94 protein-coding genes, 1 tRNA gene, 6 pseudogenes and 1 riboswitch (2 of these 102 only partly in view) are annotated in these 115,343 nt (G+C 72.9%); of the genes and pseudogenes, 54 read left to right on the top strand and 47 right to left on the bottom strand.

Translation table 11 applies throughout. The annotated features are described in order from the left end of the window. The 3 genes in view from ACWIX7_RS02720 to ACWIX7_RS02730 are tightly spaced (at most 19 nt apart) and all read right to left on the bottom strand, a layout consistent with a single transcriptional unit that may run on beyond the window. Nucleotides 1-1,042 carry the 5' portion of a M20 metallopeptidase family protein gene (locus tag ACWIX7_RS02720; RefSeq protein ID WP_448620089.1) on the bottom strand. 164 nt of this gene lie to the left of the window's left edge, so 1,042 of the gene's 1,206 nt are visible here — the first part of the coding sequence; it begins with the start codon at nt 1,040-1,042; the stop codon falls past the left edge of the window. Between the two features lie 19 nt (nt 1,043-1,061). Next, on the bottom strand, nt 1,062-1,607 hold the full coding sequence (locus ACWIX7_RS02725; RefSeq protein ID WP_448620090.1) for a pirin family protein: 546 nt from the start codon (nt 1,605-1,607) through the stop codon (nt 1,062-1,064). After that, nucleotides 1,604-2,254 (bottom strand): phosphatase PAP2 family protein, encoded by a 651-nt coding sequence (locus ACWIX7_RS02730; protein ID WP_448620091.1) that lies wholly within the window; start codon nt 2,252-2,254, stop codon nt 1,604-1,606. Before ACWIX7_RS02730 ends, ACWIX7_RS02725 begins: the two co-directional genes overlap by 4 nt. Nucleotides 2,255-2,392: 138 nt before the next feature. Between ACWIX7_RS02730 and ACWIX7_RS02735 the strand changes: the two genes are divergently transcribed. From ACWIX7_RS02735 to ACWIX7_RS02760, 6 genes are all read left to right on the top strand, one after another. Then, complete coding sequence (locus ACWIX7_RS02735) at nt 2,393-3,571, top strand: PucR family transcriptional regulator (RefSeq protein ID WP_448620092.1); 1,179 nt, start codon at nt 2,393-2,395, stop codon at nt 3,569-3,571. A 251-nt stretch (nt 3,572-3,822) separates the two neighbouring features. After that, nucleotides 3,823-5,034 carry an acyltransferase domain-containing protein gene (locus ACWIX7_RS02740; protein ID WP_448620093.1) on the top strand — a complete coding sequence of 404 codons (1,212 nt, stop codon included), beginning with the start codon at nt 3,823-3,825 and terminating at the stop codon, nt 5,032-5,034. Beyond that, entirely contained in the window at nt 5,031-5,999 is a 969-nt protein-coding gene (locus ACWIX7_RS02745; protein WP_448620094.1) for a beta-ketoacyl-ACP synthase III, read from the top strand. The genes ACWIX7_RS02740 and ACWIX7_RS02745 overlap by 4 nt, the downstream gene beginning before the upstream one ends. 76 nt (nt 6,000-6,075) lie before the next feature. Further along, nucleotides 6,076-6,315, top strand: coding sequence for an acyl carrier protein (locus ACWIX7_RS02750; RefSeq protein WP_012949533.1), 240 nt, complete (start codon nt 6,076-6,078; stop codon nt 6,313-6,315). A 134-nt stretch (nt 6,316-6,449) separates the two neighbouring features. Then, on the top strand, nt 6,450-7,691 hold the full coding sequence (locus ACWIX7_RS02755; RefSeq protein ID WP_448620095.1) for a beta-ketoacyl-[acyl-carrier-protein] synthase family protein: 1,242 nt from the start codon (nt 6,450-6,452) through the stop codon (nt 7,689-7,691). Nucleotides 7,692-7,828: 137 nt separating this feature from the next. Then, nucleotides 7,829-9,241: an acyl-CoA carboxylase subunit beta gene (locus tag ACWIX7_RS02760; RefSeq protein ID WP_448620096.1), complete on the top strand. Its 1,413-nt coding sequence runs from the start codon at nt 7,829-7,831 to the stop codon at nt 9,239-9,241. Between the two features lie 232 nt (nt 9,242-9,473). Here the strand turns inward: ACWIX7_RS02760 and ACWIX7_RS02765 are convergent, their stop codons facing one another. Together ACWIX7_RS02765 and ACWIX7_RS02770 are read right to left on the bottom strand one after the other, a co-directional pair. Next, nucleotides 9,474-9,974, bottom strand: coding sequence for a DUF3145 domain-containing protein (locus ACWIX7_RS02765; protein ID WP_012949536.1), 501 nt, complete (start codon nt 9,972-9,974; stop codon nt 9,474-9,476). A 364-nt stretch (nt 9,975-10,338) separates the two neighbouring features. Further along, nucleotides 10,339-11,451: a diguanylate cyclase gene (locus tag ACWIX7_RS02770; RefSeq protein ID WP_448620097.1), complete on the bottom strand. Its 1,113-nt coding sequence runs from the start codon at nt 11,449-11,451 to the stop codon at nt 10,339-10,341. 123 nt (nt 11,452-11,574) lie between these two features. Between ACWIX7_RS02770 and ACWIX7_RS02775 the strand changes: the two genes are divergently transcribed. Next, nucleotides 11,575-12,483 carry a maleylpyruvate isomerase N-terminal domain-containing protein gene (locus tag ACWIX7_RS02775; protein ID WP_448620098.1) on the top strand — a complete coding sequence of 303 codons (909 nt, stop codon included), beginning with the start codon at nt 11,575-11,577 and terminating at the stop codon, nt 12,481-12,483. A gap of 138 nt (nt 12,484-12,621) precedes the next feature. Here ACWIX7_RS02775 and ACWIX7_RS02780 read toward each other — a convergent pair whose 3' ends face one another. Continuing rightward, nucleotides 12,622-13,839 carry a M23 family metallopeptidase gene (locus ACWIX7_RS02780; RefSeq protein WP_448620099.1) on the bottom strand — a complete coding sequence of 406 codons (1,218 nt, stop codon included), beginning with the start codon at nt 13,837-13,839 and terminating at the stop codon, nt 12,622-12,624. A gap of 11 nt (nt 13,840-13,850) precedes the next feature. Continuing rightward, a riboswitch (cyclic di-AMP (ydaO/yuaA leader) is annotated at nt 13,851-14,001 on the bottom strand. A gap of 466 nt (nt 14,002-14,467) precedes the next feature. Between ACWIX7_RS02780 and pstS the strand changes: the two genes are divergently transcribed. Continuing rightward, a complete protein-coding gene (gene pstS / locus ACWIX7_RS02785) occupies nt 14,468-15,568 on the top strand; it encodes a phosphate ABC transporter substrate-binding protein PstS (protein ID WP_448620100.1) in 1,101 nt (366 codons plus the stop codon). 34 nt (nt 15,569-15,602) lie between these two features. After that, nucleotides 15,603-15,676: transfer RNA gene (locus ACWIX7_RS02790), tRNA-Ile, on the top strand. Nucleotides 15,677-15,923: 247 nt separating this feature from the next. On the opposite strand, the gene ACWIX7_RS02795 is transcribed toward ACWIX7_RS02790, so the two are convergent. Next, entirely contained in the window at nt 15,924-19,421 is a 3,498-nt protein-coding gene (locus tag ACWIX7_RS02795; protein WP_448620101.1) for an NB-ARC domain-containing protein, read from the bottom strand. A gap of 1,710 nt (nt 19,422-21,131) precedes the next feature. Here ACWIX7_RS02795 and ACWIX7_RS02800 point away from each other — a divergent pair. Further along, nucleotides 21,132-21,962 (top strand): annotated as a pseudogene (locus tag ACWIX7_RS02800) (IS5 family transposase). Between the two features lie 11 nt (nt 21,963-21,973). Here ACWIX7_RS02800 and ACWIX7_RS02805 read toward each other — a convergent pair. Continuing rightward, nucleotides 21,974-22,453: a hypothetical protein gene (locus ACWIX7_RS02805; protein ID WP_448620102.1), complete on the bottom strand. Its 480-nt coding sequence runs from the start codon at nt 22,451-22,453 to the stop codon at nt 21,974-21,976. An 867-nt stretch (nt 22,454-23,320) separates the two neighbouring features. On the opposite strand from ACWIX7_RS02805, the gene ACWIX7_RS02810 reads away from it, so the two are divergent. Further along, entirely contained in the window at nt 23,321-25,912 is a 2,592-nt protein-coding gene (locus ACWIX7_RS02810) for an nSTAND1 domain-containing NTPase (RefSeq protein WP_448620103.1), read from the top strand. A 444-nt stretch (nt 25,913-26,356) separates the two neighbouring features. Here the strand turns inward: ACWIX7_RS02810 and ACWIX7_RS02815 are convergent. Next, nucleotides 26,357-27,574 (bottom strand): annotated as a pseudogene (locus ACWIX7_RS02815) (IS256 family transposase). A 769-nt stretch (nt 27,575-28,343) separates the two neighbouring features. Here ACWIX7_RS02815 and ACWIX7_RS02820 point away from each other — a divergent pair. Then, nucleotides 28,344-28,559 (top strand): hypothetical protein, encoded by a 216-nt coding sequence (locus ACWIX7_RS02820; RefSeq protein ID WP_448620104.1) that lies wholly within the window; start codon nt 28,344-28,346, stop codon nt 28,557-28,559. Between the two features lie 452 nt (nt 28,560-29,011). Continuing rightward, nucleotides 29,012-29,560, top strand: a complete 549-nt coding sequence (locus ACWIX7_RS02825; protein WP_448620105.1) for an RNA polymerase sigma factor — start codon at nt 29,012-29,014, stop codon at nt 29,558-29,560. Nucleotides 29,561-30,026: 466 nt separating this feature from the next. Here the strand turns inward: ACWIX7_RS02825 and ACWIX7_RS02830 are convergent, their stop codons facing one another. Further along, on the bottom strand, nt 30,027-31,352 hold the full coding sequence (locus ACWIX7_RS02830) for an FAD-binding protein (protein ID WP_448620106.1): 1,326 nt from the start codon (nt 31,350-31,352) through the stop codon (nt 30,027-30,029). A 2,441-nt stretch (nt 31,353-33,793) separates the two neighbouring features. After that, the gene (locus ACWIX7_RS02835) at nt 33,794-34,276 is read right to left on the bottom strand and encodes a transposase family protein (protein ID WP_448620107.1); all 483 of its coding nucleotides are present in this window, start codon (nt 34,274-34,276) and stop codon (nt 33,794-33,796) included. A gap of 305 nt (nt 34,277-34,581) precedes the next feature. Here ACWIX7_RS02835 and ACWIX7_RS02840 point away from each other — a divergent pair. Beyond that, a pseudogene (locus ACWIX7_RS02840) lies at nt 34,582-34,743 on the top strand (IS5/IS1182 family transposase); the annotation flags it as partial. Nucleotides 34,744-35,235: 492 nt separating this feature from the next. Here the strand turns inward: ACWIX7_RS02840 and ACWIX7_RS02845 are convergent. The 4 genes and pseudogenes from ACWIX7_RS02845 to ACWIX7_RS02860 all read right to left on the bottom strand — a co-directional run. After that, nucleotides 35,236-35,664 (bottom strand): annotated as a pseudogene (locus ACWIX7_RS02845) (histone H1-like repetitive region-containing protein); the annotation flags it as partial. Between the two features lie 1,088 nt (nt 35,665-36,752). Then, entirely contained in the window at nt 36,753-36,962 is a 210-nt protein-coding gene (locus ACWIX7_RS02850; RefSeq protein WP_448622123.1) for a hypothetical protein, read from the bottom strand. Beyond that, nucleotides 36,869-37,288, bottom strand: coding sequence for an IS3 family transposase (locus ACWIX7_RS02855; RefSeq protein WP_448620108.1), 420 nt, complete (start codon nt 37,286-37,288; stop codon nt 36,869-36,871). Before ACWIX7_RS02855 ends, ACWIX7_RS02850 begins: the two co-directional genes overlap by 94 nt. Before the next feature lie 283 nt (nt 37,289-37,571). Further along, a protein-coding gene (locus ACWIX7_RS02860; protein WP_448620109.1) for an IS5 family transposase occupies nt 37,572-38,437 on the bottom strand; the annotation gives its coding sequence in 2 pieces (ribosomal slippage) (nt 37,572-38,044 and nt 38,044-38,437; 867 coding nt in all). A 263-nt stretch (nt 38,438-38,700) separates the two neighbouring features. Between ACWIX7_RS02860 and ACWIX7_RS02865 the strand changes: the two genes are divergently transcribed. Further along, entirely contained in the window at nt 38,701-39,495 is a 795-nt protein-coding gene (locus ACWIX7_RS02865) for a transposase family protein (protein ID WP_448620110.1), read from the top strand. Between the two features lie 1,293 nt (nt 39,496-40,788). Next, a complete protein-coding gene (locus tag ACWIX7_RS02870) occupies nt 40,789-42,027 on the top strand; it encodes a class I SAM-dependent methyltransferase (protein ID WP_448620111.1) in 1,239 nt (412 codons plus the stop codon). 973 nt (nt 42,028-43,000) lie between these two features. Here ACWIX7_RS02870 and ACWIX7_RS02875 read toward each other — a convergent pair. Together ACWIX7_RS02875 and ACWIX7_RS02880 are read right to left on the bottom strand one after the other, a co-directional pair. Then, nucleotides 43,001-43,273 carry a hypothetical protein gene (locus ACWIX7_RS02875; protein ID WP_448620112.1) on the bottom strand — a complete coding sequence of 91 codons (273 nt, stop codon included), beginning with the start codon at nt 43,271-43,273 and terminating at the stop codon, nt 43,001-43,003. 227 nt (nt 43,274-43,500) lie between these two features. Beyond that, nucleotides 43,501-44,272, bottom strand: a pseudogene (locus tag ACWIX7_RS02880) (IS5 family transposase). A gap of 414 nt (nt 44,273-44,686) precedes the next feature. Here ACWIX7_RS02880 and ACWIX7_RS02885 point away from each other — a divergent pair. After that, a complete protein-coding gene (locus tag ACWIX7_RS02885; RefSeq protein WP_448620113.1) occupies nt 44,687-44,917 on the top strand; it encodes a FitA-like ribbon-helix-helix domain-containing protein in 231 nt (76 codons plus the stop codon). Nucleotides 44,918-44,935: 18 nt separating this feature from the next. After that, nucleotides 44,936-45,331, top strand: a complete 396-nt coding sequence (locus ACWIX7_RS02890; protein ID WP_448620114.1) for a type II toxin-antitoxin system VapC family toxin — start codon at nt 44,936-44,938, stop codon at nt 45,329-45,331. Nucleotides 45,332-45,597: 266 nt separating this feature from the next. Here ACWIX7_RS02890 and ACWIX7_RS02895 read toward each other — a convergent pair whose 3' ends face one another. After that, entirely contained in the window at nt 45,598-46,143 is a 546-nt protein-coding gene (locus ACWIX7_RS02895; protein ID WP_448620115.1) for a CAP domain-containing protein, read from the bottom strand. A 594-nt stretch (nt 46,144-46,737) separates the two neighbouring features. Here ACWIX7_RS02895 and ACWIX7_RS02900 point away from each other — a divergent pair. Beyond that, nucleotides 46,738-47,457, top strand: coding sequence for a DUF5602 domain-containing protein (locus ACWIX7_RS02900; RefSeq protein WP_448620116.1), 720 nt, complete (start codon nt 46,738-46,740; stop codon nt 47,455-47,457). 43 nt (nt 47,458-47,500) lie between these two features. Here the strand turns inward: ACWIX7_RS02900 and ACWIX7_RS02905 are convergent, their stop codons facing one another. The 6 genes from ACWIX7_RS02905 to ACWIX7_RS02930 are packed head-to-tail and all read right to left on the bottom strand — an operon-like array spanning nt 47,501 to nt 54,525. After that, nucleotides 47,501-49,015: a mannitol dehydrogenase family protein gene (locus ACWIX7_RS02905; RefSeq protein ID WP_448620117.1), complete on the bottom strand. Its 1,515-nt coding sequence runs from the start codon at nt 49,013-49,015 to the stop codon at nt 47,501-47,503. A 22-nt stretch (nt 49,016-49,037) separates the two neighbouring features. After that, a complete protein-coding gene (locus tag ACWIX7_RS02910; RefSeq protein WP_448620118.1) occupies nt 49,038-50,150 on the bottom strand; it encodes an ABC transporter ATP-binding protein in 1,113 nt (370 codons plus the stop codon). Between the two features lie 38 nt (nt 50,151-50,188). Further along, nucleotides 50,189-51,202 carry an NAD(P)-dependent alcohol dehydrogenase gene (locus ACWIX7_RS02915; RefSeq protein ID WP_448620119.1) on the bottom strand — a complete coding sequence of 338 codons (1,014 nt, stop codon included), beginning with the start codon at nt 51,200-51,202 and terminating at the stop codon, nt 50,189-50,191. Between the two features lie 53 nt (nt 51,203-51,255). Continuing rightward, entirely contained in the window at nt 51,256-52,149 is an 894-nt protein-coding gene (locus tag ACWIX7_RS02920) for a carbohydrate ABC transporter permease (protein WP_448620120.1), read from the bottom strand. Further along, nucleotides 52,146-53,132: a carbohydrate ABC transporter permease gene (locus ACWIX7_RS02925; RefSeq protein ID WP_448620121.1), complete on the bottom strand. Its 987-nt coding sequence runs from the start codon at nt 53,130-53,132 to the stop codon at nt 52,146-52,148. Before ACWIX7_RS02925 ends, ACWIX7_RS02920 begins: the two co-directional genes overlap by 4 nt. A 37-nt stretch (nt 53,133-53,169) precedes the next feature. After that, the gene (locus tag ACWIX7_RS02930; RefSeq protein WP_448620122.1) at nt 53,170-54,525 is read right to left on the bottom strand and encodes an ABC transporter substrate-binding protein; all 1,356 of its coding nucleotides are present in this window, start codon (nt 54,523-54,525) and stop codon (nt 53,170-53,172) included. 164 nt (nt 54,526-54,689) lie between these two features. Here ACWIX7_RS02930 and ACWIX7_RS02935 point away from each other — a divergent pair, with 164 nt between their 5' ends. The 6 genes from ACWIX7_RS02935 to ACWIX7_RS02960 all read left to right on the top strand — a co-directional run bounded on the left by ACWIX7_RS02935 (nt 54,690) and on the right by ACWIX7_RS02960 (nt 62,014). Beyond that, complete coding sequence (locus ACWIX7_RS02935) at nt 54,690-55,637, top strand: sugar-binding transcriptional regulator (RefSeq protein ID WP_448620123.1); 948 nt, start codon at nt 54,690-54,692, stop codon at nt 55,635-55,637. Nucleotides 55,638-55,677: 40 nt separating this feature from the next. Next, the gene (locus tag ACWIX7_RS02940; RefSeq protein WP_448620124.1) at nt 55,678-56,472 is read left to right on the top strand and encodes a phosphotransferase; all 795 of its coding nucleotides are present in this window, start codon (nt 55,678-55,680) and stop codon (nt 56,470-56,472) included. 235 nt (nt 56,473-56,707) lie between these two features. Beyond that, on the top strand, nt 56,708-58,876 hold the full coding sequence (gene helR / locus ACWIX7_RS02945) for an RNA polymerase recycling motor ATPase HelR (protein ID WP_448620125.1): 2,169 nt from the start codon (nt 56,708-56,710) through the stop codon (nt 58,874-58,876). Between the two features lie 39 nt (nt 58,877-58,915). After that, nucleotides 58,916-61,258, top strand: a complete 2,343-nt coding sequence (locus tag ACWIX7_RS02950; protein WP_448620126.1) for a M28 family peptidase — start codon at nt 58,916-58,918, stop codon at nt 61,256-61,258. Between the two features lie 110 nt (nt 61,259-61,368). After that, nucleotides 61,369-61,545 (top strand): hypothetical protein, encoded by a 177-nt coding sequence (locus ACWIX7_RS02955; RefSeq protein ID WP_448620127.1) that lies wholly within the window; start codon nt 61,369-61,371, stop codon nt 61,543-61,545. Nucleotides 61,546-61,597: 52 nt separating this feature from the next. Continuing rightward, nucleotides 61,598-62,014, top strand: a complete 417-nt coding sequence (locus ACWIX7_RS02960) for a PaaI family thioesterase (RefSeq protein WP_448620128.1) — start codon at nt 61,598-61,600, stop codon at nt 62,012-62,014. Here ACWIX7_RS02960 and ACWIX7_RS02965 read toward each other — a convergent pair whose 3' ends face one another. Then, nucleotides 62,015-63,304: a hydroxyacid-oxoacid transhydrogenase gene (locus tag ACWIX7_RS02965; RefSeq protein ID WP_448620129.1), complete on the bottom strand. Its 1,290-nt coding sequence runs from the start codon at nt 63,302-63,304 to the stop codon at nt 62,015-62,017. A gap of 146 nt (nt 63,305-63,450) precedes the next feature. Between ACWIX7_RS02965 and ACWIX7_RS02970 the strand changes: the two genes are divergently transcribed. From ACWIX7_RS02970 to ACWIX7_RS03000, 7 genes are all read left to right on the top strand, one after another. Beyond that, complete coding sequence (locus tag ACWIX7_RS02970; protein WP_448620130.1) at nt 63,451-64,416, top strand: cyclase family protein; 966 nt, start codon at nt 63,451-63,453, stop codon at nt 64,414-64,416. 10 nt (nt 64,417-64,426) lie between these two features. Next, nucleotides 64,427-66,079, top strand: coding sequence for an AMP-binding protein (locus ACWIX7_RS02975; RefSeq protein WP_448620131.1), 1,653 nt, complete (start codon nt 64,427-64,429; stop codon nt 66,077-66,079). A gap of 34 nt (nt 66,080-66,113) precedes the next feature. Next, complete coding sequence (locus ACWIX7_RS02980) at nt 66,114-67,574, top strand: amino acid permease (protein ID WP_448620132.1); 1,461 nt, start codon at nt 66,114-66,116, stop codon at nt 67,572-67,574. Between the two features lie 25 nt (nt 67,575-67,599). Beyond that, nucleotides 67,600-68,391 carry a phosphotransferase family protein gene (locus ACWIX7_RS02985; RefSeq protein ID WP_448620133.1) on the top strand — a complete coding sequence of 264 codons (792 nt, stop codon included), beginning with the start codon at nt 67,600-67,602 and terminating at the stop codon, nt 68,389-68,391. Nucleotides 68,392-68,622: 231 nt separating this feature from the next. After that, nucleotides 68,623-69,048, top strand: coding sequence for a DUF6069 family protein (locus tag ACWIX7_RS02990; protein ID WP_448620134.1), 426 nt, complete (start codon nt 68,623-68,625; stop codon nt 69,046-69,048). A 55-nt stretch (nt 69,049-69,103) separates the two neighbouring features. Beyond that, complete coding sequence (locus ACWIX7_RS02995) at nt 69,104-69,712, top strand: GPP34 family phosphoprotein (RefSeq protein WP_448620135.1); 609 nt, start codon at nt 69,104-69,106, stop codon at nt 69,710-69,712. Between the two features lie 110 nt (nt 69,713-69,822). Next, on the top strand, nt 69,823-70,323 hold the full coding sequence (locus ACWIX7_RS03000) for a DUF2505 domain-containing protein (protein ID WP_448620136.1): 501 nt from the start codon (nt 69,823-69,825) through the stop codon (nt 70,321-70,323). A gap of 66 nt (nt 70,324-70,389) precedes the next feature. On the opposite strand, the gene ACWIX7_RS03005 is transcribed toward ACWIX7_RS03000, so the two are convergent. Next, nucleotides 70,390-70,968 carry a universal stress protein gene (locus ACWIX7_RS03005; protein WP_448620137.1) on the bottom strand — a complete coding sequence of 193 codons (579 nt, stop codon included), beginning with the start codon at nt 70,966-70,968 and terminating at the stop codon, nt 70,390-70,392. Between the two features lie 154 nt (nt 70,969-71,122). Between ACWIX7_RS03005 and ACWIX7_RS03010 the strand changes: the two genes are divergently transcribed. The 3 genes from ACWIX7_RS03010 to ACWIX7_RS03020 are packed head-to-tail and all read left to right on the top strand — an operon-like array spanning nt 71,123 to nt 73,068. Then, nucleotides 71,123-72,373, top strand: a complete 1,251-nt coding sequence (locus ACWIX7_RS03010) for a serine/threonine-protein kinase (RefSeq protein WP_448620138.1) — start codon at nt 71,123-71,125, stop codon at nt 72,371-72,373. A 34-nt stretch (nt 72,374-72,407) separates the two neighbouring features. Continuing rightward, nucleotides 72,408-72,533 (top strand): hypothetical protein, encoded by a 126-nt coding sequence (locus ACWIX7_RS03015; protein WP_448620139.1) that lies wholly within the window; start codon nt 72,408-72,410, stop codon nt 72,531-72,533. Between the two features lie 28 nt (nt 72,534-72,561). Next, entirely contained in the window at nt 72,562-73,068 is a 507-nt protein-coding gene (locus tag ACWIX7_RS03020) for a mycothiol transferase (protein WP_448620140.1), read from the top strand. Between the two features lie 169 nt (nt 73,069-73,237). Here ACWIX7_RS03020 and ACWIX7_RS03025 read toward each other — a convergent pair whose 3' ends face one another. Next, entirely contained in the window at nt 73,238-74,275 is a 1,038-nt protein-coding gene (locus ACWIX7_RS03025; RefSeq protein WP_448620141.1) for an ion channel, read from the bottom strand. A gap of 233 nt (nt 74,276-74,508) precedes the next feature. Between ACWIX7_RS03025 and ACWIX7_RS03030 the strand changes: the two genes are divergently transcribed. From ACWIX7_RS03030 to ACWIX7_RS03040, 3 genes are all read left to right on the top strand, one after another. After that, a complete protein-coding gene (locus tag ACWIX7_RS03030; protein WP_448620142.1) occupies nt 74,509-76,818 on the top strand; it encodes an FHA domain-containing protein in 2,310 nt (769 codons plus the stop codon). Nucleotides 76,819-76,956: 138 nt separating this feature from the next. Further along, nucleotides 76,957-79,065 carry a DUF6777 domain-containing protein gene (locus ACWIX7_RS03035; protein ID WP_448620143.1) on the top strand — a complete coding sequence of 703 codons (2,109 nt, stop codon included), beginning with the start codon at nt 76,957-76,959 and terminating at the stop codon, nt 79,063-79,065. A gap of 183 nt (nt 79,066-79,248) precedes the next feature. Further along, entirely contained in the window at nt 79,249-80,436 is a 1,188-nt protein-coding gene (locus tag ACWIX7_RS03040) for an acyl-CoA dehydrogenase family protein (RefSeq protein WP_448620144.1), read from the top strand. Nucleotides 80,437-80,464: 28 nt separating this feature from the next. Here ACWIX7_RS03040 and ACWIX7_RS03045 read toward each other — a convergent pair whose 3' ends face one another. Then, complete coding sequence (locus ACWIX7_RS03045) at nt 80,465-80,725, bottom strand: hypothetical protein (RefSeq protein WP_448620145.1); 261 nt, start codon at nt 80,723-80,725, stop codon at nt 80,465-80,467. Between the two features lie 129 nt (nt 80,726-80,854). Here ACWIX7_RS03045 and ACWIX7_RS03050 point away from each other — a divergent pair, with 129 nt between their 5' ends. Both ACWIX7_RS03050 and ACWIX7_RS03055 read left to right on the top strand, forming a co-directional pair. Continuing rightward, the gene (locus ACWIX7_RS03050; protein WP_448620146.1) at nt 80,855-81,439 is read left to right on the top strand and encodes a hemerythrin domain-containing protein; all 585 of its coding nucleotides are present in this window, start codon (nt 80,855-80,857) and stop codon (nt 81,437-81,439) included. A 76-nt stretch (nt 81,440-81,515) separates the two neighbouring features. Next, nucleotides 81,516-81,824 carry a hypothetical protein gene (locus tag ACWIX7_RS03055; protein ID WP_448620147.1) on the top strand — a complete coding sequence of 103 codons (309 nt, stop codon included), beginning with the start codon at nt 81,516-81,518 and terminating at the stop codon, nt 81,822-81,824. Nucleotides 81,825-81,827: 3 nt separating this feature from the next. Here ACWIX7_RS03055 and ACWIX7_RS03060 read toward each other — a convergent pair whose 3' ends face one another. Next, entirely contained in the window at nt 81,828-82,280 is a 453-nt protein-coding gene (locus ACWIX7_RS03060) for a MarR family winged helix-turn-helix transcriptional regulator (protein ID WP_448620148.1), read from the bottom strand. A 21-nt stretch (nt 82,281-82,301) separates the two neighbouring features. Between ACWIX7_RS03060 and ACWIX7_RS03065 the strand changes: the two genes are divergently transcribed. The 4 genes from ACWIX7_RS03065 (at nt 82,302) to ACWIX7_RS03080 (ending at nt 86,495) form a co-directional block, all read left to right on the top strand. After that, entirely contained in the window at nt 82,302-83,351 is a 1,050-nt protein-coding gene (locus ACWIX7_RS03065; protein WP_448620149.1) for an ABC transporter substrate-binding protein, read from the top strand. Nucleotides 83,352-83,430: 79 nt separating this feature from the next. Further along, a complete protein-coding gene (locus ACWIX7_RS03070; protein WP_448620150.1) occupies nt 83,431-84,858 on the top strand; it encodes an APC family permease in 1,428 nt (475 codons plus the stop codon). Nucleotides 84,859-84,931: 73 nt separating this feature from the next. Then, nucleotides 84,932-85,969 carry an acetamidase/formamidase family protein gene (locus ACWIX7_RS03075; protein ID WP_448620151.1) on the top strand — a complete coding sequence of 346 codons (1,038 nt, stop codon included), beginning with the start codon at nt 84,932-84,934 and terminating at the stop codon, nt 85,967-85,969. Nucleotides 85,970-86,147: 178 nt separating this feature from the next. Next, nucleotides 86,148-86,495: an STAS domain-containing protein gene (locus ACWIX7_RS03080; RefSeq protein ID WP_448620152.1), complete on the top strand. Its 348-nt coding sequence runs from the start codon at nt 86,148-86,150 to the stop codon at nt 86,493-86,495. Nucleotides 86,496-86,501: 6 nt separating this feature from the next. Here ACWIX7_RS03080 and ACWIX7_RS03085 read toward each other — a convergent pair whose 3' ends face one another. From ACWIX7_RS03085 to ACWIX7_RS03105, 5 genes and pseudogenes are all read right to left on the bottom strand, one after another. Beyond that, nucleotides 86,502-86,675, bottom strand: coding sequence for a hypothetical protein (locus tag ACWIX7_RS03085; RefSeq protein ID WP_448622208.1), 174 nt, complete (start codon nt 86,673-86,675; stop codon nt 86,502-86,504). Nucleotides 86,676-86,740: 65 nt separating this feature from the next. Next, nucleotides 86,741-87,334: pseudogene (locus tag ACWIX7_RS03090) on the bottom strand (glycerophosphodiester phosphodiesterase); the annotation flags it as partial. A 74-nt stretch (nt 87,335-87,408) separates the two neighbouring features. Further along, entirely contained in the window at nt 87,409-90,039 is a 2,631-nt protein-coding gene (nhaA, locus tag ACWIX7_RS03095; RefSeq protein WP_448620153.1) for a Na+/H+ antiporter NhaA, read from the bottom strand. Then, entirely contained in the window at nt 90,036-91,550 is a 1,515-nt protein-coding gene (locus ACWIX7_RS03100; RefSeq protein WP_448620154.1) for an MFS transporter, read from the bottom strand. The genes nhaA and ACWIX7_RS03100 overlap by 4 nt, the downstream gene beginning before the upstream one ends. Before the next feature lie 4 nt (nt 91,551-91,554). Further along, nucleotides 91,555-92,283 (bottom strand): glutamine amidotransferase, encoded by a 729-nt coding sequence (locus ACWIX7_RS03105; RefSeq protein ID WP_448620155.1) that lies wholly within the window; start codon nt 92,281-92,283, stop codon nt 91,555-91,557. A 121-nt stretch (nt 92,284-92,404) separates the two neighbouring features. Between ACWIX7_RS03105 and ACWIX7_RS03110 the strand changes: the two genes are divergently transcribed. From ACWIX7_RS03110 to ACWIX7_RS03125, 4 genes are all read left to right on the top strand, one after another. Then, entirely contained in the window at nt 92,405-92,662 is a 258-nt protein-coding gene (locus ACWIX7_RS03110) for a hypothetical protein (RefSeq protein WP_448620156.1), read from the top strand. Then, a complete protein-coding gene (locus ACWIX7_RS03115) occupies nt 92,659-93,486 on the top strand; it encodes a hypothetical protein (RefSeq protein ID WP_448620157.1) in 828 nt (275 codons plus the stop codon). Before ACWIX7_RS03110 ends, ACWIX7_RS03115 begins: the two co-directional genes overlap by 4 nt. Continuing rightward, complete coding sequence (locus ACWIX7_RS03120) at nt 93,486-95,282, top strand: fumarate reductase/succinate dehydrogenase flavoprotein subunit (RefSeq protein ID WP_448620158.1); 1,797 nt, start codon at nt 93,486-93,488, stop codon at nt 95,280-95,282. The genes ACWIX7_RS03115 and ACWIX7_RS03120 overlap by 1 nt, the downstream gene beginning before the upstream one ends. A gap of 73 nt (nt 95,283-95,355) precedes the next feature. Next, nucleotides 95,356-96,171 carry a succinate dehydrogenase/fumarate reductase iron-sulfur subunit gene (locus tag ACWIX7_RS03125; protein WP_448620159.1) on the top strand — a complete coding sequence of 272 codons (816 nt, stop codon included), beginning with the start codon at nt 95,356-95,358 and terminating at the stop codon, nt 96,169-96,171. Between the two features lie 76 nt (nt 96,172-96,247). On the opposite strand, the gene ACWIX7_RS03130 is transcribed toward ACWIX7_RS03125, so the two are convergent. Both ACWIX7_RS03130 and ACWIX7_RS03135 read right to left on the bottom strand, forming a co-directional pair. After that, a complete protein-coding gene (locus ACWIX7_RS03130) occupies nt 96,248-96,469 on the bottom strand; it encodes a hypothetical protein (protein ID WP_448620160.1) in 222 nt (73 codons plus the stop codon). Nucleotides 96,470-96,530: 61 nt separating this feature from the next. Beyond that, nucleotides 96,531-97,052: an anthrone oxygenase family protein gene (locus ACWIX7_RS03135; RefSeq protein ID WP_448620161.1), complete on the bottom strand. Its 522-nt coding sequence runs from the start codon at nt 97,050-97,052 to the stop codon at nt 96,531-96,533. Nucleotides 97,053-97,258: 206 nt separating this feature from the next. On the opposite strand from ACWIX7_RS03135, the gene ACWIX7_RS03140 reads away from it, so the two are divergent. Then, nucleotides 97,259-98,890 (top strand): glycoside hydrolase family 13 protein, encoded by a 1,632-nt coding sequence (locus ACWIX7_RS03140; RefSeq protein WP_448620162.1) that lies wholly within the window; start codon nt 97,259-97,261, stop codon nt 98,888-98,890. 155 nt (nt 98,891-99,045) lie between these two features. On the opposite strand, the gene ACWIX7_RS03145 is transcribed toward ACWIX7_RS03140, so the two are convergent. Beyond that, nucleotides 99,046-99,525 carry a hypothetical protein gene (locus ACWIX7_RS03145; protein ID WP_448620163.1) on the bottom strand — a complete coding sequence of 160 codons (480 nt, stop codon included), beginning with the start codon at nt 99,523-99,525 and terminating at the stop codon, nt 99,046-99,048. 249 nt (nt 99,526-99,774) lie between these two features. Here ACWIX7_RS03145 and ACWIX7_RS03150 point away from each other — a divergent pair, with 249 nt between their 5' ends. Further along, nucleotides 99,775-100,683 (top strand): SDR family oxidoreductase, encoded by a 909-nt coding sequence (locus tag ACWIX7_RS03150; protein WP_448620164.1) that lies wholly within the window; start codon nt 99,775-99,777, stop codon nt 100,681-100,683. A gap of 6 nt (nt 100,684-100,689) precedes the next feature. Here ACWIX7_RS03150 and ACWIX7_RS03155 read toward each other — a convergent pair whose 3' ends face one another. After that, nucleotides 100,690-101,199 carry an inorganic diphosphatase gene (locus tag ACWIX7_RS03155; RefSeq protein WP_448620165.1) on the bottom strand — a complete coding sequence of 170 codons (510 nt, stop codon included), beginning with the start codon at nt 101,197-101,199 and terminating at the stop codon, nt 100,690-100,692. A gap of 147 nt (nt 101,200-101,346) precedes the next feature. Then, nucleotides 101,347-101,796, bottom strand: a complete 450-nt coding sequence (locus tag ACWIX7_RS03160) for an ester cyclase (protein WP_448620166.1) — start codon at nt 101,794-101,796, stop codon at nt 101,347-101,349. A 108-nt stretch (nt 101,797-101,904) separates the two neighbouring features. Here ACWIX7_RS03160 and ACWIX7_RS03165 point away from each other — a divergent pair, with 108 nt between their 5' ends. The 3 genes from ACWIX7_RS03165 to ACWIX7_RS03175 all read left to right on the top strand — a co-directional run bounded on the left by ACWIX7_RS03165 (nt 101,905) and on the right by ACWIX7_RS03175 (nt 106,388). Beyond that, complete coding sequence (locus ACWIX7_RS03165; RefSeq protein WP_448620167.1) at nt 101,905-104,748, top strand: FAD-binding and (Fe-S)-binding domain-containing protein; 2,844 nt, start codon at nt 101,905-101,907, stop codon at nt 104,746-104,748. Beyond that, nucleotides 104,741-105,901, top strand: coding sequence for a MalY/PatB family protein (locus ACWIX7_RS03170; protein ID WP_448620168.1), 1,161 nt, complete (start codon nt 104,741-104,743; stop codon nt 105,899-105,901). The genes ACWIX7_RS03165 and ACWIX7_RS03170 overlap by 8 nt, the downstream gene beginning before the upstream one ends. A 232-nt stretch (nt 105,902-106,133) precedes the next feature. Further along, entirely contained in the window at nt 106,134-106,388 is a 255-nt protein-coding gene (locus ACWIX7_RS03175) for a hypothetical protein (protein WP_448620169.1), read from the top strand. Nucleotides 106,389-106,740: 352 nt separating this feature from the next. Here the strand turns inward: ACWIX7_RS03175 and ACWIX7_RS03180 are convergent, their stop codons facing one another. The 8 genes from ACWIX7_RS03180 to ACWIX7_RS03215 form a co-directional block, all read right to left on the bottom strand. Continuing rightward, nucleotides 106,741-107,442, bottom strand: a complete 702-nt coding sequence (locus ACWIX7_RS03180) for an ANTAR domain-containing protein (RefSeq protein ID WP_448620170.1) — start codon at nt 107,440-107,442, stop codon at nt 106,741-106,743. Nucleotides 107,443-107,635: 193 nt separating this feature from the next. After that, nucleotides 107,636-108,634, bottom strand: coding sequence for a patatin-like phospholipase family protein (locus ACWIX7_RS03185; RefSeq protein WP_448620171.1), 999 nt, complete (start codon nt 108,632-108,634; stop codon nt 107,636-107,638). A gap of 41 nt (nt 108,635-108,675) precedes the next feature. After that, on the bottom strand, nt 108,676-108,963 hold the full coding sequence (locus ACWIX7_RS03190; RefSeq protein ID WP_448620172.1) for an antibiotic biosynthesis monooxygenase: 288 nt from the start codon (nt 108,961-108,963) through the stop codon (nt 108,676-108,678). A 135-nt stretch (nt 108,964-109,098) separates the two neighbouring features. After that, nucleotides 109,099-109,581, bottom strand: a complete 483-nt coding sequence (locus ACWIX7_RS03195; RefSeq protein WP_448620173.1) for an FAD-binding protein — start codon at nt 109,579-109,581, stop codon at nt 109,099-109,101. 149 nt (nt 109,582-109,730) lie between these two features. After that, nucleotides 109,731-110,711 carry an intradiol ring-cleavage dioxygenase gene (locus ACWIX7_RS03200; protein WP_448620174.1) on the bottom strand — a complete coding sequence of 327 codons (981 nt, stop codon included), beginning with the start codon at nt 110,709-110,711 and terminating at the stop codon, nt 109,731-109,733. Between the two features lie 119 nt (nt 110,712-110,830). Next, a complete protein-coding gene (locus tag ACWIX7_RS03205; protein ID WP_448620175.1) occupies nt 110,831-111,643 on the bottom strand; it encodes a glycerophosphodiester phosphodiesterase in 813 nt (270 codons plus the stop codon). Nucleotides 111,644-111,800: 157 nt separating this feature from the next. Beyond that, the gene (locus ACWIX7_RS03210; RefSeq protein ID WP_448620176.1) at nt 111,801-112,385 is read right to left on the bottom strand and encodes a hypothetical protein; all 585 of its coding nucleotides are present in this window, start codon (nt 112,383-112,385) and stop codon (nt 111,801-111,803) included. Nucleotides 112,386-112,398: 13 nt separating this feature from the next. Beyond that, a complete protein-coding gene (locus ACWIX7_RS03215; protein ID WP_448620177.1) occupies nt 112,399-113,547 on the bottom strand; it encodes a zinc-dependent alcohol dehydrogenase in 1,149 nt (382 codons plus the stop codon). Nucleotides 113,548-114,122: 575 nt separating this feature from the next. Here ACWIX7_RS03215 and ACWIX7_RS03220 point away from each other — a divergent pair. Continuing rightward, nucleotides 114,123-115,343: the 5' portion of a putative bifunctional diguanylate cyclase/phosphodiesterase gene (locus ACWIX7_RS03220; protein WP_448620178.1), read on the top strand. Its footprint extends 267 nt past the window's final position; the window shows 1,221 of its 1,488 coding nt (coding positions 1-1,221); its start codon is at nt 114,123-114,125; its stop codon lies off the right edge, out of view.

Genomic DNA, 115,343 nt, shown 5'->3' on the forward strand with positions numbered 1-115,343 from the left:
GCAGCACGTAGGAGAAGTCCTCCGCGCCCATGAGCGGCTCGGCGGCGACGACGCTGCGCTCCGGGCCGACGAGCTCCCCCGCGATCGCCAGCACCCGGTCGGCGACCGCCGGGTCGTTGGCCGTGACCGGGTAGCCCTGCCTGTGCACGAAGTCGATCCGCATGTCGTGCGCCGCGGCCACGTGCGTGGCGACCCGCCGGACCGAGGCGACGACGTCGGCCCGCCGCTCGGGCGAGAGGGTGCGGATGGTGCCCTGCAGGTAGGCGGTGTCCGGGATGACGTTGTCGGTGGAGCCGGCCACCAGGTTGGCCACCGTCACCACCGCCGGGTCGAACACCGGGGCGCGGCGGGTGACCATCGACTGCAGCGCCAGCACGATCTCCGCGGCCACCGGCACGGGGTCGGCGGCGGCATGCGGCATCGAGGCGTGCCCACCCCGGCCGCGGACGGTGACCTCCCAGTGGTCCGCCGCGGCCATCATCGGCCCGGGCCGCACGCTGACCACGCCGCTGGGCTGGTTGGCGAAGACGTGCAGCGCGAACGCCCCGACGACCGGCGCCTCCGGGACGGCGTCCAGCAGCCCCTCCTCGAGCATGTACCGCGCCCCGTGGAAGCCCTCCTCCCCCGGCTGCAGCATGAGCAGGACCTGGCCGGCGATCTCGTCCCGGCGCTCGGCGAGCAGCCGGCCGGCGCCCAGCAGCATCGCGGTGTGCAGGTCGTGCCCGCAGGCGTGCATCGCGCCGGGCACCTCGGAGGCGAACGGCAGCCCGGTGTCCTCGTGCACGGGCAGGGCGTCCAGGTCGGCGCGCAGCAGGTAGGTGGGGCCGGGGCGGGCGCCGCGCAGCACGCCGACCACCGAGGTCGTGCTCGTCCCGGTCGTCACCTCCACCGGCAGCCCGGCGAGCTCCTCGAGCACGGTGGCCTGGGTGCGCGGCAGGTGCAGCCCGATCTCCGGGGCGCGGTGCAGCCGGCGGCGCAGGTCCACGGTGCGGTCGGCGTCGGCACGGGCAGCGGCCAGCAGGTCTGCGGCGGGGATGGGCATGCCGACACTCTCCCAGGGTTCAGGTGCGGGCCCATGCCGGGCGGGTGACGTCCAGCTGCCAGACCACCGCGGTCGCGGGACCGGACACCGGGCCGCCGGCCTGCTGCTCGACGCGGACGCCGTCGGGACCGGCCAGCACGAGCAGCCCCGGCGGCACGGTCGCCGACGTCCCGTCCTCCACCGTCTCGATCCACAGCCGGGCGTCGGGCCGGCCGAGGTCCACCCAGCCGTCCGCGTTCGGGTGCACCTCGTGTGCGGCGTCGTCCCCGGGACGGGCGCTGCGCAGGTAGGTCTGCAGGACGTGCGCGCCGCCGTCCCCGGCGACCTCGTCGTGCTCCAGTCCGGTGCCGGCGCGGAGGACGGCGACGTCCCCGGCGGTCAGCACCGCACCGCTCGCCCACGCGTGCCGCAGCGAGCCGGCCAGCACCACCGCGACGACGTCGACCGCACGGTGCGGGTGCCGCCCGTACCCGGTGCCGGGCGCCAGCCGGTCGTCGGCCAGGCGCAGCAGCGGGCCGAGCGAGCCGTCGTCGGGCTCCAGCAGGACCTCGGAGGTCAGGGTCACGGTGGTCCTCCTGTTCGCTCACGCGCCTGTCCGCTCACGGTCCCTCGGGGTGGGAGCGCGCCGCGGCCGCCGGGCAGGGCGTCGAAGGCGACCGCCACCAGCAGCGTCCAGGTCACCCCCAGCGCCCAGCCGCCGACGACGTCGGAGAGGAAGTGCACGCCCAGCCACATCCGGGTCAGCCCGACGAGGACGACCAGGGCCAGCCCGGCCGCGAGGGCGAGCCGGCGGTGTCGGGTGGGGAGCCGCGGCCAGGCCAGCACGAGGGCGATGGTCACGAGCGTGGCGATGCCCGAGGAGTGACCGCTCGGGAAACTCAGGGTGTCGTAGCCGGCGCCGCCGTTCTCGAACGCCGGGCGCACCCGGCCGAACGCCTCCTTGAGCAACGCGGTCACCGGGCCGACCAGCACGTTGGCCGCGACCACCCAGCCCGCCGTCCGCCACGCCCTGCGGGTGCCCAGCCAGAACAGCACGGGCAGCGAGACCACCACCCGGAACCAGGTGACGCCGGGGGTGGTGAGCACCTCCAGCAGCACGTCGGTGGCGACGGAGCGGTCGTCGCCGGCGTAGAGCGCGCGGCTGACCGCGTCGTCGAGCCGGACCTGCGGCGCCCAGCCGGCCAGCACCCCGGCGCCCAGGGCGAGCAGCACCACGCTCCCCGCGCCGGACGCCGCCAGTGATCGCCGGACCGTCGTCCGCCGGGGGTCCCGCTGCACCACTGGTGTCACACCCTCGCGTCCCACCCCTCCACTCTCCCCGACGGCGTCCTGCGTGCCACGCTGGCCGCTGTGTCCGACCGGGTCAGCAGGCGCCCGCCCTCCGCCGCCACCCTGCGGCGGCTGGAGCGCGCCTCCGGGTCGCTGTCGACCCGCGCCGTCGCGCGGATGGACGACGAGCTGCCCTGGTTCCGGACCATGCCCGCCGACCAGCGGTCCTGGGTGATGCTCGTCGCCCAGGCCGGGCTGGCCTCCTTCGTCGAGTGGTGCCGCAGCCCGGACCGCCCGCCGCGGCTGACCGGCGAGGTCTTCGGCGCCGCCCCGCGGGAGCTGGCCCGCGTCGTGCCGCTCAAGCACACCGTCGACCTGGTGCGGGTGACCGTCGAGGTGATGGACGACTTCGTCGAGACGGTCGCCGAGCCGGGGGACGTCGACGTGCTGCGGCTGGCGGTGCTGCAGTACAGCCGCGAGGTCGCCTTCGCCACCGCGCAGGTCTACGCCAGCTTCGCCGAGAGCCGCGGTGCCTGGGACGCCCGCCTGGAGGCCCTGCTGGTCGACGCGCTGGTCCGCGGGGAGCGCTCCGACGAGCTCTCCGGGCGGGCCTCGGCGCTGGGCTGGGCGGGGATGAACCCGGTGACCGTGCTGGTCGGCACGGCGCCGTCGGACGGCGACGTGCACGGCGCCACCCGCCGGGCCGCGCGGCAGGTGCGCAGCGAGGTGCTCGTGGGCGTGCACGCCGACCAGCTGGTCGTCGTCCTGGGCGGGTCGTCGGACCTGCAGTCCGCGGCCGAGCGGGTGAGCGACGAGTTCAGCCCCGGCCCGGTGGTGATGGGCCCCGTCGTCGACGGCCTCGGCCGGGCCGGCGACTCCGCGGCCGCCGCGCTCGCCGGGCTGCGCGCCGCCCGCGCCTGGCCGGGCGCGCCGCGGCCGGTGGCGGCCGACGCACTCCTGCCCGAGCGGGCCCTGGACGGCGACCCGACCGCCCGCGCGACGCTGCAGGAGCGGATCGCGGTGCCGCTGCAGGCCGCCGGCGGCGAGGTCCTCGAGACGGTGCGCGCGGTGCTCGCCAGCGGGGGCAACCTGGAGGCCAGCGCCCGCGCGCTGTTCGTGCACCCCAACACCGTCCGGTACCGGCTGAAGCGGGCCACGGAGATCACCGGGGTCTCGACCACCGACCCGCGCGGCGGCTGGACCGTGCAGGTCGCCCTCGCCCTCGCCGCCCTCGACCAGGACCGCTCGCTCTGGCACTGAAGGAGGACCTCCTCGCCCCCGCCGTCGAAGGACCCGCCCTCCCCACCCCTCGCAGGGTCAGCGCGGTGCCTCGGACGGGGCCGACGGCGGGCCCCTGCACGAGGAGGTCACACCAGCGCACAGTGCGGTTCCCACCACATCACCGGGGGTGACACCCCGCGAGAACCCGGTCCTGTTGTGGAGACCCTCCAAAGAGCAGTGGTGTCCTTTCGTGCCGCTCCCCACCGCGGGGCGCCGGGATGTCTGCAACGGTGAGATACGTGCTGGCCGTCCTCGCCCCCGGACAGGGTGCGCAGAAGCCCGGGATGCTCACCGACTGGCTCGAGCTGCCCGGCGCAGAGTCCTTCTTCCGCTGGGCGGGTGCGATCGCCGACGCCGACCTGCTCGCGCTGGGCACCACCGGCGACGCCGAGGCCATCAAGGACACCGCGGTCACCCAGCCGCTGGTCGTCGCGATGAGCCTGTTCGTCGCCCGCGAGCTCGGCGGCCTGCCCGGCCCGGTGGCGCACACGCCCCAGGCCGGCCGGGACGTCGTCATCACCGGGCACAGCGTCGGCGAGCTCACCGCGGCCGCGCTGGCCGGGGTGCTCAGCGTCGAGGCGGCGATCGCGCTGACCGCCGTCCGCGGCCGGGCGATGGCCGCCGCGTGCGCGCAGACGCCGACCGGCATGTCCGCCGTCATCGGGGGCGACCCCGACGAGGTGACCGCGGCGCTGGAGGAGCACGGGCTGACCCCCGCCAACATGAACGGCGGCGGGCAGGTCGTCGCGGCCGGCCCGCTCGAGGGGCTGGCCGCGCTCAAGGCCGCCCCGCCGGCCAGGGCCCGGGTCCTGCCGCTGCCGGTGGCCGGCGCCTTCCACACCCGGTACATGGCCCCTGCGCGCGCCGAGCTCGAGGGCCTCGTCGGCGGCCTGCGCCCCGCCGAGCCCAGCCGGCTGCTGCTCTCCAACGCCGACGGCGCCGCGGTGACCAGCGGCCAGGAGGTGCTGTCCCGGCTGGTCAGCCAGGTCACCAGCCCGGTGCGGTTCGACGCGTGCCTGGCCACTCTGCGCGACCTCGGCGTCTCGGCGGTCATCGAGCTGCCCCCCGCCGGCGCGCTGGCCGGCCTGGCCAAGCGCGAGTGGAAGGACAGCGACGTCGAGGTGCTCGCGGTCAGCAGCCCGGCCGACCTCGACCGTGCCCGCGCCCTGATCGAGACCGAGCGCGGCCGCCCCGAGCCCGACCACCTGCCCGACTGGCGGGTCGTCGTCTCCCCCCTGCGCGGCACGGTCAGCCCCGCCGCCATCGCCGAGGGCACCCAGCTGCCGGCCGGTACGCCGCTGGGCCGGATCCGCAGCCGTCGTGCGGAGGCCGACGTCTCCGCCGGGTACGACGGGGTCCTCGCCGAGTGGCTGGTCCAGGACGGCGACCTCGTCGACGCCGGCGACCCGATCGCGCGGCTCTACCCGGAGGTGCAGGCATGAGCGGACTCCAGCTGACCACCGGGGCGCCCGGCGCGCGGATCCTCGGCTTCGGCAGCTACCGGCCGCGCCGCCGGGTCACCAACGACGAGCTCGCGCAGACCATGGACACCAACGACGAGTGGATCCAGGCGCGCGTGGGCATCGCCGAGCGCCGCTGGGCCGAGCCCGACGAGACGCTGCTGGAGATGAGCGTGGCGGCCGGGGGCAAGGCGCTGGCCGCCAGCGGCCTGGACGCCTCCGAGGTCGACCTGGTGCTGCTCGCCTCGGCCAGCCTGCCGCGGCCGATCCCGGGCCTGGCACCCGAGGTCGCGCACCGGCTCGGCGCCCAGCGCCCCGGCGCGTTCGACCTCAACGCCGGGTGCGCCGGCTGGTGCTACGCGCTCAGCGCCGCCGCCGACGCCATCCGCAGCGGCTCGGCGCGCAACGCCCTGGTCATCGGCGGCGAGCGGCTGACCGACTACACCGACCTCACCGACCGCACCACCGCGGTGATCTTCGCCGACGGGGCCGGCGCCGCCGTGCTGGGCGCGTCGGACACCCCCGGCGTCGGGCCCGTCGTCTGGGGCAGCGACGGCGACCAGTCCAGCGCCATCGCCATCCCCGAGGGCGAGAAGGCGATGAGCATGGCCGGCCAGGCCGTGTACCGCTGGGCCACCACCCGGCTCACCGCCACGCTGCTGACGGCCATGGAGCGCGCCGGCGTCGGCCCCGAGGACATCGACGTCTTCGCCCCCCACCAGGCCAACCTGCGCATCGTCGAGTTGATGGCCAAGCGCCTCCGGCTGCCCGAGCGCACCGTCATCGCCCGCGACATCGTCCGGTCGGGCAACACCTCGTCGGCCTCCGTCCCGCTGGCGCTGTCGGCGCTGCTGGAGTCCGGGGAGGCCAAGAGCGGTGACCTCGCCCTGATCCTGGGGTACGGGGCCGGTCTCACCTTCGCCGGCCAGGTCGTCGTCCTGCCCTGACCGGCCCCACAGACCCCCGGGCCACAGGGGCCCGACGGCGGGAGTGCCCCGCCCCACCCGAGAGAGAGGACCGCGCGTGAGCGAGGACATCCAGACCGGTCTGGCCGAGATCCTGGAGGAGGTCGCGGGCGTGGCGCCTGCCGACGCCACCCCGGAGAAGTCGTTCACCGAGGACCTCGACGTCGACTCCCTGTCGATGGTCGAGATCGCCACCGCGGTCGAGGACAAGTTCGGCGTCGCCATCCCCGACGACGAGCTGGCCAACATCAAGACCGTCGGCGACGCCATGAGCTACATCCAGAAGAACAAGGCCTGAGAGGACCCCGCTGCCCCCGCCGGCCCCGTCCCGAGGCTCGTCCCGAGCCTGCGAGGGATGAGGAGGATGGGGTGTTCTCACCTGCAGCGGGGCCACGCCTGACCCCTGATCGCTCGTCCCAGGAGGAACCCGTCATGAGCACGTCCGTCGGCGACGTCGTCGTCACCGGTCTCGGTGCCACCACGCCGCTCGGGAGCGACGTCGCCAGCACGTGGGACGCGCTGCTGGCCGGGCGGTCGGGGGTCAGCCGGATCACCGACGACTGGGTCAAGGACTTCCCAGCCCAGCTCGTCGCCCGGCTGGCCGCCGACCCGGCCGGGCAGCTCGACCGCGTCCGCGCCCGCCGCCTGGACCGCAGCCAGCAGGTGGCCGCGGTCGCCGCCGAGGAGGCCTGGCGCGACTCCGGGGCCGCCGACGCAGGCGTCGCCCCGGAGCGGGTCGCCGTCGTCTTCGGCACCGGCATCGGCGGTGCGCTGACCCTGCTCGGCCAGGACGACATCCTGGAGGAGAAGGGCCCCAAGCGGGTCTCGCCCTTCACCATCCCGATGCTCATGCCCAACGGCCCGGCCGCCGCGGTCGGGCTGGCCATCGGCGCCAGGGGCGGCGTGCACGCCCCCGTGAGCGCCTGCGCCTCCGGCGCCGAGGCGATCCGCTGGGGCCTGGACCTGCTGCGCTTCGACCGCGCGGACGTCGTGCTGGTCGGCGGCGCGGAGGCCTGCGTGCACCCGCTACCGATGGCCGGCTTCGCGGCGATGCGCGCGATGAGCACCCGCAACGACGAGCCCGGCCGCGCCTCCCGCCCGTTCGACAAGGCCCGCGACGGCTTCGTGCTCGGCGAGGGCGCGGCCGCGCTGGTGCTCGAGCGCGGCGACGCGGCCCGCGCCCGTGGCGCGCGCATCCACGCCCGGCTGGCCGGCGCCGGCGGCACCGCTGACGGCTACGACCTGGTCGCGCCGCACCCCGAGGGCGAGGGCGCCGGCCGGGCGATCGCCGCCGCCGTCCGCGACGCCGGGCTGGCCCCCACCGACATCGGCCACGTCAACGCGCACGCCACCTCCACACCGGTCGGTGACACCGCGGAGGCCGCGGCCATCCGCAGCACCATCGGCGAGCACGCCCTGGTGACGGCGACGAAGAGCCAGACCGGCCACCTGCTCGGCGCGGCCGGGGCGCTGGAGTCGGTCTTCACGATCCTCGCGCTGCGCGAGCAGATCGTCCCGGCGACGGCCAACCTCGACGACCCCGACGACGACCCGGCCGTGCAGGCCCTCGACATCGTCCGGCGGGAGCCGCGCAAGGCGTCCCTCACCGCCGCGGTCAACGACTCCTTCGGCTTCGGCGGCCACAACATCGCGCTGGTGTTCACCACCGCCTGAGAGCGGACCCCGCTGCAGGGCCCCACCACTCGCGAGCTCGCGGCGGGGCCCTGCAGTGGGGCCAGCACAACCGCCTGGGCCGGCCGCGTGCCCGCCCGGGCCGTCCCCGCACGCCGCGTCCGGCCCGTGGAGGTCCCGTGAGCACGCTCCAAGCCGTTCCCCCCGCCGTCGCCCCGGACCCGCGCGACCCCGAGGACCGCCTGGCGCGGTTCTTCGACACCGGCTCGATGTCCCTGCTGGCGCCCCGCGACACCTCCGGTGTGGTGGCGGCCCGAGGCACGGTGTCGGGCACCCGGGCGGTCGCCTTCTGCACCGACGCCACAGTGATGGGCGGCGCCATGGGCGTCGACGGGTGCCGGCACATCGTCGACACCATCGACACCGCCCTGCGCGAGCGCATGCCGGTCGTCGGCGTCTGGCACTCCGGCGGCGCCCGGCTGGCCGAGGGCGTCACGGCGCTGCACGCGGTCGGCGAGGTCTTCGAGGCGATGGTGCGGGCCTCCGGGCGCGTCCCGCAGATCTCGGTGGTCCTCGGCCCGGCCGCCGGCGGCGCGGCGTACGGCCCGGCGCTCACCGACCTGGTGATCATGGGCCCGGCCGGCCGGGTGTTCGTCACGGGCCCGGACGTCGTCCGCTCGGTCACCGGCGAGGACGTCGACATGGAGAGCCTCGGGGGGCCGGACACCCACGGCCGGCGCAGCGGCGTCGTGCACGTGGTGACCGACTCCGAGCAGGCGGCGCTGGGGACCGCCCGGCAGGCCGTCGACCTGCTGGCCGCACAGGGCTCCTTCGCCCCGGCCGAGGGTGAGCCGGACGCCGACCTCGGGGCGCTGCTGCCCGAGCGGGCCAACCGCGCCTACGACGTCAAGCCGCTCGTGGCCGCCGTCCTCGACGGCCCGGCGCTGGAGCTGCACCCGCGCTGGGCGCCCAACATCGTCACCGCGCTGGGCCGGCTGGCCGGCCGCACGGTCGGCGTGATCGCCAACAACCCCCTGCGGCTGGGCGGCTGCCTGGACTCGGCCTCGGCGGAGAAGGCGGCCCGCTTCGTGCGCATGTGCGACGCCTTCGGCGTCCCGCTGGTCGTGCTGGTCGACGTCCCCGGTTACCTGCCCGGCGTCGGCCAGGAGTGGGACGGCGTGGTCCGCCGGGGCGCGAAGCTGCTGCACGCCTTCGCCGAGGCGGTGGTGCCCCGGGTGACGCTGGTGACCCGCAAGTCCTACGGCGGGGCCTACATCGCGATGAACGCCCGCTCGCTCGGCGCCACGGCGGTGTTCGCCTGGCCGGGGGCCGAGGTCGCGGTCATGGGCGCCAAGGCCGCCGTCGGCATCCTGCACCGCAAGAAGCTGGCCGCCGTCCCGCCCGGCGAGCGCGAGGCGCTGCACGCGCAGCTGGCCGCGGAGCACGAGCGGATCGCCGGTGGCGTGAACCGGGCCCTGCAGATCGGCGTGGTCGACGAGGTGGTCGACCCCGCGCGGACCAGGCGGCGGCTGGTGGCCGCCCTGGCGGCGGCGCCGTCCGGCCGCGGGGCGCACGGCAACATCCCGCTGTGAGCGCACGCGACCGGGCCCGGCACCTCCGCGGAGGTGCCGGGCCCGGTCGTGGAGCGGGTGCTGGTCGTCCGGACGCCGCTTCCCCGACGACGTCCGGACGACCGGTCTGAGCCTACGACGAGAGGTTCGGGGGCGCCGCCCCGTCGTGGCCGGTTCGTGATGAAGTCGAAGGTGGAAGGACCCCGGTGCCCCCCACCACTCGCAAGCTCGTGCCGGGCCCCTGCACCAGGGCCTAGACCACCTGGTGCAGCCAGGTGACCGGGCTGCCGTCGCCCGCGTGCCGGTAGACCTCGAGGTCGGCGTCCCAGGCGGCGCCGAGCAGCTCGTCGACGCCGTGGCGGAACGCCTCGATGGAGGTGGCGTGGGCCGCGAGGTTGCGCAGCTGCTGCTCGCTGACGACGAGGTCGCCGTTGGCGCTCGTGGGCGCGCGGAAGACGCCGTGGCCGGGCACGTACGACATGCGCTCACCGTCGTTGCCGTAGCTGGCCTCTTCGGTGACCTCGAAGCGCAGCATCGGCCACGCGCGGAGCGCAGCGACGAGCTTGGCACCCGTACCGGGAGCACCGGTCCAGGCGACCTCGGCACGGTAGGAACCGTGCGCCGCGGGCTGGTCGGCCCACGACAGGGAGACCGGCGCGCCGATGACGCGCTCGAGCGCCCACTCGACGTGCTGGCAGAGCGCCTTCGGGCACGCGTGCACGAAGACGACACCCTGGGTAGACCGTCGCTGCACGGGGCACCTCCATCGACTCGATCGGTCTCGTCTTCCCCAACGGACGATCGATTCGGTGACAGGCTGTGTTCGGCGATCTCGGACCCGGGGTCCTGGTGACAGTGTGCACGATGGCCACCCGATCGCGCCAGTGCGGACGGGACAGTTGCGTCCGGTGTGACGGGATGGTTCTGCGCTCAGCGCCTACGTGCTGGTCAGTGGCGTACTGGCGCGGTCCGGCCGACGATCCCTGATCCACCGCCACCCCACACGCCGTCCACAGGATCTCCCCCGCGGGTCCACAGGAGGTCACGGTACGAACGGGTTCGTGCCGGAATCCGCTCACGCTCGGTAGCTGCGATCCGGGCGAGGGACCCGCGTCGGTTCAGGGGGCGAGCACGGTGACCCGGTTGCCGCCGGCGCCCTTGGCCCGGTACATGGCCTGGTCGGCGCGGCCGAGGACCTCGTGCCCCTCGTCGCCGGGCCGGACGTCGGTGACGCCGACGCTCGCGGTGACGCCGACGCCGGCACCGATCCGGGCCACGGCGTCCCGCAACCGAGCGGCCAGGGCCTCGCTCCCGCCGGGGTCGACCTCCGCGAGGACGGCGAACTCGTCGCCGCCGAGCCGGGCCACCGTGTCGGTCTCCCGCACCACGCCGCCCAGCGCGGCGGTGACCGCCCGCAGGACGGCGTCCCCGGCGGCGTGGCCGCTGCGGTCGTTGACGCCCTTGAAGCCGTCCAGGTCCACCAGGCAGACCACCCACCCCTCGTCGGTGCCGGCCGCGGCGCGGTCCAGCCGGTCCAGGAATGCCCGGCGGTTGAGGCAGCCGGTCAGCGGGTCGGTGGCGGCGAGCACCTCGGAGGTGCGCAGCAGCAGCTGCTGGCGGTCGTAGGACTCCCACTGGTTGGCCGAGGCCATCGCGCACAGCACGGTGTAGGTGGCCATGACGACCGCGATGAAGGACGCCGAGGAGTCCAGGTCGCCGCCGGCGACGCAGACCAGGTAGGCCCCGGTCATGACGGCGCCCATCGCGACGACGCCCCACGGCGGGTAGGCCACGGCCAGGAAGCCGAGGGTGATGAACAGCAGCGCGTACAGCGGGCTGTCCGCCCCGCCGTCCACCCGGGCGCCGAACACGACCAGACCGGTGACCGCGAAGCTCCAGCCGTAGAACAACAGGCTGCCGCGGCGGTCGCGGACCATCTTCGCGACGGGCAGGACGAGCAGCAGCGGCGCGCCCAGGAACGCCGTGCCGGCCAGGCCCAGGAGGACGGCGGTGCGCGTCACGGTGCCGGGGGTCAGGAGCGCGTACCCCACGACGGCCAGGGCGGAGGCCTCGGTGAGCCAGACCCCCAGGCGCACGTGCCGCACCCAGGAGGCGGCGCGGTCGTCGTCGGCGGCCAGCTGCCGGTAGAGCGCGGTCCGCAGCACGGCCCAGCGGCCGCGCCCCCCGCTCCCGCGGGGCGAGCGGCGGTCCACCACCGGCCTGTCGTCCACGGGCACACCATCGACGTGGAGCGACGCCACCTTGACCGGATCCGCCCCCCGATGGGGTGGCTCCCGGACGGCGGCGAGGCCTTCGTCACGCCTGCCGCCGTCCCCCCGGGGTAGGAGGCGGCCATGGCGCTGACCGGGGACACCCAGCACCACGGCATGGCCGACGCCGGCCGCGGCACCGTCGGGCCGATGGTGCTCGGCGCGTGGGACACCTTCCTCGAGCAGGCGGCGGCCGTCGACCTCGAGCGGGCGACCCGGCTGCCCGGCTGGCGCGCACACGAGGTGTGCGTGCACCTGGGCCTGTGGGACGACCACGCCGCGCTGCCCGACCTGATCGCCTCGGCGCGGGCCGGCGGGGTGGGGACGCCGCCGGACGTCGACGCCACGAACGCGCGGGTGACCGCCGCGCACCGGGACGCCTCCCGGGAGGAGGTGCTGGCCGCGCTGCGCCGCAACCGGGACGCCACCGCCCGGTACCTCGCCGAGGAGCCGGCGGAGCTGGACACCGCACCGGCGGTGGCCGTCGTCGGCCGGCTGCCGCTGCTCAGCGTCGTCCTCGGGCAGGCCTACGAGCTCGCGGTGCACGGCCTGGACCTGGTGCCCTGCGGCGCGGCTCCTCCCCCGCCCGCGGTCCTGCAGTCCGGGCTGGCGGCGCTGGCGGACGTGACCGGCGCGCTGGCGGCCCGCGAGGGCGTCAGCGGCGGCGCGACGCTGGCGACGCCGGAGGGCGGCTGGGCCTTCGCCGCCGACGGCTCCGGCTGGACGGTGCGCCGGACCCCCGCGGGCGACGTCCGCGGCACCGCGGTGGAGGCGCCGGCGGACCTGCTCCTGGAGGCCGCCTCGGGCCGGGTCAACCCGGTGGCGGCGCTGGCCCGGCGCCGGCTGCGGGTGCACGAGCTGGGCGGCCTGCTGGCCCTGGCGCCGATCGTGCAGGCGGCGCCGGGCATCCCCGGTGGTCCGATCCTGGCGCTGGCGGCGCAGACCCTCGGCGGCGTGGGTGGGCTGCTCGGCCGGCTGCGCGGCCGCCGCTGAAGGAGGGCCCCCAGGCCCACACCAGGCCCCGTCCAGAGGCTCGCCGCGAGCTCCTGCGGCCCCCTCGCAGGGTCCCGCCGCGAGCGTGCGAGTGGCGGGTGGCAAGGGGGTCCTTCGAGAGGAGGACGGGGTCCTTCCTCAGCAGGAGCCGCCCAGCGCGATGCCGTGCGACTGGAGCCACGGCATCGGGTTGACCCGGCTGGCGTAGAGCCCGCCCTGGTGCACCTCGAAGTGGAGATGCGGCCCGGTGGACTGGCCCTTGTTGCCGACGTCGGCGATGTGGTCCCCGGCGTTCACGACCTGACCGGCGCCGACGTAGAACTGGTTCACGTGCCCGTAGAGGGTGATCTGCCCGTCGCCGTGCTGGACGTAGACGGCCTGACCGAAGCCGCTGGCCGCGCCGGCCTGCAGGACGACGCCGTCCTCGGGCACGTGGATCGGGGTGCCGATGGGGGCGGCGATGTCGACGCCCTGGTGCATGGTCCCCCAGCGGGGGCCGTAGCAGGAGGTCACCCGGCCGGCGGTCGGCATGCCGGACGTGCTCGACGCGCTGGCCAGGCTCTGCTGCTGCTGCGCCTGGCGGGCGCTCCACGCGGCCGCAGCGTCGGCGGCGCCCTGGGCGGCGAGCAGCCGCTCGCCGGCCAGGCGGAGCTCCTCGTCGAGACGGGCCTTCTCCGCCGCGCGGGCGTCGTAGTCGGCCTGGGCGCGCGCGAGGTGCTCGTTGGCGGCCCGCTCGGCCTCGTCGGCCCTGCGGGCGAGCTCGCCGAGCTGTGCGACGGCGGCGCGGGCGGCGCGGTCGGCCTCCTCGACCCGCGCCTGGACGGTGAGGAACGCCTGCAGCCGGTCGGCGCGGTGGTCGCCGATGACCTCCATGGTCGCGGCCTGCTGCAGCAGCTCGGTGGGGCTCTTCGCGTCGAGCACCATCTCGAGGTCGCCATAGCGGTTGTCGGCGCCCATGTAGGCCTCGCGGCTGAGCTCGGCGATGTCCTCCTCGGCCCCGGCGACGTCGGCCTGGGCGGCGGCCAGCTCGGCGGCGGTCCGCTCGGCCTCGGCCTGGCCCTGGGCCAGCTGGGCACGGGCGACGAGGGCGGCGTCGGCGGCGGCCTCGGCCTCCACGGTCATCCGCTGGAGCTGCTCCTCCGCGGCCTCGACCTGCTCCTCGATGGCCTTGACCTGCTCCTCGAGCGCGGCCTGCTCTGAGGCGGGGGCGGGCGCGGCGCCGGCGACGACGGGGGTGCCGGCCAGGAGCCCGACCACCGCGGCGGCGACGAGGACGGCCCGGCGCGGAGCACGCGAGCGGCTGCGGGGTGACGCGGCGCAGCGGACCACGGTGTTCAGGCGGTGCAGGGTCGCCAAGGCGACGGTTCTCCCATCCTCGCGACCGCCTACCGAGTTAGCTGACGGGTTCGGGCCGGACGGCGCCCTACCTGCCTGCGCAGCACGTGCGCATGCAGGACTCACCCCAGGAGTTCGGTGGGTCCCCGGTCCGCCTCGGCCCCGGGTCGGGACGTCGGCGGTTCGGCGGGGCCGTGCCGAGGCCCCCGGTTCCCGAGGGGCTGAGCCCGGCAGGGCCGTCGGGGAACCTACACGGATCCGCGCCTCGGGTCACGATCGGGTAACGGAGCCGGGGTGCCGGCTTGCCCTCAGAGCACCGTCTCCACTACGCGGCGTCAGCGTGCGACCGCGGAGCGGTGACCGGTGGTGCGGGTGTGGCGCGCGAGATGACCAGCACGAACGCCGGAATGACGCGGATTCCCGCCCCGACCGGCCCGCACACCCCGCGTCCGCTGTGATGTCGCCCACGAGACCACCCGATCGGGGGGCTGTGGACGCCGTCCGGGCGTCGTCCACAGCCCTCGGCGCCGGAGGCGGAAGCCGTGTAATGGCGCCTCCGGGTGCCGATCGGTCCGGGCCGGGAGCGACGCCTAGGGTCGTGTCCGGACGCCCGGCGCGGAGCGCGGGGCCGGATGGCGGGAGGACGCGGGTGTCGGCCCGGAGGAAGGTCGCCGCTGCCGTCGGGGTCGCCGCGGTGGCCGGCGCAGCGGTGGCGCTGTCGCAGTACGTGCCCCCGAACGAGCGAGGCCAGGGCGCGGTGGCCGCCGGTGACCTCAGCGGCTCCCTCGTGGGCGCCGGCGCGAGCAGCCAGCAGGCGGCGATGCAGGGGTGGACTGCCGGGTACTCGGCTGTCCAGCCGGGCGTCACCGTGGACTATGACCCGGTCGGCTCCGGCGGCGGCCGGGAGCAGTTCGTCGCCGGTGGCATCGACTTCGCCGGCTCGGACGCGCCGCTCGACGAGGAGGAGTTCGTCGCGGCACAGCAGCGCTGCGGCGGCGAGGTGTTCGAGCTGCCGAACTACATCTCACCGATCGCGGTGGTGCACAACCTGCCCGGCGTCGAGGACCTCGCCCTCTCCCCCACGACGCTGGCCCGCGTCTTCGCCGGGCAGGTCACCCGCTGGGACGACCCGGCGATCGCCGCGGACAACCCCGGCGTCGCGCTGCCCGCCCTGGCGATCACCCCGGTCAACCGTTCCGACGAGTCCGGGACCACGGAGAACTTCACCGAGTACCTGGCTGCCGCGGCCCCCGGGGACTGGCCGTTCGAGCCCGACGGCGAGTGGCCGGTGGAGGGCGGCGAGTCGGCCCAAGGCAACTCCGGCGTTATCGCCGCCGTCGCCGGCGGCGAGGGGACCGTCGGCTACGCCGACCTCTCCCAGGCCGGCGACCTGGGCGTGGCCCGCATCGGCGTCGGCGGCGAGTTCGTCCCGCCGACGCCCGAGGCCGCGGCCGCCGTCGTGGAGGGGTCCGAGCCGCTGCCCGGCCGCGGTCCGTACGACTTGGCCCTGGAGCTCGAGCGGACGACGGCCGAGTCCGGCAGCTACCCGATCGTCCTGGTCAGCTACCACCTGGGCTGCATCGCGTACGAGGACCCGCGGACCGCCGAGCTGGTCGCGGACTTCATGACGTACGTGACGAGCGAGGATGGCCAGGCCGCGGCCGCCGAGGTGGCCGGCTCCGCGCCGATCTCCGCCGCGCTGCGCGAGGAAGCGCGGACGGCGATCGACGCGATCAGCACCGCACCCTGAGGCCGGTCCGCACATCTGGCAGGCTGGACACCGCGGGGCGGTAGCTCAGCCGGTCAGAGCATGGGACTCATAATCCCTGGGTCGTGGGTTCGAGCCCCACCCGCCCCACCGATCCTGACCTGCGGTTTCGTCCTTCCGGGCGGGCCCGCCGGCGTCCACACGGCCCACAGGTGGGCACGAGGTGGGCACATCGGCGTGGGTGGGCGCACGGTGAGCAAGGGGTACCAGCGCCGCGGAGCACCACTCACACGACGGCGGCATCTGTTGCCGGCCGGCTCGGCCTCGCGTGCCCACCGTCAACCGCGGCGCTCCCTCGCGACACAACGGGTGACGTCGAGCTGATGATCCCAACGGCCTACACGTGCACCGCTGGAGCCGCGTGCAGCCGGAGGGCATGGACCTGCCCGGTCGCATCGCCGGCGACGATGGTCCCCGCGGCCAAGGCAACGGCCGACACGCTCGCGTCGGCCACCCACTGCACCGGCTCCCGCCTGCCGATCAAATCCCACACCCGCACCGTGCGGTCGTGCCCGCCGCTGACCGCGGTCGCCCCGTCGGCACTGACCGCCACCCCCGCCACCGGACCGTCGTGGCCGGCGAGCACCCGCGGATCTGCGGGGTCGCGCAGATCCCACACCCGCACCGTGCCGTCGTGCCCGCCGCCGACCGCGGTCGTCCCGTCGGCACTGACCGCCACCGCCACCACTCCGGCGCTGTGACCGGTGAGCACCTGCGGATCTGCGCCATCCCGCAGATCCCACACCCGCAGCGTGCCGTCTCGCCCGCCGCTGACCGCGGTTCCGCCGTCGGCGCTGACCGCCACCGCCAGCACCGGACCGTCGTGGCCGCTGAGCACGCCGGGGGCGGCGCGGCCGCGCAGATCCCACACCCGCACCGTGCCATTTCCCCCGCCGCTGACGTCACTCCCCGTTTCAAATACGGTCACGCCGTCGGCGCTGACCGCCACCGCGTTCACCCGGATGCTGTGGCTAGTGAGCACCCGCGGGGCGACGTAGTCGCGCAGATCCCACACCAGCACCGTGCCGTCGAACCCGCCGCTGACCGCGGTCGTCCCGTCCGCGCTGACCGCCACCGCCACCACCGGAGCGTCGTGGCCGGTGAGCACCCGTGGGGCGGCGCGGCCGCGCAGATCCCATACCAGCACCGTGCCGTCGAACCCGCCGCTGACCGCGGTCGTCCCGTCCGCGCTGACCGCCACCCCCTTCACCCGAGCGCTGTGGCCGGTGAGCACCCGCGGGGCGGCGCGGCCGCGCAAGTCCCACACCCGCAGCGTGCCGTCTCGCCCGCCGCTGACCGCGGTCGTCCCGTCGGCACTGACCGCCACCCCCGCCACCAGACCGTCGTGGCCGGCGAGCACCCGCGGATCTGCGGGGTCGCGCAGCTCCCACACGCGTACCGTGCGGTCGTGCCCGCCGCTGACCGCGGTCGTCCCGTCCGCGCTGACCGCCACCCCCGCCACCGAAGCGTCGTGGCCGGTGAGCACCTGCGGATCTGCGCCATCCCGCAGATCCCACACCCGCAGCGTGCCGTCTCGCCCGCCGCTGACCGCGGTTCCGCCGTCGGCGCTGACCGCCACCGCCACCACCGGACCGTCGTGGCCGGCGAGCACCCGCGGATCTGCGGGGTCGCGCAGCTCCCACACCCGCACCGTGCCGTCGTGCCCGCCGCTGACCGCGGTCGTCCCGTCCGCGCTGACCGCCACCCCCGCCACTGAAGCGTCGTGGCCGGTGAGCACCCGCGGGGCAGCGCGGCCGCGCAGATCCCACACCCGCAGCGTGCCGTCTCGCCCGCCGCTGACCGCGGTTCCGCCGTCGGCGCTGACCGCCACCGCCACCACCGGACCGTCGTGGCCGGCGAGCACGCCGGGGGCGGCGCGGCCGCGCAGATCCCACACCCGCACCGTGCCGTCGAACCCGCCGCTGACCGCGGTCGCCCCGTCCGCGCTGACCGCCACCCCCGCCACTGAAGCGTCGTGGCCGGTGAGCACCCGCGGGGCAGCGCGGCCGCGCAGATCCCACACCCGCACCGTGCCGTCTCGCCCGCCGCTGACCGCGGTTCCGCCGTCGGCGCTGACCGCCACCCCCGCCACCAGACCGTCGTGGCCGGCGAGAGTTTGATGGAGGCCTTCGCCAGGCTGGGCAAGGGTAGGCCGCAGTGGCTCCAGCCATGCGTGATCGGACCAGGCCTGCGCGGCGGTATGCAGCCGGACCAGGACCTCCTCTTGCCGGCCGACGGTGCGCCCGGCCAGCTGGGCCGGCAGCTGATCGACATCCGCGGCCAGCACGTGGGCGGACAACCGGAGCGTGGTTTGAATCAACGCCAGGTCGGAGTCGCCCGGCAATTGGATGTAGTCGGCAAGCAGTCCAGTGATCCCGCCCGCGATCAGTCGTGCCCGCATCCATTCGATGTCGAGTAGCAGTCGGGCTAGCTCTTCTTGCCATCCGGCCGCGGCCAGGTGCTCGGCTAGATGCGGAAAGAAGTAGCCGTCATCCGGGCCAGACGGCCACCCGCGTGGGCAACGGGCAGCGTAACCGTCCAGCAGCTTCTGGTGCGCCGCGGGCAGTTGTTTCTGGCCTAAATCGTGCTGGGCGACCTGGAACTGCAGGTCATGTAAGTCGACCCGATCGATATCAGGTTCGTAGGACAGGAGTGCGCGCGCCTTGAAGGTGGCCAGCAGATCCCCGACCTTTGCTGCGTAGGCTGCCCACAATGCCTCGACTGCCGAGCGGGGCATGGGACCTCGGCCGGCGAACACGGCTAGCTCCCGGTAACGCTTTCGGTCCGAAGGGTCCAGGTAGTCCAGCCCCAACTGCAGAGCGGCTAGCAGCGATGGGAATGGGTAGTCGGGAAACGCCAGCTTAATCGCGGCGAGGTCAGCCTCACGCAGCCGCTCGGTCAGCTCCGCCCACCGGCGCCCGTCGCCCTTCCCCTGCGCGGCCACAGTCGCCACGCCTAGTGCGAGGTTACCGACCAACCGCAGCGTGTCCGTTGCCTCCACGGGCAGCGCGTCCGCAGCGACGCCGGCCCAACCGGCCGCCATCGCAAGCGCCTGCTCGTCGGTCAGCTCCGCCACCTCCACCGCGGCCGCCGGATCGACGAGCCCAGCGAAGCGCGTGGTTAACACCAACAGCCCCCGGTCGTCCAGCACGTCAAACGCGTACACGTCGTCGGGCGTCCACACGTTGTCGAGAACCAGCAGAAACCGGCGACCGCGCAGCGACTCGGCCAGCCGACTCCGTCCCTGCTCCACACTGAGGCTGTCGCCCGTAGTACTACTGTTCACGGCCAGCATGGCCACCAGCCCGAGTAGCTCCTGCTGTTTCTGGACTAGCGCAGCCTTCCGGTCCGCGACATCACCGGTGGGCGGGTCCAACCGCAGCCACGCCAGGCCATCGGGGAAGCGGCGGCGCACCGCGGAATCGCCGCCCAACTCGGCCGCCAGCACTGACTTGCCGCTGCCGCCCATACCCCACACCCACACTCGGCGCGGCTCGCCATCATCCCTGCCGAGCAGCATCTGCCGCAGCCGCTGCACTAGCTCCGGCCGCGGCACGTGATGTATCGGCAGCTTCGGCCACGCCCCACGCTGGCCACCGAGGCGGGCCGCCGGCGGGGGTTCCACGCCGACCACTAGGCCCAGCCCGATGAGAAGTGCACCCAGTAGACCGGTGATCCATCGTGTGAACGTCGCCGTGAGCACCGGCACGTTCGCTCCGCTCACGTTGAGTGCCACTCCCGCGGCCGCTGCCAACGCCAGCACGATTCCAGCGCCTAGGAGCTTGTCGTTTGCGTGCTGTACCCGCCACCACAGCAGGCGCAGGATTCGTCGCATGGCGCCTCCCGATAATGCGCACCCGAACCGTAGGACGAGCCGCCGCTGATTCGGTACGGCTGCCGCCATGGATCCCCCAGCGGCCCGAGGGACTTCGTCGGCTATCCGGGCCTCATCTGCGACGACCTCTCCGAGACCGAATCGCCACACCGCCTCGGCGGTTGGGCGAAGGTCGTCATAATCGCCACACGACCTCGTCGGTGGGGAGAATAGCTAACCAGCGCAAGAGGTGTCCGCCGTGGCGCGGCCGCGGCGGCTGGGCTGAGGCTCGGCGCAGCAGCGGATGAACTCGGCGCCTCAGCGGCCGCGGGGGTCGTCCGCTCTCTCCAGCGCGGACGGGAGTTTCTGCTTCGACCCAGGACGCGACCAGCCCGTCGAGCGCCTCATCGGCGTGGTGCAGGGGCGGCACGGCGTACGTGAGCTCGACGTCCACCACGAATCCGCCGTCGCCGGCCACCCATCCGCCGGTCTGTGGTCGGGCGGCCGAGCACCCACAGCGGGTTCTGCACCGGGGCGGCGTAGAAGGCGCGCTCCTCGTTATTGGGTGCGCGCGCCCAACCGCGAGATCCACGGCGTCAGCTGGCGGTCACCATGGTCACCGCGGCGTCGGCGAGGAGATCCGGGACGAGCACCGCTTGCGGCGCATACGGAGGTCCGGGCCTGTGGTGAAAGGCGAGCCCGGCCAGGTTTCCGCCGCACGGCAGCCTTGTGGTCTATGCGTCCACGACCAGGCCGGTCGCGCGTTCGGGCGGCAATTCGTCGTCTCGCATCACGGCGCGCTTGAGTGACGCGGGCAGAAGCGGGTTGAGGGGACACACCGGGTCGGCCCCACCCAGGCTCGATCGTCGAGCCACGTGCGGGCTGAGTCGTCGGGGCAAGCCCGAGATGCATCGCGGCAAGCAGCGGCACCGGTCCGAGCAGCGGGAGCTGCCGGGCGCACCTCTCCTCGGCGCGCGGACGTGCCCTGCAGTGCGCTCCGGCCGGGTCGTTGCCCGTCGACCAAAAGGCGGTGGCTCCGATCCGAGCGCGCAGCAGGCCGCCCCGACCGCGGGTCGGCCGGCGTCCAGTCCGCGGGTCGGCCAGCCTCGGCGATGCCAAGCGCGGACGCGAACATCAGCGCCTCGTCCGGGTCGGTGGCGGTGTCGGCGGCGGCTGCTCAGGGGCGGCGAGCACGTCGTTCACCGCCCGCTCGGCGGCGGCGATCCGACCGGCGAGGTCGGGTTGCGCTCGACCGCCCGGCGTCTGACTACGAACGGCGCAGGACTGGGCCAGCTAGGCCCACGCCGGGATCAGGCGTTGCCCCGGCCCTGGCGAAGCGCCCTTCGCCAGCCCGACAAACACGCGCAGAGCCGGACCGGCTCCTTGTGGGCACGAAGTGAGCACGAATCCGCAAGCGACCGGGGGCCAGCTACGAACGGGCGCGGACTCCAACGGGCATCTGACATGGAGAAACGGAGACGACCGGTCAGGACTGAGCATCGCCGACACGCGGGCTACCTGACTCATAATCCCTGGGTCGTGGGTTCGAGCCCCACCCGCCCCACCACTCGGACCCGTAGGTCGGTACCTCCGCCCTGCGGGCCTTATCACGCTGTCGGCTCAGCGTTCCACGCAGGGCGACTCGAAGTGCACCCCTGACCCTAAGGAGACGTTGCAGAAGTAGGTCCTCGGGCTCTGTTCCCTCTGACGGCACGGCGCAGGCTGCCAACCATGTCGTCACGGGCGTCTTCCCCGCCGCCTCGGATGATCAGCGATGAGCTGTGGGCGCTGTTCGAGCCGTTGATCCCACCGCAGCCCCCGGCGGTGCACGGCCGCACCGGCCGGCCCCGGGTCTGCGACCGGGACGTGCTCGAGGGCATCGCCTTCGTGCTGTCCACCGGCATCGGCTGGACCAAGCTGCCGACCGAGCTGGGCTACGGCTCGGGCTGGACCTGCTGGCGGCGGATGCACGAGTGGGCCGAGGCCGGCGTGTTCGACCGCGTCCACCAAACCGTGCTCGACCGCCTCGGGGAGCAAGGTGCGCTGGACTGGTCCCGGGCCAGCCTGGACTCGGTCAGCGTCCGGGCGAAAAGGGGGGCGAGCTGACCGGCCCCAACCCGACCGACCGAGGCAAGGCCTCCCAGCTTGTACCACCTGCTCGTCGACGCCCACGGCCTGCCGCTCAACGTGCTGGTCTCGGCCGCCAACCGACACGACAGCCTCTTCGTCGAGCCCATCCTCGACGGCATGCCGGCGATCAAGCGCGGCGGCCGCGGCCATCCCCGCCGGCGCCCGGTGAAGCTGCACGGCGACAAAGGCTATGACAATCCGCGGGTGCGGCGTTACCTGCGCCGCCGCGGCATCACCGCCCGAATCGCCCGCATCGGCGTCGACTCCAGCACCCGGCTCGGCCGGCACCGCTGGGTGGTCGAGCGCACTCTCGGCTGGCTGCTGTCCTACAAACGCCTGGCTCTGCGCTACGACCGCACCGCCACAACGATCACCGCACTGGTCCGCCTGGCCGTCATCCTCATCTGCGCCCGACGCCTACCGCCGAACTAATGCAACGACTTCTAAGTCGTCACGTTCGTCCACACGGTGCCGATGTTCTCTTCACCACCACCATGAGTCGTTGCAAGCAGGCAAGCGCTCAGCGAGGTCCCCGTGGCGGTGAAGGAGAAGGTCTGGCTCACGTCGGTCTTGGCGCCCAGATGCACCGCCAGGGTGAACGGCCTGGACGTGCCTTCCTCGAGAAGGAAGAGCCCCTCATCCTGGTTTCCCAGATCTGCCCCATCCCGTGAGGTCACGGTCGCGTTGCCTGACACCTCTTCCCCTGGCTCGAACGTGGCGACGGTGAGCGTTTTAGGACAGGTCGTAGTGACGACAGGCACCGTTCCCGCCGCCGCCGCAGGCGCGAGCAAGACCGCGGTCGCCGTGGTGGTGGCGAATGCCGCGACCGCCGGAATTGCTACAAGACGTTTCCTCAAGGCCATCGCCTCCTGGCGCTGTAGCGGATTCGTCGCCCCATGGCCAGCCTTGATCCCCTCCCTCACTCGTGGCGGCACAGCTCGCGGGCGGCAGGACGGGCACCGTCCTAGCACCGGCCCGGCACGGCTGTCCAGCCGGCCGTGCGTGGTCTCGGCGCTATCTGCGTGCGCCCGGGTGGTAGCACATAGAGACGTGCACCATGTCCGGTCGCGACCGGGACTCGCCCGGCGACTGTGGTAGTGGACCGCCACCAGGTGGCCGCACCCGGCCACCCCGAGGGCGATGGCTGAGCCGATGCCTCGTGGATCCTCCGTCACCCAGCGCCAACCGGGTCGGCTCAATGAGCACTCCTGATTCGCCGGCCTGAGGAGTGACGGTCGGTGACATGAGCAGCCCATCACGGACCGGGACGAAGACCCGAGTATTCGACGTCTGACGCTCCACGCTGACGTGCAGCGATGCAGGTGAGCACAGCGCACACTGCGTGAGCACTCATAATCCCTGGGTCGTGGGTTCGAGCCCCACCCGCCCCACAACAGGCCTCCTACCTGCGAATCGAGAATCAGAACAGAGGAAAGACTCCTGCACAGCGCTTCTGCAACGGATGGAAATGCCGGCGCCACCAAAGCCCTCACCGTCGGCACCCCCTGCAAGCCGCCCTCATCCACGCCGACCCCCGCACCACCCGCCACTACGACCGCAACGGCCACAGCCTCGACCGCTCCCCACACCTGCTCCCCCGCACCCCTGATCGCCGGTGAGCACGACCAATAGCCTCTGCCCTGCCCCGAAGACTCACCATCCATCGAGGGTTTGTATCTACACCCTTGTTGACTGCCTCCGATGGGGAGTTAGCTGTTCATTCCCCGGGGCTGCCTCGCCGTGCGAGGTCGAGGTGACCGCGGCGACGCGCCAGGAAAAGGGGCGGGCCGATGGCCTCGGTATTCATTAGCCACAGCAGCCGGGACCGAGCTTTCACTGAGCTGGTGGTGGCGCGGCTGCGGGCCGGGGGCTTCGCCGCGCTGTTCGTCGACTTCGACCCCGAACAGGGCATCCCCGCCGGCCGCAACTGGGAACGGGAGCTGTACGCGCAGCTGCGCCGCACCGACGCGGCGGTGTTCCTGGCCAGTCCGGCGTCGGTGGCCTCGCGATGGTGTTTCGCCGAGCTGAGCCTGGCCCGGTCGCTGGGTCGGCTGGTGTTTCCGCTGCGCCTACAGGCCGGGGTGGAGTTGCCGCTGTTAACCGACGTGCAGTGGACCGACCTGACCGACCTGACCGACCCCGGGCCGGGGTTGGCCCGGCTGCTGGCCGGGCTGCGCTCGGCCGGGCTGGATCCAGCCGACTCCTTCGCCTGGGATCCAGACCGCTCGCCGTATCCGGGCCTGGTCCCGTTCGCCCCGGAGGACGCCGCGGTGTTCTTCGGCCGCAAGCCGGAGACGCACCGGCTGGCGGAGCTGCTGACCCCGACCCTGCAGCGCGGCCCGGGCCGATTCGTGGCTGTGGTCGGCCCATCGGGCAGCGTCAAGTCCTCGTTGCTGCACGCCGGGCTGCTGCCGCGGCTGGCCCGAATGCCCGACCGCTGGGTGGTGGTGCCACCACTGCGGCCCGGCCGGCAGCCCACCGCCACTCTGGCCGGCAGCCTGGCCCGAGCATTTACCGCTCACGGCAGCCCGCGCCCCGCCGAGGAGGTGGCCGCGGCGCTGATACGGGGCCCGGCCGCGCTGGTAGAGCTAGCCGGCCAGCTGGCCGACCTCGCCGGCAACGGTGCCGGCCGGCCCGGTGTGCTGATCGTCGTCGATCAGGCCGAGGAGCTGCTGACCCGCGCCGGCGCCCGCGAGCAGCAGGCCTTCCTTGAGCTGCTGAGGGGGGCGTTGAACCAGGACAGCCCGGTGTGGGCGGTGGCCACGGTCCGCTCGGAGTTCCTCAGCACCGCCCCCGACCGCGCCGGATTCGCTGAGGCGGTGGACGATCCGCTGATCATCGAGCCGCTGAGCCGGAACCGGCTGTCCGAGGTGATCGCCCGCCCCGCGCAGCGGGCCGGCCTGGAGCTCGCCCCTGGGCTGGTCGAGCGGATGGTGGAGGACACCGCCGGCGGGGACGCGCTGCCGCTGCTGGGCTACACCCTGCACGAGCTCTGCCAGCGGGCCGGACGTGAGGGCACCATCACCGAAACCGAGTACGAGGCCGTCGGCGGGGTCATCGGCGCATTGCGGCACCGTGCCAACCAGCTGGCCGAGGAGCTGGACCGGCGCGGCCTGGGCCAGCGGGTGCTGCCCACGCTGACCCGGCTGGCCACGGTCACCGGCGATGAGCAGCCGACCCGCCGACGGGCGCGTCGCAGCGCGTTCACCGCCGACGAGCAGGTAGTGGTGGACGCCTTCGTCGACGCCTCCCTTCTGGTCAGCGACCACGATCCCGGCGAAGAGGCCGTGGTGGAGGTCGCGCACGAGGCGCTGCTGCGGCAGTGGCCCCCGCTGCGCGATGCGATCGAGGCCGACCGGAGCCTGCTGCGGCTGCGCTCGGAGCTCGAACGGCTGGCCGCCGACTGGCAGCACGGCCAGCGCGATGACGCATACCTGCTGCGCGGCGGACGGCTAGCCACCATCGATCAGTGGGCGCACCAGCACCCCGGAGAACTCGGCCCCCTCGAACAAGAGTTTCTGGAGGCCAGCCGAGGATTGGCGACCCGCGAGCTGGAGGCGACCCGCCGCTCTAACCGACGCTTGCGCATCCTCGCCGGCGGCCTTGCACTCCTGCTGATCGCTTCCCTGGTGGCCGGGGGGCTGGCCGTGAAGTCGAGCCAGACAGCCCAGGCACAGACCCGGCAGGCACAATCCCGGGAGCTTGCCGGGGAGGCGGAGCAGCTGGCCGACACCCGGCCGGATGTGGCGATCCTGGCTGGCCTGCAAAGCCTCAGCCTGGCCCGCGACCACTCACCCGAGCCCTCGGCCGGGCTCATAACGGGGCTGGCCCGAGTCACCCACGCATCACGGCCACTCACCGGCCACACCGACGACGTGTACGGGGTGGCGTTCAGCCCGGACGGACGGCTGCTGGCCACCGCCAGCACCGATCGGACGGTGCGGTTGTGGAACATGACCACCGGCCAACCCCACGGCACCCCACTGACCGGCCACACCGATGTGGTGTACGCGGTGGCGTTCAGCCCGGACGGGTCCCTGCTGGCCACCGCCAGCTTCGATCAGACGGCGCGGCTGTGGAACGTGGCCACCGGCCAACCCCACGGCACCCCACTCACCGGCCACACCAATTGGGTGCTCGGGGTGACGTTCAGCCCGGACGGGCGGCTGCTGGCCACCGCCAGCGAAGACTCCACGGCGCGGCTATGGGATCCGTTTTTCAACTCTTGGGTAGAGGTCGGCTGCCAACTGGTTAACCGCAACCTGTCCATGGCCGAATGGAACCAGTTGCTGCCAGACATTCCATACGAGCGCACCTGTCCCGACCTGCCTAGCGGCCAAGACGCACCAACCGATGCTCCAGTGGCCCAATACTCAACTTAACGCTTAGACCTCGTGCATGGTTGGCGGCGGGCGGTCGTTGACCTGGTCAGGGCGGGTTCGATCAGCTGGCAATGTCGGCCGGTAGAGCTTTCGGTTGGCGGTGGAGCTGGGTAGTTCGCAGTGCTCGTTCCTGACTGGAGACGAGTCCGGCGACCGCGGGCAGGATGGGTCGAGGTGCTCGCGTCGGCCGAGGTGGCGAGATAGGGCTCGCCAGTCCTTCAGGTGGCTGATGCCGTGCTCGACGCGGATGCGCTTGGTGGCGTGGGCTTGGCGTTCGGCCTCGTGAGCGGCGGCGAGGGCGGGTGGGACCGGCAGCAGGTTCTTCCGCCGGGCCGGCGCGGGGTGAGGACCGCACCGGCGGGCCGCGCGCTCAGGGTGACGTCCCGCTGAGTGGTGGAAGTGGTCCTCACCGTGTCGGTCAGCGGTGGGGTGACTATGACGCCATCAGTGCCGGCTGCGCCACCTCCTCGGCTGGGTGGGTCGGTTGAGTTGGGCCATGGAGCCTTCGGCGAGGTAGCGGCGGTCGCTCACCTGCCATTCGTCGTGGGCCTCGGCCAGCACGGCACCGGCCAGCCGAAGGAGGGCCTCGGGGTTGGGGAAGACGCCGACGACGTCGGTGCGGCGCTTGATCTCCTTGTTCAGCCGTTCCAGCGGATTGGTCGACCAGATCTTCTTCCAGTGCGCGATCGGAAAGGCGGTGAAGGCCAGCAGGTCGTCGGCGGCCTCCCGCAGCATCGCTTCGACCTGGGGGGACTGCCGGCCGAGCATGCCGGCGACGACGTCGAGCTGGGAGCGCACGTGTTCGGCGTCGGGCTGGGCGAAGATCGTGCGGATCGCCGCGGCGACCATCTCGGCGTTGCCCTTCGGCACCCGGGCGAGCACGTTGCGCATGAAGTGCACCCGGCAGCGCTGCCAACTGGCGCCGAGCAGCACCGCGGCGATCGCGGCCGTCAGCCCGGTGTGGGCGTCGGAGATGACCAGCTGGGTGCCGGCCAGCCCGCGGGCCTTGAGCGAGCGCAGGAACGCGGTCCAGAAACGCGCCGTCCTCGCTGTCGCCCACGGCGAAGCCGAGCACTTCACGGTGCCCGTCGGCGGCCACCCCGGTGGCGATCACCACCGCCTGGGAGACCACCCGGCGGTTGACCCGCGCCTTGCCGTAGGTCGCGTCCAGGAACACTAGGGGAAGGCCTGCTCGGCCAGGCTGCGGTCGCGGAAGGCGGCCACCTCGGCATCCAGGTCCACGCAGATCCGACTGACTTCGGACTTGGAGATGCCGGTGTCCGCGCCCAGGGCCCGCACCAGCTCGTCGACCTTGCGGGTGCTCACCCCGTGCAGATAGGCCTCCATCACCACCGCGAACAGCGCCTGATCGATCCGCCGCCGGCGCTCCAGCAGCGAGGGGAAGAACGGACCGGTGCGCAGCTTCGGGATCCGCAGCTCCAGATCCCCGGCGGTCGTGGTCAACGTGCGGGGCCGGGACCCGTTGCGCTGGGCGGTGCGGGTCTCGGTGCGCTCGTGCGGGCCGGCGCCGATCGTGGCGGTCAGCTCCGCGTCGATCAACGCCTGGTAGAGCGCCTCGGTGGCGGTGCGGATGCGGTCGTCAACCTCGGCGGCTTTGAGTGCCTCGAGGAGGTCAAGCAGGGCAGACTGATCCAGGGCCATCGCGTGGCCCTTCTCTGAGTGAACCTTGGCGGGAACACGCAGAACATCCACGCGGTGGCCCCTCGCACGCCAGCACGTCGCCGACGCGCTCAGGACCTCCGACCAGCTACACCACTTCCTGGGACGTCACCGAGCCCCACCCGCCCCACAACAGGCCTTATACCAGCGCAAATAGGATTCAGGACAGAGGAGAATCCGGCACAGCGCTCGTACAGCGCCGCGTCTTCCCCCCATGCGGCGGGACACCACGCCTCCCGTGGTAGCTGTCGGTGAGCTCCAGTCCCTGCTTGAGGACTGGCGACAGCACCTGCGTGCCAAGAACCACAGTCCGGCAACGATCGACTCCTAGCTCATCGTCGGCTGGGCGTTCGCGGATCACCTGACCCAGCACGGCATGTCTACCGATGCCCGCGTGATCGCCCGCGAGCACAGCCCATTGCTCTAGCACTCCCGATCCCTGGGGCGTCAGTTCGAGCCCCACCTACGCCACCTGGGGAGCCTGTCGATTGGCCTGGTGCTCGCTGAAGGCGGCGTCGGGTGACGGGGTCGGTGGCCCGCTCGACGGCCTACACCTGCTCCGGACGCGGACCGCTTCCAGCCCGGCCGGGAAGACCGGTACCGCCGCCGGTTCGGTGGGCCACGACCCCGCTGTCACGTCGACCGCGGTGCCTGACACCGGCGTGACAGTCCCGTGCCAGGCCCGGCCCCCACGCTCTGTGTCGACCGATCCGACGAGACCCAGGACCCCTGACCTGAGGGGAGCCCCGCCATGACCGTCACCGACATCCACATCGAGTCCGCGGCCGACATCGTCTGCACCCGACACGGCGCGCACCGGTGGATGGCCTACTGCGCGGACTGCACCGCTTGGCATCTCGGCCGCCAGATCGCCGCCCGGGAAGCCGGCCGGGCCACCGCCTGCGTCCTGACCCTGGTGACCGACGCCGCCCGTCGGCCCGAGCCGAGACTCAGCCCGGCCGCCTGACCGGCCCGGCCCACCGGCTGGGCCTGACAGCAGACCCACCGCGTCCAGCGGGGTGGTTGCTCCCGACTCCCGGAAGCAGCGCTGCGCCACTGCGGATCGCAGGCCCGCCGCGGTCGTCAGCGGACGACTCGGTGAGCGGATCCGACGGCGGGGACACGGCCAGCGCGCCGCACAGGCGGCGCCGACGAGACGAGGACCCGATGGTCGCGACCCTGTCGCCGTCCACCCCCCGCCAGGGGCAGCCGCCCTCCGTGTCGCGGCTCCCGGACGGCACCGCTCGGACCGTGGAGTTGGCATCCCGTCCGCGATCGGGAAAACCGGCTCCGGGGCCGATGTCCCCGGTCAGGCGCCAGACGACCCGGGGATCCGGGTGGGTTCCTCCGGGCGGCGCGGCGCACGACCGCGAGAACACCACTCTCAGGGCCGATGGCCACGAGCCCACCGCGCTACTGGTGCAGCGGGCCGCAGCCGGCGATGAGCTCGCCTGGAGTGCCATCGTCAACCGGTACGGCCGCCTGCTGTGGTCGGTGGTCCGCGGATACCGGCTCAGCGACGCGCAGGCCGCCGACGCCGTCCAGACGACGTGGCTGCGCCTCGTGGAACACCTCGACGCCCTTCGGGACCCCGAGCGGCTGGCCGGCTGGCTGCAGACGACCGCGCGCCGGGCCTGCCTGGAGACCGTCCGTCGAGCCGGCCGCGAGTGCCCGTTCGACCCGTGGGAGCACGAGTCCGGCACGGTCGTCGAGCAGTCCGCGGAACGGTTGGGCGACCCGGAGGTGCAGGTCCTGCGGCAGGAGCGGATGGCCCTGGTCCGTCAGGCGGTGGGCGAGCTGCCCGAACGGCACCAGCGGCTGCTCGAGCTGTTGGTCGCGTCACCGCCGTTGAGCTACGAGGAGATCGGTGCGCGGCTGGGCATGCCGGTGGGCAGCATCGGCCCGACCCGCGCCCGTCTACTGACCCGGCTGCGCACCGCGCTGGCCCCGGTCACCTGCAGTGGCTAGTACTACGGCACCTACGGTGGCGCTTGCCCTCGGGGCGGTAGTGGGCGGCGCGGGCCCGGGCCTGGCGTCGGTCCGCCCTTGCCCGCGCAGCATCCCCACCACTGCCAGGACGTCTCCGTGGTCCTCGACGGCCCGGCGGGCACGGTTGGCGGATCCCGACACGTCAACGAGGTCCCCTCGGCGGTGGGTGAGGACGGGTGGGATTCCGGCTGGGTCATGCTCGGGATCCTCCACCCCTGTGCGCACGCCGTGGACCTGAGCCGCGGCGGCTGGCAGCTCCACGCTCCCCGAGGGGCCGAGCAGGACCAGTGGACCTCGAGGATCTCATCGACCCGATCGGCCGACAGCGCCGAACGAGAGGAGCCCCCGGCCGCGCCATGGTCCAGTGCACCAGCCGGCAACCCCGGCCATATCGTGCACTCTGGTTCGATCCGGCGTGCTGCTCGACGTCATCACGCGATACCGATCAGACGATCCCGGCACCGGGCGTCAGGATTCTCGCCGGGTCGCACTCCTCCTTCGCTCTGCGCAGGGCCTGGTGGGCCGGCCCGTAGTGGGCACGCCAGTCGTCCCTGGTCATTGGCGTGCTGCCGATGGGGTAGAGCGTTCCGCCCAGGGCGCGGGCTCGTTCGTACATCTCACGCGCCTTGTGGAGCTGGGTCGGCACGTAGTCCGGATCCTCCAGTGAGCCAGAGGTGCAGATGTCGAAGAGGACGACCTGTTCCTCCTCGGGCAGGCGCAGCGCGTAGGGCCGCGCGGCGTTGCGGATGGGGAACAGCAGCACGAAGCCGGCCGGCCCGAGCTCCTCGGCGGTCAGCTCGGCCAGCGCGTCAGCGACGAAGGCCTCGATGCAGGAGCCGGGGAGGAAGACGTCTCTCCACACCCGCGGGAGGTGAGTCAGTCCGAGAGCCTTGAGTTGCTCGTCGACGACGGTGAAGAAGGAAGGCGTGTCCAAGTCCATGACGGTGCGGGCCCCAGGGGCGCTGCGCAGCCCGGCCAGCACTGCCGAGTCGCTGGACGTCGATGAGAAGAACTGAACCGCGTGCAGGAGGTACGACCAGCCTCCCTGCGCACCCGGCAGGACCTGCCCGTAGATCCCATCGACCCGGTCCCGCGTGGTGAGCGTCCGCAGATCGGCGAAGAAGGCGTCCGCGTCGTCGTACCCGAGCAGGTGGTAGCGGGCCCGGGGGGCGACCGGCACGAGCGCCAGCGTGGCCTCCACGATCACCCCGTACTGGCCAGCACCGCCCAGGACGGCGGAGAACAGCTCCGGGTGCTCGCTGGGTGAGCAGGTGACGAGTTCGCCCTCACCGGTGACGACCTGCAGCGCGAGGACGTTGTCCACCTGGGGACCGTGCCGGAAGCTGGCCGCGCCGATGCCGCCCATCGACAGCGTGCCGCCGACCGACAGCCCGGTGTAGCCGGTCACGACCGGCGGCGACCAGCCGAGCGGAACGGTCCTGCTCAGCACCTGCCTCCATGTCGCGCCGCCCTGCACCCGCACTCGACCGTCCTGTACGGGACCGATGTCGTCCAGCGTGGACATGTCGATGACCAGCCCGCCCTCCACCTGGGCCTGTCCAGCCGTGCTGTGCCCCTGACCGCGCGCGACGACCGGGAGCGCCTGGTCGCTGCAGGACCGCAGTGCCTCCCTCACGTCGTGCACCGAGGCCGGCCGGACCACTGCAGAGGGCCTGCGGTGCACCACGCGGCCGTAGTCGCGTGCGCAAGCGGCGAGCGTTGCCTCGTCCGTGACGAGGGCTCCCTCAAGCTCAGGAAGTGAGATCGTCATGAGCGTGCGGCGTCCTTTCGACGCATCGCACGGGGCCGCGCCGACACGCCTCAGGCCAGATGATCGGACTGCTCCAGCTGTCGAGATGGACCTCCAGGCCAGGAGGCGGAGCGCGGAGCGTCCACGGCTCCCGGCCGGCCCCACAGGAGCTCACTGGACGCCACGCGCCACTACCTGCCAGCACTCGCGGACGGTGCCGCTTGGGCGGGTGCAGGTCGGTTGAGCAGTCCGTGTAAGACCCGAGTACTCGACGTCTTACGCTGGCGCCCGAGCTGCAGAGACGCAGGTGAGCACAGCGCACAGTGCGTGAGCACTCATAATCCCTGAGTCGTGGGTTCGAGCCCCACCCGCCCCACAACAAGCCTCTCACCTGCACGGTAAGGAAAGAGGACGACGAAGGAATCCCGCACAGCGCTCGTAGCGGACCAGCGACTGTTCTCCTCCGCTCTCCTCGGCGATCCGACCCACGAGGTTTATTTGCCACGACACTCACACAACGCGGGCTGAGGACGTGAAGGCGTGCGCCGGCAGACTGACGCGGAAGTCGAACTCATCCGGCGACCCCGGCCAGTAGTCCAATTCCGGGACTGGGGTCTCCACGACCCGATACCGGACGAAGAACATGAGCCAAGAGGGACGAGCGCGGCCGTGAGGTTCGTGCCTCGTGGATCGCGGATACTTCGGAGGGCGCCCACCTCACCAAGATATTGGTGGTGAGCAACCACCTGTTCAGCCGCCCGCTGGATTGTGGCCAATAGGGTCGGAGCAGGTTTAACGCACCGATATGCTGCACCCGACCAAGCCGACTGGTCGGCGGTCAGGCGGGTTGAGCTGGGCAAAGGGGTGCTTGCCTAGTGCTGCAGTCGTAAATCGTCACGGCGTATAGCGGCTGGCCACTGACGGGGCGGCCACCGCGCAGCATCGAAGGTGTGTGGACTATGAATGCCGTGGCGGTGGCCGCGTTGGACGGGGAATCAGGAGCTGCTCTCCCAGTAGTACAGGTCCCACCAGTTGCGGTCGTGGTCGTCACGGTCGCACCACCACTCGCGACGCTGACTGTCCGAGCGGCCGGCGTCCCTACACTCACCCCTGGAGTGGTAGCTGCTGTCGTAAACCCAATGGCGATCGGGAGAAGCGAACGCCGGAGCACTGCCCAGCGTAGGAACCGTAACCGCGGCGGCTAGAGCTGCGACGGTAGCGGTGCGCGCGAGTGCGCGCTGAATTGACGGCCTGTGCATTGTCCACTCCCTCACTAGAAACTTCCTCCTGAGCGATCAGGAAGAGTAGTGGCGGTTCGGGCCTGCGGTGGCGACCCTAAGATCCGAGCGTCACCGCAACGTCACCTCCGCGTCACGTGGTCATCAAGGCACATCGTCTTCGCCAGCTGGCTTGGGCAGTCCCCTGGATGGCTTGGGGCAGTCCCCTGGAGTGGCGGAACTGGCTGGTGTCGGAGGTCACCGTCGTGTCGGGCCCGAACGGCGGGGCCACCGCGTAAAGGGCTTTCAGACCAGCCAGGGAACTCGCACGGGGGGAATCCATGCGATCGCCCTGGCTAGCTGGTGGTCGGGCGTGTCACTAGGCCAGGAGAAGCCACTGGTCAGGCGTGGCGGGTGAAGGCGCCACGTGCAGCCGCTGACACTCCTTCCGCTGGAACCTGCTCATGGACCATTCGCAGTCGTGGGTGTCGACAACCGGCTCACTGCCGATCGACTCTCCAACCTCACCCCCGGTGACACCGTGACAATCCAGTCCGGTGCGGAGTTCAGCGGGCGGCGGTAGAGCAGCGGCCAGGTGGTGCGGCTTGACGCGTCCTGCGTCCTCGTCGAAGCCAGTGGTCCCAGGGGTGGAGCGTTCATCGAGCGCTACAGCCTCGGGGACGGGGTCGCGTCGGTGGTGTCAACCGCGCCCAGCCCGTCACCGCCGACAGCTCCCAGCCTGTGCTCACGGAAACAAGACGCGGTACCCAGCACATCGGCGCTCTGTACCGCGCGTGGACCCAGCAGCGGACCAACGTCGACAGGTTCCGCCGGCTACACACTGCGATCGGCGAGTGCGCGGATCAAGCCCAGGCTTACGACCTCGTGCATGGTTGGCGGCGGGCGATCGTTGACCTGGTCAGGGGCGGGTCGCTCACTTCGTAATGCCGGCCGGGAGAGCCTTCAGTGGGCGGTGCAGCTGGTCCGGTCGGGGGGCTCGTTCCTGGCTGGAGACCAGTCCGGCGACCGCGGGCAGGATGCTGTTCAGGTGCTCGCGTCGGCCGAGGTGACGAGACAGAGCTCGCCAGTTCGTCAGGTGGCCGATGCCGTGCTCGACGCGGATCCGCTGTGCGGAGTGGGCCTGGCGTCCGGCCTCGTGCGCCGCGGCGAGGGCGGGCGGGACCGGTAGCTGGTTCTTCCGCCGGGCTGGCCGCGGAGTGATGACCGCGTCGGCGGTCTGCGCGTTCAGGCCCTGATAGCCGGCGTCGGCGAGCAGGGTGACGCCCGGGGTGAGGGCCAGCAGCTCGACCAGGCGGCCTGGCGGACCTGGGTCAGGTCATGGATTGCGCCCGGCCGGGTCTGTCCGCAGAACAGCAGCCGCCCGGCGCGGTCGGTGATCACCAGCGCCTTGACGGTGTTGGCGCGGGCCTTGCCGGAGACGAACCGATGCCGCCCCGCCCGACCCGCCGCGGGGCGGCGCACGCGGACCTCGGTGACATCGAGCAGGCCGACCCGCCCGCTGGCGCCGAGGTGGGCGACCACGTCGGCCAGGGTGCGCAGTCGGAGCCCGTCAGCGACGGTGCATCCGCGTTTGGCCCGCAGCGGGCGGACCTCTCCGACCGCCCGGGTGATGGTCGAGCGGGACACCCCGAACCAGCAGGCCAGTACGTCGTGGGTGACCCCGTGGCGTAGGTGCACGAGGGTGGCCAGCAGCCGGTCGATGAACACCAGCCGGTGGCCGGGCGCCGGCGCCGACCGCCCGCCGGCGCGGCCGATCGGCCAGGCGCGCGGTCCTGGCGCGCCTGCCAGCGCGGTCCCAGCTCAGCCAGGACCTCCCGGGACAGCCCGGTCACCCGGCGATCGGCAACAGCCGCGGCTCGGGCCAGCGTCCTCGACACACCACGACCCTGCCCCGTCCTGCACCCCAGCACGGTCGAGCCGTCGGGCTAACCATGCACGAGGTCGTAAGAGCGGCGCAGGCACAAGGGCCACGCTCGCGAAGGTGCTAACGCTCCATGAGTTCTGGACGCCTCGTGCCTGCCGACCCATCCTGCATCCTTGACCCGCTGCGCGAGCAGTTTCTGACCCTGCTGCCGGTCCGGCATGTCGTTTATCCGCTGGGTTGCCACCGGCCTCGCATCGATGCTGCGGTGGTCTTCGACAAGCTCGTGGAGGCCTTGGTCTTCGGCGCCGGACGCCACCACCCCACGGCCGCGGCACTGTCACCATCACTGTCCGGGAGTCCTCCGGGCCGTGGCGCTCGACGTCTCCGACGAGGGCCCGGGTCCAACGGAGGCAATCTTCGGCAGACGGACCGAAGGGCACGACGGGCACGGGATGGGACTACACCTGGCCTGACGGCTCGCCGAGGCCGAGCAGGGCCGGCTCACCCTGTCTCGGACGGCTCCACCCGTGTTCACCCTGCTGCTGCCGGCGGCCCCGGAGGCGGTGCCGGACGGGAAGGAGGTGGGCGTCACCACCGGACCGCTGGACTGACCGCTGGACCGGTGTGGGTGGGACCCCACCCCGGCGGCCTCGAGACGTCCCCACACGGAGACCAGGCAGACCGTGTGTCGCGTCGTGCAGCCCGACCCCGGTCCTGCCGGTATGGCTATCCGTCAGGCACTGCTCATGCCGAGGCCCCGGGAGCGGAGCTCCCAGGGCCTCGGAATCGGCTAGGTCAGCCGTCACGGCAGGGACGCTCGCGTCTCCGCTCCCTCAGTGCTTGTGGCCGTGGTGGTGCTTGTCGTTGTCCTTGCCGTCGTGGTCGTGCTTGGCCTCCTCCTTGCCGTTGTCCTCCTTGCCGTTGTCCTCCTTGCCGTTGTCCTCCTTGCCGTTGTCCTCCTTGCCGTTGTCCTCCTTGCCGTTGTCCTCCTTGCCGTTGTCCTCCTTGCCGTTGTCCTCCTTGCCGTTGTCCTCCTTGCCGTTGTCCTCCTTGCCGTTGTCCTCCTTGCCGTTGTCCTCCTTGCCGTTGTCCTCCTTGCCGTTGTCCTCCTTGCCGTTGTCCTCCTTGCCGTTGTCCTCCTTGCCGTTGTCCTCCTTGCCGTTGTCCTCCTTGCCGTTGTCCTCCTTGCCGTTGTCCTCCTTGCCGTTGTCCTCCTTGCCGTTGTCCTCCTTGCCGTTGTCCTCCTTGCCGTTGTCCTCCTTGCCGTTGTCCTCCTTGCCGTTGTCCTCCTTGCCGTTGTCCTCCTTGCCGTTGTCCTCCTTGCCGTTGTCCTCCTTGCCGTTGTCCTCCTTGCCGTTGTCCTCCTTGCCGTTGTCCTCCTTGCCGTTGTCCTCCTTGCCGTTGTCCTCCTTGCCGTTGTCCTCCTTGCCGTTGTCGTCGTGGTCGTGCTTGTCCTTGTCCTTGTCCTTGTCCTTGTCCTTGTCCTTGTCCTTGTCCTTGTCCTCGTCGTGGTCGTGGTCGTGCTTTCCGTTGTCGTCGTGGTCGTGCTTGGCCTTGTCCTCGTCCTTGTCGCCGTAGTCGTACGAGTACGACTGACTGGTCTCCGACGCGTTCGCCAGACCGGGCGCGGCGACGCCCGTCAGGATCATCGCGCCCGACGTGCCGGCCAGGACGAGTGCGCGCTTCAGGTTCATCGGTTCCTCCGTGGTCTTGATACGTGAGGCGCTACGTGACGCCGGGGGAAGCCCACAGGGGGCGCCCGCCCATCCTCAAGACCCATTACCAGAGAATTCAGTAACCCTCGGAGTTGCGGATCCCGAACGTGTGGTATCGGTCACACCCCGACCGCACTGCTCGCCCTGTAGCCGTTCGGCCCGCCGGCTCACGACCGCTGTCTCGGCCGTACGTTCAGCATGCCCGAGACCGTGAGGTCGGCTGTCCCAGCACGACGGCTGATGCCATCCGATCGACGCGGTTCGACCTTGCGACACATCCCGAGGGCAGCGAGACTCCTGCCCCGTGTCGTTCCCAACGGTCAGGCAGGCAGGACGAGGGCCAACCACAGTCCTGAGCCGATGCCGAGAGCGATCGAGGCGACGGCCGCTGTGTGCAGGACCAGCGCTGGCCGCGACTCCAACTGTCGTGTCGTCCCCACACTCGTGCGACCACCGCTCGTCCCGGTGTCAGCGGGAGCGGACGCCCCTGCCGTGCCGGCCGTGATCCAGCGCAGGTAGTAAAAGGCTGGCCACGGTGTTGATTGCTGCCAGCACCACCAGCCAGCGAGGGTGCCTGCGGGCAGGTCGTCTCGGCGGGACTCGATCACCTGACCATGCCGACGCCGCGCATGACCTGGCCGAGCGGTACAGGTGGCATGTAGACGCGGTAGTCACTTATCCAGACCCGAGTGGTGGGATCGACGGACAGGTAGCAGGTTCTCACCAGCGCCTGACCGGCACCGGTCTCCGGCAACTCTTCCTCAACCAGTTCCAGGTCGCCTGCCGTGGGTGGGCCGATCGGACGGCGGCGCAGTCGAAACGCCCGGTGGTACGGGCGGTCGTCCGAACGGTGCTGAACCGCCCCGGCGAGTCCGGAAACTCAGGTTGTGAGACCCCGACCGTCTGCTGGGCGGGGTGTTGACCGTAGAAAACCTGCCCGTACTCGACCGGGGTCAGGTCGTGGCAGGCGGTGTGCAGCCGGCGGTTGTTGTGCCAGTCGACCCACTCCAGCGTCGCGAGCTCGACGTCGTCGCGTCCCTGATCGGTCCCTACAAGACCGAGCTGATCCGCCGCCGCGGCCCGTGGAAGGGCCTCGACGACGTCGAGCTGGCCACCTTGGAGTACGTCGACTGGTTCCAACCACCGACGCCTTCACAGCGCCTGCGGCGACATCCCACCGGTCGAGTTCGAGGACGCCTACTACCGTTCGATCGCCGGCCTCACCGAGGACCTCCCGGCAGAACCGAGCCTCCACTGAACCCAGGGCGGTGCAGAGCCTGACCCACTTCCTAGAGCTCAGCGCAACAGGCGGTGCCCATCGTGAGGTCGCCAAATCCGGCCGGCCATACCCAGGAGAAGTGACCCCGACGGCTCCGGCGGCACCTCATGGGTTAGATACCCCTGCCTGTATGCGTATAACAACTCATTTCAGAACGACAGCCAGTTGCCGGTAGCAGATCAGGGCGCAGGCCAGCTGGAGTAGCCCGAGGTGGATGTCAGCGCGGCGTTCGTAGCGGGTCCGGAGCCGCTTGAAGGCGTGCAGCCAGGCGAAGCTGCGCTCGACCACCCACCGCTGGCGCCCCAGGCCGGAGCCATGGGCGACGCCGCGGCGGGCGATGCGCGGAGTGATGCCGCGAGCGCGGAGCTGCCGGCGGTAGATGTCGTGGTCATAGCCACGGTCGGCGAACAGCTCCCGCGGTCGCCGGCGCGGGCGTCCGCGTCGACCCCGGATCGGTGGGACGGCATCGACCAGCGGGATGAGCTGGGTGACGTCGTTGCGGTCGCCGCCGGTCAGGCTGACCGCGAGCGGAATGCCGCCGGCGTCGCAGATCAGGTGGTGCTTGGAGCCGGGCCGGCCGCGGTCGACCGGGGACGGGCCGACGTGGTCCCCCCTTTGAGCGCCCGGATGTGGGAGCCGTCGACCGCGCAGCGGTCCAGGTCCAGCTCATCGAGGGCGCGCAGCTGGTCCAGCAGTTGTCCGTGCAGGGCCGGCCACACGCCGGCCTCGGTCCAATCGCGTAGCCGCCGCCAGCAGGTCACCCCGGAGCAGCCGACCAGGGACGTGGGCAGCTGGTTCCAGGTGATGCCGGTCTTGAGCACGAACACGATCCCGGCCAGCGCGGCACGGTCATCGATCGGCCGCCGACCCGGATAGCGGTGTCGGCGTGGCTTCCGCGGCGGCAGCAGTGGGGCGACCCGCTCCCACAGCCCATCGGGCACGAGCTCCTCGTCACCCACCACAGCCTCGGCAGGCTCACCCAGTGCCCGCAGGAGGCGCGCCGAGCTCATCTTGAAACGATCTCTAACGACCTCGTGCATGGTTAGCCCGACGACTTGACCGTGCTGTGGGCAGGACGGGCAGGGTCGTGATGTGTCGAGCACTCTTCCCCGTGCCGCCGCTGTCGCCGATCGCCGGGTGACCGGACTGTCTCGAGAGGTCCTGGCCGAGCTGGTCGCCGAGCTGGGACCGCGCTGGCAGGCACGCCAGGACGCGCGGCTGGCCGATCGGCCGCGCCGGCGGGCGGTCGGCGCCGGCGCCCGGCCACCGGCTGGTGTTCCTCGACCGGCTGCTGGCCACCCTGGTCCATCTGCGCCACGGGGTCACCCATGACGTGCTGGCCTGCTGGTTCGGGGTGTCCCGCTCGACGATCACCCGCGCGGTCGGGGAGGTCGGCCCGCTGCTGGCCGAGCGCGGCTGCACCGTCGAGGGCGGGCTCCGGCTGCGCACGCTGGCCGATGTGGTCGCCCACCTGGGTGCCAGCGGGCGGGTCGGCCTGCTGGATGCCACGGAGGTCCGGGTGCGCCGCCCGGCGGCCCATCGGGCCGGCCGCCATCGGTTCGTCTCGGGAAAGGCCCGGGCCAACACCGTCAAGGCGCTGGTCCTCACCGATGCCGCCGGGCGGCTGCTGTTCTGCGGACAGACCCGCCCGGGCTCCCTCCATGACCTGACCCAGGTCCGCCAGGCCGGCCTGGTCGAACTGCTGGCCCGCACTCCGGGCGTGACGCTGCTCGCCGACACCGGCTATCAGGGGCTCAGCGCGCAGACCGCCGGTGCGGTCATCACCCCGCGGCCGCACCGGCGGAGGAACCAGATCCCGGTCTTCCCCGCCGTCGCCGCGGCACACGAGGCCGAACGCCGGGCTCACACGTCCAGGCGAATCCGCGTCGAGCACGGCATCAGCCACCTGAAGAACTGGCGAGCCCTGTCTCGCCACCTCGGTCGACGCGAGCACCTGGACACGATCTTTCCCGCGGTCGCCGGACTGGTCTCCAGCCAGGAACGAGCCCCACGACCCGAACCGCTCCACCGTTTACCGAGGGTCTTACCGGCCGGCACCGCCGCGTGATCAACCTGGCCCCGAACAAGTCTGCTACGGCCCGCGGCTAACCATGCACGAGGTCGTAAGTCGTGCCCACACGATGCCCACAAAAGGGCCGTTTCGGGCCGTCGACAGCCATTCATCGTCAACGGTGAAAGCGCAGCTCAGTAGCCAAGTTGATGATAATCGTGCAGGTCAGAAAGGCGCCCCGGAATATCTCATAATCCCTGAGTCGTGGGTTCGAGCCCCACCCGCCCCTCCGCAGTCCCCCTATCCGCAGGAACGTCCGGAGCAACAGACGAGATGGTTTCGCACAGCGCTGACGCGGAGGAATAGCTGGCTCGCTGCGGCGCGACATCGCGCGTCTAGTCGTCGCTGTTGCAGGGGTCCGGTCCCTCCTCGAGGACTGGCGCAGGCACCTGCGGGCCATGGACCGCAGCCCACGATGGCCTCATACCTGATCATAGGCACACCCGCGCGGACGACCTCGACCAGGAGGCGTGCCCGCCGACGTAAGCCACATCGCCCGAAAGCATGCTGAGTCCTGTCTGGCCGACCTCATCGACCGGCTGTCGCCGGCAACCGCGGCCGAGTACCACCGCTGACCGCAGCAGCTCTTCGGCTCGCTCCTCCAGGACGGCGAGGTCCCCCGCTCGCCAATGGAGCGGACGAGTGCGACGGCAGTACTGAGCAGCCAGTCCCGGTCATCACCGAGGATGAACTCGCCATGCTGCTCCCGTCGCGCCGCTGGAACCTTCGAGAACCGTCGGGACGCTGCGATCCGGCTGTTCCCCGATGTCGGGATGCTTGCCAGTGAGCTGATCGGATTATGGTCGAGGACTGGGCTTCGACCATGACGTTGCAACCGCCATGGGCGGATGACGGTCTCGCGCCGCTCTTCGGCGCCTAGACTCCTGATGCACTGCGTCACTACCTGCGGGCTCGAACGACGAGCGGCAGGAGCCGGAGGAGAGAACCTCCACCCCACCGGTCTCACACGTTCGCGACCGCCGGCTCGTCGAAGGCTGCCAGGGACAAGACCTGATGCGCCTTGCTGGCCGACGAAGCTGGAAGTGTCGGTCGGCACGGGACCATCGCAGGCCGACGAACGGCAGAACCGGAACACACGATGTCCGACCCGTCTGGTGATGGATCCCGCCGAGCTCCGTATGGCAGCACACGCGTTGCACGCCAAGGACAGCGACGAAATACTCAACGAGGGGAGAAATCACCCGACCGTCTGTCACGGAGTCCTCGCTCTACAAACCCTCGCCGAGCATGCCCGAAGCGCCGCCAGTTCGGCAGCCGACAGGAGTCATCATGGTCCGAGAGAACGACCCTGTTGCAGCGCAGTATGAATCTTGGGTCTATCCGGACCCCGTCACGGACATGGCCGAGGCGGTCGCCCATGATGACTACTTCGACTTGAGCGACCCATCCCTGTATCGCCGGAAGCTCTGGCCCCGGAGGATCGAGCCGGAGAGCCTCGACATCCTCATCGCCGGTTGCGGGGCCAACCAAGCAGCCTACTTCGCCTTGATCAATTCAGACTCACGCGTGGTGGGTGTCGATGTCTCGCGGGCCTCACTCGCACATCAGCACTTTCTCAAGGAGAAGCACGACCTCAACAATCTTCAGTTGCACCACCTGGGCCTCGAGCAGCTTGCATCACTCGGGCAGACCTTCGATCTGATCATCTGCACTGGGGTCCTGCACCACCTCCCCGATCCCGCGGCCGGCCTGTGCCGGTTGCGCGACGCGCTGAGACCGCACGGCGTGATGAGTCTCATGGTCTACGGCTATCACCCGCGTGCAGGCGTGTACATGCTGCAAGAGGCATTCCGACTGCTGGGGTTGCAACAGGATGCTGCCGGAGTGGAGATGATTAAGCACACGTTGACCCGGATCCCGCCGTGGCACGCGTTCAAGTCCTACCGTGCACCTGACCTGGGGTTCGATGCGGGCCTCGTCGACACTTTCCTGCACCCCCAGGACCGAGCCTATACGGTGCCTGAGGTCCTGAGGCTTGTTGAAGACGGAGGCTTACAGTTCCAGGCCTGGCTGGACAACCTGGACTACACGATGTCCGCGTACATAGCAGATCAACGAGATCCGCTCCTGCAGCGGATGCAGACGCTTCCGCTAACGGACCAGTGGCGGGTCGCGGAGCTGATCGGCCAGTATGTGGCACGGCACTTCTTCCTCGCCTGCCACATCGACCGGCCCCGGGCCGACTTCACACTCGACTTCAGCGGAGACGATTGGATCGACTACGTTCCTAGCCTGCGTCGCCCGATCCAGATACTGACTGGGCAGGAGTTTACGTCCCGCAACGCGCCGCCCAAGCGCTCCACACTGGTCAAACGCAGCTTTCACAGGGTGGAGCTCGATACTTTTCAGGGAGCGGTCCTGTCACAAATCGACGGCGTGAGGCCTGTACGCCAGATCCTCGACTCGTCGGCACTGGCCGAATGGGCGGCAGAGCAGCGCGTCAACCTGACGCGAGACTTCCTCCGATCCATGGCGAACTGGGATCACCTGCAGTACGAGATCCCCTGAGACGGAACGTCGACGGCGCGAAGCTCAGCAGCCCACGCTGTGCGGAGATCAAGGCTGTGCAGAGATCATCAAGGCTGCAGTGGCCCAGGACTCTCACCGCCGGGCTGCTCTCCGGTGGCGCGACAGGCCGGTGACGGGTCTGGGATGCAGTGTGGGACTTCCTCGTCGGTGGAGTCACCGTCAGGCGCCGGCGGCGGCGTCGACCGGGGTCGAACCTGCGCCAGGATGGACGCGACGTCGCCACCCGCCGTCGACGTCACCCGACGGGACTGCGGTGCTGCCGTGCTCCTCCGCTAGCCGCGCGGGCGGCCGGGTCCACGAGCCCCAGCTGCGCGGCGATGGGGGGCTGCCCAGGTTGACCCCCCAGCCGGCCGCACCAGTAGCCGGTTCGCCGACACCGGCAGCGCGATGAGGTGGTAGCCCTTGGTGACCGCCTTGGCCACGACGCCAGTCAGCGGACGCGCCACGGCTGCGCAGCCACCGAGGTCGGCCATCAGTCCCAGGTCGCGGTGTCGGTACCGCCGGGCGCACGGCCGTGGCCCAGGCTGGCCGCGGTCAGCGTCCGATCGCTCCCTTGATGCCACGCCATCCATGCGCTCCTCACGGACCGCGCGGTCGACTCGACCTCTCGTCGAAGAGTCAAGTCCGCGGCGCCCGCGGGATGCCTCATCCGGGAGCCGTTCCCAGCAAGTAAGAAGTCACGCTGCGTAGTTCTGCGAGCTTTGCGCTTGACCCGAGTATTCGACGACCTACGCTCTCGCGCGACCTGCTTCTTCCCAGCTGAGCACAGCGCACGGTGCGTATGCACTCATAATCTGCACTCATAATCCCTGGGTCGTGGGTTCGAGCCCCAACCGCCCCACGGCACCACCGTGGCTTCGCCACCCCGGTACGACGGGCTCGCCGTTCGCTACGACGCCACTGTGCAGATCACCAGCATCGACATGCAGCTTCGCGACTTATCGAACAAGACCTAGGATTTGCCGGACCTATTGTCCCCGCTGTCGTTCCCAGTCCCGTCTCCGGCGCTGCTTCCAGCCGTCTGTTGCCGGACATCCTTGAGCGTGTTGAGCACCGACACCATCACGGTAGTCGCCATGGAGATGACGACCAGGAAGGCGCCGATGAGCACCCAGCGCTCCACGTCGAGCCGGAAGCCGGATGCCGACATACTGACGGCCGTGACAACCAGGATAAGTGCCACGACGGCGCCGACTATCGAGGTCCAGATGATGGTCCGCTTCATGATGCCACTTCCTTGATCGGTGGATCGCAGGTCCCTGATGGTCCCACGCGGAGCTGGAGTCCTGCCAAGCGAGCCGGCGGCATTCAAAGCCCTCGACCTCAATTTCGGCCAGCTTGCGCTGTTCGCGAGCTATCTCGAGGTCAACCTCCTTGACGCGCAGGGCGGACCTCTGCTTGTCGAGTAGCTGGGCCGGTGACCGCCTTGAATCTCGTTCAGAGGATGTTGCATTAGTCGCTCGGAAGGTGACGGGCGCAGATCAGCGTGACGGCGAGTCGGGCCAGGGCGGTGATCGTCGTGGCGGTGCGGTCGTAGCGCAGCGCCAGGCGTTTGTAGGACAGCAGCCAGCCCAGCGTGCGCTCGACCACCCAGCGGTGCCGGCCCAGCCGGGCGCCGGACTCGACCCCGATGCGGCGATCCGGGCGGTGATGCCGCGGCGGCGCAGGTAGCGGCGGACCCGCGGGATGTCGTAGTTCTTGTCGCCGTGCAGGTTGGCCGGGCGCCGACGGGGATGGCCGCGGCCGCCGCGCTTGATCGCCGGCATCGAGTCGAGGATCGGCTCGACGAAGAGGCTGTCGTGTCGGTTCGCGGCCGACACCAGCACGTTGAGCGGTAGCCCGTGCGCGTCGACGAGCAGGTGGTACTTGCTACCGGCCTTGCCCCGGTCGGTGGGGTTCGGGCCGGTCAGCTCGCCCCCCTTTTCGCCCGGACGCTGACCGAGTCCAGGCTCGCCCGCGACCAATCCACTTCGCCCTGCTCGCCCAGGCGGTCGAGCACAGCCTGGTGCACCCGGTCGAACACGCCGGCCTCGGCCCATTCACGCATCCGCCGCCAGCAGGTCCAGCCCGACCCGTAGCCCCGCTCGGCCGGCAGCTTGGTCCAGCCGATGCCGGTGGAGAGCGCGAAGGCGATGCCCTCGAGCACATCCCGGTCGGAGACCCGCGGGCGGCCGGTGCAACCGTGCCCCGCCGGTGGCTGCGGAGGTATCAGCGGCTCGACCAGCGCTCACAGCTCGTCACTGATCAGCCGAGACGGCGGGGAAGACGCCGACAAGGACATGCTCGACAGGCTGCGCCGAACCGTCAGGGCGGAACAGCCTCCGACGACCTACTTTCGCAACGTCCTATCAGTACCGCGATGGATCCGTCATCGAGTCTCAGCCCGGCTTGACGAAACGTCCGACGACCGATTACATCATGTCGGCAACTTCCACGAGAACGGCAATCCGCTGCAGAGTCCAGCCGATGCGTAACCACAGCACCTACCTCCGTACCCTGCGACGCAAGGCCAGCGTAATGGTCAAGGCGCACTAGCGACTGTCTGACGGCTCCTTCCAAGTCACGATTTTCGGCAACAGCTACAAGTCCAAGACGGCGGCTCCTTGCGGCAATCGGCTGATGTAAACATTATGCAAGCATGCCGCATGTTCTGGTCCGTGATGTCCCCGAGGACGTGCACGCCGCTCTCCAGCGCCAAGCCGAGCGCCGCCACCAGTCGCTGCAGCAGTACCTCGCTGTCGAGCTGCGTCACCTCGCTGAACAATGCTCGATCAGCGAGGTCCTCGACGAGGTCGAGGCCCAGCACGGCGGTCGCGTCGGCTTGCAGGCGGCCGTGGCCGACCTGGACGAGGAACGCTCGCGACGCTGAGCGTCCAGTCCGGGCACGGTGATCGTCGTCGACGCCTCCGTCCTGGCCAACGCCCTCGCCGACGACCAGGCGGCCGGGGAGGCCGCCCGCGGTGAGCTGCGCGCCGCCGATCAGGTCACCGCGCCCGATCTGGTCGACGTCGAGACCGTGTCGGTGCTGCGCAGGCGCTGGCTGGCGCGCACGCTGAGCGACCAGCGCTTCGAGGCTGCCGTCGGGCATCTGCAGCAGCTGCAGTTAGAGCGCGTCCCGACGCTACGACTGGTGCGGCGCCCCGTCGAGTTGCGGGCCAACGTCAGCTCCTACGACGCCTGCTACGTGGCCCGGGCCGAGCGGTTGGACTGCGAGCTGATCACGGCGGACGGTCGGCTGGCCGGCGCCCCCGGGCCTCGGTGCGCCATCTGCCTCCTGCGCTGACAGTGTTCCACGCAGAAACGCCGGTCGAGGTTCCGGAATCACAGCGTCCTGGGCCTCCGCCCCGACGGGGCGGGTTCAGCAGGAGTAGCGGTCGATGCCGGAGCCGTGGGCCCACACGTAGTCCATGCGCTCGGCGGCGCGGGCGTACGCGGCCTCCTCACAGACGGTCAGCGTGGCCAACCGGTGACCCTTGCTGTGGGTCGCCTCAGGACGGTGGAGATCCTGCGGACGTGGCCCAGGACGAGGGCCACGTTCGCAGGATGACCTCAGTACGGCTTCTGACCGATGATGTTGCCTGCCGGGTCGTAACGGCACACGACCACGGTGTCCCAACGACCGTTCTGGAACCCGCTGGCAGCGCCGCAGCCGACCTTCTTGGTGTTCCGCCACACCATCTGTGAGTAGTGGCCCCACTTCTGGACGGGGTTCGCCACCGGTTCGGGCTTGGCGTCGTACAGGGCCTTCTCTCCGTACCAGGAGGCCATGGCGTTGAGGGGGTCGGGTGCTGTCGCGCCGCTCCCCGAACGCCAGGCGTAATAAAGGTTCTCCCCGTACGGGGTGTTGGGGTCGTGGACCAGGCCTTGGCTCTGCACGGTGGGCAGCAGGTGGTCGGCGTAGGCCTGCGCCGTTGCGGCCACGGTGTCATCCCAGGCCAGCTGCGGGGTGCCCACTTCGGCGCGGTACTCGTTGTGCTGTGCCACGAACGCGTCCTTCTGGCCGGTGTTCAGCCCAGCCGACGCAGTACCGGGCAGACCGAGCACAACGGCCGCGCTGACCCCGATCGCCCCGAGGGACTTGGCTGCCTTGTTCATCGTGTCTCCTCTCGTGTTGCCTGCCATGCGCACCGGCGCGGGCCTGGTGGCCGCGGACCACGCATCTCGGCATCAGGGGGTAGCACCGCAGTGACGGTGCGACGTGTCCCGAACCTGCTCGGCGAGCGTCATCGGGTCATCACCCCTGCATCACCGCCTTGGGAGCGAGGCAGGACACGAAACTGGCCGCGGGATCCGACCGCCCTGACTCGTCGAGTTGGACGGCCGGTGGTGGATATGCGCCCAGCACGCTCGGCGGCTCTGCGACGACTCCGATGGCGGACGGCGGCAGTGACGCGGCGGTGACGTCCCACCCATAGCGTGCCGCCGCGTAACTCACCCGAACACCGAGCGACCAGGCGTGTCGACGACCGGCCCACCGCCGGCTCCTCGAGGCCACCTCACGTGCTCCGGGGTCTCCTCCGAGCCGGCGCGATGCCGCGGGTCCCTCCGCCTGAGCCGCCCTCAGGAAAGGCAAGGACGATGCGGGTCCATCGACTCCTCCGGGACGCGGCACTGACTGCCGCTGTCACCTGTTCAGCCCTGCCCGTTCTCACCGGTTGCGGTGCCGAGAGCGCGCGGTCCGACACTCCCGTGCCGGCCAGCTCCAGCGACACGGTCTTCGGCCCATCCCAGGAGCTCGGGAACGGGAATGCCAAGACCTACGTCACCCTGGACGGCGAGCGACCCACCGAGGTCGGCGTGCGGTTGTCGAGCACCGCCCTGGAGGGACTGCCGGGATCGGGGCGCATGCTGATGCTCGACTTCCCCGATCAGGCGGCGACCACCGCATTCGACCACGTCATGCTGAACTGGAACCCCCAGGGGCACGACCCCGTCGAGTTGTTCGGCAAGCCGCACTTCGACTTCCACTTCGACATGGTCGACATGGCGACGATGCACGCCATCAACCCGGAGGACCCCGACTTCGCCGCCAAGGCCGAGCGCCTCCCTGAGGCCGAGTACGTGCCGCAGGACTACGCGGTCGCGCCGGATGTGCCCGTCGCTGCACAGGCCGTCCCAGGGATGGGCGTGCACTGGTTCGACGCCAGCGACACCAGCCTCGTCCCCGGCACCTACGACTTCCAGCACATCGTCCTCAACGGCAGCTGGGACGGCCGCCACACCTTCTACGAGCCCATGATCACCACGGAGTTCCTCATGAGTGGGCCCGACCTCGAACAGCCACTCAAGCAGCCCCTGGCCTTCCAGAAGACTGCCTACTACCCGACCACCTACGCCATCGACGTCGACGAGCAGACCGGGGACCACGTCGTCTCGCTCGGCGGCATGACGGCGCGCACCGCGTCGTAGTCCCGACCGCCACCTCGCCGGCGGACGGCGACGGACTCCGGCGTCAGGGCCCGGTGCTGCCCAGCGCGGTCGACGGCGTCCGCCCCCGGTCGACCAGCGCCTCGAGGGTGGCCCGGGCCCCGTGCTCGTACAGCGAGGTCAACGCCGCGAGGTAGTGGGTGGTGAACCGCTCGTCGTCGACCAGGTCCCCGAACAGCTCCCGGTCGGCGATGAAGGCGAGCGGGTCCTGCCGCTGGCGGAGCGCGGCGGCCCTGAGCGACTCCCGCCTCCGGTCGGCGATCTCGATCGGCTCGCCCTGCTCGTCCACGCCCTCGGAGTACCGCGCCCAGCCGGCGACGACCGCGGCCGACCGGCGCACCTCGCCGCCCGCGGCGAGGTTGTCCTGGACGACCGGGAGCAGCCACTTCGTCAGCCGTTCCGAGCCGTCGAAGGCCAGCCGTGCGAGCGTGTCGCGGACGGCGGGGTTGGAGAAGCGGGCGATGAGCTCCCGCCGGTAGTCGTCGAGGTCGATGCCGGGCACCGGGAGCAGGGTCGGGGTCGCCTCCTCCTCCATGTAGCCGAGCAGGAACGCCTGGAAGAGCGGGTCCTGCGCCGCGTCGTGGACCAGCCGGTAGCCGGCGAGGCGGCCCAGGTAGGCCAGCCCCTGGTGGCTGGCGTTGAGCAGCCGCAGCTTCATCCGCTCGTAGGGGTCCACGTCGTCGACGATCTGGACACCGGCGTCCTCCAGCGGTGGGCGCCCGAGGCTGAAGCGGTCCTCCAGCACCCACTGGGTGAAGGGCTCGCAGACCACCGGCCACCCGTCGTCGACGCCGAACCGCCGGGCCACCTCGGCCCGGTCGTCGTCGGTGGTCGCGGGGGTGATCCGGTCGACCATGGAGTTCGGGAAGGGCACCTCGCGCTCGACCCACGCGCCGAGCTCCGGGTCCCGCAGGGTGGCGAAGGCGGCGAAGCTGCGGCGGGCGACGTCGCCGTTGTGCTGGATGTTGTCGCAGGACACGACGGTGAACGGGGCGAGCCCGCGGTCGCGCCGGCGCACCAGCGCCTCGGTGACCAGGCCGAACGACGTCCGCAGCGCGGCGCCGGGCCGGAGGTCGGAGACGACGTCGGGATGGGTCGCGTCGAACTCACCGGTGACCGCGGCGATGTTGTAGCCGCCCTCGGTGACCGTCAGCGACACGATCCGGGTCGTCTCGGCCGCCATCTTCTCGACGACCGCCTCGGGGTCGTCGGGCGCGAGGAGGTACTCGACGATCGATCCCACGACCCGCGGCTCCATGGCGCCGTCGGGGTGCTTGACGACGAGCGTGTAGAGGCAGTCCTGGGCCGCCATCACCTCGGCCATCCGGCGGTCGGAGGGCAGCACCCCGACGCCGCAGATGCCCCAGTCCCGCGCCTGCCCCTGCTCCAGGAGCCGGTCGACGTACATGGCCTGGTGCGACCGGTGGAAGGCGCCCACCCCCAGGTGCACGATCCCGGCCCGCACCTGCGTCCGGTCGTAGGAGGGCACGGACAGGGAGCCGTCGAGGGACGTCAGGGTCGCGGTGCTGAGCTGTTGCACGGCTGCTCCTCCTGCTCGGCTCTCAGGCCGTGATCCGGCGTCCGGTCGACGGGGAGAAGAGGTGCTCCTTGCCCGGCTGGATGCGCAGGTGCACCCGCTCCCCCTTCGTGGGCGGCCGGGCGGGGTCCACCCGCGCGACGATGTTCTCGGCGAGCGGGCCCGAGGACTCACTGAGCTCGGGCAGCGTCCCGTGCAGGAACGCGTCGGAGCCGAGCTCCTCCACCACCCCGACGTCCACGGGGAAGGCGCCGGGGTCCTGCTCCGCGGCGAGGTCGAGGGACTCCGGCCGGAAGCCGACGACGACGCGGTCGGCCCCCTCCGCGGAGAGGGCGCTCAGGGCTGCGGTGGTCAGTGGCAGGCGCGCCCGCCCGAGGACGGCGTGCCCGTCGTCCAGGCGGAACTCCGCGATGTTCATGCCGGGGGATCCGATGAACCCGGCGACGAAGACGTTGGCCGGCTCCTGGTAGAGCCGCAGCGGCGTGTCGCACTGCTCGAGGACGCCGGCCCGCAGCACCGCCACGCGGTCCCCCATCGTCATCGCCTCGACCTGGTCGTGGGTGACGTAGACCGTCGTGGTCCCCAGCCGTCGCTGCAGCGCGGCGATCTGCGTGCGGGTCTGCACGCGCAGCTTGGCGTCGAGGTTGGACAGCGGCTCGTCCATGAGGAACACCTGCGGCGAGCGCACGATCGCCCGGCCCATGGCGACGCGCTGGCGCTGCCCGCCGGAGAGGGCCTTGGGCTTGCGGTCCAGGAAGGTCTCGAGGTCGAGGATCTTCGCCGCCTCCTGGACCCGCTGGGCGATCTCGTCCTTGCCCACCCCGGCGATCTTCAGCGCGAAGCCCATGTTGTCCGCGACCGTCATGTGCGGGTACAGCGCGTAGCTCTGGAACACCATGGCGATGTCCCGGTCCTTGGACTTCAGGTGCGTGACGTCCCGGTCCCCGATGCGGATCGCGCCGTCGTCGATGTCCTCCAGACCGGCGAGCATCCGGAGGCTGGTGGACTTGCCGCAGCCGGAGGGGCCGACCAGGACGAGGAACTCGCCGTCGGCGATCTCGAGGTCGAGGGCGTCGACCGCGGGCTTGTCGGAGCCGGGGTAGATGCGGCTCGCCCGGTCGTAGGTGACGGAGGCCATGGGATCTCTCCTTGCTGGGCCAGAGGTCAGGGGGGACGTCAGGTCTGGGGGTGGACGACGACCTTCACCGACTGCGGGTCGCGGCGACCGGCCGTCAGCGCGTCCTCGGCCTGGTCCAGGCGGTAGGTGCCGGTGACCAGGCGGTCGAGGTCGATCCGCCCGGCGGCGACCAGCGCGATCGCCGTCGGCCACGTGTTGGCGTAGCGGAAGGTGCCGGTGACCTCGAGCTCCCGTTCCTGCACCACCGACAGCGGCAGGGGCAGCTCGTCACCGCCCATGCCGACGAGCACCGCCCGACCGGCCCGGTCGAGGGCGCGGATGGCCTCGCCGGTGGCCGCCGGGTGACCGGAGCACTCCAGCAGCACCTCGGGCGGGCGGGGCAGGTCCGTCACGCGGGCCGTCCGGGCGTCGACGACCTCGGTGGCGCCGAGGTCACGGGCCAGGGCCAGCCGCGCGGGGTTGACGTCGGACACCACGATCTCCGTGGCGCCGAACGCCCGCGCCACCTGGACGCTCACCAGCCCGATGGGTCCGGCCCCGGTGACGAGCACCCGGGAGCCGGCGCCCACCCGGCCCTTGCGGCAGGCCCAGATGCCGACCGACAGGGGTTCCAGCAGTGCGGCGGCGTCGTCGCCGATCGTGTCGGGCACCGGGTGGGCGAAGGCCGCGTGGACGACGACGTACTCGGCGAAGGCACCGTCGATCGGCGGGGTCGCGAAGAAGCGCATGCCAGGGCAGAGGTTGTAGCGCCCGGCCAGGCACTGCGGGCAGGTCAGGTCCGGCACCCCCGGCTCGACCGACACCCGCTGCCCGACGGCGAGCGTGGTGACGCCGGGGCCGAGGGCGGCCACCTCCCCCGCCGCCTCGTGACCCAGCACGAGCGGGGACTCGACGACGAACCGGCCGATGCGCCCGTGGTCGTAGTAGTGCGTGTCCGATCCGCAGACCCCGACCGAGGCGACGCGGACCACCACCTCACCGGGGCCCGGCTGCGGGACGGCCCGCTCCTCCACGACCACGTCACCGGGACCGCGCAGGACAGAGGCCCGCATGGTGGCCGCCGGACGGAGGTCCCCGGTCCCCGGGACCGTCCCGGTCGCCGCGCTCACTTGACCGCTCCCAGCGACAGCCCCTGCACCAGCTTGTCCTGGGCGGCGAAGCCGGCGACGAGCACCGGCAGCGACACCACGAACGAGGCCGCGCAGACCTGGGCGAGGAACAGCCCCTGGCTGGTCACGAAGCCGGTCAGGTACACCGGCGCGGTCCCGGCCACGGTGCCGGTCAGGGTCCGGGCCAGCAGCAGCTCGTTCCAGCTGAAGATGAAGCAGATCAGCGAGGTCGCGGCGATGCCCGGCAGGACGATGGGCGCCACGACCGCGCGGAGGGTCAGCATCAGCCCCGCGCCGTCCATCGACGCCGCCTCGAGGATCTCGACCGGGACCTCGGCGAGGAACGAGCGCATCATCCACACCGCGATCGGCAGGTTCATGGCCGTGTACAGCACGATCAGCAGCCAGATGTTGTCCAGCAGGCCGCTCCACTGGGCGAACAGGTAGATCGGCAGCAGCCCCGCCACGATCGGCAGCATCCGGGTGGACAGGAAGAAGAACATGACGTCGGTCCACTTGCGCACCGGCTTGATCGACAGCGCGTAGGCGGCCGGGATGGCCAGCACCAGCACGATGATCGTGGAGACGACGCTGGCGGTCAGCGAGTTGAGCAGCGACGGCCAGGGACTCGTGCCGGTGCCCACGCCGAAGAAGGACCGGTAGCCCTCGGTGGTCAGCGGAGCGAAGACCGACGGCGGGTTGGTGGCGGCGTCCTCCTCGCTGTGGAACGACGTGAGCACCATCCACAGCACGGGCACGACGAACAGGAAGCCGATCAGCCAGGCGGCCACCCCCAGCAGGGCCCCGGACCGCGGCTTGCGCGGCCGGCGGGGCCGGCCCTCGGGCGTACGGGTGGCGGCGACCGGTGCGACGTCGGTGACGGAGCTCATCGCGCGTTCTCCTCCTGGAACAGGGTCGACACCGTCCGCAGCGCCAGCGTGGCGATGACGATCGTGCCGATGACGACCACGACGCCGGCGGCGGACGCCCGGCCGTAGTCGTGGGCCTGGTAGAAGGTCTGGTAGATCACGTACGGCAGGTTCGCCGTGCCCAGGCCGCCCGAGGTGATCGTGAAGACCGCGTCGAAGTTCTGCACGATGTAGATGGACCCCAGCAGCCCGCCCAGCTCCAGGTAGCGGCGCAGGTGCGGGAAGGTCATGTAGCGGAAGATCTGCCAGCTGCTCGCGCCGTCGATGCGCGCCGCCTCGATGACGTCCAGCGGCCGGCTCTGCAGCCCCGCCAGCAGGATCAGCATCATGAACGGCGTCCACTGCCAGATGAGGGCGACCTCGACCGAGACCAGTGGCGCCATGGTGATCCAGTCCGGCTGCGGCGCGTTGTCGGAGCCGAACAGCCGCCAGATCGCGGTGAGCGTGCCGTTGAGCAGGCCGTACTCGGGGTTGAACAGTGCGTGCTTCCACAGCAGCGCCGCCGCGACCGGGACGATGAGGAACGGCGTGATCATCATGGTGCGCACCACGCCGCGGCCGCGGAACTGCCGGTCCAGCAGCAGCGCGATGACCATCCCCAGCAGCAGGCTCACCAGGACGACGACCACGGTGAGGATGACCGTCGTGAGGATGGCCTGACGCATGTTGACGTCGGTCAGCACGCTCGCGTAGTTGCCGAACCCGGCGAAGCCGCGCTCGTCGGGGTAGTAGGCGTTCCAGTCCATGAACGAGACGATCAGCGTGACCACGAACGGCAGCTGGGTGACGATGATCGTGAAGACCAGCGCGGGCAGCAGCGGTGCGCGGCGGGCCCAGTCGGCGGACCGGCGGAGCGCTCCGCCCGGTGACGGCGAGGGTGGGGCCGGAGGCGGTGTCGGCGGCTGCTGACCGCGCCCGCGGCTGGTCTCGAGAGTGGTGCTCATCCCGCTGCCTTCCCCTGGTGTCGTCCTGCCGTCCCGGTCACTTCGACTCCCGCTCCTGGTAGCGCTCGGCGACGTCCTCGGCGAGCTGCTGCCCTCGTTCGAGCGCCTCCTCGACGGTCGTCCGGCCGGCGATCGCGGAGCTGACGTCCTGGGACACCTGGGTGGCCAGGTCCGGGAACTCCGGGATGCCCATGAACTGGATGCCGGGTGCGGGGCGGGGCTGCACGCCGGGGTCGTTCGGGTCGGCGCTCTCGATGGCCGCCAGGGTGGGCTCGGCGAACGCCGAGGCCTCCGCGAGGTAGTCCGGGTTGGAGTAGGTCGACGCCCGCTTCCCGGCGGGGACCTTGGACCAGCCGAGCTCCTCGCCGACGAGCTGCTCGTACTCCGCGCTGGAGGCCCAGGAGATGAACTCCCAGGCGGCGTCCTTCTTCGCGCTGGCCTGCTGGATGCTCCAGGACCACGCGTAGAGCCAGCCCGAGCTGTCGGTCTCGACCACCGGGGCCGCGACGTAGCCCATCTTGCCCTTGACCGGCGAGTCGGCGGCCTCGAGCGAGCCGGCGGCCGAGGTCGCGTCGTACCACATCGCGGCGTTGCCCTGGACCACGTTGTTCAGGCACTCGGTGAAGCCTGCCTGCGGGGCACCGACCTCGCCGTGCTCCCGGACGAGGTCCACGTAGAACTGGGTGGCCTCACGGAACTCCGGGCTGTCGACTCCGGGCTCCCAGTCCTCGGTGAACCACGTGCCGCCGAAGGTGTTGACCACGGTGGTCAGCGGCGCGAACAGCTGGCCCCACCCGGGCTGGCCGCGCAGGCAGATCCCGGCCATCCCCGGCTCGGCGCCGTCGACCTGTGCGGCGATGTCGGCGACCTCCTGCCACATCGGGTTCGCGGGCATCTGGATGCCGGCGGCCTCCAGGACGTCCCTGCGGTACATCAGGAACGAGGACTCGCCGTAGAACGGCTCGCCGTACAGCCGGCCGTCGTCGCCGGACAGCGACGCCGTCAGCGGGCCGAGGACGTCGTCCTGGTCGAACTCCGCATCGGCCGCGACGTACTCGTCCAGCGGGGCGATCCACTCGCTGCGGGCGTAGATGGGGATCTCGAAGTTGCTCAGGGTGGCGACGTCGTACTGCCCCGCCTGGCTGGAGAACTCCTGGCTGATCTTGTCCCGGACGTCGTTCTCCGGCAGCACCGTGTAGTTGACCGTGATGCCGGTCTCCGCGGTGAAGTGCTCGGCGGTGAGCTGCTGCAGGTCGACCATCTGCGGGTTGTTGACCATCAGCACGTTGATGGTGTTGGGCCCGCCGGCAGCGGGACCCCCGCCCCAGCCGGCACACCCGCCGACCCCCAGGGCCAGTGCGGTCGCCGTCGCCGCCGCGAGCGCAGGTCGCACGTGTCTGTGCACGGTGCAGTCCTCCCCTGAGCCGACCACGCGCTCGCTCATATGAGCAGAGGGGGTCTCAGATGTGTGTGGCGTGAGTCTCATCCGGCCGACCGGTCACGTCAAGGGGTGTGCCATAGTGAGCACCCAGACGCTCACATGAGCAGGAGTGGCACATGGCAGAGGTGCACGACGGCCCGGCCCGGGTCGTCCTCACGGCATCCGTCGCACGCCGGTACTACCTCGACGGCCGGACCAAGGTCGAGATCGCCGAGGAGTTCGGCCTGAGCCGCTTCAAGGTCGCCCGGCTGCTCGACGCGGCTCGCGAGAGCGGGCTGGTGCGCATCGAGATCCGCCACCAGGGCGAGATCGACGTCGACCTGTCGGCGCGGCTGCAGGACCGCTTCGGGTTGCAGCACTCGATCGTCGTCGACACACCCGACGACGACGCCGACTCGCTCCGTGGCCACCTCGGGCGGGCGGCGGCCCGGCTGCTCGCGGAGATCATCACGCCGCAGGACGTGCTCGGTCTGGCGTGGGCCCGGGCGGTGAGCGCGATGGCCCGGGCGCTGCCGCCACTCCCCGGGACGCCGGTCGTCCAGCTCACCGGGGCGCTGTCGTTGCCGGACGGACCCGACACGTCGGTGGACGTCGTCCGGGAGGTCGCCAGCGCATCGGGCGGCGCGGCGCACGTCTTCTACGCGCCCTTCACTGTCCCCGACGCGGCCACCGCGCGGGCTCTCCGGAGGCAGCCCGAGGTGGCGCGCGCCTTCGCCCAGCTCCCCCTCGTGACCAAGGCCGTGGCCGGGGTCGGTCTCTGGAAGCCCGGCCAGTCCACCCTGTACGACGCCCTGTCCGAGGACGACCGCACGGAACTGCACCGCCTGGGGGTCTGCGCCGACGTGTCCGGCGTCTTCCTCTCGGCCGACGGCGAGGCCATCCGGACCGAGCTGTCCGAGCGGATGATCGGCATCGACGCCGAGCAGATGCGGGCGATCCCCGAGGTGGTCATCATCCCCTACGGCGAGTCGAAGGGCCCCGCCGTCCGCGCCGCGCTCCGCAGCGGTCTCATCGGTGGCATCGTGACGCACACGGCCCTGGCCCACGCCGTCCTCGAGGAGTGAGCGCCTGCGCCGACCGATCGTGGACGACCTGAGGAGGCCGATGCCGGGCGAGACGGAATCCGAGGTCCTCCTCCTGGGCGGTACCGCCAACCGCGGACGAGTGGTGCGCGTCGGCGACACCGTCCGGCGGCCCCAGCGCGCCACGAGTCCGGCCACCCACGCTCTGCTGCGCCACCTCGCCGACGTCGGGTTCGACGGCGCTCCCCGGTTCCTCGGCGTGGACGAGCAGGCGCGGGAGGTCCTCTCCTACGTGACTGGAACGGCCATCACGCCGCCCTATCCCGCCTGGGCCCTCACCGACGAGGCGCTCGTCAGCGTCGCCCACCTCCTGCGCGACTACCACCGGGCGGTCAGCACCTTCTCCCCGGCGCCGCACCTGTGGCCGCCCTCGCCGCCCCCGCCCTTCGCCGGGCAGCTCATCAGCCACAACGACGTCAACCTGGACAACGTCGTCTTCCGCGACGGGCGGGCCGCCGCGCTGATCGACTTCGACCTCGCCAGCCCGGGCTGCCGGGTGTGGGACGTCGCGTGTGCCGCGCGACTGTGGGCCCCGCTGCGGCCGGACCGCTACATCGACGACAGCAGGCGCGGCCGGGCACTCGACCGCTTCCGGCTCTTCGTGGACAGCTACGGCCTGGACCGGGGTGACCGGGAGGCCCTCGTCCCGGCGGTCCTGCACAACCACCAGTGGCTGTACGACATCGTCGGGACCGCGGCCGCGAACGGCCACCCCGCCTTCTCCGAGTACCTGGCCGGCGGGGCCATGAGACGGGCCGAAGGCACGCGTCGCTGGTACCTCGACAACGCCGACGTGCTGCGGCAGGCGCTCGTCTGACAGCCGGGAGCAGGTGGACGGCGGGGTCGTCGCGGTGGCGGGGTGACCGGGCGTCCCGGGGACGGGGAGAACTCCTCTCCGCCACCTCAACGTATAGCTCACGGGGGGACTTGCGGCAAGACCCGGGACGGACCGGAGAATCGCCGGCCGAGGCCGAGACCTGCGGGAACGGAGTCGCCCAGTGCCTGTGTCGTCGCCGACGTACGAGTCCCCGGGGAAGTCGATCGGAGCCCATGTGGCGTCCCTGACCACCAGCGTGTTCGACCTGCCCGACACCCTGTCCCACAAGGCCGACCCCGCGCTGATCGCCGTCGACGAGCAGCACTTCGCGGCCGTCGCTGAGAGCTTCCGGCAGTCGATCGCCGACCTGACCGACCGCCTCGACGCCGAGCGCAGGGCGCCCGGCGGCACCGGCCAGGCGGCGCTGGACCGGGACCTGGAGGTCCACCGGCTGACCGCCCGCCTGCGTACCCTGCGCCGATTCGGCCTGGACCTGTGCCTGGGACACGTCGTCCGCGCGGACGACCCCGAGCCCGTGTACGTCGGACGACTCGGCCTCACGGACAGCGCGGGCCGGCGGCTGCTGGTGGACTGGCGCTCCCCCGCGGCCGAGCCGTTCTTCGGAGCCACCCACGCCGACCCGATGGGTCTGGTGAGCCGCCGCAGGTACCGCTGGACCCGCGGCCGGATCACGGACTACTGGGACGAGGTGTTCACCCCCGACGGGTTCGACGGGCACGCCGCCGCGCTCGACGACCAGTCAGCCTTCATCGCCAGCCTGGGCAGCAGCCGGTCACCCCGGATGCGCGACGTGCTCGGCACCATCCAGGCCGACCAGGACGCCATCATCCGGGCGGGGTCCCGCGGGGCTCTCGTCGTCGACGGCGGCCCCGGTACGGGGAAGACGGTCGTCGCGCTGCACCGCACCGCCTACCTCCTGTACTCCGACCCCCGCCTCGGTCACCACCGGGGTGGCGTGCTGGTCGTCGGTCCGCACCAGCCCTACCTCTCCTACGTCCAGGACGTCCTCCCCAGCCTCGGCGAGGAGGGCGTGCGGACCTGCACCCTGCGGGACCTCGTCCCGGAGGGAGCCGCGGCTGCGGTCGAGACCGACCCGGACGTGGCCCGGCTGAAGTCGTCCGCGGATCTGGTGCAGGCGATCGAGACGGCCGTCCGCTTCTACGAGGAACCGCCTCGCGAGGGGATGGCGGTCGAGACGCCCTGGTCCGACGTCTGGCTGAGCGCCGACGACTGGGCCGAGGCGTTCGAGGCACCGGACCCCGGTACTCCGCACAACGAGGCGCGCCACCAGGTCTGGGAGGAGTTGCTCACCATCCTGGCCGACGCGCACGAAGCCGACGACGACGTCCCCGCCGAGCAGGTCCGCAGGTCGCTGCAGCAGGACCGGGCGCTGCGCACGGCCTTCGACCGCGCCTGGCCGCTGCTGGAGGCGACCGACCTCGTCGGGGACCTGTGGTCGGTGCCGGCCTACCTGCGGAGGTGCGCGCCCTGGCTGAGCCCCCACGAGGTCCGGGCCCTGCAACGGGAGGACCCCCGTGCCTGGACGGTGTCCGACCTGCCGCTGCTGGACGCGGCACGGCAGCGGCTCGGCGACCCGGAGGCATCGCGGCGCAGACGCCGGCAGGACGCCGTCGTCGCCGCCGAACGCGAGCGCATGGCCGGGGTCATCGACGAGCTGATCGCGGCGGACGACTCCGAGCTGCTGCTGATGACGAGCCTGCGCCACCGGGACCTGCGCGACGCCCTGGTCGACGAGGCCGCGCTCCCCGGCGCCGACCCCGACCCCCTCGCCGGCCCCTTCGCGCACGTCGTAGTCGACGAGGCCCAGGAGCTGACCGATGCGGAGTGGCAGATGCTGCTGCTCCGCTGCCCGTCGCGGAGCCTCACCATCGTCGGCGACCGCGCCCAGGCCCGGCACGGGTTCCCGGAGTCGTGGCAGGAGCGGCTCGCACGGATCGGGCTCGACGACATCACCCTGGCCTCCCTGATCGTCAACTACCGGACACCGGCAGAGGTCATGGCGGAGGCCGAGCCGGTCATCCGGGCCGTGCTCCCGGACGCCAACGTGCCGACCTCCATCCGCAGCACCGGCGTCCCCGTCGTCCACGGATCGGCCTCGGAGCTGGACTCGGTCCTCGACACCTGGCTCGCCGCGCACGCCGAGGGGACCGCCTGCGTCATCGGCGATCCCACCTCCCGGGCGGGGGTGCAGGCGACGTCCCGCGTCCGGTCGCTGACCCCGGAGCTGTCGAAGGGGCTCGAGTTCGACCTGGTCGTCCTCGTGGACCCCGAGGCGTTCGGCGAGGGCATCGAGGGAGCGGTCGACCGCTACGTCGCGATGACCCGGGCCACCCGGCAGCTCGTCGTCCTCACGAGCTCGTGACCTCGGCCGGGACGACGTGAGCGCTGGCCCGTGACCGCCGTGCGCAGGACGACCCCCCCGGAACCGCGGGCGCCCCGGCCGGCCGGCGTCCTCGCGCTCGTCGGGCTCCTCTCCGTCGCCGTCGTGTCGGTGCTGGTCCTCGCCCCCGCCGAGCCACGGGACACCGGGGCTCCGGCGGAGGAGTTCAGCGCCGGTCGGGCGATGGCCGAGCTCGAGCAGGTCGCCGTCGCCCCGCGTCCGGTCGGGTCGATCGAGCACGCCCGGGTGCGCGACCACCTGCTGGCCGTCCTCGACGCCCGGGGGTGGCGCACCGAGGTGCACCAGGCCGTCGGGGCCACCGACTCCGGCCGGCCCGGCACGCAACCGGTGGCGCTGGTGCGCAACGTCGTGGCGACCCTGCCGGGTACCGACCCCACGGGGACCGTGCTGCTCGCCGCCCACTACGACACGGTCGCCGCCTCACCGGGAGCCGGCGACGACGGCCTGGGGATGGGGGTGCTGCTCGAGATCGCCCGGACCCTGACCGCCGAGGGGGTCCCACCACCCCGCAACGACGTCGTGGTCCTGCTCACCGACGCCGAGGAGGCGGGACTGCTCGGGGCCGACGCCTTCACCCGCGAGCGCGCCGCCTCCCTCGGCACCGCCGTGGTGCTCAACCACGAGGCTCGCGGTGCCTGGGGCACGCCGACGACCTTCCGCACGACGTCGCCCAACGGCGCCCTGCTCGACGCCCTCGCCCGAGCCCCCGGGGCGATGGCGGAGTCCGCCTCCGAAGCCGCCTTCGAGGCCCTGCCCAACGACACCGACCTCACCCCCCTCGCCGCGGCCGGCCTGCACGGGCTCGACACGGCCATCTCGGCCGGCGGAGCGCACTACCACTCCCCCGTCGACGACCTCGAGCACCTGAGCCCCGCATCGGTGCAGCAGATGGGCGAGGTCAGCCTCGCGGTGACCCGGCACCTCGCCGCCGCCGACCTGACGGCGGTCCCCCGCGGCGCCGAGCAGGTCGTGACCACCCTGCCGTGGGGGCTGCTGCGCTACCCGCAGGGGCTCGAGGTCCCCCTCGCGTTCGCCGCCCTCGCCCTCGCCGTCGTGGCGCTGGTCCTGCGCCGGCGTCAGCGCGCACTGACGCTGCCCCGTACCGCTCTGGGGGCCCTCGGGGCCGTCGCGGCGCTCGCCGTGGCCGGCCTGGCGGGGTGGGGGACGTGGCAGGCCGCGCTCGCCATCGACCCCGGGCAGGCCTCCGCGGTGGTCGGGGAGCCGTACCGCCCGGGGCTCTACCAGGCGGCGGTGCTGCTCGCCGCGGTCGGTGCGGTGCTGTCGGTGGTGGGGCTGCTGCGCCGCTGGACGGGCCTGGACGCCGTGGCCGTCGGGGCGGTGGTCGTCCTCGCGGTCACGGGTGTCCTGGTCGCCCTCACCGTCCCGGGCGTCTCCGGGATGCTGGTGCTGCCGACCCTGTGCGCTGCCGCCGGGGCCGTCGTGCACGACCTCTCGCCACGCCGGTGGACCGGTCTGCGCGCCGCGGCGGTGCTCCTGGCGTCCGCGGCCGCCGCCGTGCTGCTGGGTCCCGGCGCCTGGCTCGGCTTCGACGTCGGCATGGGGTTGGGCGGGCCGTTCAGCGCCGTGCTCGCCGGGCTGCTCGTGCTCCTGGTGCTGCCGGTGGTGGGCCTCGCCTGGCCGTCACGAACCGACCGACAGGGGGCACGGCGAGGGGCCTGGCGCACGGCGGGGACGCCGGTGGCAGCGCTGGTCCTCGCAGCGGTGCTCACCGCAGCCGGGCTGGTCGTCAACCGCGAGGGCGCGACGCCACCGCGCCAGGAGCAGCTCCTCTACGGTCTCGACGCCGACACCGGCCAGGCGCTGTGGGCCTCCCGGCGGGAACCACCCAGCGCGTGGAGCGCGTCGCTGCTGACCGAGGCGCCGGCCGCGCTCGACGACGTCCTCCCCCACACGGACGGGCGGGTGCTCGCGCACGGGCCGGCGCCGGCCGTGGACCTGCCGCCCCCCGAGGTCGCCGTCCTCTCCGACACGCGGCGCGGCACCGACCGCGAGCTCGTCCTGCGGCTGCGTTCGGCGCGCGGCGCGCCCGCGGTGGGCCTGTGGGTCGACGCCGCCGGCGCCTCCGTGCGCGAGGCACGGGTCGCCGGGCGCGACCTCCCGGTGCACGGGCCGCGCGGGCCCTGGGACTTCGGGTTCGTCCTCGAGGCGGTGCCGACGGACGGCGTGGAGGTGCGCCTGCTGCTCGACCAGCGCGCCGACACGCTCGCCCTGCGGCTCGGCGACCGCAGCGCCGACCTCGGCGCCGTCCCCGGGTCCACGCCGCCGTCCGGGCGCGTGCTCGTCACCCCGCAGCTGTGGGTGACGCGGACGGTCCGGGTGTGAGGGCGAGCCGCGTCCGACGGCGTCGTCGGCGCCGCTGTCGGTCCCGGCCGCCGGCAGCGCACCGCGGTGGATCGGCGGTGGCCGGCCCGCTCTCGTGCCAGGCTCCGGGCATGGCCTTCGACCTCCACCGAGCCGATGGTGAAGTGATCCGCTTCGACGACGACGCGCGCTTCAGCTTCACCGCCACCGGTCACCTCGTCGTGTACGACGCCCAGGGCAACAAGACCGTGTTCAGCCACCACAGCTGGAACTGGCTCGAGGAGCCGGTCGCCCCGCCCGCGGGGTGACCGACCCGGGCGCGTGCGAGGCTCGGCCGGTCCCCGACGAGAGGTGTCCCGCGTGCCGTCCGAGACCGAGACCGCCGCCCGCGTGCGGGCCGTCCTCGACATCCCGCTCAACCGCTTCCTGGGCATCCAGCTGCGCGACCCGGCCAACCCCGCCGCCGGCCTGTGGTTCCCGGTCGGCCGCTCGGCGCAGAATCAGGCGGCGGTGCTGCACGGCGGCGTGGTGACGACGCTGCTGGACACCGCGAGCTACCTCGCGCTGCTCCCCCGGCTGTCCGACGCCGAGCACGCGGTGACCCACGACCAGACCGTGTCGCTGCTGCGGCCGGTGGCCGCCGACAAGCGGGTGGACGTCACCGCCACCGTGCTGCGCCGCGGCCGCGCGGTCGCGTTCATGCGCGCCGAGGCCGTGGTGGACGGCGAGCTGGTCGCCACCGCCCAGGTCACCAAGAGCGTCGTCCGCCTCGGCTGATCACCACAGGGACATGGACCGGCGGAAGATCCCGGCGATGTCGTCCTCGGTGACCTCGCGGGGGCAGGTCGCCAGCAGCCGCTGCTGCTTCATCGTGCCCTCGACCAGGTCCGGGATGTCGTCCTCGCTGAAGCCGACCGCGCCCACGCCGTTGGGGATGTCGATGTCGCGCATCAGGTCGGTCAGGACCATGGGCAGGAAGTCGACCGCCTCGGTCGGCAGACCCGCGTTGGGCGCCAGCAGCTGGGCCGCCCGCACGTGCCGCTCCGGCGCGGCCTCGAAGGTGAAGCGGAAGGCCTCCGGCGCGGTCAGCGCGACCGACATCCCGTGCGGGACCATCGGCTCGTCCGCCGGGTAGTCCTTGGGGTGGAAGTCCTTCACCTGCCCGGCGATCGGGTAGGCGTTGGCGTGCGGGATGTGCACCCCCGCGTTGCCGAAACCCATGCCCGCGAAGGTCGCCGCCATTGACATGTCGGCGCGCGCCTGCACGTCGTCCCCGTGCCGCACCGCCCGCCGGAAGGAGCCGGCCAGCAGGGTGAGCGCCTTCTCCGACCACATGTCCGAGATGGGGTTCGAGCCGCAGTAGGGCACCCGCTTGTCGGGCGTCTTGTGCTCGTAGGTCGTGTACCAGCGCGCGGTGTAGCTCTCCAGGGCGTGGCACAGGATGTCCATGCCCGACGCCGCCGTCACCCCGGGCGGCTGGGTCAGCGTGAGGTCCGGGTCGATCACGGCCAGGGTCGGGCGCAGCATCGCGTGGCTGATCCCGGTCTTCACCCGCGCCGCGATCACGTCCATCACGCAGATGGTGGTGCTCTCCGAACCGGTGCCGGTCGTCGTCGGGACGGCGATGAGCGGCTTCAGGGGCTTCGACGGCGCCTGCCCCTTCCCGACCGGGACGTTGACGTAGTCCATGAGCTCGCCGGGGTTGGTGGTCAGCAGGTCGATCGCCTTGGCCGTGTCGATGCTGGAGCCACCGCCGACGGCGACGAAGGCGTCCCAGGGCCCGGTCGAGCGGGCCTCCTCGATCGCGGCGACGAGGCTGACGTCGGTCGGCTCGACGTGTACGCCGTCGTACACGCGCGCCTCGATGTCGAACTGCGCCATCTGGTCGGCCACGCGCTGCGGGATGCCGGTGGCCGCGAGCCCCGCGTCGGTGACCACCAGCACCCGCCGGACGCCGTACCGGCTCAGGTCGTAGCCGATCTCGTCGGAGGCCCCGCTCCCGAACTTCAGCTGCGGCGCCCCGTAGGTGAAGACGGACTCGGGGTGGGCAGGCGCGACGGTGCTCATGACGTCCCTCTCTGCGGTCGGGGTGCGGGTGAGCGGCGTTGCGCCGAATGTTGCACGTGCTTGTGGTCTGCACCACACCGACGGGATAGTCCACGACACCGACCCGCCCGTATCCCGGCGGCCCCTTCCCAGCCCAGGAGGTACCCGTGACCGACGCGCCCCCCGCCGTCCCCGCCCTCGACGACCTGCTCGCCGACGCGCCGACGAACTGGGGCAAGTGGGGCCCGGACGACGAGGTCGGCTCGCTGAACTACCTCGGCCCGGAGCAGGTGCTCGCCGCCGCCCGGCTGGTCCGCTCCGGCAAGGTCTTCACCCTGCAGCGGCTGATCGGCGACCCGAAGGGCGACCCGGTGTGGCCCGGGCGCACGCCCGCCGAGCGGACCCAGATCCTCGACGAGTCGACCTGGGACTCCCCCGACGCGCCGCAGTACCCCGGCGGCCTGCACTACGCCGACGACAAGATCAACGCCTTCCTCCAGGGCTCGACGCAGTACGACGGACTGGGCCACGTCTGGTACGGCGGCAAGATCTGGAACGGCTACGACGCCCGCACCACCATCGGCGGTCTGGACAAGGCCAGCGTCGAGCCGATCGCCCAGCGCGGCGTCGTCGGCCGGGCGGTGCTGCTCGACATGGCGCGCTTCCGGGGCAAGGAGACCCTCGACAAGGGCGAGACCTTCACGCACGAGGACCTGGTGGCCTGCGCGCAGGCGCAGGGCGTGGAGATCCAGAAGCGGGACATCCTGGTCATCCGGACCAACTTCCTGCAGCTGTTCTTCGAGCAGGGCGAGGCGTTCTACGAGGGCTTCAACGAGCCCGGCCTGGTCTACAGCCCCGAGCTCGTGCAGTGGTTCCAGGACATGGAGATCCCCAACCTGGTCACCGACACCATCGCCAACGAGGTGACCACCGACCCCAACACGGGGGTCGCCCTCGTCCTGCACAACGCGCTCATGCGCAACCTCGGCGTCACGCTCACCGAGATCGCCGACCTCGAGCAGCTGGCCGCCGACTGCGCCGAGGACGGGCAGTACGCCTTCCTCTACGTCGCCGCTCCGCTCAAGGTCGCCAAGGGCAGCGGCTCCCCCGTCAACCCCGTCGTCATCAAGTAGGGCTGCACCCGTGAGCGACTACGACGAACGGCCCTGGCTGGCGCGCTACGGCGACCAGCCCGCCGACTACGAGATCGAGTTCGACGACGCCCTGAGCATGTTCCGCGCGGGCCTGGCCCGGGACCCCTCGGGCGACGCGCTGCGCTACTTCGACGGCGCCGTCAGCCGCCGCGAGCTCGACGAGCTCAGCGACGCCCTGGCCAGCGGCCTGCTCGCCAACGGCTTCGCCCCCGGCGACCGGCTGGCCGTCTACCTGCAGAACGTCCCGCAGTTCGTCATCGCGATGGTGGCGGCCTGGAAGGCCGGCGGGATCATGGTCTCGATCAACCCGATGAGCCGGGCCCGCGAGCTCTCCTACCTGCTCGAGGACTCCGGGGCCACGGTCCTGGTGTCCCTGGAGTCGCTGTACGACCAGGTCGCCCGCGACGTCGTGCCCCACACCGACGTCCGGCTGGTGCTCACGACCAGCGAGCTGGAGTTCCAGACCCGCAACGACGAGCGGCTGTTCGCCGGGGTGAGCCGGCAGCGGCACGAGGGGACGACGGACCTCGGCGAGTTCCTGGCCGAGCACCGCGGGCAGACCCCGCCCCCGGTGCAGCTGGGCCCGGACGACGTCGCCTTCCTCACCTACACGTCGGGGACGACGGGGGTGCCCAAGGGCGCCATGAACACCCACCGCAACGTCGTCTTCACCGCGCAGGTCTACCGCGACTGGGTGCGCGCCGGGCGGGACGGCGCTGTCTTCGGCATCGCCCCGCTGTTCCACATCACCGGGCTGATCGGGCACATCGCGGTCAGCATGCTGGTGCCGGCTCCGCTGGTGCTGGCCTACCGGTTCGAGCCGCAGGTCGTCCTCGACGCCTTCCTCGAGCACCGGCCGGCGTTCACCATCGGCGCGATCACGGCGTTCAGCGCGCTGCTCAACGCACCCGGGGTCACCCGGGACCACTTCACGTCGTTCACGTCCATCTACTCCGGCGGCGCCCCCATCTCGCCGGCCGCCGAACGACGGTTCCTCGAGGCCACCGGCAAGCAGGTGCACAACGCCTACGGCCTGACCGAGACGACCTCGCCGATGACCGTCACGCCGTTCGGCTCGCCGTCCCCCGTCGACCCCGAGTCCGGCGCGCTGTCGGTCGGCGTCCCGGCGCCGAGCACGGTGGTGCGCATCCAGGACGACGACGGCAAGGACCTCCCGCTCGGCGAGGTCGGCGAGATCGTCGCCGAGGGGCCGCAGGTGGTGGCCGGCTACTGGGGCAAGCCGGAGGAGACCGCCGCCAACCTGCCCGGCGGCGCGCTCAAGAGCGGCGACGTGGGCTTCATGACCCCCGAAGGCTGGGTGTTCATCGTCGACCGCAAGAAGGACATGATCAACGCGTCGGGCTACAAGGTGTGGCCGCGCGAGGTCGAGGACGTCCTCGCCGAGCACCCGGCGGTCCGCGAGTCCGCGGTCGTCGGCGTCCCCGACGAGAAGCGCGGGGAGACGGTGCGGGCCTTCGTCAGCCTCGTGCCCGGCGCGAGCGCGACGCCCGAGGAGCTCATCGCGCACTGCAGGGAACGCATGGCGGCCTACAAGTACCCGCGCAGCGTCGTCCTCGTCGACGAGCTGCCCAAGACCGTCACCGGCAAGATCCTCCGCCGCGAGCTGCGGGGAGGTTCCTGACCGACCGTCCTGGTCCGACCGCGAGGGGAAACGCATGAGCACGCAGGCGGGGAAGTCGATCTGGCGGCGCATGCCGGTGGACCGGATGGACGAGATCGAGAAGGACAGCGGGGCCGGCGCACTGGCCAAGAGCCTCGGGCTCTGGCAGCTGACCGCGATCGGCGTCGGCGGCATCATCGGTGTCGGGATCTTCTCCCTCGCCGGGCTGGTGGCGGCCGGCGACGAGGACAACCCCGGGGTGGGGCCGGCCGTGCTCATCGCCTTCCTCATCGCCGGCCTGGCCTCCGCGGCCGCCGCGCTGTCCTACGCCGAGTTCGCCGGCATGATCCCGCGGGCCGGCTCGGCCTACACCTACGGGTACGTGGCCCTCGGCGAGATCATCGGGTGGTTCATCGGCTGGGACCTGCTCCTGGAGTACATCGCCATCGTCGCGGTCGTGGCGATCGGCATCTCCGGCTACCTCGAGGCCTTCCTCAACGGCTTCGGGGTCGCCCTGCCGGTGTCGGTCACCGCCTCCGCCGAGGAGGGCGGGATCGTCAACATCCCGGCCATCCTGATCTGCCTGCTGGTCACCTTCATCCTCAGCCGCGGCACGAAGGCCTTCGGCCGGTTCGAGCTCATCGCCGTGGCCATCAAGATCGTGCTGATCCTGTTCATCATCGGGCTGGGCGTCTTCTACATCAACGCCGAGAACTACGACCCGTTCCTGCCCGCCGGGTTCGGCCCGGTGCTCACCGGCGCGGCCACCGTCTTCTTCGCGGTCTTCGGCTACGACGCGATGAGCACCGCCGCCGAGGAGGCCGAGGACGGCAAGAAGCACATGCCCAAGGCGATCATCCTGTCGCTGGTCATCGCGATGACGCTCTACGTGGCCGCCACCCTGGTGCTCACCGGGATGCAGAACTACCAGGACATCGACCCGACCGCGGGCTTCGCCTCCGCCTTCACCAGCGTCGGCCTGCCGGTGATCGCCACGATCATCTCGGTGTTCGCCGTGCTGTCCATCCTGACCGTGATGCTGACCTTCCTGCTCGGCGTCACCCGCGTCTGGTTCTCCATGAGCCGCGACGGGCTGCTCCCCCCGTGGTTCGCCAAGGTCGACCGGACCGGCACCCCGCAGCGCGTGACCTGGATCGCCGGCGTGGCCTCCGCCCTGCTCGCCGGCGTCTTCCCGATCCGCGCCGTGGCGGACCTGACCAACATCGGCATCCTGTCGGCGTTCATCGTCGTGTGCGCCGCGGTCATCCTGTTCCGCTACACCCAGCCCGACACCCCCCGCTCCTTCCGGCTGCCTCTCATGCCCGTCGTCCCCGCGTTCGGGGTCCTCTCGTCGCTGTTCCTGATCTGGCAGCTGCCCTGGGAGACCTGGGCGCGCTTCGGGGTCTGGCTGCTCATCGGCTTCGCCATCTACTTCGCCTACGGCCGCAAGCACTCGCTGCTGAACCCGGACAGCCCGCACCACCGGCGCGCGATGCCCGCCCCACCCCGCGAGTGAGCGGAGCGGTCGGCGCACCGGGCCCGTGACCGGGCCCGCGGCGGCACGCGCCGCCGCAGCGCTCCGGAGGCACGCTCCCGAGCTCGCCGACCTGCCGCTCCGGGAGCTGGGCCGCGGGTTGGACAACACCGCCTTCACCGCCGGCGAGCTGGTCCTCCGGGTGGCCGACGGCTCGGACGTGCAGCGCGAGGCGGGCCTGCTGGACGTCCTCGCGCCGCGGCTGCCGCTGGCCGTCCCCGTCCCCGTGTTCGCCGACGGGGACGCCGGGGTCCTCGGCTACCGGTTGCTGCCGGGGCAGCCGCTGCTCGGCCGGACGCCTGCGCCGGGCACCGCCGCCGTGCTCGGCCGGTTCCTGCGCGACCTGCACGCCACCGACCCGGACGCGGTGCACGGGCTCGTCGACGAGGAGGACGCCGACCCCGCGGAGTGGCTGGCGGACCTCAACGGGCCCCCCGAGCTGCTGCGCGTGGTCCGGTCGAGCGTGCCGCGCCCGTCCGCACTGCGCGTGGTGGCCCACGCGGACCTCGGCGCCGAGCACCTCCTCGCCGACGGGACGGGCCTCACCGGCGTGATCGACTGGTCGGACTGCGCGATCACCGACCCGGCCCTGGACTTCGCCCGGATCCACCGCGACCTCGGGCCCGCCTTCCTCGCCGAGGCCCTGCAGGCGTACGGCGGCCTGCCCGACGCCGGCCCGCGGATCGAGTTCTTCGCGCGCTGCGCCGCCCTCGAGGACCTCGGGTACGGCCTGCGCACGGGCCGTGCGGAGTACGCCACGGCCGCCCGGCGCAGCCTCGCGTGGCTCTTCCCCGCATGAGCTCCCGGTCCACGGACTCCGCCCTCGTCGTCGACCTCGACGGCGTCCTGCGGACCCGGGACCGGCACCCCGTCCCGCACGTCGCGGCGTCCGGCCTGCTCCGGCTGGCCGACCGGTGGCAGCGGGGATGTCGTGGAGGAATCCCCGGCGACCGTGTCGATCCGGGCCGCGGCCGTTCGACGTCCTGGTGAGAGGCCGGTACCGAGCCGGTCGTTCCCCTCGGAGGACGTCATGACCGCCACGCTGACCACCACCGCCACCACCCGCCGCGGCACCGCCTCGATCGCCGGCGCCGGCCTGGCCGCCACGGCGGTCGCCGCCCTCGCGACCAGCACCGTCGCCGCCGCGGGCTCCGCCGCCGGCATCAGCCTCGACGTCAGCGGAGCGCCCATCCCGGTGTCCGGCTTCGCGGTGCTGACCGTCGTGTTCTCCCTGGTCGGCGTGGCGCTGGCCGCCGTGCTGGCCCGCCGCGCCCGCCGGCCGCGCAGCACCTTCGTGCGCACGACCGTGGTGCTCACCGCGCTGTCGCTGGTGCCCGACGTGGTCGCCGACGCCACGACCGAGACCCGGGTGCTGCTGATGGTCACCCATCTCGTCGCCGCGGCGATCGTCGTCCCGGCCGTCGCCCGTCGCCTGCCCACCGCCCACCGTGAGTGAGCGGTCGGCGGCACGGCCGCGCCCGTGCCGCCCCGGAGGACGACAGGATGCGCACGTGGACGACTGGGACGACTCGGTGTCGATGCGGCTGGCCGCCCTGGCGCTGGACGAGGGGCGGCTGACCGACGATCTGGTGACGGCGCTGGCGGTGCGCGGCACGCTGCTGGTCGACCTCGCGCTGCGCGGGCGGGTGCGGGACACCGAGGAAGCCGTCGAGTTCGACGACCCGCCCACCGGCTTCCCACCAGCCGACCGGCTGCTCGCGGAGGGGGCCGAGTCGCTCACCGACCTGCTCCGCCACGGCCCGGTCGACCAGGGGGACCTCGCCGCCGAGCACCTGCGGCGCGGGTCGTGGACGGTGCGCCGCCGGCTCCTGGGCACCCGCTACGACGACTCCCGGGCCGACCGCACGGCCGCCGACGAGCGGGCCCTCGAGGAGCCGCAGCGCTCGGGGTGGACTCCGGAGGACGCCGCCCTCGCCGCCGTCGCCGGCACCCTCGGCCTGCTGGCCACGCCGCGGGAGCGCGCCGGCGAGGAGCTGCTCGCGCACACCGGGCCGGTGCGCTGGCTGGTCGACCTGGTCGTCGAGGAGGTCGACCGGGCCATCACCCGGGGTCGGTCCATGCGGGGCGCGGTCGGCTTCGCCGACGGCTCCCCCGGCTGACCGCGGGCCGGGTCACCCGCTCGGCGGGACGACCGTCTCGGGGCCGGGAGGGCCGGGCGGCGGAACGACGCTCGACGGGCGCGGACGCGTGGGCCGTCGCAGGATGGCACGTGCCCATCGACCACACCGCCACGTTCCCGGCCGCCCCGGACGACGTCCTCGCCGTCCTCACCGACGAGGCCTTCCTCCGCGACTACGCGCGGGCCCTCGGCGCGCGGCTCGAGTCGGTGGAGAGCACCCCCGACAGCGGTAGCCCGCGCACCGCGCTGCAGCTCGTCGTCCCCACGCTGGGCGTCCCGGCGGTGTTCACCCGCTTCGTCGGCCGCGAGGTCACCGTCGCCGACCGGCGCAGCTGGACGACCGACGGCGACGGGGGGCACCGGGCCGTCCTGCAGGTCGAGTCCCGCATCTTCGGCCGGACCGCGGCGGTGCGCGGCGAGCGGCGGCTGCGGCCGACCGCCGAGGGCACCCGGTCGACGGTCACCGGGGAGGCGGAGGTCGACGCGCCGGTGGTCGGGCGGCAGGCCCAGGCGGCCGTCCGCGAACTGGCGATGGTCGTGCTGCGCCGTGAGGACGACGTGCTGCGCCGCTGGCTGGGCTCCCCGGACTGAAGAAGGACCTCCCTGCCCCCACACCACTCGCCAGCTCGCGGCGGGCCCCTGCAGGGAGGCCGTTCGTCAGGGGCCGGTGAAGTCGGCCGTGGCCCCCCGGAAACGCCTCCGCCGGGCCCGCACCCGCTCCCCGTCGTGGTGGCGCCGCAGGCGCAGCCGCTCCCGGTGGGACTCGGGCGAGTGGACGACGGTCACCGGACACGACGCGTGCAGGGCGCACTGCATGCTCGTCGACCCGAGCAGCATGCTGGAGAACCCGCCGTGCCCCCGGCTGCCGACCACCAGCAGGTCCGCGCCGGCCGACTCCCGGATGAGCGCGTCCGCCGCCGAGCCCAGGACGGCCGTCACGTGGATCTCCGGGTGTGGCTCCGGGATGTCGCGGAGCACCTCGGCGATGAACGTCTCGGCACGCTGCACCGCCTCGGCCTCGGCCTCGTCGTAGGAGAACTCACCGATCGCGTCGAAGTCCATCCACGCCTCGGGCGGGCGGTGCGAGATGACCGCCTCGACGGGCACGCCCCGGCGGACGGCGTCCTCGACGGCGAACCGCAACGCGGCCCGCGCTCCCGCCGAGCCGTCCACACCCACCACGACCCGTGGCCCTCGCGCCTGCGGCTGGTCGACGCGTTCGGCCTGCTCGGTCATGTCGGCCTCCTCGAGCCGGCCGGTCGAGGGCCCCGGTGCCCACGGACGACCGGCACCACCGAGCATGCGCGGCTCCCCCGGGGAGCGACAAGGCCCTCGGTTCCCGCGCGCGCTCGGGGGCGCAGCGACGCCCACCCCGGCGTACCGTCCGCCCATGACCGCGGAGCCTTCCGCCGACCGCCTGCTGGCCGGGCGTTACGCACTGCAGGAGGTCCTTGGCCGCGGCGGCATGGGCGTCGTCTGGCTGGCCACCGACCTGCGGCTGGATCGACCGGTGGCGGTCAAGGAGGTCACCTTCGCCCTCCACCTGTCCGACGAGGAGCGCCGGGTGCTGCGCGAGCGCACGCTGCGCGAGGCCCGCACCGCCGCCCGGCTGGACCACCCGTCGGTCACTGCGGTGTACGACGTGGTCGAGGAGGACGGGCGGCCGTGGCTGGTGATGGAGCACGTCGAGTCCTGCAGCCTCCAGCAGGTCATCGACGGCCAGGGCCCGCTGCCGTGGCCGGCGGTCGCCCGCATCGGGATGGACGTGCTGGCCGGGCTCACCGCCGCGCACGAGGCCGGGGTGGTGCACCGCGACGTCAAGCCGGCCAACGTGCTGGTCGCCCCCGACGGGCGGGCCTGCCTCACCGACTTCGGCATCGCGACCGTCACCGGCGACCCGACGCTGACCACCACCGGCGCGATCATCGGCTCGCCGTCCTACATGGCACCCGAGCGTGCCCACGGTGAGCGGCCGGGCCCGGCCGCGGACCTGTGGTCGCTCGGCGCGACGCTCTGGACCGCGGTGGAGGGGAGTCCGGCCTTCGCCCGTGGCGAGCCCATGGCCACGCTCATGGCCGTCGTCGCCGAGGATCCCCCGCCGCCGGCCCACGCCGGTCCGCTCGCGCCGGTGGTCCTCGGCCTGCTGGAGAAGGACCCGGCGCGGCGGATGACGGCCGAGCAGGCGCGCCGGGAGCTGCAGGCCGTGCTCGACGGGGCTCCCCGGACCGACCCCTGGTCGCCCGGGCCGACCCCGCTTCCGGCGGAGCCCGCGGCGGACGGCGCCCGGCTGGAGCGGATCGACGCCGCGGACCTCAAGGCGCTGGCGGCCGCGTCGGCGACCGCGCTCGGAGCGGTGGCCCGCGACGCCCGCGACCAGGCGCGGCACCTCGCCGAGCGGCGGCGGGAACGCAAGCGCCGGACGGGGACGTCGGAGGCGGCCGCTCCCCCGCCGGCGCCGCCCCCCGAGACACCGCCGCCTCCTGCTCCGCCGCCCGTCGCGACCCGGCCGAGGGAGCAGCGGCCGCGGCGGCGCCGGTTCCGCCGTCGCTGGGTCGTCGTCCCCGTGCTGCTGCTCGCGCTCGTGCTGCTCGCCGTGGCGGTCGGCGTCGTCGTCCTGGCCGGCAGCCTGCTCGGCTGGTGACGCGGATCGGCGCGTCCTGGGGCAGGCTCGGGCCATGACGACCCCGTCCGCCGAGACCCCGCAGCCCCGCGACATCGCCCTGGAGATGGAGACGCCCGAGCAGGCCGCCGACCTGGAGGCGCAGAGCGAGCCGTCGGAGGAGACCACGCCGGGTGAGTGACCGGCCGGCCCGCGGGTAGCGGTCGGCCATGCGCAGCCGCGACGTCCTCACCTACGCCTACGAGCAGGTCGAGGAGACGTTCACCCGCACCGTCGAGGGGCTGGAGCCCGACGACCTGAGCCGCCGGGTGCAGCCCGGCGCCAACCCGATCGGCTGGCTGGCCTGGCACCTGCTCCGGGTGCAGGACGACCACGTCGCGGACGTCGCCGGGACCGAGCAGGTGTGGACTGCCGAGGGCTGGGCCGGCCGCTTCGACCTCCCCGTGGACGACTCGGCGACCGGCTACGGGATGAGCGACGACGAGGTCGACGCCGTGCGGGTGCCCTCGGCGGACCTGCTGCTGGGCTACTCCCGCGCCGTGCACGCGCGGTCGGCGGAGTTCCTGCGCGGCCTCTCGGACGACGACCTCGACCGGGTCGTCGACACCCGCTGGGACCCGCCGGTCACCCTCGGCGTGCGGCTGGTCAGCGTGCTGTCCGACGACCTGCAGCACCTGGGTCAGGCCGCCTACGTGCGCGGCCTGCTGGGGCGCTGATGCCGCTCCACGCCGGTCGAGGCCTGCGGTGGCCCCCTGCAGGTCCCGCCGGCCCCGTCCCGGGTCCGGCCCCCTGCAGGACCCGCCGGCCCCGTCCCGAGGCTCGCGCCGAGCGTGCGAGGCGTGAGGAGGACGGGGTCCCCCATGGTGGGGGGCAGGGGGTCCTCCTTCAGCTGCCGGCGCGCAGCCGGGCATCGTCGATGCGCCGACCGGCGACGTAGTAGAGCGCCGTGCCCTCGGGCACCGGGGTGTCCCAGCCGGGGCTGACCACCAGTGGCCCGCCGTCGGAGCGCAGGGCCAGCACCGTGGCACCGAAGGTGCGCCCGAACCAGGTCTGGCAGTCGCCGAACGTGCGGTGCGCGAAACCGCTCGGGACGCGGGTCGAGTACGTGTTGCCGTGCCCCCCGCTGGTCATCAGGTCGCTGTAGACCTGCGCGATGCCGGGGTCGGTGGCCTCCTCGGTCAGCAGGAACGGCATGTGCCACTGCACCGCCTGGACCTCGGGGTGCACGTAGCGCAGCGTGTCCAGCCGGCCGAGGTCGCGGAGTGCGACGACCAGGTGGATCCGCGGGTTGGCGTGGGTGGCGGCGAGCGCGACGGCCAGGGCCTCGTTGTCGTCGCGGACGTCGACGACCGCCGTCCGGGCGCGGGCCACGCAGGCGCGGGCCATGACGTCCTCGGAGGTCAGGTCGCCGCGGACGAACTGCACGTCCAGCCGCTCGGGCAGCGGGTCCTCGGGGACGTCCTCGTCCCAGGCGCAGAGCACCACGCGCGCGCGGCCCTCAGCGGTCAGCTCGGCGACGATGCGCGCCGTCCGCCCCGGCGTGTAGCCGAGCAGGACGACGTGGTCGGCGAGGTCCAGCTCGACCAGCCCCCTCAGTCTCTTGCCCCTCACCGACTGCAGCGCGACGGACAGCTGCGTGAAGAGCAGGGTGAGCGTGACGATGCCGCCGACGATGACGTACACGCCGACGACGCGGCCGCCGGTCGAGGCCGGGTAGACGTCGCCGTAGCCCACGGTGGCCGCGGTGACGACGAAGTACCACCAGTAGGTGCCCGGCGAGGCGATGCCGGTCCCGGCCGGCTCGACCACGGCCATGGCCGCCCAGCTGGACAGGAAGACGACGAGCGCGACGGCCAGCGGCAGCCGCCACCCGGGCAACCTCACGCGCAGCAGGCGCGTCAGGCGCGCCAGCAGGAACGGCACCTGGGACCTCCCGACGACGACGACGCGGGCAACCTAGCGGACGTGATCACCGGTCGACCGCCCATCCGCGCCGCGGGTGCCGCCACGCGGTCGCGGGCGGGGATGCCGGGGCCACGTCCCGTCCGTGGCGAGCCCGACGACCTTGCGCTCCCGGTCGGCCGGGGAGTCTCATCGGTCCGCTCGGGCAGTGCGACCACCCACAGCCACCGCGTGGCCCCAGCACGGGAGTCGAGATGGACCGGGAGACGGTCGTCCGCGACTGGTCGATGCCCCTGGAGGTCCGCCTGGGGGAACGGCGCTGGGTCGTCCCCGTGGGCACGTCGCTCACGATCGGTCGCGACGACTCGTCCTCGATCCCCGTGGACGACGCCCAGGTGTCCCGGCACCACGCCACGGTCGACGCCACCGCCGAGGGATGGCTCCTCGTCGACCACAGCCACAACGGGGTGTTCCTCGACGGACGCCGGATGCCACAGGTGTTGATCACCACCACGACCGCCGTGGCGCTGGGCCACCCGGTCGCCGGGACCGTGCTCACCCTGGCCCCCGTCCGGGGTGGGTCGCGGCCAGGATCCGCGGCACCCACCCACGCCCCGAGGACCGGGGTGCACGACATCACCGGCTCCCGGATCACCGTCGGGCGGCTCCCGGAGAACGACGTCGTCATCCGCGACCTCCTCGTCTCCCGGCACCACGCCGTCCTCGAGTGCGTCGGCGGCAGGTGGCGCATCCGCGACGCGGGCAGCGCCAACGGCACGTACCTGAACGGACAGCGGGTCACCGGGACCGAGGGGGCCGAGGTCGTCGAGGGCGACCTGATCGGCATCGGACACGCGCTCCTCCACCTGTCCGGGGACCGGTTGGTGGCGTACCAGGACGAGGGGGACGTCGACATCGAGGCGGTGGACCTGGTCGTGACCCGCGACGGACGCCGCCTGCTCGACGACCTCGCCCTGCGGGTCGCCGGGCGCAGCCTGCTGGCGATCCTCGGGCCGAGCGGCTCGGGCAAGTCGACCCTGCTCGGCGCTCTGACCGGGACCCGACCGGCGGACGCGGGCGTGGTGCGGTACGGCGGACGAGACCTGTACGCAGACTACGACGAGGTGCGGCACCGCATCGGACTCGTCCCGCAGGACGACATCCTCCACCCGCAGCTGAGCGTGCTGCGCGCCCTGTCCCACGCTGCCCGCCTGCGCTTCCCCCCGGACGTGACGCGGCAGGAGCGCACCAGGCGCATCGAGGAGGTGCTGGAGGAGCTCGGCCTCACCCAGTGGGCGCACCAGCGGATCGACAGGCTCTCCGGCGGTCAGCGCAAGCGGACCAGTGTGGCGCTCGAGCTCCTCACCCGGCCCTCACTGCTGTTCCTCGACGAGCCCACGTCGGGACTCGACCCGGGGCTGGACAAGCAGGTGATGCAGACGTTGCGGGCGCTGGCGGACACGGGGCAGACCGTCGTCGTCGTCACCCACAGCGTCCTCAACCTGGAGGTCTGCGACCACCTCGTCGTCCTGGCGCCCGGTGGTCGGATGGCCTACGACGGTCCACCGGACCGGGTGTTGGAGTACTTCGGGGTCACGGACTTCGCCGAGGTGTTCCTGCTGCTGGAGCGCCAGGCATCGGTCGACTGGCACGACCGGCTGCGGCGCTCGGGCCTCCACCACCGGCTCTCCGGCCGGCCACCGGATCGGCCCCCCACCGCGACCGCTCCCCCGCCGAGGGGCTCGGCGCTCGTCCAGTACCGCGTGCTGACCCGACGCACGCTCGACGTCCTGCTGGCCGACCGCACGTACCTGGCGTTCCTCGGCCTCCTGCCGGTGTTGCTGAGCGGCCTGGCCCACACCATGACCGCGCCCCGAGGGCTCTCCGTCGCGGGGGCCAATCCGGTGCAGGCCCGTCAACTCCTGCTCGTGCTGATCCTGGGGGGCGCCCTGATGGGTACCGCCAGCTCGGTCCGGGAGCTGGTCAAGGAGCGCAGCATCTACCAGCGGGAGCGTGCGATCGGGCTGTCGCGAGTGGCGTACGTGGCGGCCAAGGTGACCGTGCTCGCGGTGGTGACGACCGTCCAGGCCGCGGCGTTCGCGGCGCTCGCGATGGTGGGGAGGCCCGGTCCGGACGGCGCGGTCCTGCTCCCCTGGGGCCGGCTGGAGGTCGCGCTCGCGGTCGTGGCGGTCACCGTCGCCTCCATGGTGGTGGGACTCGTCATCTCCGCGGTGATCAGCAACGCGGATCGTGGCATGCCCCTGCTCGTGGTGGTGGTCATGGTGCAGTTCATCCTGTCCGGCGGGTTGTTCGGCCTCGCAGGACGGACGGGGCTCGAGCAGCTCTCCTGGGCCGTCCCCTCGCGGTGGGCCTACGCCATGGGCGCGGTGACGATGGACCTGAGGGTGACCCAGCCGTCGACGGACGATCCGCTGTGGCGGCACAGCGCCACGACCTGGCTCGCGGACGTGCTCGTCCTGGGCGGCATGGTCCTCCTGCTGGTCGTCCTGGTGGGCGTGGTGCTGCGGCGCCACGAGCCACGTCGGCGCCGGCACCGGCGCTGAGCAGCCGGGAGCGCGGGTCCGTCCCGAGCGAGACGGCCGGGTCCGCCGACCCTGGACACGGTCCCGACGGCGGAGCCAGACTGGCCGCCCCGCGGACCAGCGGGTCAGCCAGCGCCTCCGACCCCCTGGACGGCGATCATGGTCGTGGAGCTCTTCGGCCCCTACGAACTCCGGGAACTCCTCGGCCGCGGGGGCATGGGTGAGGTCCACCGGGCATACGACACGGTGCGTCGACGGATGGTCGCCCTCAAGCGGCTGCGCCCGGAGTTCGTCGCTGACGAGCGTGCACGCGCGCGGTTCCTGTCGGAGTGCCGGCGGACCGCGCAGCTCACCGAGGCGCACGTGATCCCGATCCACGACTCCGGCGAGATCGAGGGTCGGCTCTACCTCGACATGCGGCTGGTCGACGGGAGGGACCTCGGGGAGGTGCTGGCGGCGCAGGGGCCGATGACACCCGTCCGCGCCGTCGCCGTCATCGGCCAGGTGGCGGCCGCGCTCGACGCGGCTCACGGGGCCGGCCTGGTGCACCGGGACGTGAAGCCGTCCAACGTCCTGCTCGCCGACGACGGCCACGGACCGCACTGCTACCTGGCGGACTTCGGGGTGGCCGCCGCCATGGGTGGCGGCGGATCGCGCACCACGACCGGGACGACGGTCGGGACCATCGACTACATCGCGCCCGAGCGGCTCCTCGGCGGCCCCACCGACCACCGGGTCGACGTCTACTCGCTGGCCTGCCTGGTGTACGAGACCCTCACGGGGCTCCCGCCGTTCCAGGCCGAGGAGATCGCCGCGTTGATGTACGCCCATCTGAGCCGGGAGCCACCGAGGGCGTCGGAGCGGGTGCCGACCGTCCCGGCGAGCCTCGATGAGGTCGTGGCACGCGGCATGGCCAAGGACCCGGACCGGCGCTACCAGAGCGCCGGTGAACTGGCCGCCGCCGCAGCAGCAGCCCTGCGCGGTCCCCGGGACACCCGCTCGGCCGCCGCGGTGACGGTGTCGGTGGACCTCCCCCCGCCGGCTCCTGCCGCCAGGGCGACCACCGGCGCGTCGGTCAGGAGGCCCCAGTCGGGTCGTCGGTCGCGACGCCTGGTGCCGCAGGTGCTCCTCGTCGCCCTCCTGGTCCTCGCAGCAGGAGCTGTCGCGGTGGGCGTCGACCTGCTGCAGTCCGTCGACGCCGTGCGGGTCGAGGCCGAGCCCGCGACCGCCACCGGCGAGGACCCGTTCGTGCCACCGGGTGCAGACGCGGCACGGGGGTCACCGGCGGCCCCTCCGTCCGTGGCGGGCGGCAGCAACCCCGCAGACGGACCGGCTCGCCCACCGGCGGACGTGCCCGTGTCCGGGGACACGCTGGGGCTGTACGGCGGCACGGGCGCCGAGGCCTGCGACTCCGGCGGGTTGGCGAGCTACCTCGAGGCGCACCCGGCCACGGCGGTGACCTGGGCCGGGGCACAGGGCATCCAGCGGGAGGACATCCGACCGTTCCTGGTGTCGCTCACCCCGGTCGTGCTCCGCGCCGACACCGCCGTCACCAACCACGGGCACCGCGACGGGCGGGCGAGGGCGTTCCAGTCCGTCCTGCAGGCCGGGACCGCGGTGCTGGTCGACGACCGCGGCGTGCCACGGGTGCGGTGTTCCTGCGGCAACCCGCTCGACGATCCCGCTCCGCGGAGCCGTGCGCGTTACGAGGGACAGACGTGGCCGGAGCTCGAGAGCCGGCCCGTGACCGTGGTCCGGCCGGCTCCCGCCGTCGTGGAGGACTTCGTCGTCGTCCGGCAGACACAGGACGGCACCGAGGCCGTCCAGCGGCCGCAGGGCAGTTCCGGCGACGAGGACGGACCGACCGATCCGGAGACGGTCCAGGTGGCCCTCGACTTCTCCCCCGAGGCGGCGGCCGACCGGACCGACCAGGAGTCGCACGCACCGACACCGGGGAGCGAGACGGGGACCGGCTCCCCCGCGTCGGCCACGCCCGCGACCACCGGGCCGGACGACGGGAGCCCGGTCGATCAGGACACGCCCCCCGCCGGCCCCAGCACCGAGGGGTCGCCCTCCGCTGCCGGCACCACCCCCGCCACCAGCACCACCCCCGAGGGGTCGCCTTCCGCCGCGAGCACCACACCTGCCGCCAGCACCACCTCCGACCAGGGGCCCACCGGCCAGGGCAGGCACCCCTCGGACGGCACGACCCTCGACGGCACGACCCTCGACGGCACGGTGCCCGACGGGTCGGCGCCCCCGGGGTAGCGCCGGAGCACCAGGTGTCGTGCGGGTCGGCCGGTGCGCCGCGGATCAGCCGACCGTGGGAGCAGCGCCGCGCTGGTCACGGGCTGCAGGAGACGACGCGCCCACCGCCGGGAGTCGTCCGCGCAGCGGGGACGGGGAGCGTGGGAGGGGCGGCGGGAGCCGCCCAGTCGTAGCGTCGGTGCCATGAGCGAGTCGAGCCCGGACTTCTACGACCTGGAGGAGCTCCTCGAACCGGAGGAGATCGAGATCCGCGACCGCGTGCGCGCCTTCTGCGATAAGGAGGTCACCCCGCGGATCAACGAGTACTGGGAGCGCGCCGAGTTCCCCTTCGAGCTGGTCCCCAAGCTCGCCGAGCTCGGCATCGCCGGCGGCACCATCGAGGGCTACGGCTGCCCGGGGATGAGCAACGTCTCCGCCGGGCTGGTAGCCGCGGAGCTCGCCCGCGCCGACGGCAGCGTCGGCACCTTCAACGGCGTGCACAGCTTCCTGGCCATGCAGTCGATCGCCATGCTCGGTGACGAGGAGCAGCGCGAGCGCTACCTGCCCGCCATGGCCCGGCTGGAGAAGGTCGGCGCCTTCGGCCTCACCGAGCCCGCCCACGGCTCGGACGCCGTCGGCCTGGAGACCTCCGTCCGCCGCGACGGCGACTCCCACGTGCTGAACGGGCAGAAGAAGTGGATCGGCAACGGCAGCATCGCCGACCACGTCCTCATCTGGGCCCGCGGTGAGGACGGCGCGGTCGGCGGCTACGTCGTCGACAAGGGGACGCCGGGCTACGAGGCCCGCGTGATGACCGGCAAGACGGCGCTGCGCGCGGTGTGGCAGGCCGAGATCACGCTGACCGACGTCCGGGTGCCCGCGGAGAACCGGCTGGCCAACTGCCACAGCTTCAAGGACGTCTCGAGGGTGCTCGACCGCACCCGCTACACCGTCGCCTGGCGGGCCCTCGGGCTGGCCACCGCCTCCTACGAGCTGGCACTGGCGCACGCGCTGCGCCGGGAGCAGTTCGGCCAACCGATCGCCGGCTACCAGCTGGTGCAGGACAAGCTGGCCCGGATGCTCGCCGAGATCACCGCGATGCAGCTGATGTGCTGGCGGCTGTCCAAGCTGGCCGACGCCGGCCGGATGACCGCGGCCATGGCGTCGCTGGCCAAGATGAACCACGCCGCCAAGGCCCGGGCCATCGTCGCCGACGCCCGCGACATCCTCGGCGGCGACGGGATCCTCATCGACCACCACGTGGCCCGCCACCACGCCGACATGGAGGCCGTCTTCACGTTCGAGGGCACCGACTCGGTGCAGGCGCTCATCGTGGGCCGGGAGATCACCGGGCTGTCGGCGATCAGCGGACGACGGCCCGAGCGCCGCTGACCGGGACGGGCAGGAGGTGCCGGCCCGCTCAGCCGACCCGGCTGAGCGGCCGCACCACCGACGTCAGCTCACGGCACTCCAGGCAGGCCGACCGGCCGACGCCGACGCGCCGCCAGTCCTGCGTGCCCCACACCTGCACGATCGCCCCGCAGACGGCGAGCTCCACCTCGCCGTCGAGCTCCGTCGGCGGCCGGTGGGCCTCGACGGCGTGCCACGGTCTGCTCTGCTCGGTCGGGCGCCCCGGGGACCAGCGGTCCGGCCGGGCGAATCCCACTGCATAGGACTGCACGATCGAGTTGTGCCCTGCCTCACACTGGCAAAACAACACGAACAGGTCACGGCGGACGGCGGCAGGGGGTGTGTCCGTCGCGACCGCGGGGAATCCGACAGGGGTCCCCGCAGCCCCGAGGAGCGAGCCGTGACCCAGACCGACAGCCAGCGCGACGTGGTGGACCTGCTCAGCGCCGACCACCGCGAGTTCGACCGCATCTTCACCGAGCTCGAGGGCCTGATCGGGCAGAGCGACCCCGACGTCCTGCGCCGCAAGCGCGAACTGGTCGACGAGGTGACCATCGGCCTCGTCAAGCACTCCGTCGCCGAGGAGACCCGCGTCTACCCGAAGGTCGAACAGCAGGTGGACCGCGAGGAGGCCGAGCACTCCAAGCACGAGCACGCCGAGGCCGAGGAGACCATGAAGCGGCTCGAGCGGATGGACCCCGGCGACCCGCAGTTCGACACCGAGGTGGCCACGCTGATCCGCGAGATCCGGCACCACGTCGAGCACGAGGAGGGCCGGATGTTCACCGAGCTGCGGGCGGCCTTCACGCGCGAGCAGCTGGTGGAGATGGCCGCGGACGTCGAGCGGGTCAAGGCCATGGCGCCCACCCGGCCGCACCCGATGACGCCGAACGAGGGCGCCGTCCGCACGGTCGCCGGGCCGCTCGCCAGCCTCATCGACCACCTGCGTGACGCGGTCAGCGGTCGCGGCAAGCGCGAGGGCTGAGCGCACCGGCTGAGGTCACCGGCGGCTCCTCGCGCGCGCTACCGTCGAGGGGTCGCGAGCGCAGAGGAGCACGTCGGTGGAACCTGTCAGTCTGCTGGTCGGTGCGGCCCTGCTCGCGGCCGGTTTCCTCGGCGGCCGGCTGAGCCGTCGGCGGCCCACTCCCCCTCCGGCGCCGCCCGCGCCGCTGTGCGGGTGCGGCCACACGCTCAGCCAGCACGACACCGAGACCAACACCTGCTACGCCGAGCTGCGGCGCGACACCTACGACAAGCGGGGCCGCTGGTCCGGGCACCAGTGGGTGCCGTGCACCTGCCGCCAGTACGTCGGTCCGCGCCCGATCGACGAGGTGTTCGTGCCGCGGCTGCTGCCGCCGGCCACCGACTAGGGCTCAGTCGCCGTCCTCCAGAGCGGCCAGCGCACGCGTCAGCGCGTCGACCCGCTCCGGGCCCCAGGCCCCCGCCAGCGCGGCCTCGTGCGCCTGCACCAGGCCCTCCAGCCGGACCAACCGGGTACGTCCGCGCGCGGACAGGTGGACCCGGACCCGACGCCCGTCGTCGGGATCGGGCAGCCGGTAGGCCTCGGCGGCGTCGACCAGCCCGTCGACCAGCCGGGTGAGCGTCGGGGCGGGCAGCGAGAGCGCGGCGCCGAGCTCGGTCATCGACCGGCCCGGCCCGGCGGCGAGGCACCGCAGCACCCGGTAGGCGTCGAGCGTGGCGCCGTCCTCGGCGAGCACCGCGGAGACGCCGCGGGCCACCCGCCGTTGGGTGACCGTCAGCAGTTCCACGAGGGAGGCACCGGGGGGCGCCGTCACCGGGGAGGTGGCCGGCGGCTCGACACCCATGGGCCGCACCATACTCAGACGGTGCCCGAACCGACGGTCCTGCTGGACGCCTGGGAGGCCGCTCTCCTCCCCCGCCGTCCGGACGTCGTGCGCGTCGGGCTGGCCGTGCCGCTCACCGGCCCCCTCGCCCTCACCGCCCCCTCCGCGCTGGACCTCGCCGGCCTCGCCGCGGACGAGACCAACGCCGCCGGCGGCGTGCGCGGCCGCGCCGTGGAGCTGGTCACCGTCGACTCCGGGCGACCGCCGCAGGCGGTCGCGGCGGAGGCCGCCACGCTGCACGACGCGGGCGCCTTCGACGTGCTCGTCGGCTTCCACACCAGCGCCGTGCACCGCGCGGTCGAGGCGGCGCTCGCCGGCCGGGTCCGGTACGTCTTCACGCCGCCCCACGAGGGCGGACGGCGCCGGCCCGGCGTGGTGCGGATCGGCTCCTCCCCGCGCACGCAGCACGCCGCCGCACTCGGCTGGCTGGTCCGGCACCGCCGGGCCCGGCGGTGGGCGCTCATCGGCAACGACTACGTCTGGCCCCAGGCCGTGCACCGTGCCGCGGCCGGGGTGCTGAGCGGCGCCGGCGCCGAGGTCGTCGGCCAGGCGCTGGCCCCCCTGGGCGTCGACGACCCCGGTGCGCTGCTGGACCTGGTGCGCCGCACCCGCGCCGACGCCGTCCTGCTGAGCCTCGTCGGCCGCGACCTGGTCACCTTCAACCGTGGGTTCGCCCGCGCGGGCCTCGACCGCCGGGTGGTCCGGCTGTCCGGCGCGCTGGAGGAGAACGGCCTCTACGCCGCCGGCGGCGACAGCACCGGCGAGCTGTACGCCTGCATGCCCTCCTTCGCCGCGGCCGACGGCACGGTCGACGGGCCGGACGACGAGGGGCAGCTCGCGCTGCAGGAGCGGCACGCGCGGCGGGCGGGACCGGCCGCGCCTGTGGTGTGCGCCTACGCCCGCGGCGTGTACGACGGGGTCCGCCTGGCCGTCACCCTCCTGGGGGACGGCGCGGCGCCCCACCCTGCTCCCGCCGTCCCCCGCCTTGCGCTCGCCGACGGGCTGGCCTTCCGCGGGGTGCGCACCGGCTGACCCGGTACTGCTTCCATCTGGAAACAACAGGGGCCTACTCTCTCCCCGCCCGGCCCGGAGCCGGAGGAGAGGAGTGGGCGTGAGCGACCCCAGCAGCACGACGAACACGACAGGCGGCCCGGCCGGCGCGACCGGCGACCGGAGCGTCGAGGCCTTCGGCTACCGCCAGGAGCTCAAGCGCTCGCTGAGCTTCACCGACCTGCTGGTCTACGGCTTGATCTTCATGGTGCCGATCGCGCCGTTCGGCATCTTCGGCAGCGTCTTCCAGGGCTCGGGCGGCATGGTCGCCCTGGCCTACGCCATCGGCGGGCTCGCCATGGCCTTCACCGCGGCGTCCTACTCGCAGATGTCGCGGGCCTTCCCGATGGCCGGCTCGGTCTACACCTACGCCGGTCGCGGCATCGCCCAGCCGGTGGGCTTCATCGCCGGCTGGATGATCCTGCTCGACTACGTGCTCGTCCCCGCGCTGCTCTACCTCATCGCCGCGATCGCCATGAACTCGATCCTGACGACCGTCCCGGTGTGGGTGTGGCTGGTCGGCTTCGTCGTCCTCAACACCGTCGTCAACTACTTCGGCATCGAGTTCACCGCGCGCGTCAACAAGGTCATGCTCGTCGCCGAGCTGGTCGTGCTGGCGATCTTCCTGGTCATCGGGATCGTCGCGCTGGCCTCGGGCGAGGGCCGCGGCTTCGACTTCTCGCCGATCTACAACAGCGACACGTTCTCGCTGGAGCTGGTCTTCGGCGCGGTGTCGATCGCGGTGCTGAGCTTCCTCGGCTTCGACGGCATCTCCACGCTGGCCGAGGAGAACCGGGAGTCGGCGCGCTCGATCGGCAAGGCGATGATCGCCGCGCTGGCCCTGGCCGGGACGCTGTTCATCGTCCAGACCTGGGTCGCCGCGCTGCTGGTGCCCGACCCCGACACGCTCATCGCCGAGGGCGACGCCGCCGGGACGGCGTTCTACGACGCCGCAGCGGTCGCCGGCGGGGCCTGGCTGTCGACGCTCACCGCGGTCGCCACGGCGGTCGCGTGGGGTTTCGCGAACTCGCTGGTGGCGCAGGCGGCCACCTCCCGCCTGCTGTTCGCCATGGCCCGCGACCGGCAGCTGCCCGGTTTCCTGCGCAAGGTGCACCCGACGCGCCGGGTCCCGGTCAACGCCACGTTCCTCGTGGCAGCCGTCTCCCTGGTGCTCGGCCTCTACATGACCACGCGCGAGGACGGCATCACCCTGCTCTCGACGCTGGTCAACTTCGGCGCGCTGTCGGCGTTCCTGCTGCTGCACGTCTCGGTCGTCGTCCACTTCGTGGTCCGGCAGAAGAGCCGGAACTGGTGGCTGCACCTCGCGGTCCCGGTCATCGGGTTCGCGATCCTCGCCTACGTCGTCTACAACGCGCAGGTCGCCGCGCAGGAGCTCGGCTTCGTGTGGCTGGTGGCCGGCCTGGTCCTGATGGGCGTGCTCGTGGCCACCGGTCGCAAGCCGGAGATCCGTGCGGAGGACGGCCTGTGACCGAGCTGGCGAGGTCACCGATCAGCACAGCACGGCCCGGCATCGGGCCGACGAGCGCCGGCGAGGAGGAGCGATGACGGCGTCCCTGGAGGTCGTGACCGTCGCGGCGACGGCTGACGAGCTGCGCTACACCTTCGGCGGCGGCGAGCCGCTGGTCACCGTCGCGCCCGGCAGCGTCGTCGAGCTGACCACCGAGGACTGCTTCGGCGGGCGGGTGCGCGGGGTCGGCGACCTGCCCAGCCAGGTGTGCGAGTTCCCCCACCTCAACCCGGTCACCGGGCCGATCGCGGTCGAGGGCGCCGAGCCCGGGGACACCCTCGCGGTGCACCTGGTCGAGATCGCCCCCGCCCGCGACTGGGCGGTGTCCTCGACGTTCCCGCACTTCGGCGCGCTGACCACCACCCACTCGACGGCGATGCTGCACGAGGCGCTGGAGGAGCGCGTCTGGGTCTACGAGGTCGACCGGGAACGGGGCACGTGCCTGTTCCGGCCGCACCGCGGCGGCCCGGAGGTCGAGCTCCCGCTGGACCCGATGCACGGCACGATCGGGGTCGCGCCCGCGGGCGGCGAGGTCTTCGCCAGCATCACCCCGGGCACGCACGGCGGGAACATGGACACCCCCGAGGCCCGGGCGGGGACGACGCTGTACCTCGGCGTCAACGCCCCCGGTGGGCTGCTCTCGATCGGCGACGGGCACTGCCGGCAGGGCGAGGGCGAGGTGTGCGGCACCGCCGTCGAGGCGGCGATGCGCACGGTCGTCGTCGTCGACCTGGTCAAGGGCGGGACGCCGGGCGGGACACCCCCGGCATGGCCGCGGCTGGAGACCGACGAGCACCTCATGTCGACTGGCTCGGTCCGGCCGCTGGAGGACGCCTTCCGGATCAGCCAGCACGACCTGGTCACCTGGGCGGCCGAGCTCACCGGCTGGGACACACTCGACGCCCTGCAGCTGGTCAGCCAGGCCGGCCTGGCGCCCGCCGGCAACGTCGTCGACACCAACTACACGATGGTGGCGAAGCTGCCCAAGCGGTTCCTGCCCGGTGCCGTCGCGGTCGACGGTGTGCACGACCGCCTGCGGGAGACCGCCGCGGCCTACCTGGCGCAGCGCTGACGCACCTGCGGGGAGCCCGGGCACGGGTTCCCCGCAGGCGCACCGAGGTCGAGGATCCGTTGTCGAGACGAGGTCGTTCCGGTTATGCTGCCTGCGGGTCCAAACGCCGGCCCGTCGCTCGTCCCGCAGCACGGTCGCCGGTTCCCGCCGCCTCGTGCACGCCTCCCGAGGTGATCGCTTGTCCCTCCCGCCGCTTCCCCCGGCCGGAGCCCTCCTCCTCATCGACATCGACGTCGCCGCCGGTCGCCTGACGGCGACCGGCCGGCTGGACTCCCGCACCGTCGGCGCGCTGCACTCGGCGGTGTCCGCCCTGCTGCTGACCGAGCAGCGGCGGTGGGTCCTCGACGTCGCCGCGGTCACCGTGGCCGACCACACCGGGCTGCGCGCCATCGGCGCGGCCTACCGCCGCCTGCTGCGGCACGACCGGCGGCTGACGCTGTGCGGCGCCTCCCCCGAGCTGCAGCGGGTGCTCACCCGGCTGCGCCTCGGCCGCCACCTGCTGGACGACGAGCGCGTGCCCGCCTGAGCGGAGCTAAGCGGGCACGCGCTCGTCGCCGGTCGCCCCGCGTCGCACCGGCCGGCCGGCCGACGCGGTCCGGGCGGGGACGACGGCTCCGCGCCGGCTACCGACCCGCGCGACGGCGTCGGTGCACAGCAGGTCCACGCCCAGCCGGGCCAGCCGGGTGGACTCCTCGGGCTCGTCCACGATGCCGCGGCGACCGCCAGGCCCATCGCGTGCAGGTCGGCGACCACGCCCGGGTCGCGGTGGACGTGCTCGACGGACAAGTGCAGCTCGGTGAGCCCGCAACGCCGGGCCCAGCCGGCCATCCGGCGGGGGTCCTGCCACGGTTCGAGGATCACCGCCCCGCCGACGGTGCCGCACCCGGCGAGGATCCGGGCACTGACCGGATCGAAGGAGGACGGGACGACCCGGTCGGCCCCCGGTCGCCGCCGCCTCCGCCCGTCGAGGTGGTCCGCGAGCAGCGCGGCGGTCCGGGCGCGCCGGGCGCCGAGGCCGGCCTTGACCTCGGTGACGACGAGCGCGCGGGAGGCGGCGGCGAGGTCGAGGACCTCGTCGAGGGTCGGGACGTGCGCGCCGCCGGGCAGCCGGAGGGCGCGCAGCGCGGCAGTGTGCGTCTCTGCGACGACCGGACCGGTGCCGACGCCGGTGCCCAGCACCCGGCCCCGGTCGGGGTCGTGGGCGAGGACGAGGACCCCGTCGGCGGTGGTGCGTACGTCGACCTCCACCCCGTCGGCGCCGGCCTCGAAGGCGGCCACCACCGCGGGGAGGGTGTTCTCGGTGTGCCGGAGGTCGGTGGGTGTGCCGCGATGACCGATGACGCGCATGGGCCGGACGCTCGCCATCCCGCGCGACCGGAGGACGACGGCCACCTGCCGTGTCGGTGACCCACCCGTGAAGACCTGGGAGGGGCTGCCCGTCAGCCAGGGGCCTCGACCGCGGCGAGGACCTCGTCGTCGCTCGGGTTGCGCAGCACCTCTCCGCGCCGCCACACCACCACGGGCAGGTCCTCCTCGGTGACCCCCAGCTCGGCGAGCACCGCCGCGCCGTCGCCGCCGGCGTCCAGGTCGACGAAGCCGGCAGGCAACCGGTGGCTGCGCGCCAGCTCCTGCAGTCGCCGGCTGTCCGGTGACCCACCCCGGCCGATGATGCGCAGGTCGGCGGCGAGCTCGAGCAGCCTGGAGCGGCGCAGCAGGAAGGCCCGCAGCACCATCTCCTTGAGCGCCGGGTCAGCCGTGAAGACGGCCCGCAGCTGCTCGCGCTCGACGCGCAGCACCTCGGCCGGCTGCAGCACCAGCGCGGTGAGCGACACCGGCTGGCCGCTGAACAGGTCGAGCTCGCCGAGGAAGCGGTGCGGTCCGTGCACCGAGATGACCCGCTGGGACGCCCGGCCGAGGTCCTCCACGATGGCGACGGTCCCCGAGACGACGACGTGGAAGGCGTAACCGGCGTCGCCCTCGCGGAAGAGGGTGTCGCCCGGCGCGCAGCGCAGCCGGGTGGCCGAGCGCTCGACCAGCGCGACCTGCTCGTCGGTCAGCCGGGGGAAGGCGCCGTCCCGGTCGGGGCTCTCGGGGAGGTCGGCCGGCACGTCCGCGGGCACGTCGTCCGCCTCGGGGCGGTACTGACCGCGCCGCTGGCCGAGCGCCGGCAGCACCAGCCCGGCCACTCCGTCGTCGCGGGACGGCGGGAGCTCCTCCTCCCCAGCGGCGGCGAGCAGCGCGGCGGTCAGGGAGTCGGTGTCGAACGGCCCGGTGTGCCGACGGCCGTTGACGAAGAAGGTCGGGGTGCCCGTGACGCCGCTGGCCTCGGCCGACTCCACGTCCTCCTCGACCCGGCGGGCGAACCGGCTCGACCCCAGGTCGCGGGCGAAGCGCGGCACGTCCAGCCCGGCGGCCGCGGCGTGCTCGAGCAGGTCGTTCGGCATCAGCCGGTCCTGGCCGGCGAACAGCCGGTCGTGCATCTCCCAGAAGCGCCCCTGCACGCCCGCCGCCTCGGCGGCCTCGGCGGCCAGCCGGGCGTGCGGGTGGACGTCGACCAGCGGCACGTGCCGGAAGACGTAGCGCAGCCGGTCGCCGAAGCGTTCGCGCAGCTCCTCGACCGTCCCGGTGGCGCGGCCGCAGAACGGGCACTCGAAGTCGCCATACTCGACGAGGGTGAGCGGCGCGTCGGCCGGGCCGCGGACGTGGTCGCGGGTGGGGTCCACCGGCGGATCGAGCAGCACCGGGCGGTTGCCGGCACCGGGAGGACGACGGCGGTCGGCCACCCGGAACAGCGCCCAGCCCAGCAGCGCGGCCAGCACCGAGGCGACCAGGACGCCGACCCGCGCCTGGTCGGCCAGCGCCTCGTCGTCGAAGGCGAGGTCGACGATGAACAGCGAGATGGTGAAGCCGATGCCCGACAACGCGGCTCCGCCGGCCAGCTGCAGCCAGGTCAGCCCCGGGGCCAGCTCGCCCAGGCGCAACCGGACCGCCAGGCCGGTGCCGAGCAGGATGCCGACGAGCTTGCCCAGCACCAGCCCCGCGACGACGCCGAGGGTGACCGGCGAGGTGGCCGCGGTGCGCAGCGTCTCGCCGGTCAGCGGGACGCCGGCGTTGGCCAGGGCGAACACCGGGACGATCACGAAGCTGGTCCACGGCTGCCAGAGCTGCTGCAGCCGCTCGCTGGCCGACACCGACCGGTCGATCGAGAGCCGGGCGGCGCGGGCGAACTCCGGGTTGGGCGACTGCTGGTAGGCCCGGGTCAGCCGGGCGGCGGCCGCCACCTCGTCCCGGCGCGCCGGGTAGGCCGGTGTGAACAGGGCGATCACCACCCCGGCGAGGGTGGGGTGGACGCCGGAGAGGTACGTCGCGACCCAGACCGCGATGCCGAGCACCAGGTAGGCGGGCCCACGCCAGACGTCGAGGTAGCGCAGGCCCACCATGAGCGCCAGCCCGAGCAGCGCCAGGACGAGCGGGCCGACGGCGAGGTCCTCGGTGTAGAAGAGCGCGATCACGGTCAGCGCCCCGACGTCGTCGGCGATGGCGAGGGTGAGCAGGAACAGCCGCAGCTGCGCCGGGCAGGCCGGCCCCACGAGGGCGAGCACGCCGAGAAGGAAGGCGGTGTCGGTGGAGATCACCACACCCCACGCGGAGGCCGCTCCAGTGCCGCTGGCGAACGCGACGTAGACCAGCGCCGGCACCGCCAGGCCGGTGATCGCCGCCAGCGCAGGCACCGCGGCCCGCCGCCGGTCGGTGAGCTCACCCATCACCAGCTCGCGCTTGATCTCCAGCCCCACGACGAAGAAGAAGAACACCATCAGGCCGTCGTTGACCCAGTGCTGCAGGTCCAGGGCGAGCTCGGCGCCGGCGAACCGGACGGCGAACTCGGTGTGCCAGAAGGCCTCGTAGCTGCCGCCCCAGGGCGAGTTGGCCCACAGCAGCGCGGCGACGGTAGCGGCGAGCAGCAGCCCGGCGCCTCCGGCCTCGGTGCGCAACCGCCGCCGCAGCGGGGCCACCCGCGCCAGCAGGCCCCACCCGCCGGGCGTGGACTGCTGGGTGACGCTCGTGCTCACCGCATCCCCTCTCCGGTCGTGGCCGGGTGTACCTGCGGTCCGGTGACGCCGCAGTGCAGGCACTCCTCGATCGGCATCCGCCGGCGCGGCTCGGGCTCCGCCGTCCCCAGGGGCCGGCGGACCAGCGCCACGGCCACCAGCGCGCCGACGACCAGCAGGCCGGCGCACACCAGCATGGCGGTGCGAAAGCCCGCGGCGAAGGCGACCGGGTCGCCGACCCCGGTGCCGCCCAGCCCCGCCACGGCGGGCACGACCGCGACGGCGAGCAGCCCGGCGGCACGCGCGACGGCGTTGTTCACCCCCGAGGCACCACCGGCCAGCCGGTCGGGCGCGGAGTCCAGCACCGTCGCGGTCAGCGGCGCGACGAGCAGCGTGAGCCCGGCGCCGAACACCGCCGTCGCGGGCAGCACGTCGGTCAGGTAGCCGGCGTCCGGGCCGATCCGCGCCATGAGCAGCACCCCCGCGGCGGCGACCAGCGGCCCGGCGGTCAGCAGCGGCCGCGGGCCGACCCGCTGCGCCAGCGCCCCGACCCGTGCGGAGAACAGCAGCATGAGGGCGGTCACCGGCAGCAGCGCGGTGCCGGCCGGCAGCGGGTCGAACCCGGCCACCACCTGCAGGTGGAGGACGAGCAGCACGAAGACCACCCCGAGCGCGGCGTAGACGAGCAGGGTCACCGCGTTGGCGGCGGTGAACTGCCGGGAGGCGAACAGCACCGGGGGCACCAGTGGCGCCGCCGAGCGCCGCTGGACGACGGCGAAGGCGCCGAGTGCGACCAGCCCGGCGGCCACCCACCCCCACACCCCGGGGCCGCGGCCGGGTTCCCCGGCGGCGGTCAGCCCGTACGTCAGCGCACCGAGCCCCGCGACGACGAGCGCCGTCCCCTGCCAGTCCAGGTGCTGCGCGGCCTGCGGGTCGCGCGACTCGGGCACGTGCCGCACCGCTACGGCCACGACGACCGCGGCCAGCGGCAGGTTGATCAGGAAGACCAGCCGCCAGTCGATGGCCACCAGCCAGCCGCCGACGAACGGCCCGACCGCGCCGGCCACCCCGCCCAGGCCCGACCAGGCCCCGACGGCCGCGGCCCGGTCGCTCCCGGAGAAGGACGCCGAGATCAGCGCCAGGCTGCCCGGCGTGAGCAGGGCTCCCCCGACGCCCTGCAGCGCCCGCGCGGCGACCAGCGTCCCGATGTCGGGGGCCAGGCCGCACAGCAGGGACGCCGCGGCGAACCACACGGTGCCGATGACGAACACCCGCCGCCGGCCGAACCGGTCGCCCAGCGAGCCGCCCATGAGGATCAGCGAGGCGAGGGTGAGGGTGTAGGCGTTGACCGTCCACTGCAGGCCGGTGAAGCCGGCGTCGAACTCGGCGCCGATCCGCTCGAGCGCCACGTTGACGACGGTGGCGTCCAGCATCGCCAGGCTCGACCCCAGCACGGTCGCCAGCAGCACCCAGCGGCCCTGCGGGGTGCCCATCCGCAGGCCGCCGTCCGGCACGACCGGTCCCCTGGCCACCGGCTCAGCCGTACCGCGCGACGAAGTTGGCCAGCAGCCGGCTCGGCTCGGTGACCACCGCCTGGCTGACCCGGGTGATGAGCTCTTCCATCTCCGCGGGCGGGAAGTAGCCGGCGTGCTGGTAGACCCGCACCCGGGTGACGACGCCGGCGACGTCGAGCTCGGGGTGGAACTGGGTGGCGTAGACGTTGCGGCCGACCCGGAACATCTGCACCGGGCAGCCAGCCGAGGTGGCCAGGAGCACCGCCGAGGGCGGCAGCACCCGGCAGGCCTCCTTGTGCCCGACCAGCGCGTCGAACACCCCGGGCATGCCCGCGAGGAGCGGGTCCGCCCGGCCGGCGTCGGTCAGCGTCACCGGCACGCAGGAGACCGGCTCACCGTGGGTGCGGTCGACCACCCCGCCCTGGTGCACACCGAGGGTGCCGACGCCGTAGCAGGCGCCGAGGAAGGGCAGGTCGCGGGTGACGACCTCGTCCAGCAGCCCCGACAGCTCCGCCTCGACCCGGTGCTGGACGGCGGACTTGCCCTCGGCCGGGTCGCTGGAGTTGAACGGCCCACCGCCGAGGAACACCCCGGCGTAGTAGTCGAGGTCGAGCGGCGGCAGCGGCCCGGCCTCCAGGCGGATCCGCCGCAGCTGGTGCTCCTCCAGGCCGGTGGCGCGGAGGAAGGCGGCGTACTCGTCGTCCGCGGCCTCGTCCTCGGGCCGCGATGCCAGCAGGAGGAAGGGCCGCACGGGCGCCGATGCTAGGCCGCCCGCGGCGCCCGCCGCCGAAGTCCTTCCGCCGGCCGCGGGTCCGTGGTCGACTTCGCTGCACCGTCCCCCGCGGCGGTGTGACCGGCACCTGGAGGCAGGGATGTCCCTGGAGCAGGACGTGGCGGCGGCCCGCCGGGCCGTCGACGACCTCGAGGCGGCGTGCACCCCGCTCGCCCGGTACTTCGGGGACTCGGTGGACGCGCGCCGGCTGAGGATCGACGTCGCACGGCTGCGCGACGACCTCGCCCTCCTGTGCGGCGCGTCGCGCACGGCCCCCGGCGCCCCGGGCTCGTCGGCCGTCGGGTGGGACGACGGCTACGACCCGGGACCCGGCGGGTCCGGCCGCACCGTCCGGTGACGACGACCGCGCCGCGCGGGGCCGGGGCGGCCTCCCCGGGACGCGGCGGAGGACCGGCCCCGCGGCGCGCGGCCATCGCGGCGCGCACCCTGCGCACCGACCGGTGGTGGCTGCAGCCGCTGCTCACCGTGCTGGCGCTGGTCGCCTTCGTCGTCTACTCGACGGTCCGTGCGTTCCAGAACGCGTACTACTTCTCCGAGCCCTACATCTCGCCGTTCTACTCACCGTGCATCACCACCGGCTGCGAGGGCGCCACGTTCCCGGAGCTCTTCACCGGGCCGGCCTGGATCTCGCCGGCGATCTACATCCTCGTCGTGCCGCTGGGCTTCCGGCTGACCTGCTACTACTACCGGAAGGCCTACTACCGGTCGTTCTGGCTGTCCCCGCCGGCCTGCGCGGTGGCCGAGCCGCACCGGCGCTACACGGGCGAGACGCGGCTGCCGCTGCTGGGCCAGAACCTGCACCGGTACTTCTTCTACCTGGGGCTGCTGTTCAACGTCGTCCTCACCTACGACGCCGTCCTCGCCTTCCGCGACGAGACCGGCGCGTGGGGGCACATGGGCCTGGGCACCCTGGTGCTGCTCGCCAACGCCGCCCTGCTGTGGCTGTACTCGCTGTCCTGCCACTCCTGCCGGCACGCCGTCGGCGGCCGGATCAACTCCTTCTCCCGGCACCCGCTGCGCTACCGCGCCTGGACGCTGGTCTCCCGGCTGAACGCCCGGCACATGCAGTACGCCTGGATCTCGCTGTTCGGCGTCGCCTTCGCCGACCTCTACGTCTTCCTGCTGGCCACCGGCACGATCACGGACCCGAGGTTCTTCTGATGGAACTCGAACGGCACTCCTACGACGTCGTGGTCGTCGGAGCCGGCGGCGCCGGCCTGCGGGCCGCGATCGCCGCGCACGAGGCGGGCGCGCGCACGGCCGTCGTCTGCAAGTCCCTGCTCGGCAAGGCGCACACCGTCATGGCCGAGGGCGGGATCGCCGCAGCGATGGCCAACGCCTATCCGGAGGACAGCTGGCGGGTGCACTTCCGGGACACCATGCGCGGCGGGAAGATGCTCAACCACTGGCGGATGGCCCAGCTGCACGCGCAGGAGGCGCCCGACCGCGTGCGCGAGCTCGAGGACTGGGGCGCGCTGTTCGACCGCACCCCCGACGGGCTGATCAGCCAGCGCGACTTCGGCGGCCACCGCTACGCCCGCCTCGCGCACGTCGGTGACCGCACCGGCCTGGAGCTGATCCGCACCCTGCAGCAGCGCACCGTCGCACTCGGCGTGGACGTCTACATGGAGTGCACGGTCACCCGGCTGCTCACCGACGCCGACGGCATCACGGGCGCGTTCGGCTACTGGCGCGAGTCGGGGCGGTTCCTCGCCTGGGAGGCCCCGTCGGTCGTGCTGGCCACCGGCGGGATCGGCAAGGCCTACAAGGTCACCTCGAACTCGTGGGAGTACACCGGCGACGGGCACTCCCTGGCGCTGGCCGCCGGCGCGGGGCTGGTCAACATGGAGTTCGTCCAGTTCCACCCCACCGGCATGGTGTGGCCGCCGTCGGTGCGCGGGATCCTGGTGACCGAGAGCGTGCGGGGCGACGGCGGCGTGCTGCGGAACTCGGCCGGCAACCGGTTCATGTTCGACTACATCCCCGACTTCTTCCGCAAGGAGACGGCGGAGACCGAGGACGAGGCCGACCGCTGGTACGACGACAAGAAGAACAACCGGCGCCCGCCCGAGCTGCTGCCCCGCGACGAGGTCGCCCGGGCCATCAACAGCGAGGTCAAGGCCGGCCGGGGCTCGCCGCACGGCGGGGTGTTCCTCGACATCGCGTCGCGCCGGCCGGCCGAGTACGTCCGCCGGCGGCTGCCCTCGATGTACCACCAGTTCAAGGAGCTGGCGGACGTCGACATCACGGCCGAGCCGATGGAGGTCGGGCCCACCTGCCACTACGTGATGGGCGGCGTCGAGGTCGACCCGGACACCGCCGCGGCGTCCGTGCCGGGGCTGTTCGCGGCGGGCGAGGTCGCCGGCGGCATGCACGGCTCCAACCGGCTGGGTGGCAACTCGCTGTCGGACCTGCTCGTCTTCGGCCGGCGCGCCGGCGTCGCGGCCGCCGAGCACGCGGGCAAACGGGCCGGCGTGGTGGCGCTGCGCGAGGAAGCGCTGGTCGAGGCCGCGGCGGCGGCTCTGGCACCGTTCGAACGAGAGGGCGGTGAGAACCCCTACGCGGTGCAGTCCGAGCTGCAGCAGACGATGCACGACCTGGTCGGCATCATCCGCACCGCCCCGGAGATGGAGCGGGCGCTGGAGCGGATCGCCGTCCTGCGCGAGCGGGTGGCGGCGCTGTCGGTCGAGGGGCACCGGCAGTACAACCCCGGCTGGCACCTGGCGCTGGACCTGCCGCACCTGCTGGCGGTCAGCGAGTGCATCGCCCGCGCGGCGCTGGCCCGGGAGGAGAGCCGCGGCGGGCACACCCGCGACGACTTCCCCGCCACCGACCCGGAATGGGGGCGCACCAACCTGGTCTGCACCCGGACGCCGGACGGTGCGTTGGCCGTGACCCGGCACCCGCTGCCGGAGATGCCACCGGAGCTGGCCGAGGTCTTCGAGGAGCAGACGTGACCGAGGTCGCGAGGTCACGCGTAGGCACAGCACGGCCCGGAACGAGGCCGACGAGCGCCAGCGAGGAGCAGACGTGACGGAGCCCGGGGAACCGAGCATCGGCGCGGACGGCGACGGCGCGGGAGGGAGCAGCGGCGGCTACGACGCCACGTTCCGCGTCTGGCGCGGCGACGCCTCCGGCGGGGAGCTGCAGACCTTCACCGTCGCGGTCAACGAGGGCGAGGTCGTCCTCGACGTCATCCACCGCCTGCAGGCCACCCAGGCCGGCGACCTCGCCGTCCGGTGGAACTGCAAGGCCGGCAAGTGCGGGTCCTGCAGCGCGGAGGTCAACGGGCGGCCGCGGCTGATGTGCCTGACCCGGATGAGCACCTTCGCCGAGGACGAGACGGTGACGGTGACCCCGCTGCGGACCTTCCCGGTCATCCGCGACCTGGTCACCGACGTCTCCTACAACTACGAGAAGGCCGCGCAGATCCCGGCGTTCACCCCCCGGCCCCGGGACCCCGACGGCAACCACCGGATGCAGCAGGTCGACGTCGACCGGCCGCAGGAGTTCCGCAAGTGCATCGAGTGCTGGCTCTGCCAGGACACCTGCCACGTCATCCGGGACCACGAGGAGAACAAGGCCGCCTTCGCCGGGCCGCGCTTCCTCATCCGGCTGGCCGAGCTCGACATGCACCCGCTCGACGTCGTCGACCGGCGGGACGCCGCGCAGCAGGAGTTCGGCCTCGGCTACTGCAACATCACCAAGTGCTGCAGCGAGGTCTGCCCCGAGGGCATCCACCTCACCGACAACGGGATCATCCCGCTCAAGGAGCGGGTCGTGGACCGCAGGTACGACCCGCTCACCTGGCTCGGGTCGAAGATCCGGTGGCGCCGACCCGACTGAAGAAGGACCACCCTTCACCCCACGCCTCGCAGGCTCAGGCGGAGGGACCCTGAAGGGTGGCCGGGGAGGTCCTTGCTCAGTCGTCCTGCTGGGCGGCAGCCCGGCGCTCGGCTCCGGTCTCCTCCGCGTAGCCGACGTCCTGACCGGCCACCCGCCCGACGAACTCGGCGGACTCGCCAGTGCCCGTGGTGCTCGACGCGTCGGGCTCCTCGCTCTGGCCGCCGCCGGTCGCCCGGCTCAGCGCCTGCGCGTCGTCGCGGTCGACGTCGTCCTCACCGGGCCGGGGATCGATGTCCATGGCACCTCGGTCGTCGCGGGTCCTGGGCTGCGGGACTGCTCGAGGTCGGGGGTGCCCGGCCTCACATCACGTCGTCCCCGGTCCGGACACCGCGCAAACGCGACCGGGTCCGGCGGTCGACCCGGTCCTCGGCGGCGACGAGCGCCCACGCGGCTGCCACGGTGGCCACGAGCCCCAGGACGACCCGCAGGTGGTGCCAGCGCGCCCACCGGCGGAGGAGCTCGGTCGTCTCGCGGTCGGTCAGCGTGGCCGAGGTGAACCGGTGGTTGGCCGGCTCGTTCACCGTGACGGTCACGGCGATGACGCCCGCGGCGGCTCCTGCTGCCGCCACGGCGGCGGGGACGCCCGGCCGTCCGCCGGCCACCCGCACCACCGCCGACGCGCTGCAGGCGATGCCGGTGGCGGCACCCAGGGGCACCAGGAGCGCGCGGAGACGCCCGGAGTGGGCCGCGAACCAGGCGCGGAACTCCCCCGGGGGTGCGCCGCGCCAGAAGGGGACCAATACCACGTCGATCAGGACCATCCCGCCGGTCAGCACACCGGTGAGCACCGCGGACACGATCGCGAGCGGGCGCGAGAGCACGGGACCGACTGTGCTGGACGCTGGGCTGCGAGACCAGGGGCATGCGCACGGGAGGCCTCCCGGTGCGTCCGTCGGCGCCTCCCTCGACACACGAGGCGCGGGCGTCACAGGCGAGCTGCGTGGTTGGCGGGATCTGCCAGCGCCGTCTCACCAGTTCGTGGGATGTGCTGCACAACCTCCGCCCGGATCCCGCCGATGGTGGCGGCATGGCACGCCGCCTCTCCCTCGCGAGGACCCAGACCCAGCGCCGGGTCGCCCCCGCAGCCGCGCCCGCCCCCTGGTGGCGGGACGCAGTCGTCTACCAGGTCTACCTGCGCTCGTTCGCCGACAGCGACGGCGACGGCATCGGCGACCTGCGCGGGCTGCGTCAGCGGCTGCCCTACCTGTCCTGGCTCGGCGTGGACGCCGTCTGGATCAACCCGCACTACCCCTCGGGCGGCGCGGACGGCGGCTACGACGTCGTCGACTACCGGGCGGTGGACCCCGACTACGGCAACGTGTCCGATCTCGAGGCCCTGGTGGACGACGCCCGCCGGCTCGGCCTGAAGGTCGTCCTCGACGTCGTCCCCAACCACACCTCCGACCAGCACCCGTGGTTTCAGGCGGCCCTGGCCGACCCGGACTCCCCCGAGGCCGCGCGCTACCACTTCGCCCCGCCGTCGGAGGAGCCGCCGAACAACTGGCAGTCGCTGTTCGGCGGGCCGGCCTGGTCGCGCACCCCGGACGGCCGCTGGTACCTGCACCTGTTCGCCCCCGAGCAGCCCGACCTCAACTGGCGCGACCCGGCCGTGGCCGAGGACTTCGAGCGCACGCTGCGCTTCTGGCTGGACCGCGGCGTGAGCGGCTTCCGGGTCGACGTCGCCTACGGTCTGTACAAGGACGCCGGCCTGCGGGACAACCCGGGCGCCTACTCCCCCACGCTGTTCGGCCACGGCCCCGAGCAGGCGATGACCTGGAACCAGCCCGAGGTGCACGACGTGTGGCGCCGCTGGCGGTCCATCTGCGACGAGTACCCCGACACCATGCTGGTCGGCGAGGTCTGCCTGGCCGACCTCGAGCAGGTGGCGCTGTACTCACGGCCCGACGAGCTGCACCAGTCGCTGTCGTTCCGGCTGCTGAAGTCGCCGTGGGCCGTCGCGCCGTTCGCCGAGGCGATCGCCAGCGCCCTCGACGCCTACGGGCAGGTCGGCGCGCCGGTGTCGTGGGTGCTGGGCAACCACGACAAGGAGCGGCAGGTCACCCGCTTCGGCGGCGGCGAGGTCGGCACCGCCCGGGCCCGTGCCGCGGCGCTGCTGACGCTGGCGCTGCCGGGCTCGGCCTACCTCTACGCCGGTGACGAGCTGGGCCTGCCGCAGGCGCACGTGCCCGACGAGGCCAAGCAGGACCCCATCTTCCACCGCAGCGGCGGCGCCCGCGCCGGCCGCGACGGCTGCCGCGTGCCCATGCCGTGGAACCCGGCCGAGGGCGTCGGCTTCTCCCCCGAGGGTGCGGCCGAGCCGTGGCTGCCGATCCCCGCCGACTGGGGCCGCTACGCCGTCTCGGTGCAGACCGGCCAGGGCGGCTCGACGCTGACCCTGCACCGGCGCGCGCTGGCGTTGCGCAAGGCCCACCCGGCGTTCGCCTCGGGCTCGGCGACGGTGACCACCCGCGACGACGTGCTGACCATCCGCTCGGTCGGCCACGGCGAGGCGGTGCGCTGCGTGGTCAACATGGGCAGCGAGACGGTGCTCGCCGGCTGCCCCGGACAGGTGCTGCTCGCCTCCACCGCGGCGGTCCGGCGCTCCGGCGGCACGGTCGCGCTCCCACCGAACAGCGCCGTCTGGGTGCTCGAGGACTGAGAAAGGACCACCCTTCCCCCACGCCTCGCAGGCTCGGCGCGGGACCCTGAAGGGTGGCCGCCCCTGCCCCCCACGCCTCGCAGGCTCGCGGCGGGGCCCTGCAGGGGCCGTTCCAGCACGTCACCAGGCTCGCGGCGGTGCCCGGGAGGGGGCCGTCAATCCTCCTGGCGGACGGTCCGCGCGACGTGGCCGAGGCCCACCGGGCGCTCGCCGGCCAGGTGCAGCGCCTCCACCGCACCGACGTCGTCGAGCCCGTACCGTCCGGTCAGCTCGAAGAGCTCGACCTGCTCCTCGATCCACCGCTGGTGGCCGTTCCAGGCGGTCAGCGCGGTGGTCCCGAGCACGGCGCCGATCTGCTCCCACGAGGCGCCGGCGCGCCGCGCGGCGTGGATGCCCCGGTGCTGCGCGTCGTAGGCGCGCCGGGCGACACCGAGGCCCAGGCCGAGCAGCTCCAGGGACTCCTCGAGGTCCAGCGGTTCGACCTGCCCGCGGAGGTGGTCGGTCCAGGAGTACGAGGGCGCGACGGCGGGGCGCTCCACCACCGCCGCGCTGTCCCGCCGGCTCAGGAAGTCCAGCCGGGTCACCGCCGTGACGATCGGGATCTCGGCCCCGAGGAGTCCATGCCAGCCCGTCATGGCGACCGAGGATCGACGACCCGGACGCCGGGACCCCTCACGACTCCGCGTGTCGCCGGGTGCGGTGCGGACACGCGCCCCGGCATCACGCTCCCCACAGGCACGGTCACCGAGCAGAGGGGACGGGGAGGTCCCGGCGTTCGGGACCGCGGGCGCGTTCGGCGACCCGGCCGCCGGTGGACGTGACGGGGCGTTGACGGCGGTCTGCAACCGTGACCGCCCTGGTCGTCCACCCACCCGGGAGGAACCATGGGCGAGCTCCTGCTCTGTGGCGCGACCGGCGACCTGGGCGGCCGGATCGCTGCCCGGCTGGTCGAGCGCCGCATCCCGTTCCGTGCGCTGGTCCGGCCGCGCAGCGACGCCGCCGCCCTGCGGTCGTCCGGCGTGGAGCTCAGCGTCGGCGACCTCACCGACCCAGCCGGTCTCGATCGGGCGCTGGCCGGGGTGCGGACGGTCGTCACCACCGCCAACGGCATGGGACGCAACCTGGCGGGGGCGAGGGACGTCTCCATCGACCGGGTCGACCGCGACGGGAACGCCGCACTGGTCCGGGCCGCCGAGGCGGCCGGCGTCGAGCGGTTCGTGTTCGTCTCCTCGCAGGGCCTGACCGACGCGATGGTGGACCTGGTGCCCCTCCTGGCCGCGAAGCGGGCCACCGAGCGGCTGCTGCAGGCCTCGTCCGTGCGCTCGGTGCTCGTCCGGCCGGCCGCGTTCCAGGAGACGTGGCTGGGACCGGAGTCCGGCATCCGGCCGGAGAAGCGGCTGGCCGTGATCCACGGTCGCGGCCGCACGCCGGTGCCCTACGTCGCCGAGGACGACGTCGCCGAGGCCTGCGTGCGGCTGGCGATGATGGACGACCCGCCCGAGGCGCTGGACCTCGGTGGACCGGAGGCGCTGACCCGGCACGAGGTCGTCGACGCCTTCGAGCGCTCGCTCGGCGTGCGCATGCGCCGGGTCGTCGTCCCCCGCCCGGTGCTCGCCATCGGCGCCCGCGCCCTGCGCCGGCGCCGGCCGGAGCTCGCCTCGGCCCTGGGCTTCGCGCTGTACAGGGACGTGGGCGAGGAGGGCGGCGTGGAGGGGATGCGGGCGCTCGGCATCGAGCCGCGCCCCGCATCGGCCCACATCGCCGCCCTGGCGAGGGAGGCCACCCGCACCTGACCCCGCTCAGCCCTCCGTGCCGGTGGCCGCGGGGAGCTGGTCGGCGAACCTGCGCCGCGCGTCCTCCAGCGCCTCGACGGCCTTCCCCCGGCGCTCCCAGCCGCGGGTCTCGGCCGACTTGTCGGGTGCCAGGGCCTCGTAGATCTCGAAGAAGTGCCAGATCTCGGCGATCTGGTGCATCGGCACGTCCTCGAGCTCCTGCAGGTGGAGCTGCCGCGGGTCGGTCGCGGGGACGCACAGCAGCTTGGCGTCCGGGCCCCGCTTGTCGTGCACCCAGAACACGGCGATGACCCGGGCGCGGACGAGGCAGCCGGGGAAGGTGGGCTCGGTGAGGAGCAGGAGGGCGTCGATGGGGTCGCCGTCCTCGGCCAGCGTCTCGGGGACGAACCCGTAGTCGCCCGGATAGCCGGTCGCGGTGAAGAGCATCCGGTCCAGCCGGATCCGGCCGAGCTGCTGGTCGTACTCGTACTTGTTCCGGGATCCCTTGGGGATCTCGACGATCACGTCGACTTCCACGGACGCCCCCTCCTCGGTCGGCCCCGGCGCCGAGGGTGGCCGCGCAGCGACGGCTCCGTCCCCGGCTGGGTCCGTCATGGCCAGGCGACCCTGGCGCGGCGCCGGTCGCGCGTCAAGCCGGGCGCCGCGCGGCGGGGACGGGCCGCCTCAGTCGCCGGTCACCGCATCGGTGGGGGTGCGCAGCCGGACGGCGTCCAGGCCGACCAGGGCCCCCAGCTCGTCGGCGACCATGACGATGTCCGTGATCCGCCCGTCGGCGAGGGTGAGGACGTCGATCACCCGCAGCCAGAGCTCCCGCCCGGTGGCCGGTACCGGACCGGCGGACGTCGTCCAGGTGCCGACGTGACGGCCGCCCATCCGGAACGCGACGGCCACCCGGTCCCCCTCCTCGACGACCGACAGCACCTCGCGCCGCACCGGGTCGAAGGTGTGCTGCACCGCCCTGGCCCGGACCACCAGGTCGACCACGCCGCTCGGCGCGCCGTTGACCGTCACCGGGTCGGCGTACAGCTCGCGGAAGGCGCCGGCCGCGGCGGCGTCGTCCACCGGCAGGGGGTCCGACCACAGGCGCAGCAGCCGCTCGGCGTCGAAGGTCACCCGTCCAGGCTGGTGGGCACGGGCCGAGCGGGCCAGGGGCCGACGTCCCCCCGACGGGCCCTTGCGGTGTACAAGGAGGGAGGCACCGACGCCGACGAGGGAGCGCTGATGACGCTGGCACCGGACGTGGCGACCGACCTGACGGAGGCGCTGCGCCGCGCGGGGGTCGGCGACGTCGACGACTCCGGCCTGGCCCGGGCGCTGTACTCCTCCGACGGCTCGCTGTACCGGGTGCTGCCCCGCGCGGTGGTGCGCCCGCGGCACCTCGACGAGATCGAGGCGACCCTCGCCGTCTGCCGCGAGCTCGGCGTGCCGTTCACCGCCCGGGGCGCGGGCACCTCGATCGCCGGCAACGCGGTCGGCCCCGGCGTCGTCCTGGACACCAGCCGGTACCTGTCCCGCGTGCACGGCATCGACCCGGAGGCCCGGACGGCGACCGTCGACCCCGGCGTGGTGCAGGCCGCACTGCAGACCGCGGCCCGCCCGCACGGGCTGCGGTTCGGGCCCGACCCGAGCACGCACAACCGCTGCACGATCGGCGGGATGATCGGCAACAACGCCTGCGGGTCGCGGGCCCTGGGCTACGGCCGGACGTCGGACAACGTGGTCGGCCTCGACGTCGTCACCGGCGCCGGCCAGCGGCTGCGGCTGGGGCTGGACGGCGCGGCGCGCGGCGGGGTGCTCGACGAGCTGCGCACACTCGTGGACGGCGAGCTGGCGGCGATCCGCACGGAGCTCGGCCGCTTCGGCCGGCAGGTGTCGGGTTACTCGCTGGAGCACCTGCTGCCCGAGCGCGGCTTCGACGTCGCCCGCGCGCTGGTCGGCAGCGAGGGCACGCTCGCGGTGGTGCTCGGCGCGACCGTGCGGCTGGTCACCGACACCCCGTTCCGCGGTCTGGTGGTGCTCGGCTACCCGTCGATGGCCGACGCCGCCGACGCCACCCCCGGGCTGCTGCCGCACGAGCCGACCGCCGTGGAGGGCCTCGACCAGCGGATCGTGCAGCGGCTGCGCGACGTCCCCGCGGCCGTCGTCCCGGAACTCCCGCGCGGTGACGGCTGGCTGATCGTCGAGCTGACCGGCGACAGCGTCGCCGAGGTCGAGGCCAAGGCCAAGGGCGTGCTGGCCGACGCCGGCGCGCTGGACTCGGTGGTGGTCACCGACGTCGCGGAGGCCGCGGCGATCTGGCGGATCCGCGAGGACGGCGCCGGCCTGGCCGCCCGCACCTCCGACGGCCGGCCCGCGCACGCCGGCTGGGAGGACGCCGCCGTCCCCGTCGAGCAGCTGGGCGCCTACCTGCGCGAGTTCGAGGCGCTGCTGGACCGGCACGGGCTGCAGGGCGTCCCGTACGGCCACTTCGGCGACGGCTGCGTGCACGTGCGGATCGACTTCCCGCTCGGCAAGGGCACCGACCGCGGCCGCGAGGCCTACCGGGCCTTCGTGACCGACGCCGCGACGCTGGTGGCCCGCTACGGCGGCTCGGTGTCCGGCGAGCACGGGGACGGCCGCGCGCGCAGCGAGCTGCTGTCGTCCATGTACTCGCCGCACGTGCTCGGCCTGTTCGAGCAGGTGAAGGGCCTGTTCGACCCGGCCGACGTGCTCAACCCCGGCGTGCTGGTGCACCCGGCGCGGGTCGAGGACGACATCCGGGTGGCCGCCGCGCCGCGCCGGAACACCGGCCTCGCGCTGGCCTACCGGCACGACGGCGGCGACTTCTCCGCCGCGGTGCACCGATGCACCGGCGTCGGCAAGTGCCGGGCCGACCTGCAGGCCAGCGGCGGGGTGATGTGCCCGTCGTGGCCGGCCACGCGGGAGGAGAAGGACACCACCCGCGGCCGGGCGCGCGTGCTGCAGGAGATGCTCGCCCCGGGCGGGCCGGTGCGGGACTGGCGCTCGCCGGAGGTGCACGCAGCCCTCGACCTGTGCCTGTCGTGCAAGGGCTGCTCCCGCGACTGCCCGACCGGCGTGGACATGGCCTCCTACAAGGCCGAGGTGCTGCACCAGAGCTACCGCCGCCGGCTGCGCCCGCGCTCGCACTACACGCTGGGCTGGCTGCCGCGCTGGGCCGACGTCGCCGCCCGCGCGCCCCGGCTGGCCAACGCGGTCACGCGCTCGCGCCTCGGCGGCCGGCTGGCGAAGTGGGGCGCCGGCGTCGACCAGCGCCGCTCGCTGCCGGCGTTCGCCGACCGCACCTTCCGGCAGCAGTGGGCGGATCGTCCCGTGGCGGACGGCGGCCACGGGGCAGGTGGGCGAGCAGTAGCCCTGTGGGTGGACTCCTTCACCGACCACTTCGCCCCCGAGGTCGCGCTCGCCACGGCGGCCGTGCTGGAGGACGCCGGCTACCAGGTGCAGGTGCCCCCGGCCGAGGCGTGCTGCGGGCTGACCTGGATCACCACCGGCCAGCTGGACGCCGCCCGCCGCACCCTGGGCCGCACCGTCGAGCTGCTCGCCCCACTCGTGGACGACGGCGTCCCGGTGGTCGGCGTGGAGCCCTCGTGCACCGCGGTGCTGCGGCACGAGGCCCTGGAGCTGGTGGGCGGAGCGGCTGCGGAGCGGGTCGCCGCGGGCACCCGCACGCTGGCCGAGCTGCTGCGCGAGACCCCGGGCTGGACGCCGCCGTCCCTGGCCGGGGTGGAGGTCGTCGCCCAGCCGCACTGCCACCACCACGCCGTCCTCGGGTGGGCCACCGACGAGCGGCTGCTGCGCGAGGCCGGCGCCACGGTGACCCGGGTCGGCGGGTGCTGCGGGCTGGCCGGCAACTGGGGCGTCGAGCGCGGCCACCACGAGGTGTCGGTGGCGATCGCCGAGCACCAGCTGCTGCCCGCCGTCCGGGCTGCGGGGCCGGACGCGGTCGTCCTCGCCGACGGGTTCTCCTGCCGCACCCAGCTCGACCAGCTCGCCGGTCGCGAGGGCATGCACCTGGCCCAGTTGCTCGCCCGGGCTCCCCGTGGCTGACGCCGGGTTCGACGAGGTCACTGCCGAGGAGCTGCGGCGCCGCGGCGGCCTCAAGTGGTCGCTGTTCCCCGACGCGATCGGGGCGTTCGTGGCGGAGATGGACTTCGGCACCGCGCCGGCGGTCACCGAGGCGCTGCACGCGGCCGTGGACACCGCGGCCTTCGGCTACCTGCCGCCGGCGCTGGTGCAGGGCATGTCGGAGGCGTACGCGGCGTGGTCGGCCGATCGGTACGGCTGGACGGTGCCGCCGGAGCGGGTGCGCCCGGTGGCCGACGTCCTCGCCGGGCTGGCCGCCGCGATCGAGCACTTCTCCCGGCCGGGCAGCCCGGTCGTGCTGCCGACGCCGGCCTACATGCCCTTCCTCACGCTGCCGCCGGCGCTGGGCCGCGAGGTCATCCAGGTGCCGATGGCCCGGGACGGCGACCGGTACGTCTACGACCTCGACGCGCTCGACGCCGCGTTCCGGGCCGGCGGGCACCTGCTGGTGCTCTGCAACCCGCACAACCCGATCGGCCGGGTGCTGGAGCCCGCGGAGATGACGGCGGTCGCCGAGGTGGTGGAGCGGCACGGCGGCCGGGTGTTCTCCGACGAGATCCACGCGCCGCTGGTGTACGAGGGACACCGGCACGTCCCCTACGCCGCGCTCGGCGAGGTCCCGGCCGGGCACGCGGTCAGCGCGACCTCGGCGTCCAAGGCGTGGAACCTGCCGGGCCTGAAGTGCGCGCAGCTGGTGCTCTCCAACGACGCCGACGCCGACCTGTGGGCGCGGGTGGGCCCGCACGCCGAGCACGGCGCCTCGACCCTCGGGGTCGTGGCGAACACCGCCGCCTACACCGGCGGCGCCGGCTGGCTGGACGACGTCCTGGCCTACCTGGACGGCAACCGGCGACTGCTGGCCGACCTCGTCGCGGAACACCTGCCCGGCGTCCGGTACACCCCGCCCGAGGGCACCTACCTGGCCTGGCTGGACTGCCGCGAGCTGGACCTGGCCGAGCCCGGCGCGTTCTTCCTCGAGCGGGCCGGGGTGGCGCTGACCGACGGGGTGCTGTGCGGGATGGCGGGCACGGGCTTCGCGCGGCTCAACGTGGCGACCCCGCGGCCGGTGCTGGTGCAGGCCGTCGAGCAGCTGGGCGCCGCGCTGGCCGCCCGCTGACCACGGCCGACGGGGCGAGATGGCAGCGGCTCCACGGCCCCAGGCTCCACGAATCCCACCGGCGCGCCCCTGGACTGGACGCAGCCGGGCAGCGACGCACGGCGGGCTCGCACCGGGTCGGGTTCCTGTCGTACCCCACTGCCACGCTGTCCCTGTCCGGCTCGCACCGCCGGTGTCGCCACCGCAGACCGCGGGTGCCGCACCGGCGGGTCCGGGAGGAGGCGAGGACGAGGTGAGGACGTACGACCCCGCGGACAGCATCACCTACGTCCACCTGGCGCAGCGCCCCGCTGCTCCCGTGACGTCGTCGCACGCCCACGACGAGTGCCACCGGCTGCCCGCCGGCTACGCGAACGCATCCCCCCGCGCCAGGCTCGGTGGACGACGCCTGGTCAGCGATCGTCCGGCGCTCGCCGTCCTCCCCGGGGGATCGACAGCGGCCGCTGACAGCGCTCCCGCAGCGCCGGCACTGCGCCTGGTCCAGTAGCTCCGGGATCCGACGCACACATCGGCGAGGCGGCAGCGGATGCGCCGCCGTCGATCACCACCACCGTCGCAGCCGCGGGCAGCTCTGGACGTCGGTCGTTCGCGGTGGCGTGCCGGAGCTCGACATACTCCCTGAGGACGGCCGTCGAGACCTCGGGAGTCGCCTCGGGTTCGCGCGAGTGGGCGCTGGGCCGACGGGGTGCCACCAGGGTCAGGTCGTTACGTCAGGTCCTCGGATCCCGCGGCGGCTCAGGCTCCGGGCGGTCGAGCAGTGGCTGGATGGAGCCGTCTCTGCTCGCGATCTCGGCCGAGCTCGTCATCCTGGCCCCGGACCGACTGGGTGCTGTGTGCCGTCACCCACGACCGAGGATCTCCCCGGTCTGCACCAGGTGGTCGGCCGCGTCGCGGAGCTTGACGTTGTTCCGCTGAGAGGCGTGCGCCAGCACCGTGAACGCCGCCTCGGCGGTGATCTTGTGTCGTTCCATGAGGATGCCCTTGGCCTGCTCGATGCTCGCGCGGGACGCCATGGCGCGACGCATGTTGTGGGCGTCCTCGGCCGACCGGGCGCTGTGCTGCGCGTTCGCCACGGCGACCGCGATGAAGCCGGCCATCTCCTGGCCCCTGGCCACGTCGTCCTCGTCGAAGGCGGCTGGCCGGGTGGCGTAGTGGTTCAGCGCCCCGATGGTCGTTCCCAGGAAGGGAAGCGGCACCGACAGAGAACTGCGGACACCGCATTCGACCACCTGCGCGGCGTAGTCGGGCCACCGATGATCAGTCCGCATGTCCGAGACGACGAAGACCAAGCCGGCGCGGCCGGCGTCCAGACACGGGCCGTGGTCGAGTTCGTACTGCAGTGCCTCGCAGTCCATCGCCATCTGACCGCGGAGGGCCGGGGTGCACGGCTCCCCACCCTCGATGAGGGTGACCGAGGCAGCTTCCGAGCCGGGGATCGCGCGACGGCCGATTTCGGTGATCTGCCCGAGGACGTCGGGCAGATCCCGGTCGACCAGGACGACGCGGGCAAGGCCCTCGTGTAGGGCGGTCAGGTCGGACATCGGGGCTCCCCCTCTCCCTGCGGCGGGACGCACGTCCACCTCGGCGTGACCGGCGCACGACGAGGCGACCCGCCCGCACGCCGGTTGGACGACAGCTCAGGAGTGTGTCCCTCGGTGGGCCGTTCCGGGACAGTCAGCCGCGCTGCCGCCCAGCGGAGGACGACGATCCGCGTGACAGCACGGCGACCTGTCGTCAGCCGGGCAGCCCGGCCAGGAAAGCGTCTGCCTGCTCCCGCCCGGCGTCGAACAGCCGGCGGAGGAACGCGGGCCGGCGGTCCAGCTTGCTGGGCAGGTCGAGGTCGAGGTGCAGGGTGATCTCACGGATCTCGATGCGCCGGTACGGGTCGCCGAGGCGGTCCGCCCACTCGTTGACCTTGCGGATGACGTACAGCTCCTGCTCCAGCGACAGGTTGCCGGCCAGCTCGTTGCGCCGGTCCGCGATGTCGCCCACCGACTTGGGCTCCTTGGCCCGGGCGCGCGGGTTGATCCGGACCACCCAGATCTCCTCCGGGCCTGCGTCGGGCAGCTGGCGCACCGGCGGGTTCTGGCTGAACAGCCCGTCCCAGTAGTACCGGCCCCGCTCCTCGACGGCGCGGAAGAGCAGCGGGACGGCGGCCGAGGCGAGCACGGCGTTCACGGTGATCTCCCCGCGCCGGCTGGAGAAGGCCGTGAAGTCGCCGTTGAGGACGTCGACGGCGCCCACGAGCAGCAGCGGCTGGTCCTCCGGCGGGGACTCCTGCAGCCGGGCCAGCCGATCGACGTCCACGTGGCGGGTCAGCAGGTCGGTGAAGGCGGAGCCGGCGAACCCCGGATAGGCGTAGGGGCTCACCGTCGGGAGTGTCACCCACCCTTCCAAGCGGGCCAGACCGACCAGCCAGGCGTTCGCCGCCTTGTCGCTCAGCGTGGTGGCCCCGTTGTCCTCCCAGAAGCGCTCCAGCAACCGGCCGGCCTCGGCCGCGCCGCCGGTCAGCAGGCCGTACCAGGCCAGCAGGGCGCAGACCGCGCCACCCGAGGTGCCGGACAGCCCCACGATCCTGTGGTCCCCATCGGCCAGCAGACGGTGCAGCACACCACCGGTGAACGCCGTGTGGCTGCCACCGCCCTGACAGGCGATCGCGACCCTCTTCACCCGTGCCCCCTCCCCTCGGACCACGGTGTCCACCATCTCCCAGCCGGGCGGTGCCTGCCGCATCGGCACCCACCCGCCGGAGGTGCGCGGCCCTGTCCGCCGTGTCACGTGCCCAGTTGCAGGATCACCCCACCCTCGATGACCTCGGGCGGGCTCACCGTCAACTGGGGCAGGTTCTGCCTGACCCAGTCCGCCGCCACGCGCGTGGACTCAGCCGCCCCGGACTCGTTCTCGAAGACGCCGACGCTGAAGCCGCCGTCCGCTGTCCTCACCAGGTGGTAGCTGATGAATCCGGGCACACCCCGGATCACCCGCTCGACGTCATCGGTCCGCCGCTCCAGCTCGTCGAAGAGCTGCGACTCGCCCCTGTAGTGCCGGATGACCGCGTACACCTCAGCCCTCCTCCACAGTCTCGACGGTCGACCACAGCACGAGGTCTCAGCAGCCGGCCGCCCGCTGCTGTCCTCGGGCACCCGCTGGGTCTGTCCGTCGTCAGTGACTGCTCGTAACCACGTCCGTTCCGGACCTCACCCCGGCGGGATGTTGTGGTTGACGTGGAAGAGGTTCCCGGGGTCGTAGCGCCTCTTCACGTCGACGAGTCGCCGGTACTTCGGCGGCCCGAAGACCGTGCGGGGGTCGAGACCGCGGTGCTCCGCCGGGGCGAGTGTGGCGCCCGCTCCGACGCGGACGGTCCTCGCCGCCGCGTCGACGGACACGGCGTGCACGTCGGCGAGATCCAGCACGACACCCTCGTCGACCGCTCCGTTGCCGGCGACGTGGTGGCCACCGCCGGGGACGGCCAGGTCCAGCCCGTGCTCCCGGACGTACGCGACGGTCGGTGCGACGTCGCGCACGTCCGCCGCGCGCACCACGGCCCAGGGGCGACGGTCCACCATCCCGTTCCACACGGCGCGGGCCGCGTCGTAGCCCGGGTCCTCGCGCCCGGTCACGGTGCCCACCACGCGGGTGCAGGGATCGTCCAGCTCGGGTCGCAGCGTCGATGTGGTCATGGGAGACCCTCGTCCGGCCAGGTCATCGCAGACCACCATGCTCGGCCGGGCGTCGAGAGCGGATCCAGAGGACAAGGGCCTGTCCGGGATGCGCCGCCTCGGACCAGCGGGCTCACGTACGGCTGGAGGGCCGCACCGGCTCCCGGCCCTCAGTTGCTCGGCGGTGCCGGCGGGGCGCCGGTCGGTGGCGTGCCGCCAGGGCCACTACCGGGCGGGCCACCCGGAGCACCGGAGGGCGCGCCGTCGCCGCCCATGCCGCCACCGCTCGGGGTCGTGGCGGTGTCGACGCCGACCGCGAGCCGCACGGTGTAGCCGCTGGTGACGTTCCCGGCCACGGTGGCCAGCTGGCTCGCGCCGCGGTCGTCCCCGAAGACGTTGTCGCTGCTGAGGTCGACCCGCGACAGGTTGCTCACCGACGCCTCGTAGCCGGGAGTCGCGTAGACCGCCTCGCAGACGTCCTGCGGCAGCGCGACCTGCGAGGTGGCGATCGCGTTGGTCGAGTCGGTGGTGCTGCCCTGGTCCGGGTAGACCTCGAAGTGGAGGTGCGGCCAGCGCCCGTCGTAGCAGGCCGGGAAGACGCTGGTGAAGCGGACCAGGCCGTCGGCGTCGGCGACCTGCACGCCGCGCAGGTAGTTCTGGTCCTCGAGACCTGCGGAGTACAGCGAGTAGCCGCCCTCGCGGGTGCAGTGCCAGACGTAGACCGCGACCCCCTCGAACGGCACCCCGCCGTTCGCGAGGTCGGAGACGGTCAGCTCCAGGGTCATCGGCACGCCCTCGGCGGTGCCGCTGTACTCCCCGAAGCTGGACCGGATGTCGCTGCGCACGATGCCGCTCTGCTCCAGCACGTCCGGTCCGTTGGAGCCATCACCCGGATAGGGGCCGGCGGTCTCGTCGGGGATCTCACCCGCGGAGGACCGGGCGGAGGACGCCGACGAGCTCGTCGACCCGCCCGCGCCGCAGGCTGCCAGCCCGACCGATGCCGCACCCAGGCCGAGGACGGCCAGCAGCCGGCGGCGGCTGAGCAGGGTGCTGACGTCGAAACCGAGCCCCTGGTCGACCAGCTCCTCGTCGGGCCGGGGCAGTGACCGCCCCTCGTAGGTCGGCGTCCGGTCTGCTCTCGGGTGCTGCACGGAGTACTCCAGGGGTCGTCGTCGCTACTGACAGCAACCGTAGGACTCGCCTGCGTGCAAGGACTGGACGCCGTCTGGGAGTTCGCTGAGCACGTGCGGCGCTACACCGTGCTGCCCGGTCATCCGGCGCCGACCGTCGCCCCCGCGCTCGCCCGGGCGTGCTGAGGTCCGAGCAGTTCCAGGGCGCTCGGGACCTCGTCCACCACCACGGCGTCGGCGCCGGCCTCGAGCAGCACGCCGGCCGAGATCAGTGCGGGGCACCACACCACGAGCTCCCGACCGGCGCCGTGGACGAACGGCAGCGCCTCGGCGACGGTCGCCGGTTCGACCACCCCCGAGTTGCGGTCCGCGAGCGATCCCACCTGCAGCCCGAGGACGTCGACGTCCAGGTGCGCGCAGGCCACCACCGCGACGTCGAGGGGGAAGCGGTGCCAGGTGAGCCAGCCCAGCGGCACCGAGGGCTCCTGGCAGCGCAGCCGGTGCAGCGCCGCGGGGTCGAACGACGTGACCAGCAGCGGGCGGCGGCGCACCGCGGCGGCCACGACGGGCGCGAGCAGGGCCGCGGTGGTGCGCGACGGCGGTCGCAGGCTGTCGTCGATCGCGGGCTTGAGGTCCACGTCCAGCCCGACGTCGTGCGGCAGCTGCTCCAGCAGGGTGTGCAGCCGGAGCGTGCCGCGCCGGTCGGCCTCCGCCGCGGTGACCTCGGCCACGCGGGTGCCGTCCGGGTACACCTCGTCGTGCCGCACCACGAGGACGTCGTCCGCCGTCCGCCGGACGTCGGCCTCCACCCAGGTCGCCCCCTGCGCGGCCGCTGCCGTGAAGGACCCCAGGGTGTTCTCCCGGTGGCCGCGGACGGTCCCGCAGCCCAGGCCCCGGTGCCCGATGACCGCCGGGCCGGCACCGAACACTCGGCCCATCGGCCGCGGGGACACGGTGCGCACCGTCTCGCGCCCGCTGCGGGGACTGGGTACCCCGGTGTGCGTCATGACTGGCGTCCCGTCTGTGTGGGACAGGGTCGAGCAGGCCGTGCCCACTTATTCCACCGCCGCGGACGACGCACGTCGATGGGGAACGGCGCCGATCCGTCCCTCAGCGGCGCAGTGCGCGCACCAGCCGACGGACGCCGGTCCAGGTCACCGCGGCGCCGGCCACCCACGGCCCGGCCACGACGACCGGGTCCAGGACGTGGTGCCGGGCGTCGGAGCGCCCGCGCCGGGAGCGCAGCCCGCCGCCGGTGAGCTCGCCGCGCAGTCCGGACGCCGGCACGTCGGGGCGCCCGGAGGCGAACGAGCGCAGGTGGCTCCCCCACGCGTCGATCCGGTCGCCGACGATCAGGAGCAGCCAGTGCGCCAGGCGGCCCTCGCTGAAGCGGCGGTAGGCGAGCCGGCGCACCGCCCCGGACACCCCCTTCAGGGGCTGCGCGGTGCCGAAGACCGGGGTGACGAAGGCGTGCTCGATCGACCGCTCCCGCGGCTCCTTCTCCGGCTGCCGCTCCGGGAAGTCCCAGTGCGCGCCCGTGGTGTCCGGCGTGTAGTGCAGCCGGGGGTGCGACGGCCGGTCGGCGGGGTCGAGGTCGGCCCCCCAGCCGGGGATCCGGGCCCGCAGCTGCTCACGGGTCTCGCGGGGTGTGCGCTTGTCCCGGACGTAGGCGCTCGGGATGTCGGGGTCGGTCATCGTCGCTCCTCGCTCAGGCCGCGTCGGGCAGGACCAGCGGCTTGATGCAGCCGTCGAGCTTGGCGGAGAACACGTGGTAGGCCTCGGCGATGTGCTCCAGCGGGAACCGGTGGGTGACCATCGCCCGCGGCGTCAGGTGGCCGTTGCGCACGTGCTCGAACATCCGCGGCCACTGCCGCTTCACCGGTGTCTGGTTCATCCGCAGGGTGAGCCCCTTGTTCAGCGCGTCGCCGAACTTCACCGCGTTGGGGATCGGCCCGTAGGCGCCGACGACGGAGACGGTGCCACCCTTGCGCACCCCGTCGATCGCCCAGTTCAGCGCGACCGGGGAGCCGCCCTGCAGCTTGAGCTTGGTCCCGGTCACCTGCTGCAGGAGGTTGCCGTCGGCCTCCGCGCCCGCCGCCTCGATGACGACGTCGGCGCCGAGGAAGTCGGTCTGCTTCTTCAGCTCCACCACGACGTCGTCGTACTCGTCGTAGTCGAGGGTCTCGGCGTAGGCCATGGTCCGCGCCTTCTCCAGCCGTTCCTGCAGGTGGTCGACGACGATCACCCGGCCCGCGCCCATGAGCCACGAGGACTGGGCGGCGATCAGGCCGACCGGCCCGGCACCGAGGACGACGACCGTGTCGCCCTCGGCGATGTCGCCCAGCTGCGCGCCGAAGTAGCCGGTCGCGGCGGCGTCGGTCAGCAGGACGGCGTCCTCGTCGTGCATCCAGTCGGGGATCCGCACCGGCCCGACGTCGGCGAACGGGACCCGCACGTACTGCGCCTGGCCGCCGTCGTAGCCGCCCGTGGTGTGCGAGTAGCCGTAGATGCCGCCGACCGCCGTGGCGTTCGGGTTGACGTTGTGGCAGTTGGAGTACAGCTCGCGGGCGCAGAACCAGCACGACCCGCAGGAGATGTTGAACGGCACCATCACCCGGTCACCGACCTGCAGGCTCTGCACCGAGGACCCGACCTGCTCCACGACCCCGATGAACTCGTGGCCGAACGTGTGCCCGATCCGCGTGTCCGGCATGAGGCCGTGGTAGAGGTGCAGGTCCGAGCCGCAGATCGCGGCCAGCGTGACCCGCACGATCGCGTCGTTCGGGTGCTCGATGGCGGGGACGTCCTTCTCCTCGACCCGCACCTTGTAGGGACCCCGGTAGACCATGGCCCGCATCGCAGGACCTCCTCGCACTCGCGGGTGACCGAGCGACTGCCACCCGTCCGCCGGGGACGGCTCCCCGGCGTCCCCCGCACCCTGACCGACCCGCCGGCCGGCGGCCAGTCGGGGCCCTCGGCACCGGTTCCCCCGGACGGGTGAGGCCGGCCGGACGGCGCTGGAAATCCCCGGGCACCAGGCCGAGGACAGCTGCATGGTCACCGCACTGCACGAGCGGCTCGCCGCGGCTCTGCCCCAGGGCCGGCACCTGCCCGAGGAGGTCTGGAAGCGGCGTCACCGGGCCGTCCTCCGGGTGGCCGCCGCGCAGGCGGGAGGCCTGGGTGTCATGGCGCTGCTGCTCGGCCGGTCGCCGCTGACCGCCCTGCTGCTCGCGCTCGCGGTCGCCTACCCGCTGGTGTTCACGGTGCTGCCCGGGGCCGGCCGCGGGCTGCGCTCGGCGGCGGCCACGGCGTCCCTGCTCGCCGCCTCGGTGGTCCTGGTCTACCTGATGGAGGGCCTCACCGAGGCGCACTTCCACTTCTTCGTCATGGTCGGGCTCGCGGCGCTGTACCAGAACTGGGTGCCCTTCGGGGATGGCGCTGGCCGTCGTCCTCGCCCACCACGGCGTCGTGGGCACCCTGTTCCCGCACTCCGTGTTCGGGCACGCCAACGCGCAGCACTCGCCGTGGACGTGGACGCTCGTGCACGGCGCCTTCGTGCTGGCCGCGAGCCTGGCCCACCTCGCCGCCTGGCGGCTCAACGAGCAGCAGGGGTTGCGCGACCCGCTCACCGGCCTGGCCAACCGCACCCTGCTGCTCGAGACCACCGCCCGGATGCTGGCCCGGCGCTCGGGCCCCACCAGCGTGCTGTTCCTGGACCTCGACGACTTCAAGGACGTCAACGACTCCCGCGGGCACGCCGTCGGTGATCAGTTGCTGACCACGGTGAGCCAGCGGATCGAGGGCTGCGTGCGCTCGGTCGACCAGGTGGCCCGGCTCGGCGGTGACGAGTTCGCCGTCGTGGTCGCCGGCTCCGCCCGCACGGCCGCGGAGGTCGGCGAGCGGGTGCTCGGCGCCCTGGCCGACCCGGTCGTCGTCGACGGACGGGCGATCCACGTGCGGGTGAGCATCGGCGTCGCCGACTCCACCTCGGCCGGGGACCGCTCTGCGGGCACGCTGCTGCGCAACGCCGACCTGGCGATGTACCTGGCGAAGTCCTCGGGCAAGAACCGCGTGGTCGTCTACGCGGAGGGCATGGAACGGGCCGCCCAGTCCAAGGCCGAGCTGATCACCGACCTCGACTCCGCCGTCGCCGAGGGCCAGCTCGCCGTCCACTACCAGCCGACCGTCGAGCTGAGCGAGGGCGCGACCACCGGCTACGAAGCCCTGCTGCGCTGGCAGCACCCCACCCGCGGGCTGGTGCCCCCGATGGAGTTCATCCCGCTGGCCGAGGAGAGCGGCGCGATCGTCGAGATCGGCCGCTGGGTGCTCACCGAGGCGACCGACCAGGCGGCCCGGTGGTCGCGGGAGGCCGGCCGGCCCATCGACATCGCGGTCAACCTCTCGCCGCGGCAGTTGCTCGACGACGACGTGGTGTCCACCGTGCGCGCGGCGCTGGCCGACAGCGGGCTGCCCGCGGGCCAGCTGACCCTCGAGGTGACCGAGGGCGTGCTCATCGACGACGTGGAAGCGGTGGTCGACGTCCTCCGGGCGCTGCGCGGCCTGGGCGTCCGCATCGCGATCGACGACTTCGGCACCGGTTACTCGAGCCTGTCCTACCTGCGCCGCCTGCCCGCGGACGCCGTGAAGATCGAC

The sequence above is a fragment of the Geodermatophilus sp. URMC 65 genome (assembly GCF_053502545.1).

Excerpts from the sequence above, each read along its gene's own strand:
- ACWIX7_RS02910 (WP_448620118.1), bottom strand. The coding sequence starts at position 50,150 with ATGGCCTCCGTCACCTACGACCGGGCGAGCCGCATCTACCCCGGCTCC.
- ACWIX7_RS02745 (WP_448620094.1), top strand. The coding sequence starts at position 5,031 with ATGAGCGGACTCCAGCTGACCACCGGGGCGCCCGGCGCGCGGATCCTC.
- ACWIX7_RS02915 (WP_448620119.1), bottom strand. The coding sequence starts at position 51,202 with ATGCGGGCCTCTGTCCTGCGCGGTCCCGGTGACGTGGTCGTGGAGGAG.
- ACWIX7_RS03035 (WP_448620143.1), top strand. The coding sequence starts at position 76,957 with ATGGTCGTGGAGCTCTTCGGCCCCTACGAACTCCGGGAACTCCTCGGC.
- ACWIX7_RS02870 (WP_448620111.1), top strand. The coding sequence starts at position 40,789 with ATGGTCCGAGAGAACGACCCTGTTGCAGCGCAGTATGAATCTTGGGTC.
- ACWIX7_RS03040 (WP_448620144.1), top strand. The coding sequence starts at position 79,249 with ATGAGCGAGTCGAGCCCGGACTTCTACGACCTGGAGGAGCTCCTCGAA.
- ACWIX7_RS03130 (WP_448620160.1), bottom strand. The coding sequence starts at position 96,469 with ATGGACATCGATCCCCGGCCCGGTGAGGACGACGTCGACCGCGACGAC.
- ACWIX7_RS02920 (WP_448620120.1), bottom strand. The coding sequence starts at position 52,149 with ATGAGCTCCGTCACCGACGTCGCACCGGTCGCCGCCACCCGTACGCCC.
- ACWIX7_RS02990 (WP_448620134.1), top strand. The coding sequence starts at position 68,623 with ATGACCGCCACGCTGACCACCACCGCCACCACCCGCCGCGGCACCGCC.
- ACWIX7_RS03195 (WP_448620173.1), bottom strand. The coding sequence starts at position 109,581 with ATGACCACATCGACGCTGCGACCCGAGCTGGACGATCCCTGCACCCGC.
- ACWIX7_RS02885 (WP_448620113.1), top strand. The coding sequence starts at position 44,687 with ATGCCGCATGTTCTGGTCCGTGATGTCCCCGAGGACGTGCACGCCGCT.
- ACWIX7_RS03030 (WP_448620142.1), top strand. The coding sequence starts at position 74,509 with ATGGACCGGGAGACGGTCGTCCGCGACTGGTCGATGCCCCTGGAGGTC.
- ACWIX7_RS02755 (WP_448620095.1), top strand. The coding sequence starts at position 6,450 with ATGAGCACGTCCGTCGGCGACGTCGTCGTCACCGGTCTCGGTGCCACC.
- ACWIX7_RS03185 (WP_448620171.1), bottom strand. The coding sequence starts at position 108,634 with ATGCGGCAGGCACCGCCCGGCTGGGAGATGGTGGACACCGTGGTCCGA.
- ACWIX7_RS03005 (WP_448620137.1), bottom strand. The coding sequence starts at position 70,968 with ATGACCGAGCAGGCCGAACGCGTCGACCAGCCGCAGGCGCGAGGGCCA.
- ACWIX7_RS03210 (WP_448620176.1), bottom strand. The coding sequence starts at position 112,385 with ATGACCGACCCCGACATCCCGAGCGCCTACGTCCGGGACAAGCGCACA.
- ACWIX7_RS03145 (WP_448620163.1), bottom strand. The coding sequence starts at position 99,525 with ATGACGGGCTGGCATGGACTCCTCGGGGCCGAGATCCCGATCGTCACG.
- ACWIX7_RS02775 (WP_448620098.1), top strand. The coding sequence starts at position 11,575 with ATGGCGCTGACCGGGGACACCCAGCACCACGGCATGGCCGACGCCGGC.
- ACWIX7_RS02935 (WP_448620123.1), top strand. The coding sequence starts at position 54,690 with ATGGCAGAGGTGCACGACGGCCCGGCCCGGGTCGTCCTCACGGCATCC.
- ACWIX7_RS03010 (WP_448620138.1), top strand. The coding sequence starts at position 71,123 with ATGACCGCGGAGCCTTCCGCCGACCGCCTGCTGGCCGGGCGTTACGCA.
- ACWIX7_RS02940 (WP_448620124.1), top strand. The coding sequence starts at position 55,678 with ATGCCGGGCGAGACGGAATCCGAGGTCCTCCTCCTGGGCGGTACCGCC.
- ACWIX7_RS02820 (WP_448620104.1), top strand. The coding sequence starts at position 28,344 with ATGACCGTCACCGACATCCACATCGAGTCCGCGGCCGACATCGTCTGC.
- ACWIX7_RS03150 (WP_448620164.1), top strand. The coding sequence starts at position 99,775 with ATGGGCGAGCTCCTGCTCTGTGGCGCGACCGGCGACCTGGGCGGCCGG.
- ACWIX7_RS03215 (WP_448620177.1), bottom strand. The coding sequence starts at position 113,547 with ATGCGGGCCATGGTCTACCGGGGTCCCTACAAGGTGCGGGTCGAGGAG.
- ACWIX7_RS02965 (WP_448620129.1), bottom strand. The coding sequence starts at position 63,304 with ATGAGCACCGTCGCGCCTGCCCACCCCGAGTCCGTCTTCACCTACGGG.
- ACWIX7_RS02875 (WP_448620112.1), bottom strand. The coding sequence starts at position 43,273 with ATGAAGCGGACCATCATCTGGACCTCGATAGTCGGCGCCGTCGTGGCA.
- ACWIX7_RS03120 (WP_448620158.1), top strand. The coding sequence starts at position 93,486 with ATGGAACTCGAACGGCACTCCTACGACGTCGTGGTCGTCGGAGCCGGC.
- ACWIX7_RS02980 (WP_448620132.1), top strand. The coding sequence starts at position 66,114 with ATGAGCACGCAGGCGGGGAAGTCGATCTGGCGGCGCATGCCGGTGGAC.
- ACWIX7_RS03020 (WP_448620140.1), top strand. The coding sequence starts at position 72,562 with ATGCGCAGCCGCGACGTCCTCACCTACGCCTACGAGCAGGTCGAGGAG.
- ACWIX7_RS02810 (WP_448620103.1), top strand. The coding sequence starts at position 23,321 with ATGGCCTCGGTATTCATTAGCCACAGCAGCCGGGACCGAGCTTTCACT.
- ACWIX7_RS03075 (WP_448620151.1), top strand. The coding sequence starts at position 84,932 with ATGACGGCGTCCCTGGAGGTCGTGACCGTCGCGGCGACGGCTGACGAG.
- ACWIX7_RS02925 (WP_448620121.1), bottom strand. The coding sequence starts at position 53,132 with ATGAGCACCACTCTCGAGACCAGCCGCGGGCGCGGTCAGCAGCCGCCG.
- ACWIX7_RS02955 (WP_448620127.1), top strand. The coding sequence starts at position 61,369 with ATGGCCTTCGACCTCCACCGAGCCGATGGTGAAGTGATCCGCTTCGAC.
- ACWIX7_RS03015 (WP_448620139.1), top strand. The coding sequence starts at position 72,408 with ATGACGACCCCGTCCGCCGAGACCCCGCAGCCCCGCGACATCGCCCTG.
- ACWIX7_RS03110 (WP_448620156.1), top strand. The coding sequence starts at position 92,405 with ATGTCCCTGGAGCAGGACGTGGCGGCGGCCCGCCGGGCCGTCGACGAC.
- ACWIX7_RS03140 (WP_448620162.1), top strand. The coding sequence starts at position 97,259 with ATGGCACGCCGCCTCTCCCTCGCGAGGACCCAGACCCAGCGCCGGGTC.
- ACWIX7_RS03060 (WP_448620148.1), bottom strand. The coding sequence starts at position 82,280 with ATGGGTGTCGAGCCGCCGGCCACCTCCCCGGTGACGGCGCCCCCCGGT.
- ACWIX7_RS03180 (WP_448620170.1), bottom strand. The coding sequence starts at position 107,442 with ATGTCCGACCTGACCGCCCTACACGAGGGCCTTGCCCGCGTCGTCCTG.
- ACWIX7_RS02830 (WP_448620106.1), bottom strand. The coding sequence starts at position 31,352 with ATGACGATCTCACTTCCTGAGCTTGAGGGAGCCCTCGTCACGGACGAG.
- ACWIX7_RS03165 (WP_448620167.1), top strand. The coding sequence starts at position 101,905 with ATGACGCTGGCACCGGACGTGGCGACCGACCTGACGGAGGCGCTGCGC.
- ACWIX7_RS02895 (WP_448620115.1), bottom strand. The coding sequence starts at position 46,143 with ATGAACAAGGCAGCCAAGTCCCTCGGGGCGATCGGGGTCAGCGCGGCC.
- ACWIX7_RS02795 (WP_448620101.1), bottom strand. The coding sequence starts at position 19,421 with ATGCGACGAATCCTGCGCCTGCTGTGGTGGCGGGTACAGCACGCAAAC.